The following is a 90232-nucleotide window of genomic DNA, read 5'->3' as shown; positions in this document are numbered from 1 at the left end:
CAAAATCCATACTCCAAGCGTCGTTTGGCCTGACCGGAACGATCTTCGCCACGCGCGTCACCACCATCTTTCGTCGCTTCGGCAATTTCGAGCGCAACTGCAACTGCTCTTCGCAATACAACCGGTACGCCTGATTCCGACCCAACTGCCAGCCTTCCCGGCGCAGCAGTACATGGACGCGTCGATACCCGTAGCGCACACGCGTATAGGCGATCTCGCGCATACGTGAGCGCAGTTCTGGGCGAGGGTCCTTGATGCTTTTGTAGTACTGAACGCTGCGCGGTTGCTTCACGAGCCGACAGGCCCGCCTCATCGTCAATCCGTAGTGGCTCACCACGTAATCCACCACGTCTCGTCTCAGCGCGGGCCGGGCCACTTTTTTGCAGCTACGTCTTGCAAGATGGCCTTGTCCAAGCTCAATTCGGCGACCAGCTTCTTCAGCCGCGCATTCTCGTCCTGCAACTGCTTGAGTTCGCGTACCTGATCAGACTGCATCCCGGCGTATTGCTTCTTCCACCGATAGAACGTCTGTTCCGAAATACCGACCTGCCGGATCACATCGGCCACCGGCATCCCCAGTTCGGCTTGCTTCAGCACTGCCACAATCTGTTCGATCGAAAAGCGTTTCCGTTTCATGACAAACGACCTCCTGGTTCAGGGTCAAGTTTGCCGCAAAACTCGCACTCGGATTGGTCCAGAATTCCTAAAGCGGATCAGGGCAAGCCGTTGGGGCGCTCGACGCTGCGATTCAGGTTTGATCGGGCACGCGGCGCGACTGGCATTCCAAAAAGCGAATTTCAGTTTCGCGATCTGCGGGCGAAAGCTGGCACCGACAAGGAGAGTGCTAGCGACATAAGGGGAGCGCATTCATTACTTGGTCATGGAAGTGTATCGATGACGGAACATTACGTACGTAGGCGCGGGGCGAAGATCACCCCGACCCGTTAGAGAATTGCCGACTCATTGTGAAGCCGGTGGCGCCTCGTCACTCCACTCGATAGGCGGCAAGTTCTCCGGACGGTATTTAATCCCGTCATGGTGATGATCTTGCAAGCGATCTTTATGTCGGACGACCTGCCGGTCAAGCTTATCGATTAACAAGTCAATAGCGGCGTATAGATCACTATCAGCGCTCTCAACAAAAATATCGCGCCCCTTAACATGGAGATTGATTTCGGCTCTTTGATTGGATTGCTTATGGTTATCGACTGAGAGCAACACGCTGGCGTCGATAACTTGTTCGAAATGCCGCAAGACTCTTTCAAGCTTTGTAGTCACGTATTCGCGCAATGCAGGCGTAACGTCGAGATGATGTCCACTTATCTTGAAGTTCATAAACACTCCACAAGGCTGAGAGTCCAAGCGGCGTCCCGGCGTTCGAGCGCCGCCGATGCATAGTCGCGTCCGAATCACCGAATCTTAGCGCGACTGTCACACACGATACACCTAGATGCCAACGTTGTGGGCGCCCTTACGATCGATCGGCCTTGGTGCCCTCTGACTTTTTAGGTACCATACGTCAACTATATGCACCTATATGTATACAATGAAAGCTGAACGGGACCAACTGTCTACCGCCGAGGTCGCACGACAGGCTGGGATTCATAAGGACACGCTTCTCCGTTGGCTTCGCTCCGGTGTGGTCGCCGAACCTGGCAGAGATCGGCACGGGTGGAGGCTGTTCACTCGCGACCAAGCGAGGTCCGTTATCTCACTCGCCCAATCGACCCTAAGCGGTCCGCAGGCAGCCGAAACCAAGGCGTCGTCTACATACGCTGAGCGGTTGAAGGCCATTGACTGGGATTTCGCCGGAGCAAAAACCGGGTACCTCACCCACGGAATCCATCCGTACCCGGCCAAGTTCATTCCGCAGATCCCGAATGCTCTGATTCAAGAGCTGTCTAGCGTAGGGGACACCGTAGCCGACATCTTTTGCGGCAGCGGAACCACCCTCGTTGAGGCGCTCACACTCAAGCGTCATGCAGTCGGAATTGATGCGAATCCGCTTGCGTGCCTCATGAGCCGGGCCAAGACAACCGCGATATCGGAGAGTGATGCCCTTGCACTGAGGCAATTGGCTACGGACATGCGCACGGCGGGCGACGCACTTGCTCTCGGTGGTGACGGCCAGCTATTTCCAACGGAAAAATTTGTGTCGTCGGCATGGAGACCGGAAGGCGAAACGCTTTCGTTCTGGTTTGAGCCGTTTGTGATTGAAGAACTTGCCGAGTGCTTAGCTCGGTGTCGCTGCTTGCGGACTGAGCCAGCGCGAACGCTTGCACTCACCTCGTTTTCCTCCATCGTCGTGGCAGTGTCTAAGCAGGACTCAGACACGCGGTACGTGCGGCGCGAGAAAGGTTTGAGTTCAGGAGAGGTATTTAGAAAATTTGCGCGTGCTCTCGATGTGTCAGTTCGAGCAGCTTCCGAATATTCCGACCTTGTCGAGCCGCGCTTCCGTTGTGCAGTGGTCGAGTCCACTTTATTGGACGCCCCGGAGATCCCACCGATCGATTTGATGGTTTGCTCACCGCCCTACCCGAACGCATTTAGCTATCACCTTTACCACATGACGCGGATGCTTTGGCTCGACATGGATCAACCTCGATTCAAGAAAGAGGAGATCGGCAGCCACCGGAAATACAGCAGCAACGGAAAAAATGCGGCCACTGCTGGCACATTCAGGCTTGAGTTTGAAGGAATTATGACATGGTTGCGTGATAAATTGAAAAAGAACGGATACGCCTGCTTCGTGGTTGGTGACTCTACACTAAAGGGCGAACGAATTGATAACGCGGAAATAATTTCGCAAGCCGGCAAGATTGCTGGCTTCTCAGAAGTCGCAAGAATCAATAGAACCTTGCAATCGACCAAAAAATCCTTCAATCCGTCGATCGGAAAAATCAAGACTGAGAAGATTTTAATTCTAGAAAATTGTGGAGGCGCGTCGTGAATCGACTGCAATGCAAAATTAAAGATTACATTCAGCCGTTTGAGCGAGAGCTTGCCCTACAAGAACTTAGAGTTTTGTCAAACGCGGAGCCAACGTACCTAGATGGAACGGAGGGAGACGACGGAAGTTTTTTCGTAACCACGACCGAAACGAAAGAATCGTTGGCAGGACGACTCGCGTATTGGGAAACCGTTTCTTCTGAACAAAATTCGATTACCACGCTCCAATCTCTGCGCGAAGCGACCGTAAATTTCGTCCGAAATGGCATTGACCTTGCCACGCTTGAAAAATCGCTCCCCTTTGGTGAATTTGTACAGCTTCCGAATCGCCGCTGCCTTCGATACGGCACGCATGGTATCCATGAGTATCGGGGGAAGTTCTTTCCTCAGTTGGTGCGCTCTCTAATAAATATTTCCAATACGCCCGCAGGGGGAATCGTAGCCGATCCGATGAGCGGAAGCGGAACGACGGCCGTCGAAGCGTCTCTCGCAGGATGCAGGGCTCTCGGACTTGATATGAATCCTTTATCGGTCTTTTTGAGCAGGACTAAATGCGAACTTCTTTCGGCTGATCCTGCAAATCTCCGAATCGCGTATCAGAATGTGCGTGATAGCCTGCTCCAACCAGAGGTACGTGCGACAAAGAGCCTAGACTATTTCCGATCATTGCCATCGGAAGACCAAGAATATCTAGAGAATTGGTTTGCTCAAGATGTTTTAATGGGCCTTGACGATATAGCGCGACGCATATCTGACGTGAAATACAAACCCGCTCGCGATCTGATGTGGGTATCCTTGAGCAATATCCTACGTTCAGTATCTTGGCAAAAGGACGCCGATCTGAGGGTTCGTAAGGAAATTCGGCTCGATGTTGAAATTGATCCTAAGCGCGCATTTCTCGAAGAGCTTGGCCGCTCGATTCGCGCTGCATTGGCATTTCTTTATCAACGCCCGAAAACCGAAAATTCATACACATTTAGCATTGGCGAGGGTGATGCGCGCAAGTGTGCGACAGCATGGGAAATGTATCAAGGAAAGGTTGACACAGTAATTACCTCTCCACCTTACGCGACTGCACTCCCATATCTCGATACTGATCGACTTAGTCTCTGCTACTTGGGTCTTCTGCCGAGACCGGAACACCGAACGCGGGATCAGAAAATGATCGGGAATCGTGAAATCACTGAGCGCCTTAAACGAGAACAGTGGTCACAATTTTTGGAGATGGGTGGAATTTTGCCTTCAGACGTTCGAACATTGATCAACAATATTGAAACATTGAACGAAGGTACCGGCGTGGGATTTCGCAGAAAAAACCTTCCCGCCCTTCTAGCGAAATACTTCTTTGACATGCGTGAAGTACTGGAAGGAATCCACAAGTTACTTAAACCTGGCGGGGTCGCATTCGTAGTAGTTGGAAACAATCACACGATTGCTGGCGGTCAGCGAGTGGATATATGTACCGCGAAGCTTTTGTCACAAATCGCCGAAACGTTGAATTTTGAAATTACTCCATCGCTTCCCATGGAAATGCTCGCATCACGAGACATTTTCAAAAACAACGCAATGGAGTCAGAAGAAATTCTAGCGTTTCGGCGATCAAATTAATTACAAATACGCCCAACGCTTTAACGAGTTCCGCACGGTATTAACGCACCTAGCCAGATAAGCTCCATGTTGCGTTGTTCCTTGCGGAATAACTTTGACATAGTATTCATAAGAAGGGTTGGAGCTTACCTCCACGTAAAGGATGTCTCCAACCGCCCCGGCGCTGCGAAGATCTTCACTCCTAATTCGCATATCTCTCTTGCCCGAGTTATACCAAATGGTTACGGCAACAACGTTTCCATTGACGTTTAACCGTACACCTGTGCGATCCATTTTCCCTCGCCCCTGTGCGTCGCGTGCTCCCGTGTAGCTGGGATCTGCCACAAAGAGATTCGGCCATCCCCAAAACGACGGATCGTAATCCCGACAGACCAACGGAACAAACACTTCGGCCGATCGCCGCTGTGTGTTCGGATTAGTCTGCCCGACACCGACGTCGGTGTTTTGCAGCGTCATAAGAAAAACCCGATGTTGCGCGGTCACCGCTCCTGGGACTGGCAATCCGGCCGGATTGCCGACCGCAGTAGCAGCACTAACGAAACCGCCCTGGTATTGCGCTCCGAGATTTGTATTGCCACTCGGTGCTATCACCGGAGCGTTCGGCACGGGAATGCTGATGAAAAGGGGATTGCCTGCGCCCGCTGAACCGCTGGTGACATTTTGATTGCCACCTCGAGTGTAAGCTTCGTCGGGCACCCATCCTTCTGAGGCCAGCCGATTCAGCAGAACACGATCCAACAATAAACAGTTGCCAGTGGTAGGGGTGCTCCAAGTGTCCAGCGCGGCCTCGACTTCGTGCAAAAACGCGCGGTCTTCGTCTAACCGAAGGTCTAGCTCAATGACAACGCCCGCCTCGTAGTTCGTGTACAAACCTCCCTCGGTCAAATTGCCAGACCCGATCAGTAGCCGCGCCTCTAACTGATTCTTGAACAGATAGATCTTTGGGTGGAATGTTGAACTATTGGCGTTCTTGAACACGTAAAGCTGGCCGGTCGCGCCAACGGCGGAAAGTAGGTCCTCAAGGCCCTCTCGCGAAGTTCCACCGGCGTCTATACCAGCCGACATTCGAATCGCGCCTCCCCGTTGTCCGAAAGCGCGAAGCGAATCGGCCACGTGTTTCGTGCCAGAACGTTTGACGAAAGCAACCGAGGCTCTGAATTCGGCCCAGATCGGTTCCGAAAGCGACTGGAGCAGCACGTCCCCTAATCGAGCCGCCCCGAAGGGCTGGAGCGTAAACCTTAATGCCATGTCTTCCTCGTTTTTATCAGTTTGGAGGGTTTTTAGACACCAGCCCGGGGAGCGCCACGTACTCGGTTTGTAGAACACGCCCCGGTTTGTAGAAAAAAAAACGGGTCCCATCTCTGGAACCCGTATGGGTATTTGGTGCCGGCTGCAGGACTCGAACCCGCCACCTGATGATTACAAATCAACTGCTCTACCAGATGAGCTAAGCCGGCGTAGCCGCGAATTCTACCTCATTTCACGATCTTGAGGCGAGGCCTGCTGCCCTTCGCGCCGTCGCCGTCGCCGTCGGGCTCGGGCGGCTCATCGGCGGGTTTGGCGGCCTCGTTGCCGGCCGTATCCGCCGCACCCGCTTCCTCGACCGTCGCCCCTTCCTCCGCTTCCGACTCCAACGGCGCACCCGCGCCTTCCGCGACCGCCTCGACCTGGAACGCCATGCCCTGCCCGTTCTCGCGCGCATAGATCGCGAGCACGTTGGCGACCGGCACCTCGATCTTGTGGGCCTTACCGGAGAAGCGCGCGGTGAACTCGATCCATTCGTTACCCATCTGCAGCTGGCTCGTCGCCTCGAAGCTGATGTTCAACACGATCTCGCCGTCGCGCACGAACTGGCGCGGCACGCGCGTCGAATTGTCGACGCGCACCGCGATATGTGGCGTATAGCCGTTATCCGTACACCACTCGTACAGCGCGCGCAGCAAATAAGGCTTCGTGGAAATCTCTTGCATCAACCGTCCTCAAACGGGAGTGACGACGCGGCCCCCGCCGCATCGCCGCTCCGCAACCAGACTCAACGACGCATGACCTTTTCGGACGGCGTCAGCGCTTCGATATACGCCGGGCGGCTGAAAATCCGCTCCGCGTACTTCATCAGCGGCGCCGCATTCTTCGACAGCTCGATCCCGTAGTGATCGAGGCGCCACAGCAGCGGCGCAATCGCGACGTCGAGCATCGAGAACTCTTCACCCAGCATGTACTTGTTCTTCAGGAAGATCGGCGCGAGCTGCGTCAGGCGATCGCGGATCGCGAGGCGCGCCTTCTCGTGGTTCTTCTCCGCCGCCTTGCCCTTCTCGTTCTCGAGCGTGCTCACGTGCACGAACAGCTCCTTCTCGAAATTGAGCAGGAACAGCCGCGCGCGCGCGCGCTGCACCGGGTCGGCCGGCATCAGCTGCGGGTGCGGGAAGCGCTCGTCGATATACTCGTTGATGATGTTCGATTCATACAGAATCAGATCCCGCTCGACGAGAATCGGCACCTGACCATACGGATTCATCACGGCGATATCTTCCGGCTTGTTGAACAAGTCGACATCGCGAATCTCGAAATCCATGCCCTTTTCGAACAGCACCAGCCGGCAACGCTGGGAGAACGGACAAGTCGTGCCGGAATACAGAACCATCATAATTACGTTTCCTCAAAAAGCCGAAGGCCAGCGCGCAGAAAGCCCATCCCGCAGGCCTTTCCTTGCGCCGGCCCCACGCCGGTCACGGCGTGATTACTTGATATCTTTCCAGTAGGCGGCATTGAGCCGCCATGCGAAAAAGGTCAGGACGCCAAGAAACAGCATCACCCACACGCCAAGCCGCTTGCGGGTCTGCTGCGCGGGCTCCGACATCCAGTTCAGGTATGCCACCAGGTCGGCCACGGCAGAATCATAATCCACCGGCGACAGTGTCCCCGGCGTCACCTGCTCGAAGCCGACGAGCTTGCGCACCTTCTCGCCCGTCTCCTCGTCCGTCTTTTCTTCGAATTTCGCCGTGCGCTGCCCCTGCAACTGCCACAGGACATGGGGCATACCGACGTTCTCGAATACCGCGTTGTTCCAGCCGGTCGGACGCGTGTCGTCGCGGTAGAAGCTGCGCAGGTATGTATACAGCCAGTCGCGGCTGCGCGCCCGGGCCTCGACCGACAGATCGGGCGGCGTTGCGCCGAACCAGCTCTTCGCATCGTCGGGCCGCATCGCGACCGACATCGTGTTGCCGACCTTGTCGGTCGTGAACAGGAGATTCTTCTCGATCTCCTTCTGCGAAATGCCGAGATCCGTCAGACGGTTGTAGCGCATCAGGTTCGCGCTATGGCAGTTCAGGCAATAGTTTACAAACAATTGCGCGCCGTGCTGCAAGGACACGAGATTTTCCGTGTTATCCGGTGCGCGGTCGAGCGGAAAATTACCCTCATCCGCCCAAGCCGGCGCCGCCAGCAGCGCACACGCCGTCGCGCCGATCAGCGCGAGCGTCGAAAGCAGTTTCTTCATGTCGTGTTCTCCTCGCTCGCTTAGTGGGGCTTGAACGTCACGCGCTCGGGCGGCTGCTTGAACCTGCCAAGCGGCGTCCAGAACGGCATGCCGAGGAAGAACGCGAAGTACACGAGCGCGCAGATCTGGGCGATCAGCGTCGCCGCGGGCGAAGGCGGCCGCGTGCCGAGGAACGCGAGCGTCAGGAACACCAGCACGAAGATGCCGTAGAACACCTTGTGGAACAGCGGCCGGTAGCGGATCGACTTCACCGGGCTGCGGTCGAGCCAGGGCAGGAAGAACAGCGACACGACGGCCGCGCCCATCACCACCACGCCCCAGAACTTCGCCTCGGTCACGTACATGAAGACGACCACGGCGGCGGCCAGCACCGGCAGCCCGATCTTCCATCTGCCGCGCGCGCGGATCAGCGCCAGCACGCCGAGCGCCGCGATCACGATCATCAGCACGATCTTGAACGGGTCGGTGGTCGCGCGCAGCATCGCGTAGAACGCGGTGAAGTACCAGACGGGCGCGATCTCGGGCGGCGTCTGCAGCGGGTTCGCCGGCACGAAGTTGTTCGCCTCGAGGAAGTAGCCGCCCATCTCCGGCGCGAAGAACACGATCAGCGCGAACACCATCAGGAACACGCACACGCCGAGGAAGTCGTGCACCGAGTAGTACGGGTGGAACGGAATGCCGTCGAGCGGGATGCCGTTCTCGTCCTTCTTCGCCTTGATCTCGACGCCGTCCGGGTTGTTCGACCCCACTTCGTGCAGCGCGACCAGGTGCGCGACCACGAGCCCGACCAGCACCAGCGGGATCGCGATCACGTGGAACGCGAAGAAGCGGTTCAGCGTGACGTCCGACACCACGTAGTCGCCGCGGATCCACAGCGACAGGTCCGGACCGACGAACGGGATCGCCGAGAACAGGTTCACGATCACCTGCGCGCCCCAGAACGACATCTGGCCCCACGGCAGCAGGTAGCCGAAGAACGCCTCGGCCATCAGGCACAGGAAGATCGCGCAGCCGAAGATCCACACCAGTTCGCGCGGCTTGCGGTAAGACCCGTACAGCAGCCCGCGAAACATGTGCAGGTAAACGACCACGAAGAACATCGACGCGCCCGTCGAGTGCAAGTAGCGGATCAGCCAGCCCCACGGCACCTCGCGCATGATGTACTCGACCGATGCGAACGCGAGGGTCGCATCGGGCTTGTAGTTCATCGTGAGGAAGATGCCGGTGACGATCTGGTTCACGAGCACCAGCAGCGCGAGCGACCCGAAGAAGTACCAGAAGTTGAAGTTCTTCGGCGCGTAGTACTCGGAAACGTGCTTCTTCCAGGTGGAAGTGAGCGGGAAGCGTTGGTCGACCCAGCCCATGAAACCTGTCGTGGAGACTTCCTTGTTATCCGTCGCCATTTACGCTTCTCCTTTCTCGTCCCTGCCGATCACGAGGGTGTTGGCCGACGTGAACATGTAGGGCGGAACATCGAGATTCTGCGGTGCGGGCTTGTTCTTGAAGACGCGGCCGGCCAGATCGTAGGTCGAACCGTGGCAGGGGCACAGGAAGCCGCCCGGCCAATCGTCCGGCAGGTTCGGCTGCGGCCCCGGCGTGAAGCGCTGGGTCGGGGTGCAGCCCAGGTGGGTGCACACCGCGACCACGACGAGGATGTTCTTGCGATCGGCCCGCGCACGATATTCATTCGCGCAATACGCGGGCAACGGCATGGAATACGGGGTCTTCGACTGCGGATCGGCCACTTCCTTGTCGGCCTTGGTGACGTCGGTCAGCATCGCTTCGGTGCGATTCAGGATCCAGACCGGCTTGCCGCGCCATGCCACGGTGAGCATCTCGCCCGGCTTCAGCTCGCCGATATCGACCTCGACCGGCGCGCCGGCCGCTTTCGCCTTCGCGGACGGCGCGAGCGACGCCGCGAACGGTATTACGGTGGCAACGCCTCCTACGCCACCTGCTACGGATGTCGCAATCAGCCAGGTACGGCGGCCGCTGTCGACGCGTTTCTCTTCTTTGTCTCGCATCACACGCCCCACTTCTGAGTTGGATTTTCCGTCACGACTTTTCATACCGCCGCTAGTGTGCGGGAATGGAGCCGCCATTTACAAGGCCCGGATGCGAAATACTGCTTGAAGCCCTTGATTGATAAGGGTTTCCACGCACTATCGAAGCGATTATTTCAATCGCATATTAAGCGTTTACTACATTCAATTTTCTAGGTGCAGCGCACCAAATCGGACCCTCAAACCGGATTGTGGATGTCGATGAAAAGGTGCTCGAGATCGAATTTCTCCGACAAATGGCGACCGAGCGCTTGGATCCCGTAGCGCTCGGTCGCATGGTGCCCCGCCGCAACGAACGCGACGCCGCTCTCGGCCGCCGCATGCGTGACGAATTCCGACGCCTCGCCGGTCAGGAACACGTCGGCGCCCGCCTCGATCGCCGCGTCGAAATAGCTCTGCGCGCCGCCCGTGCACCATGCGACGCGGCGCAGCTGCAGATCCGCGTCGCCGAGCACGAGCGGGGTGCGGCCGAGCGTCTGCTCGACCTTCGCGGTGAAATGCTCGAGCGTGACGGGCATCGGCAGCGTCGCCAGCCAGCCGAGGTCCTGGTCGCCGAAGCGCGCGTCGCCGATCAGGCCGAGGCGCTCGCCCAGTTGCGCGTTGTTGCCGAGTTCGGGGTGCGCGTCGAGCGGCAGATGAAACGCGAACAGGTTCAGGTCGTTCGCGAGCAGGCGCTTCAGGCGCTGGTGCTTGCGGCCCGTGATCGACGGCGCCTCGTTGCGCCAGAAGTAGCCGTGATGGACCAGCACCGCGTCGGCGCCCCACTCGAGCGCGCGGTCGAGAAACGCGACCGATGCGGTCACGCCGGTGGCGATCTTCTCGATCCGGCGACGTCCTTCCACCTGCAGACCGTTGGGGCAATAGTCCTTGAAGCGGGCGGTTTCGAGGGTATTGTTCAAGTACAATTCAAGTTCGATCCGATCCATATAAACCTCTAATATCTTCAAATGCTTAGACGCTTCTGGCTGTTCTTCGCCCAAGCGGTGACGGTGCTGCTCGCGCTGATGTTCATCGTCGCGACGCTCAAGCCGCAATGGCTGCAGCGGCAGGGGCAGCTCGGCAAGCAGCTGGCGGCGCCGATCGTGGCGCTGCGCGAGGTGGCGCCCGGCGTCGGCGGCGCGCCCGCGCAGACTTCCTATGCGGACGCCGCGCAAAAGGCCATGCCTGCGGTCGTCAACGTGTTCTCGAGCAAGGACGGCTCGCTGCCGCCGGATCCGCGCGCGAAGGATCCATTGTTCCGGTATTTCTTCGGCGACCGCAATGCGCGCAAGCAACAAGAGGAGCCGGCGGCGAATCTGGGCTCGGGCGTCATCGTGAGCTCGGAAGGTTACATTCTAACGAACCAGCATGTGGTCGACGGCGCCGACCAGATCGAAGTCGCGCTCGCCGACGGCCGCACCGCCACCGCCAAGGTGATCGGCAGCGATCCCGAGACCGATCTGGCCGTGCTCAAGATCAACATGACCAACCTGCCGACGATCACGCTCGGCCGCTCCGACCAGTCCCGCGTCGGCGATGTGGTGCTCGCGATCGGCAATCCGTTCGGCGTCGGCCAGACCGTCACGATGGGCATCATCAGCGCGCTCGGCCGCAACCATCTCGGCATCAACACCTTCGAGAACTTCATCCAGACCGACGCGCCGATCAATCCCGGCAATTCCGGCGGCGCGCTCGTCGACGTGAACGGCAACCTGCTCGGCATCAACACCGCGATCTACTCGCGCTCGGGCGGCTCGCTCGGGATCGGCTTCGCGATCCCCGTCTCCACCGCCCGCACCGTGCTCGAGAGCATCATCACGATGGGCGGCGTCACGCGCGGCTGGATCGGCGTCGAGCCGCAGGACGTCACGCCGGAGATCGCCGAATCGTTCGGGCTCGAACAGAAGAGCGGCGCGATCGTCGCCGGCGTGCTGCAGGGCGGCCCGGCCGACAAGGCGGGCATCAAGCCCGGCGACATCCTCGTGTCGGTCAACGGCGAGACGATCTCCGACACCACGCGGCTCTTGAACGTCGTCGCGCAGATCAAGCCCGGCACGCCGACCAAGGTTCACGTCGTGCGCAAGGGCAAGGAATTCGACCTGACGGTCGTGATCGGCAAGCGTCCGCCGCCGCCGAAGCAGGCGCTGAGCGACCAGGAAGGCGACGACACGGAATAACGGGCGGCGCGCCGCGCCCGCCGTTGCGTCGAGGCGCGGCGCGGGCTTCGGACAGCGGATGGCCTGGACGCGTCCGACAAAAAACCCCGCGCTGCGCAATGCAGACGCGGGGTTTTTCATTCTGGCAGGCCGGCCGGAAAACCGCCCCGACAAGATGCGGATGGCGTCGCCTCAGCCGCCGACCGGATGTCCATGCACGATCAGGCAGAGGAAAGCAGCGTGCAGGGCTCGTCCAGCGGAAGCGGGCACGCCAAGCACGCTCACGACGCGGCTTCCGCTTCCTTTTCCTTCACCGGCGGCTTGACGAACAGCCGCGCCGCGATGATCCCTGCCTCGTACAGCACCACGAGCGGCAACGCGAGCATCAGCTGCGAGAACACGTCGGGCGGCGTCACCACCGCGGCCACCACGAATGCGCCGACAATCACGTACGGGCGGATCTCCTTGAGCTTCTGCACCGTCAGCACGCCCATCCGGACGAGCAGCACGACGACCACCGGCACTTCGAAGGTGACCCCGAACGCGATGAACATCCCGAGCACGAAGCTCAGGTAATTATCGATATCGGTCGTCATCTCCGCGCCGAGCGGCGCGTTGTAGTGCGCCATCACGCGGAAGATGGTGGGGAACACGATGAAGTACGCGAAGGCCATGCCGCACAGGAACAGCACGTAGCTGCTGCCGACGAGCGGCCCGACGAGCTTCTTCTCATGCTGGTAGAGGCCCGGCGCGACGAACGCCCAGATCTGGTAAAGCACGATCGGCAGCGCGATCACGAGCGCGACCAGCATCGTCACCTTCATCGGCACGAAGAACGAGCCGGTGACGTCGGTGACGATCATCTTGCCGTCCTTCGGCAGGTTCTGCATCAGCGGGCGCGCGAGCAGCCGGAAGATGTCGGGCGCCCAGTAGACGAGCCCGAGGAACACGACGATGACCGCCGCGCCCGCCCGGATGATGCGGTCGCGCAGTTCGACGAGATGGGAAATGAAGGTTTCTTCCGGCGCGTCGTCCGGATTACGCTGGGGGTCGTTCACACCGGCCCTCGGTTGGAATAATGGGCGCGAATCATCGCTCAGAAGAAGCGCACGGGGCGACGCAGGCTCGCCGGCTGATGCCGGGCGACGCGCGCGGCGCCCGACTGCACGTGCGCGCGGCGCGCGGTCGCGCGCTTGTACCACACGGGCGTCGCGGTCGTCTTCACACGCCAGTTGCGACGCTTCGGCGCGGCGGCGACCGTGCTGCGCCACGAGGACGGCCCGGGCGCGCCAGCGTCAGCCGCGGCGGCCGTCGCCGCGGCGCTGTCGGGATCGACCGTCGAACGCCAGGCGTCGTTGAGATCGGTCTCGTGCTGCCGCACGTTGTCGTGAATCGTGGTTTCGACGTTGCGCGCGGCCGCCTCGAAATCCGTCTTCATCGTGCGCAGCGCATCGAGTTCGATTTCGCGCGAGACTTCCGCCTTCACGTCGTTGATATAGCGCTGCGCGCGACCGAACAGCGCGCCGGCCGTGCGCGCGACGCGCGGCAGCCGCTCGGGGCCGAGCACGACGAGCGCGACGACGCCGATCAGCGCCATCTTCGAAAGACCCAGATCGAGCATCGCGGCGATCCGTCAGCGCGCGGGCGTCAAGCCTTGTGGGAATCGGACGAACGCGCCGCTTCCTTCGCGTCGACGTCGACCGACCCCGCGCGCGGCAGCTGCTGCGCATCCGAACCCTCGGACTCGCGCATGCCGTCCTTGAAGCCCTTCACCGCACCGCCGAGGTCGCTGCCGATATTGCGCAGCTTCTTCGTGCCGAACACCAGCGCGACGATCAACAGCACGATCAGCCAGTGCCAAATACTCAGTCCACCCATGATGCCACTCTCCCAAGCGTCGCCGCGACGGCGGCGCAACATGCCGGCGATGCCGGCGTCAATTCAGTCCCGTGACGGAAACGCCCGTCACCCCATGCGATGCCACGGACGCGGCCCGGCCAGGATATGCGCGTGCAGGTGGTAGACCTCCTGCCCGCCGCCCGGCCCGGTGTTGATCACCGTCCGGAACCCGGTCTCGCCGCCCGTATACGCGCAGCCCAGCTGTTCGGCGAGGCGCGCGACGAGGATCATCATTCTACCAAGCAGCGGCGCGTCTTCCGCGCGCGCCGACGACAATGTCGGCAGATGCCGGCGCGGAATCACCAGCACGTGCGTCTCGGCTGCAGGGCGGATGTCGCGGAACGCGACGAACTCGTCGTCCTCGTGCACCTTCGCGCTCGGCACCTCGCCCGCCGCGATGCGGCAGAACAGGCAGTTCGGATCGTGATCCATCATGCTCCCGGCATCCACCCGCTCAGAACCACGCCTGAGGATCGAGCGTCTTGTTGTCGTACAGGAACAGCCAGCCCTTGATGATACGGTAGAGCGTCCAGAGCCAGACCGCGCCCAGCACCACGAAGCCGATCCCGACGAACAGCAGCGCGAACCCGATCAGATAGGCGATCAGCGCGCGCCAGAAGGTGCGGATCTGCCATTCGAAATGGGCCTGGTACGCGGTGCCGACCACATCGCCGCGCTTCACGTAGTTGATGATGATCGCGATGATCCCGGTGATGCCGCCCGTCAACCAATGGATCGCGTACAGCGCGTACAGCACGTGCGTCAGGGTGCGCAACGAATTCTGCCGCTCGCTCTCGGACGCGCTCTGGTACGAGGGCGGAAACTGACCCGGCGAATCTTGCATGATGTTAACCCCCAATTGATGACAGTTTTCCGGGACGGCCAGCCAAGGACGCCCGGTTAGGGACGCCCGGTTAGGGACGCCCGGTCAGGGACGCGCAGTCCTCGACTGCGCAGTCCGCAGCCGGCTCAGCCGCCGTTTTCCTCGCGTTCGCGGCTCTTGCGCAGCGCTTTCTCCTCAAGGCCCGACAAGCCTTCGCGGCGCTCCAGCTCGGCCACCACGTCGGCCGGGCTCAGATCGAAATGCGACAGCATCACGAGGCAGTGGAACCACAGGTCCGCGACCTCGCCGACGAGCGCCGTCGGCGCGCCGCCCTGCCGCACGTCCTTGGCGGCGAGCACCACTTCGGTGGCCTCCTCGCCGATCTTCTTCAGCACCGCGTCGTCGCCCTTGTGGAACAGGCGCGATACGTACGACTGCTCGGGATCGCCGCCCTTGCGGCTGTCGATCACCGCCGCGAGGCGCAGCAGCGTGTCTTCGGTGGTTGACGTCATTTGTAGATATGCTCGGGATCTTTCAGCACCGGATCGACCGCGACCCATTCGCCGTCGTCGGCGCTGCCTTCGAATTTCTGGAAGAAGCACGAGTGCCGGCCGGTGTGGCACGCGATGCCCGACACCTGCTCGACCTTCAGCAGCACCACGTCCTCGTCGCAATCGAGCCGCACCTCGTGCACGTGCTGCACGTGGCCCGACTCCTCGCCCTTGAACCACAGGCGCTGGCGCGAGCGCGAGAAATACACGGCGCGCTTCGTCTCGATGGTCTTCGCGAGCGCGTCGCGGTTCATCCACGCGAACATCAGCACGTCGTTCGTCGACGCCTCCTGCGCGATCACCGGCACGAGGCCGTTCGCGTCCCAGCGCACCTTGTCGAGCCAGTTGCCCGTCGTTGCGGAATCGCTCATCACAGCCTCACCGGTATGCCCTGGTCGGCCATGAAGCGCTTCGCCTCGCCGACCGTGTGTTCGCCATAGTGGAAAATGCTCGCGGCCAGCACCGCATCCGCGCGCCCGTCCTTGATGCCGTCGGCCAGATGCTGCAGCGAGCCCACCCCGCCCGACGCGATCACCGGCACCGGCACCGCGTCCGAGACGCCGCGCGTGAGCGCGAGATCGAAGCCCGCCTTGGTGCCGTCGCGGTCCATGCTGGTCAGCAGGATCTCGCCCGCGCCCAGCTCCGCCATGCGGCGCGCCCACTCGATCGCATCGAGGCCCGTGCCCTTGCGGCCGCCGTGCGTGAACACTTCCCAGCGCGCGGGCTCGCCGTCGGCGGACACCCGCTTCGCGTCGATCGCGACCACGATGCACTGCGAACCGTATTTGTCGGCCGCGTCGCGCACCAGCTGCGGATTCGCGACCGCCGACGAATTCATGCTGACCTTGTCCGCGCCGGCGTTCAGGAGGCGCCGCACGTCTTCCACCGCGCGCACGCCGCCGCCCACCGTGAGCGGAATGAACACCTGCGACGCCACCGCCTCGATGATCGGCAGGATCAGGTCGCGTTGGTCGGAGGTCGCGGTGATGTCGAGGAAGGTGAGTTCGTCGGCGCCCTGCGCGTCGTAGCGGCGCGCGATCTCGACAGGATCGCCGGCGTCGCGCAGCTCGACGAAGTTGACGCCCTTGACGACGCGCCCGGCGGTGACGTCGAGGCAGGGGATGATGCGTTTAGCTAGAGCCATGATGTTGCGCAAATGCCGCGGTAAGGCCGCCCGGGCGGGCGGCGGTGGGGACGGGGCGGCTCGGGCCGCGCCCGCTCAGGCGTCGTCCAGCTCGCCGTTCAGTTCGTCCGCGCGGCGCTGCGCCGCGGCGAAATCGAGGTCGCCGGAATAGATCGCGCGACCGCAGATCACCCCCTCGACGCCATCCTCCTCCACTTCGCACAGTTGCTCGATATCGGTGAGGTTCGACAGGCCGCCGCTCGCGATCACCGGAATGCCGACCGCCTGCGCGAGCTTCACCGTCGCCTCGATATTGATGCCTTGCAGCATGCCGTCGCGGCCGATGTCGGTATAGATGATCGACTCGACGCCGTAATCCTCGAACTTGCGCGCGAGATCGACGACCTCGTGGCCGGTCAGCTTGCTCCAGCCGTCGGTCGCGACCTTGCCGTCCTTCGCGTCGAGCCCGACGATGATGCTGCCCGCGAACGCGCTGCACGCGTCCTGCAGGAAGCCCGGATCCTTCACGGCCGCGGTGCCGATGATCACGTACGACAGGCCCGCGTCGAGATACTTCTCGATGGTCTCGAGGCTGCGGATGCCGCCGCCGAGCTGAACCGGCACCTCGCTGCCGACCTCCGCGAGGATCGCCTCGATCGCCTCGAGATTCTTGGGCTTGCCGGCGAAAGCGCCATCGAGATCGACTAGATGCAGCCGTCGCGCACCGAGATCGACCCACTTGCGCGCCATCGCCGCGGGATCCTCGGAAAAAATCGTCGCCTGGTCCATATCGCCTTGTTTGAGGCGTACACACTGACCGTCTTTAAGATCGATGGCCGGAATCAGCAGCATAGCAATCGGGTGTTATGTGGGAAAAATGAGGGTTGAGACGCGCGCCGGCCCATCCGGCACCCTGTCGTCTCGCTAGTTTAGTACAACTCTTTCGGTAAATTCGTGCCTCACGCCCACCGGACGGGGCCGCTGCGCGCGCCGGCTGTGGCACGCGCGCCACGTTCACGGATTCCAGTGCACGAAGTTGCGGTACAGCCGCAGCCCCACTTCCGCGCTTTTCTCCGGGTGAAATTGGGTCGCGAAGAGATTGTCGCGCGCCACCGCCGACGTGAACGGCGCGCCGTACAGCGTCTCGCCGACCGTCAGCGCAGCCTCGGCCGGCGCCACGTAGTAGCTGTGCACGAAGTAGAAGTATGCGTCGTCGGGCACCCCGTCCCACAACGGGTGGGCGCGGCTCTGGCGCACGCGGTTCCAGCCCATCTGCGGCACCTTGAAGCGCGAGCCGTCGTCCTGCAGCCGGCCGTCGAGTTCGAAGCGCAGCACCTTGCCCGGCATCAGACCGAGCCCGTCGGTGCCGCCCTCGGCGCTCCAGTCGAACAACATCTGCTCGCCCACGCACACGCCCAGCAGCGGCTTGTTGCGCGCGGCTTCGAGCACCGCCTCCTGGAGGCCCGACTCGCCGAGGCAGCGCATGCAGTCCGGCATCGCGCCCTGGCCCGGCAGCACCACGCGGTCGGCCGCGCGGATCGCCGCGGGCTGGTCGACGATCGTCACGTCCGCGGCCGGCTCGGCCTTCCTGAGCGCCTGCGCGACCGAGCGCAGGTTGCCCATCCCATAATCCACAATCGCAATCGAAGTTTTCATTTCAGAGCAGGCAACAAAGCCTTCAGTCCGTCGACGATGAATTCCACCGCCAGCGCCGACAGCATCAAACCCATCAGACGCGTGGCGATGTTGATGCCGGTGCGGCCGATCCAGTGCGCGATCGGCTCGGCAAGCCGCATCGCGATGAAGCACAGCAGCGCGAGGATCGCACCGATCGCGACCAGCCCGAGCCGGTCGTACCAGTGCGTCGCGTTCGCCGCGTAGACGATCACCGTGCTGATCGAACCCGGGCCGGTCAGGAGCGGAATCGCGAGCGGCACCACCGCGATGCTGTTCTTCGATTCCGCCTCGTCGCGCTCCTCGGGCGTCGAGCGCGTATTGCCGATCTGCGCGTTCAGCATCGTGATCGCCATCAACAGCATGATGATGCCGCCGCCGACCTCGAGCGAGCCGACCGAGATCCCGAAGAAGCGGATGATCTGCTGGCCGAGCAGCGCGGTCACCGTGATCACGCAGAACACCGACATCGCGGCGATCCGGATCGTGTGGCGGCGCTCCACGTCCGTCTGCTGCGCCGTCAGGCTCAGAAAGAACGGGATCGCGCCGAGCGGATTGATCAGCGCGAGCAGCGAGATGAATGATTTGACCAGGTCCATCGCAAGCCGCCGCGCAGGCCGCGGCCAAGAGGGTGATCCGCGTCAGCGGAGAATCAGAGGCTGCCCTTCGTCGACGGGATCTGCCCGGCCGCGCGCTCGTCGAGCGTCACCGCCATGCGCAGCGCCCGGCCGAACGCCTTGAACACCGTTTCGAGCTGATGGTGCGCGTTGATGCCGCGCAGATTGTCGATGTGCAGTGTGACGCCCGCATGGTTCACGAAACCGCGGAAGAACTCGATCGACAGGTCGACGTCGAAGCTGCCGATCCGCGCGCGCGTGAACGGCACGTGGAATTCGAGCCCCGGCCGGCCGGAGAAATCGATCACGACGCGCGACAGCGCCTCGTCGAGCGGCACGTACGAATGGCCGTAGCGGCAAATGCCCTTGCGCTCGCCGATCGCCTTCGCGACGGCCTGGCCCAGCGTGATGCCGACATCCTCGACCGTATGGTGGTCGTCGATATGCGTGTCCCCATGCGCTTCGACCTCGAGGTCGACGAGCCCGTGGCGGGCGATCTGGTCGAGCATATGGTCGAGGAACGGCACGCCGGTGGCCAGCTTCTGCTGGCCGGTGCCGTCGAGATTGAGCTTCACTCGGATCTGCGTTTCGCTGGTGTTGCGAACGACTTCCGCCACACGCATGGGGATACCTCGGTTTGAACGGATGTAAATGGGGACTGCGAAGCGCGCTGGCCCGTCAGGGCAGCGCAAGTGCCAGGGCGGCCAGCAGGCGGGCGTTTTCCTCGGGAGACCCAACCGTCAAACGCACGCAATTGGCCAACAATGGGTGCATTTTACTCACGTTTTTGATCAGGATCCGCTCGGTCAGCAGCCGCTCGAACACCGCCGCCGCGTCCGGCACCCGCACCAGCAGGAAGTTGCCGGCGCTCGGGAACACGGTCGCGCCCGACAGCGCGCCGACCGCCTGCGCGAGCCGGGTGCGCTCGGCGCGCAATTCGGCCGCCTGCGCGTCGAGCACCTCGACGTGGTCGAGCAGCAGCTCGGCCGCCGCCTGGGTCAGCACGTTGATGTTGTAGGGCGGGCGGACCTTGTCGAACTGCGTCAGCCACGCGGGCGGGCCGGCCAGGTAGCCGAGCCGGATCCCGGCGAGCCCGAGCTTCGACACCGTGCGCATCACGACCACGTTGTCGAACTCGGCCGCGCGCGGCATCCAGCTGCGCTGCGCGAACGGCTGGTAGGCCTCGTCGATCACGACAAGGCTCGAACGCGCCGCCGCGACGATGCGCTCGATGTCCTCGTCGGCGTACAGCGTGCCGGTCGGATTGTTCGGATACGCGAGGTAGACGAGCGCCGGCCGGTGCGTCTCGAGCGCCGCGAGCATCGCGTCGACGTCGAGCGTCAGGTCGGCCTTGAGCGGCACGCCGACGAATTCGAGCTGCGCGAACTTCGCCGACATCTCGTACATGACGAAGCCCGGCACCGGCGCGAGCACCTTCGCGCCCGGCTTCGCACAGGCGACCGACATCAGGCTGATCAACTCGTCGGAACCGTTGCCAAGCATCAGTTCGCAGCCGGCGGGCACCCGCATCGTCGCGCGCAGCTTGTCGAGCAGCGCGGCGGGCCGCGGCGCCGGATAGCGGTTCAGCGCGACCTGCGCGAGGCGCGCGCCCAGCTCGGCCGCGAGCGCCTCGGGCAGCGGGTACGGGTTCTCCATCGCGTCGAGCTTCACGAAGCCCTGCGCGTCCGGAACCGGGTAGCTCGTCATCGCGAGCACGTCGGGGCGGATGATGTCTTGTGGCGTGGTCATGGGTCGAGCGGCGCGCTTGGCGCCGGCGTGTGATCGGCGGGGCGGCGAGCCGCCCCGCGCGGTGGCGAAACCGATGCGGACGGCGTCAGCCGCCCTGTCTCATGCGGAACTCGGCGCTCTTCGCGTGCGCCTGCAGCCCCTCTCCGTAGGCGAGTTCCGACGCGATCTCGCCGAGCGTGTGCGCGCCTTCCGCGCTCACCTCGATCAGGCTCGAACGCTTGAAGAAGTCGTACACGCCGAGCGGCGACGAAAAGCGCGCGGTGCGCGAGGTCGGCAGCACGTGGTTCGGGCCCGCGCAGTAGTCGCCGAGGCTCTCGCTCGTGTAGCGGCCGAGGAAGATCGCGCCCGCATGGCGGATCTGCTGGCTCCATTGCTGCGGCTCGAGCGCGGAGATCTCCAGATGCTCCGGCGCAATGTCGTTCGCGATCCGGCAGGCCTCGGCCATGTCGCGCACCTTGATCAGCGCGCCCCGCCCTTCGAGCGACGCGCGGATCACATCCTGGCGCGGCATGGTCGGCAGCAGCTCGGCGATCGCCTTCTCGACGCGCGCGATGAACGCCTCGTCGGGGCACAGCAGGATCGACTGCGCCAGTTCGTCGTGCTCGGCCTGCGAGAACAGGTCCATCGCGACCCAGTGCGGATCGGTCGTGCCGTCGCACAGCACGAGGATCTCGGACGGCCCCGCGATCATGTCGATGCCGACCGTGCCGAACACGCGCCGCTTCGCCGACGCGACGTAGGCGTTGCCCGGGCCGCAGATCTTGTCGACGGCCGGCACCGTGCGGGTGCCGTACGCGAGCGCGCCGACCGCCTGCGCGCCGCCGATCGTGAACACGCGGTCGACGCCGCCGAGGCTCGCCGCGGCGAGCACCAGCTCGTTCTTCACGCCCTCGGGCGTCGGCACCACCATCACGATCTCGCCCACGCCCGCGACCCGCGCGGGAATCGCGTTCATCAGCACCGACGACGGATAGGCCGCCTTGCCGCCCGGCACGTACAGGCCGACGCGGTCGAGCGGCGTGACCTTCTGGCCGAGCACCGTGCCGTCGGCCTCGGTGTACTGCCAGCTATGGCTGCCGCACTCGATCCGCTGCTTCTCGTGGTAGCCGCGCACGCGCGCGGCGGCCGCCTCGAGCGCCGCGCGGCGCTTCGGCTCCAGCGCCTCGAGCGCGGCCTCCAGTTCTTCCCGCGGCAGTTCGAGCGCGGCCACGCTGGGCGCGCTCAGGCGATCGAAGCGGTTCGTGTACTCGAGCACGGCGTCGTCGCCGCGCGACTTCACGTCCGCCAGGATCGACGCGACCGAGCGCTCGATCGCCTCGTCCTCGCTCGCCTCGAACGCAAGCACCGCGCGCAGCTCCGCATCGAAGCCCGCTTTCGTCGAATCGAGTTTGCGAATCTTGATAGACATGCTGTTATCCGTTCCGGTAATGCGCTGTTCACCGCCAGGCGGTCAGGCCCCGCTTCGCAGCGACGCGCGTTCGAACGCGTCGAGAAACGGTTTCAGCGCGGCGCGCCTGAGCTTCAGCGCAGCCTGATTCACGACGAGACGCGACGAGATCGGCATGATCTCCTCCACCTCGACCAGATTGTTCGCCCGCAGCGTGCCGCCCGAGCTGACCAGGTCGACGATCGCATCGGCGAGGCCGACGAGCGGCGCCAGCTCCATCGAACCATACAGCTTGATCAGGTCGACGTGCACGCCCTTCGCGGCGAAATGCTCGCGCGCGGTGTTCAGGTACTTGGTCGCGACCCGCAGCCGCGCGCCCTGCCGCACCGCGTTCGCGTAGTCGAAGCCGGCCTGCACCGCCACCGACATCCGGCAGCGCGCGATGTCGAGGTCGATCGGCTGGTACAGCCCGCCGCCGCCGTGCTCGATCAGCACGTCCTTGCCGGCCACGCCGAAGTCGGCCGCGCCGTACTCGACATAGGTCGGCACGTCGGACGCGCGCACGATGATCACCCGCAGGTTCGGATCGGTGGTCGGCAGGATCAGCTTGCGCGAGGTTTCCGGATCCTCGGCCACCTGCACGCCCGCGGCCGCGAGCAGCGGCACGGTTTCCTCGAAGATACGCCCTTTCGAGAGCGCCAGCGTCAACGGTGCGTTCATGATGCATCGCTCCCCGAAATCCGGCGCACCTTCGCGCCGACACCCGTCAGCTTCGTCTCCATCCGGTCGTAGCCGCGGTCGAGATGGTAAATGCGGTCGACGAGGGTCTCGCCTTCCGCGCGCAGCCCGGCGATCACGAGGCTCGCCGACGCGCGCAGGTCGGTCGCCATCACCTTCGCGCCGGACAGCGTGTCGACGCCCGTCACGAGCGCGGTGTTGCCGTCGACCGTGATGTGCGCGCCGAGCCGGTTCAGTTCCTGCACGTGCATGAAACGGTTCTCGAAGATCGTCTCGACCACCTGCGCGGTGCCGCTCGCGATCGTGTTCAGCGCCATGAACTGCGCCTGCATGTCGGTCGGGAACGCCGGGTACTCGGAGGTGCGGATGGTCACCGCCGAGGGGCGGCGGTCCATCGTCACGCGCAGCCAGTCGCCGCCTTCCACGATCGTCACGCCGGCCTCGCGCAGCTTGTCGATCACCGCGTCGAGGATGTGCGGGCGCACGCCCGTCAGCGTCACGTCGCCGCCCGCGGCCGCGACCGCGCACAGGAACGTGCCCGCCTCGATGCGGTCGGGAATCACCGCGTGGCGCGCGCCGTGCAGCCGCTCGACACCCCGGATCACGAGCCGGTCGGTGCCGATCCCGTCGATCCGCGCGCCCATCGCCACCAGCAGGTGCGCGAGGTCGCTGACCTCGGGCTCGCGCGCGGCGTTCTCGATCACCGTCTCGCCGTCGGCGAGGGTGGCGGCCATCAGCAGGTTCTCGGTGCCGGTCACCGTGATCATGTCGGTGACGATCCGCGCGCCCTTCAGGCGCTTCGCGCGCGCCTCGATGAAGCCGTGCTCGATGCTGATCTCGGCGCCCATCGCCTGCAGACCCTTGATGTGCTGGTCGACCGGCCGCGCGCCGATCGCGCAGCCGCCCGGCAGCGACACCTTCGCCTCGCCGAAGCGCGCGAGGAGCGGGCCGAGCACCAGGATCGACGCACGCATCGTCTTGACCAGTTCGTACGGTGCGACCGGGCTGTCGACGCGCCCCGCGTCGAGCCGCACCCGCGCGCCGTCCGTCTCGGTGCGCATGCCCATCTGGCCGAGCAGCTTGAGCGTGGTGCGCACGTCCTGCAGATTAGGCACGTTGTCGAGTTCGACCGGCTCCGCGGACAGCAGCCCCGCGCACAGAATCGGCAGCGCCGCGTTCTTCGCGCCGGACACGGCGATCTCGCCGTGCAGACGCTGGCCGCCTTCGATCACGAGCTTGTCCATCCCATGTCCCTGCGCTTCCCGATTGCCGGCCGGGCTTGCCGTGGCGACGCGCTCGACGGCGTCGTGTTCGTTGACGGTGACTTGCACTCAGTGAATTCCGGTTATGCGTTCTGCCATTCGGCGGGCGTCAGCGTCTTCATGCTGAGCGCGTGGATTTCCTGCTTCATGCGGTCGCCGAGCGCCGCGTAGACGAGCTGGTGCCGCTGGATCGGCCGCTTGCCCTCGAAGGCGGGCGAGACGATCGTCGCGAAGAAATGCTGGCCGTCGCCCTCGACTTCCAGATGGGTGCAGGCGAGCCCGCCTGCGATGTATTGCTTGACCTGTTCGGGAGTCGGCAACATGGAATGCTCCTGTCTATACGCTATGCGCGCCGGCCCGCCCGGCAGGCGGCGCGGGCGGCGCGCTTCATCTCAATGACGCAGTTTGTAGCCGGTCGAGAGGAGCCGCATCGCGACGAGCGCGAGCAGCACGAAGAAACCGGCGACGATCGCGAGGCTCGCGAACGGATTGACGTCGGCGATGCCGAAGAACCCGTAGCGGAAGCCGTCGATCATGTAGAAGAACGGGTTGAGCCGCGACACCTCGCGCCACACGGGCGGCAGCGAATGAGTCGAATAGAACACGCCCGACAGGAACGTGAGCGGCATGATCAGGAAGTTCTGGAACGCGGCGAGCTGGTCGAACTTCTCGGCCCAGATCCCGGCGATCAGGCCGAGCGTGCCGAGGATCGCCGAGCCGAGCAGCGCGAACGCGACGATGAAGAGCGGCGCCGCGAAGCTCATCGGGATGAACCACACCGTCACGACGAACACGCCCGCGCCCACCGCGAGGCCGCGCACGACCGAGGCGAGCACGTACGCGCCGAAGATGTCGGCGTACGACAGCGGCGGCAGCAGCATGAACACGAGGTTGCCGGTGATCTTCGACTGGATCAGCGACGACGAGCTGTTCGCGAACGCGTTCTGCAGCACGCTCATCATCACGAGGCCGGGCACGAGAAAGCTCACGTACTCGACGCCCGGATAGACGTCGACGCGGCCCGTCAGCGCGTGGCCGAAGATGGTCAGGTACAGCAGCGCGGTCACGACCGGCGCGAGCACGGTCTGGAACGACACCTTCCAGAACCGCAGGATTTCCTTGTAGAACAGCGTGCGAAACCCGCTCATGCCAATCCCTCGACGACTTCTGCCCCATTCATGACCTGCACGAACACATCCTCCAGGTCGGCCTTGCGGATCTCGATCTCGTCGAACGCGCAGCCGGCCGCGCGGCATTGCGCGAGGATCCGCTCGACCTCGTCGTAGCTCGTCAGGCGCAGCAGGTGCTCGCCCGGCTGGGCGGGCGCGCCGCCGGTGCCCGCGCCCCCATCGGCCTCAAGCGCGCGCAGCTCGGCGGGCAGCGCGCCCTGCGCGAGGCGCAGGAACAGCTGCAGCCCGGCGAAGCGCTGCAGCAGCGCCGCGGTGCGCTCGAGCGCGACCACCTCGCCGCGCCGCAGCATCGCGATGCGGTCGCACAGCGCTTCGGCTTCTTCCAGGTAGTGCGTGGTCAGCACGATCGTGTGGCCCTCGCGATTGAGGCGCGAGATGAATTTCCACAAGGTCTGCCGCAGCTCGACGTCGACGCCCGCGGTCGGCTCGTCGAGCACGATCACGGGCGGACGGTGCACGAGCGCCTGCGCGACCAGCACGCGCCGCTTCATGCCGCCCGACAGCGCGCGCATGTTCGCGTCGGCCTTGTCGGTGAGATCGAGGTTCGCCATCACCTCGTCGATCCAGTCGTCGTTGCGGCGCAGCCCGAAGTAGCCGGACTGGATCCGCAGCGTCTCGCGCACCGAGAAGAACGGATCGAACACGAGCTCCTGCGGCACGACGCCGAGCGCGCGGCGCGCGGCGCGGAAGTCCTTGACGACATCGTGGCCGCGGACGGCGACGCTGCCTTCGTCGGCCCGCGCGAGGCCCGCGAGTATGCTGATGAGGGTGGTCTTGCCGGCGCCGTTGGGGCCGAGCAAGCCGAAGAATTCGCCTTCCTCGACCGACAGGCTGACGCCCTTGAGCGCCTGAAGCGCCTTGTAGCGCTTCTTGACGTGACGGATTTCTATGGCTGACATGACTGAGCGCGGCCCGGGCCGCGACGCCTTCTCTGTGCTGGTGCGAATGGGGAAAAACGGGGACCGGTCAGCCGGCCCACAAACGTTCGATTATAGGCCAAACCGGGAGGGTGGGCCGGGCGCGAAAGCCGCACCCGCGCCCTGACGCGGCGAGCGTCAATGTCGCTCGGCGAGGAGCGTGTCGATGCCGTAGGCCTGCGCGAGGCTCGCGAGCTTCGGCGGCAGATGAAGGATGTCGAGCGCGACGCCGCGCGCGCGCGCGGCGCGCTGCCAGGCGAGCAGCACCGCGAGCGCGGAGGAGTCGAATTGCGCGAGCGCCGCGCAGTCGACCACGGTGGCGCCCGCGTCGATCTGCGCGAGCCCCTGCGCGAGCGCGGCGGTCGCGCTCGCGTGGGTCAGCGTCGCGCCGGCATTGAAGGACTTCACGACGCCTTGCCCGCCGCCAGCTGCTCGTTGCGCTGGGTCAGGAACTGGATCAGGCCGTCCACGCCGCTTTGCTGGATCTTCTCGTTGAACTGCTGCTGATAGGTCTGGATCAGCCACGCGCCGAGCACGTTCAGGTCATACACGCGCCAGCCCTGCGCGCTCTTGTACAGCCGGTAGTCGATCTGGACCGGCTGGCCGTTGTTCATCGCGACCGTGCGCACCACGACGTCGGTGTCGGCCGGATCGGCGCGGAACGGCGGGTACTGGATCTGCTGGTCCGGCTTCAGCTGGGCGAGCGCGCCCGAGTAGGTGCGGATCAGCAGTATCTTGAACTGCTCGACGATCTGCTGCTGCTGCGCGGCCGTCGCGGTGCGCCAGTTGCGGCCCATCACGATCTGCGTGGTGCGGCGGAAGTCGGCGTACGGCAGGATGTCGCGGTTGACGATCGCCGTCACCCGGTTGATGTCGCCCGGCTTGATCGCCTGGGCGCGCACTTCGTCGAGCACCTGCTGGGTCGCGGTCTTGATCAGGGCCTGCGGATTCGATTGGTCGACCTGCGCGTGGGCGGCGCCGCCGAACGCGAAGAACGCGGCGAACATGGGGATCAGAAAGATTTTCTTCATAGGATTGAGGTCCTGCGTCAATGAAGTCGGTGCGATGCTTGGAGCGGGAGCGGCGCCGCAAGTTCGGCTCCGCCGCCCGCCGAATCGTTTCCGGCTGTAACGAATGTAAATCCGCGCGGGTCAGCGCAGGATGTTCGGCAGGCGCACGCCGCCCGGCGACGGCGGCACGAACTGCTGCGCCGGCACGTTGGTCGCGCTCGCCGGATTCGGCGCGCCCGCGCCCGAGGCCGCCGCGGCGCCCGCGGCGGGCGCCGCGGCGTCGTCCGGCAGATCGTACTTGGGCAGCGCCTCGCTGCCGTAGTCCTGCACGTTGGCGCCCGAGATCAGAGCCTGACGGCGCTGCAGGTACGCGTTGCGGACGAACGAGTACTTGTCGATCGCCGCCGCGTTCAGCACGTCGCCCGCGCCGAGCAGGTTCGCGCGCGTGTTCACGAGGTTCACGCCGAACAGCGCCCAGCTTACGCTGTCGGGCTTCACATAGGTGAGCGGGTTGCCGAGATAGTCGACCGCGAGGCCGGCCGTGTCGCGCACCGTGCTCGGGCCGAGCAGCGGCAGCACCAGGTACGGGCCGGACGGCACGCCGTAGTGGCCGAGCGTGGTGCCGAAATCGGCGCTGTGCTTCGGCAGCTTCGCGGCCGACGCGACGTCGAACAGGCCGCCGACGCCGAACACCGTGTTGATCACCACCCGCATGATGTCGCCGACGCCGTCGGCGATCTTCAGCTGCGCGAGGTTGTTCGCGGCGATGTAGACGTCGCCCACGTTCGAGAAGACGTTCGCGATGCTCTCGCGCACCGGCTGCGGCACGACCCACGCATACCCCTGCGCGACCGGCTTGAGGCCATAGGTATCGATGGTGTCGTTGAACTTGTAGACCGACCGGTTGAAGCCCTCGAACGGGTCGCCCTTGGTCGGCGTCTGCACGGTCGCACAGCCGCTCATCGCCGCGACGGCCGCCGTCGCGAGCAGTGCGTTTCTGATGCGCATCGTCTGCATGGTGGTTTCCCTCTTCTCTCTGTCGTTTATTGGCCGGCCGGCGCGGACGCGGCCGGTGCGGCGGCGCCCGACGCGGGCTTGCCCGCGCCGGCATCCGCCGCCTTGCTGTACAGGAACTGGCCGATCAGGTTCTCCAGCACGATCGCGGACTGGGTCATCGTGATCGTGTCGCCCGCCTTCAGCATCTCGGTGTCGCCGCCCGGCTCCAGGCCGATGTACTGCTCGCCGAGCAGGCCGGAGGTCAGGATCTTCGCGGAAGAATCCTTCGGAAACGGATACTGCTGGAACAGGTCGATCGTCACGAGCGCCTGGTAGGTGTTGGTATCGAAGCCGATCGACCCGACCCGGCCGACCACCACGCCCGCGCTCTTCACCGCCGCGCGCGGCTTGAGGCCGCCGATATTGTCGAACTTCATCTTCACCGGATAGGTCGCCTGGAACGACAGCGAGCTCATGTTGCCGACCTTCAGCGCGAGGAACAGCAGCGCAATGAAACCCAACACCACGAACAGGCCGACCCAGAAGTCGAGAGCAGTCTTTTTCATCGTCATCCCAAAAAGGCTTTAGCTGAACATCAGCGCAGTCAGCAGGAAATCGAGGCCGAGTACGGCGAGCGACGCGTACACGACGGTCTTGGTCGTCGCGCGCGACACGCCTTCCGGCGTCGGCTTCGCTTCGTAACCTTGAAACAGCGCGATGAAGGTCACCGCGAAACCGAATACGACACTTTTCAATACGCCGTTGCCGACGTCGTTCCAGACGTCGACGCCGCCCTGCATCTGCGACCAGAACGCGCCGGAATCGACGCCGATCAGGATCACGCCGACCACGTAGCCGCCCATCACGCCGACCGCGCTGAAGATCGCGGCCAGCAGCGGCATCGTGATGATCCCGGCCCACATGCGCGGCGCGATCACGGTCTTGAGCGGATCGACCGCCATCATCTCGAGCGCGGTCAGTTGCTCGCCCGCCTTCATCAGGCCGATCTCGGCCGTGAGCGAGGTGCCCGCGCGCCCGGCGAACAGCAGCGCGGTCACGACGGGGCCCAGCTCGCGCACGAGCGACAGCGCGACGAGCAGGCCGAGCGCCTGCTCGGAGCCGTAGCGGTTCAGCGTGTAGTAGCCCTGCAGGCCGAGCACGAAGCCGACGAACAGGCCCGACACGGCGATGATCACGAACGAATAATTACCGAGGAAATGAATCTGTTTCGTGACGAGCCGCGGCCGCCGCAGCAGCGGGAAGAACTCGAGCACGAGGCGCGCGAACATGCGGGCCGCGTAGCCTGCCTGGCCGAGGCCGCCGATCACGAAACGTCCGATCGCGCTGATCATTCCCGCCCTCCGCCAAGTCCGAAGTCAGCCGCGAGCGGCTGGCTCATGTAGTGAAACCGGAACGGGCCGTCCGGCGTGCCGTCGATGAACTGGCGCACGCTCGGGTCGGTCGACGCGCGCAGCTCGTCGGGCGTGCCCTGGGCGAGCACGCCGCCGTTCGCGAGGAAATAGACGTAGTCGGCGATCGCGAACGATTCCGGCACGTCGTGCGTGACGAGGATCGAGGTCGCGCCGAGCGCCTGGTTCAGCGTGCGGATCAGGTTCGCGGTGATGCCGAGCGAGATCGGGTCGAGGCCCGCGAACGGCTCGTCATACATCATCAACTCGGGATCGAGCGCGATCGCGCGCGCGAGCGCCACGCGCCGCGCCATCCCGCCCGACACCTCGGACGGCATCAGGTCGCGCGCGCCGCGCAGCCCGACCGCGTTGAGCTTCATCAGCACCAGGTCGTGAATCAGCGCGTCCGGCAGGTCGGTATGCTCGCGCAGCGCGAACGCGACGTTCTCGTAGACCGACATGTCGGTGAACAGCGCGCCGAACTGGAACAGCATGCCCATCTTGCGGCGCAGCGCGTACAGGCCGTCGCGCGACTGCGCGCCGATGTCCGCGCCGCCGAACAGCACCTGCCCGCGGCGCGCGCGCACGAGCCCGCCGATCAGCCGCAGCACGGTCGTCTTGCCGCAGCCCGAGCCGCCCATGACCGCGACCACCTGGCCGCGTCCGAAACGCATGTTCAGGTTCGACAGGACAAGACGGTCGCCGTAGCCGAAATCGACGTCGCGAAGCTCAAGCAGGGTCTCGGGAGGAGGGCTCACGGAATTGGCATTCCTTTTACGCAGAACGCCGAATTATAGGGCCTGCCTTGGAATGATGTCGCGACGCACGAATCGGGGTCTCAGTCAGAGAGTGTCAAATGGTGACGGCGCGGCTGTTGCGTTGCAGCAATATTGCGCCTGCATGGCGGCGACGGCCGCCCGATAGTCCGCGGCGCCTGTCACCGCGCTGACCACCGCGACGCCGCCGACGCCCGTCGCCAGGACCGCCGGCAGGGTGTCGGGGCCGATCCCGCCGATCGCGACGAGCGGCGCCCGGGTGAGCGCGAAGCGCGCGTAGCGGGCGATCCGGGCCAGGCCTTGCGGCGGCGCAGCAACGGCCTTGGTGGCGGTCGCGAACACCGGCCCGAGCGCCAGGTAGCTCGGCCGCACGCTCAGCGCGACCAGCATCTCGTAGTAGCCGTGGCTCGACAGGCCGAGCCGCACGCCCGCGGCCGCGAGCGCGCCGAGGTCGGCCGTCTCGAGATCCTCCTGGCCCAGGTGGACGCCGTACGCGCCGGCCGCCAGCGCCAGCTGCCAGTGATCGTTGATGAACACCCGCGCGTCCGGATAGCGCCGCCCCGCCGCCACCGCCCGCGCGATCTCCGCGCGCAGCACGGCCGGCTCGGCCTCCTTGACGCGCAGCTGGACCGTGCGCACACCGCATTCGAGCACCCGTTCGACCCAGTCGGCGCTCGGCAGCACCGGATACAGGCCGAGCCGCGCCGGGCAAGGCGCGAAGCCCGGGCCTGGCGGCAGCGCGGGCGCCGCGGCGCGCGGGAAGCGGTCGGGATCGACGGGCCAGGCGTCGGCGCCGGCCGCCTCGTCGCCGTCGCGCCACGCGAGCGCGAGCACCAGTGCATCGGGCGGCGCGAAGCCGCAGTCGAGGAACGCCGCGAACGCGGCCAGCCAGTCGTCCGCGAGCGGCGCGGCGGCGTCGAGCGGATAGCAGGCCGCGCCCCAGTACAGCACCGCCGCGCGTTCCACGAACGTGATCACGCCCGCGCCCGAGGCCGCGAGCCGCGCCGCGTCGGCGGGCGCGCAATCGGCGGCGGGCGTCACCAGCAGGTCGCCCGCGCCGGCCTGCGCCGGCCGTGCGACGCACAGCCGCAGCGGCGCGGCGGGCGCGGGCCACGCGCCCAGCGCCGGGCGGATCCGCCCGGCCGCCTCGGCCAGTTCGTCGGCGGGCGGCCAGAACACGGCCGGAAACGCGAGGCTCACGCCCCACCCCCGTCCTGGTGCCAGAACGGCATGCCGACCACCGGCGTGCTCGCGTGCGCGATCTCGCGCGCGTCCATCGGGCCGGCGAGATATGCGGCGCGGCCGGCCTCGACGCCCTGCGCGAACGCGCGCGCCATGATCTCCGGATGGGTGGCCTGCGACACGGCCGTGTTGAGCAGCACGCCGTCGAAGCCCCATTCCATCACCTGGCACGCGTGCGACGGCACGCCGAGCCCCGCATCGACGATCAGCGGCACGTCCGGCAGGCGCTCGCGCAGCACGCGCAGGCCGTATGGGTTGAGCACGCCCTTGCCGGTGCCGATCGGCGCGCCCCACGGCATCAGCGCCTCGCAGCCCGCGTCGAGCAGGCGCCGGCCGATCACGAGATCCTCGGTGCAGTACGGCAGCACCTTGAAACCGTCCTTCACAAGCAGCGCGGCGGCCTCGATCAGCCCGACCGGGTCCGGCTGCAGCGTGTAGTCGTCGCCAATCAGTTCGAGCTTGATCCAGTCGGTCTCGAACACCTCGCGCGCCATCTGCGCGGTGGCGACCGCCTCCGCGACCGTCTGGCAGCCGGCCGTGTTCGGCAACAGCGGCACCGCGTGGCGCTTGAGCAGTTCGAAGAAGCCGGTCTCGCCGGCGCCCGCGTTCATCTGGCGGCGCAGCGCGACCGTCACCATGCCCGGCCGCGACGCCGCGATCGAGTCGGACAGCGACTGCAGGGACGGATAGCGCGACGTGCCGATCAGCACGCGGCTCGCGAAGGTTTCGCCGTACAGCGTGAGCGCGTCGGCGGAAGGAAGGGACGTCATCGAAGAATCCTGGTTGGGCCGGAAGCGGCGGCGTCAGCCGCCCGCCACCGGATGCACGACATCGAGCCGGTCGCCGCCGGCGAGCGCACGCGCCGCGTGCTGGGTGCGCGCGACGAACGCGCCGTTCAGGGCCACCGCGAACGGCGGCGTCGCGCCGTACGCGGCGAGGGCGTCGGCGACCGTCGCGCCGTCGGGCAGGGTCAGCATCTGTTGATTGATCTGGATGTCCATCATGCGAAAAGTCGGTATCGGTTCGGCGCGGCGCTCACGCGGGCTCGCGCACCTCGCCCAGTTGCAGCAGCGCCGGCCAGCGGGCGTCGGCGCGCCAGGCGGCAAACGTATCGGCATCCGTCACCCGGCGTTCGAGCAGCGCGCGCGCGAAACGCGCCGCCTGATCCGCCACCTCCGGCGCGATCATGAAGCCGTGGCGGTACAGGCCGTTGACGGCCAGCCGCGCGCCGCCGTCCCAGACCAGCGCCGGTCGGTGGTCGGGCAGCGTCGGCCGGCATTGCGCGTTGAGTTCGAGTATGCGCGCCTCGCCGAAGGCCGGATGCACGGAAAACGCGGCGCTCAGCAGTTCGAGCGCCGAGCGCACGCTGACGGGCGACATGTCCTCGCCCTCCACCTCGGTCGCGCCGATCACGTACAGGTCATGCTCCTTCGGCGCGATGTAGAGCGGGTAGCGCGGATGCAGCAGCCGCACCGGACGGCTCAGGCCGATACCCGGCGCGTGCACGCGCGCCACCTCGCCGCGGATCCCGCGCAGCGTCGGGAACACCTGCTTCGCGCCCAGCCCGCGGCAATCGATCGTGACGCGCGCCGCCGGCGCGGTCGCGAGATCGACCACGGTATTCCAGTGCGTCTCGACGCCGCGCTCGGCCAGGCCGGCCGCGAATGCATGCAAGGTCTGGCGGTTGTCGAGCTGGCCCTCGCGCGGCAGCAGCAGGCCGCGCGCGAAGCGACCGCCGAGCGCGGGCTCGGCCGCGTCGACCTGCGCGCCGGCAAGCGGCACGAAGCCGCCGTCGACCAGCGCCGCCGGCGCGTTCGCGCGCACCCGGCGCTCGAACAGCGGCGCCTCGGCGCGATCCGCGTGATGCCAGACCACGAGCGTGCCGTTGCGCTGGAAGAACACCGGCTCCGGCAGTTCGGCGAGCCACGCGGGCCAGCGCTCGAGCGACGCGGCGCCCAGTTCGGTGATCAGCAGTTCCGCGCTCGCCGCCTCGGCGAGCGGCGCGAGCATCGCGGCGGCCACCCAGGCGGCCGCGCCCGACCCGGCCGCGTCGCCGCGCTCGACGAGCACGACGCGATGGCCCTCGCCCGCCAGCCGCCATGCGACCAGCCGACCGACCAGGCCGCCGCCCAGCACCGCGAAATCGGCTTGCGATCCGAGCGGCGTCATGAGCGCCCCCCCGCCCGCGCAGCAGCGCGACAGCAGGACCACGGGAAACATACAAATGAAGAATGAACGGTCATCGAATCCTTCCGCAACACGCGGCGCGCGCACCCAAAAGGACGAAACCGGCAGCCAGGGCCGGCCGGGCGTGCGAGGCGCTGGCGAAACGGGAATGACGGCCAGCGCGGCCCGGCGGGATCGGAAACTTCCCGCGCCGGTATTACCCGGATCGGGTGCGAAGGGTCTCTCTCAGCCTCGTCGCGCCACGCCCGTCGCCGGGCGGCTGGCGTGCAAAGCACCCCTGTTTCGTCGGCGGTCATTAGACCATAAAAGCGGAAACGGCCGCAAACCGGCGCCTGCGGCAAAATCGCCCGACGCCCCGCCGCGCTGGCACAATGCCCGATGATCGGGCCGGGTCCGGTCGCGCCCGGCCCGCGCGTTAAGGGCCGTTTAAGCCGCGCCCCACACAATCGGCGCACGCCCGCCGCCATGCGGCACTGTTTTCAGGCGCGCCGCGCGCGGCGCGGTATCCGGTCCACTCATCAGGACGCCCATGAGCCAATCGCCCCCCTCCGCCCGCCCCGATCCGCACGATCCCGCCGCGTCCGCGCGCGACGTGTCGGCGTGGCGGCTCATCAAGCCCTACTGGGTCTCGTCCGAATGGAAGATCGCCTGGACGCTGTTCATCACGATCATCGCGATCAACCTGCTGATGGTCGCGATCAACGTCAAGCTCAACAAGTGGAACGCGCAGTTCTACAACGCGCTGGAATCGAAGGACGTCCACGACTTCCCGCACCTGCTGCTCGTGTTCAGCGGGCTCGCATTCGCGTACATCATCCTGTTCGTCTACGGCCGCTACCTGCGGCAGATGCTCGGCTTCCGCTGGCGGCAGTGGCTCACCGAGCGCTTCCTGGAGGAATGGCTCGGCGCGCGCGCGTTCTACCGGATCGAACGCGACCGCCTCGCCGACAACCCCGACCAGCGGATCAGCGACGATCTCGCGTCGTTCGCCACCACCACGCTCGCGCTGACCCTCGACCTGCTGTCGACGGTCGTCACGCTCGTGTCGTTCGTGACGATCCTCTGGTCGCTCGCGGGCGCGCTCACCATCACGCTCGGCGGCTCGCCGGTCATGATCCCCGGCTACATGGTGTGGGCCGCCGCGCTGTACGCCATATTCGGCTCGCTGATGACGCACTGGTTCGGCCACCAGCTCGTGCCGCTCAACTACCAGCAGCAGCGGGTCGAGGCCGACTTCCGCTTCGGCCTGATCCGGATCCGCGAGAACGCCGAGCAGATCGCGTTCTACGACGGCGAGCGCAGGGAGCGCGACAACGTCAACGGCGTGTTCGCGCACATCAAGGACAACTGGTGGCGCATCATGCGCTACACCAAGCGGCTCTCGTTCGTGCTCAGCTTCTACGGCCAGATCGCGATCATCTTCCCGATCGTGGTCGCCGCGCCGCGCTACTTCGCGGGCGCGTTCTCGTTCGGCGTGCTGATGCAGATCCGCGCCGCGTTCGACACCGTCAGCGAATCGTTCTCGTGGTTCATCAACAGCTACGGCACGCTCGTCGAATGGCGCGCGACCGTCAACCGTCTGCGCGAATTCAAGCGCGTCGCGCATGCGTCGCACAATGAGCGCGCCGAGGCCGCGGCCCACGGCCACGGCGGCATCGCGCTGCGCCAGGTCGACGCCGACCGGGTCGCGACGGCCGGCCTGCGGCTCGCGCTGCCCGACGGCCAGCCGCTCGCGACGATCGGCGACATCGCGATCCGCCCCGGCTCGCGCTGGCTCGTGCGCGGCGCCTCCGGGGCCGGCAAGAGCACGCTGATGCGCGCGCTGGCGGGCCTGTGGCCGTTCGGCGACGGCGCGATCGACGCGCCGTCCGGCGCGCGCATGATGTTCGTCCCGCAGCAGAGCTACCTGCCGATCGGCACGCTGAAGGCGGCGCTCGCGTATCCGTCGGGCGCCGACGCGTTCAGCGACGAGGCCTGCCGCGACGCGCTGCGCGCCTGCCATCTCGACGCCTATGCCGAGCGCCTCGCCGAGACCGGCCACTGGACCCGCATCCTGTCGCCGGGCGAGCAGCAGCGTCTCGCGGGCGCCCGCGTGCTGCTGCACAAGCCCGACTACCTGTTCCTCGACGAAGCGACGAGCGCGCTCGACGCCGACAACGAGGCGCGCTTCTATCACGTGCTCAACGAGCGCCTGCCGAAGGCCGCGATCGTGAGCGTCGCGCACCGCGAATCGCTCGCGAGCTTCCACCACGAGACGCTCGACGTGCAGCGCGCCGACCAGAAGCTCGCCGCGTAGCGCCAGCGCCGGCGCGCCTCGCGCGCGTCGGTTCACGCCGGCGGTCTCCGGCCGCTGGCGCGACGCCGGGCGCCTCGCGCCCGGCCGAGGTTCGACGCCGGACCCCGGCGCCGGCCCGGCTCCCGGCCCGACCCGCCCCCCACGCATTCCGAGCGCGGCTTCTTTTTTGCTCCGCCGCCCCGCCCCTTACAATAGCCCGCGACCCCCACGACACCGGGAGCAACGGCGCGCATGCAGGCATTCCAGTGGTTCCACGAGCTGTCGACGCGCGAGCGCCGCACGCTCTACGCCGGCTTCGGCGGCTACGGGGTCGACGCGTTCGACTTCATGATCTATTCATTCCTGATCCCGACGTTGATCGCGTCATGGGGCATGACGCGCAGCGAGGCGGGTCTGATCGCGACCAGCGCGCTGGTGTCGTCGGCGCTCGGCGGCTGGCTCGCCGGCATCCTCGCCGATCGCTACGGCCGCGTGCGCGTGCTGCAATGGACGATCGCGACCTTCGCGCTGTTCACCTGCCTGTCCGGCTTCACGAACTCGTTCGAGCAGTTGCTCGCGACCCGCACGCTGCAGGGCCTCGGCTTCGGCGGCGAATGGTCGGTGGTGACGATCATGATGGCCGAGACGATCCGCTCGCCGCAGCATCGCGCGAAGGCGGTCGGCACCCTGCAGAGCAGCTGGTCGGTCGGCTGGGCCCTGGCCGCGCTGCTGTACTGGGCGTTCTTCGCGCTGCTGCCCGAACAGTATGCGTGGCGCGCGTGCTTCTGGATCGGCCTCGCGCCCGCGCTGTGGATCCTCTACATCCGCCGTCACGTGCGCGACCCCGAACTGTACGTCGCCGCTCGCCGCGCCCGCGAAGCCCGCGGCGGGCGCACACCGTTCCTGCAGATCTTCGCCCCCGCGCACCTGAAGGCGACCTGTTTCGGCAGCCTGCTGTGCACCGGCATGCTGGGCGGCTACTACGCGATCACGACCTGGCTGCCCACCTACCTGAAAACCGTCCGGCACCTGTCCGTGTTCAACACCAGCGGCTACCTGATCGTGCTGATCACCGGCTCGTTCCTCGGCTATCTGGTCGGCGCCATCCTGTCCGACCGGATCGGACGGCGCGCGTCGTTCATCCTGTTCGCGATCGGCTCGTTCGCGATCGGCATGGCCTACACCATGCTGCCCATCACCGACGACGCCATGCTGCTGCTCGGCTTTCCACTCGGCATCGTCGTGCAGGGCGTGTTCGCCGGCATCGGCGCGTACCTGTCGGAACTCTATCCCGGCGCGATCCGCGGCTCCGGCCAGGGCTTCTGCTACAACCTCGGCCGCGGTCTCGGCTCGCTGTTCCCGATCGCGGTCGGCGCGCTGTCGCAGTCGATGTCGCTCGTGCAGGCGATCGGCTACGTCGCGGGCGGCGGCTACCTGCTCGTCGTGGTCGCCGCGCTCGTGCTGCCCGAAACCCGCGGCAAGTCGCTCGTGGAAGCCGGCGTGGGCGCGGGCTGAGGCACGGGGCGCCGCCATGCATGCGGTCGTTCTCGGCGCAGGGGCGATCGGCGTCGCCACCGCGTTCCACCTGCGCGAGGCCGGCTGCGAGGTCACGGCGATCGAGCGCGAGCCCGACGCCGCGCTCGCGACGAGCCTCGGCAATGCCGGCATCATCGCGCCCGGCTACGTGACGCCGTGGGCCGCGCCGGGGATGCCGGCGTAACTCCTCAAGGATCTGTTGAACGCAAGCGTCAGTTGCAGCTGCGCGCGCGGCGTGCGCCGCGCGCCGGCCGCGACCGGCAATGCCGCCAGCGCCTCGCGCGAACCCGCGTCGGGATCCAGCGCGACGAAGCAGCGCGGCCGGCCGGCGCCATGCTCAGCGCGTGGCCGCCGCGCGTGCGCCGGCCGATTCGCGCGCCGCGCCGAGCCGCTCGCCCTGCGGCAGCGGGCCATGCTCGCCCCACACGTCGGTGGGCAGCACCTTGTCCAGCTCGGGAATCGTCTTGCGCGTGAACACCGGATCGGCGACGCCTGCCGCGCGCTGCCGCTGGTAATCGCGCCACGCGGCATGCGCATACTTGCCGAGCGCGAGGATCGCGAGCAGGTTGATGAGCGCCATCAGGCCCATGCTGGTGTCGGCCATCGCCCACACGAGCGGCAGCTGACCGACACTGCCGAACATCACCATCCCGAGCACCGCGAGCCGGAACACCAGGACCGCGCCGCGCCGCTTGGTGATGAACTCGACATTGCCTTCCGCATACGCGTAGTTGCCGATCACCGAGGAAAACGCGAGGAAGAAGATCGCGACCGCCATGTAGATCCCGCCCCAGTCGCCGACATGGCTCGAGATCGCGCGCTGCGTGAGCGCCGCGCCTTCCATCGCGGTGCCGACCTCGTACTGGCCCGACAGCAGGATCACGAACGCGGTCGCGCTGCAGATCACGATCGTGTCGACAAACACGCCGAGCATCTGGATCAGGCCCTGCGTGACCGGATGGCGCGTGCTGGCCGTCGCGGCCGCGTTCGGCGCGCTGCCCATCCCCGCTTCGTTCGAGAACAGCCCGCGCTTGACGCCGATCGCCACCGCCTGGCTCACCGCGTAGCCCGTCAGGCCGCCCGCCGCCTGCTCGAGGCCGAATGCGCTCTTCACGATCAGCATGATCATCTCCGGCACCATCGCGACGTGCGTCGCCACCGCGTAGACCGCGAGCGCGAGATAGCCGATCGCCATCACCGGCACGATCACCTGCGCGACGTTCGCGATCCGGCGGATCCCGCCGAAGATGATCGGCGCGGTCAGCAGCACGAGGCCCAGCCCGACCGCCGCGCGGCTCCAGCCGAACGACGCGTTGAAGGCCTCCGCGATCGCGTTCGCCTGCACCGCGTTGAACACGAAACCGAAGGCCAGGATCAGCGACAGCGAGAACAGCACGCCGAAGCCGCGCGAACGCAGCCCGATCTGAATATAGTACGCGGGCCCCCCACGGTAGGTGCCGTCATGGTGCGAGACCTTGAAGATCTGCGCGAGCGTCGCCTCGACGAAGGCCGACGACATCCCGACGAGCGCCGTCATCCACATCCAGAAGATCGCGCCCGGGCCGCCGACGGTCAGCGCGACCGCCACGCCGGCGATGTTGCCGGTGCCGACCCGGCTCGCGAGGCCGGTCGCGAACGCCTGGAACGACGAGATGCTGCCCGGTTCGCCCTTGCTGCCGACCAGCTTCATGCTCAGCAGCAGCGCCCGCAACTGGATCATCCTGAAGCGCAATGTGAACCACAGGCCCGCGCCGAGCAGCAGCGCGATCAGCACGTAGCTCCAGAGAATGCCGTTGATGCCGTCGATCAACGCATGCACAAATCCTTCCATCCGCTAGCCTCCTGATTGGGGTCAGATAATTTTTGCTCCAGGTCATGACCGGGCAAGGGGCGTCATGATATGACAGGTTTATCGAACTCTTACTAAAACGTAATATTTGTGATGATTGTGAAAGCAAGTGAAGCGATGCGCCAAAGCGCGCGGCCATAAAAAAACCGGGCGTCTCGCGACGCCCGGTTGCCGGTGCGAACTGCCCGAACCGCTCAGCGCGGCAGCTCGGAATGCCCCATCAGGAAAGCATCGACCGCGCGCGCGCACTGGCGCCCCTCGCGGATCGCCCACACCACGAGCGACTGGCCGCGCCGCATGTCGCCCGCCGCGAACACCTTGTCGACCGAGGTGTGATACGCGCGCTCGCCGTCGGTCGCCGCGCGCACGTTGCCGCGCCCGTCCTTGGCGACGCCGAACGCATCGAGCACCGGCGCGACCGGCTGCGTGAAGCCCATCGCGAGCAGCACGAGGTCGGCCTTGATCTCGAACTCCGAGCCGGCGACCTCCTGCATCTTGCCGTCCTTCCATTCGACGCGCACCGCGATCAGCTTGTCGACCTTGCCGTTCTTGCCTTCGAAGCGCTTGGTCGCGACCGCCCAGTCGCGCTCGCAGCCCTCGTCGTGCGACGAGGACGTGCGCAGCTTGATCGGCCAGTACGGCCACACGAGCGCCTTGTTCTCCTGCTCGGGCGGCTGCGGCAGCAGTTCGAACTGCGTGACCTGCTTCGCGCCATGACGGTTCGAGGTGCCGACGCAGTCGGAGCCGGTATCGCCGCCGCCGATCACGACCACGTGCTTGCCCTTCGCGAGCAGCTGGTCAACCAGCTTGTCGCCGGCGTTGACCTTGTTCTGCTGGGGCAGGAAATCCATCGCGTAATGGATCCCGGCCAGCTCGCGGCCCGGCACCGGCAGGTCGCGCGGCGTTTCCGAACCACCCGCGATCACCACGGCGTCGTACTCGTCGCGCAGCGTCTCGGGCGAGAGGGTGTCCTTCGCCATGTTGCCGATCTCGGCGGGCAGCGGCTCCTTGCCGATGAACACGCTGGTGCGGAACGTCACGCCTTCCGCCTCCATCTGGCGCATGCGCCGGTCGATCAGCCACTTCTCGAGCTTGAAGTCGGGAATCCCGTAGCGCAGCAGGCCGCCGATCCGGTCGTTCTTCTCGAACACCGTCACGTCATGGCCCGCGCGCGCGAGCTGCTGCGCGGCCGCGAGGCCCGCCGGACCGGAGCCGACCACCGCGACCTTCTTGCCGGTCTTGCGCGCGTTCGGCTGCGGCTCGACCCAGCCTTCCGCCCAGGCCTTGTCGATGATCGCGTGCTCGATCGACTTGATGCCGACCGGGTCGTCGTTGATGCCGAGCGTGCAGGCCGCCTCGCACGGCGCCGGGCAGATCCGGCCCGTGAACTCCGGGAAGTTGTTGGTCGAGTGCAGCACCTCGATCGCGGTGCGCCAATCCTGGCGGAACACCAGGTCGTTGAAGTCCGGGATGACGTTGTTGACGGGGCAGCCGTTGTTGCAGAACGGGATCCCGCAATCCATGCAGCGCGCGCCCTGGACCTTCGCATCGTCGTCGGACAGCGCCGCGACGAATTCCTTGTAGTGCTTCACGCGCGTGAGCGGTGCTTCGTACGCCTCGTGGCGGCGTTCGAACTCCAGAAAACCGGTTGCCTTGCCCATAAGGTTCTCGTCTGAATCTGTGTATCGGGTGAGGGGAGCCGCGTCCGCCCTTCACGGGCGGACGCTGTCGCTATGCGTTCGGGGGCGGGGCGCTCAGGCGGCGAGGACTTCCTTCGCCGCCTTCTTCGCGCCGAGTTCGCCGAGTGCGCGCTTGTATTCCTGCGGGAACACCTTCACGAACTGGCGGCGCGACGCATCCCAGTTTTCCAGCAGCGACTTCGCGCGCGGCGAACCCGTGAACTGGAAGTGACGCTCGACGAGCCCCTTGAGCAGCGCTTCGTCGGTGGCGCCCGCGTGCCACAGCGCGCGGTCGACCGTGCGTTCCTGCTCCGCCTGCTGCAGCACCGGATCGAGCGCGACCATCGCCTTGTTGCACTTGCCGGCGAACGCGCCGTCCGGGTCGTACACGTAGGCGACGCCACCCGACATGCCCGCCGCGAAATTGCGCCCCGTCTCGCCCAGCACCACCACCGTGCCGCCCGTCATGTACTCGCAGCCGTGGTCGCCCGTGCCCTCGACGACCGCGGTCGCGCCCGAGTTGCGCACGCAGAAGCGCTCGCCCGCGACGCCGCGGAAGAACGCCTCGCCTTCGAGCGCGCCGTACATCACGGTGTTGCCGCAGATGATGTTTTCCTCGGACTTGCCGCGGAAATCGTTGGTCGGACGGATGATGATGCGGCCGCCCGACAGCCCCTTGCCGACGTAGTCGTTGCCGTCGCCGACGAGATCGAGCGTCACGCCCTTCGCGAGGAACGCGCCGAAGCTCTGCCCCGCCGTGCCTTTGAGCTGGATGTGGATCGCATCGTCGGCGAGACCGTCGTGGCCGTGCCGCTTCGCGATCGCGCCGGACAGCATCGCGCCGACCGTGCGGTTCACGTTGCGCACCGGCTGGATGAACGACACGTGCTCGCCGCTCTCGATCGCGGCCTTCGCCTTCTCGATCAGCGTATGGTCGAGCGCGCGCTCGAGGCCGTGCTCCTGGCTCTCGACATGGCGGCGCGCCACTTCCTCGCAGCCTTCCGGCTGGTAGAACACGCGCGCGAAATCGAGGCCCTTCGCCTTCCAGTGCTCGATGCCCTTGCGGGTGTCGAGCAGATCGGCGCGGCCGACGAGGTCGTCGAACTTCGCGATGCCGAGCTGCGCCATGATCTCGCGCACTTCCTCGGCGATGAAGAAGAAGAAGTTGACCACGTGCTCCGGCTGGCCCGAGAACTTCGCGCGCAGCACCGGATCCTGGGTCGCGACGCCGACCGGGCAGGTGTTCAGGTGGCACTTGCGCATCATGATGCAGCCCTCGACGACGAGCGGCGCGGTCGCGAAGCCGAATTCGTCCGCACCGAGCAGCGCGCCGATCACGACGTCGCGGCCGGTCTTCATCTGGCCGTCGGCCTGCACGCGGATGCGGCCGCGCAGGCGGTTCAGCACCAGGGTCTGCTGGGTTTCCGCGAGGCCGAGCTCCCACGGCGTGCCGGCATGCTTGACCGAGGACAGCGGCGACGCGCCCGTGCCGCCGTCATGGCCGGCGACCACCACGTGATCCGCCTTCGCCTTCGCGACGCCCGCCGCGACCGTGCCGACGCCCACTTCCGACACGAGCTTCACCGAGATGCTCGCGACCGGGTTCACGTTCTTCAGGTCGTGGATCAGCTGCGCGAGATCCTCGATCGAATAGATGTCGTGGTGCGGCGGCGGCGAGATCAGGCCGACGCCCGGCACCGAGTAGCGCAGCTTGCCGATGTACTCGGACACCTTGTGCCCCGGCAGCTGGCCGCCCTCGCCGGGCTTCGCGCCCTGCGCCATCTTGATCTGGATCTGGTCGGCCGAGGCCAGGTACTCCGCCGTCACGCCGAAGCGGCCCGACGCGACCTGCTTGATGCGCGAGCGCAGCGAATCGCCGTCCTTGAGCGCGATGTCGCGCACGATCTCGTCGCCGATGATCGACTTCAGCGTATCGCCGTTCTTGATCGGAATGCCGCGCAGTTCGTTGCGATAGCGGTTCTCGTCCTCGCCGCCCTCGCCGGTGTTCGACTTGCCGCCGATCCGGTTCATCGCGATCGCGAGCGTCGTGTGCGCCTCGGTGCTGATCGAGCCGAGCGACATCGCCCCCGTCGCGAAGCGCTTGACGATCTCCTTGGCGGACTCCACCTCGTCGATCGGGATCGCCTTCGCCGGATTGACCTTGAACTCGAACAGGCCGCGGAAGGTCATGTGCCGCCGGGTCTGGTCGTTGATCAGGTTCGCGTATTCCTTGTAGGTCTGGTAGGAATTGCTGCGCGTCGAATGCTGCAGCTTCGCGATCGTGTCGGGCGTCCACATGTGATCCTCGCCGCGCACGCGGTACGCGTACTCGCCGCCGGCGTCGAGCATGTCGCGCAGGACCGGATCGTCGCCGAACGCATCGCGGTGCAGGCGGATCGCCTCCTCCGCCACCTCGAACAGGCCGATGCCGCCGACCTTCGACGCCGTGCCCTTGAAGTACTTCTCGACGAGGTCGGTCGACAGGCCGAGCGCCTCGAAGATCTGCGCGCCGGTGTAGGACATGTAGGTGGAGATGCCCATCTTGGACATCACCTTCAGCAGCCCCTTGCCCACCGCCTTCGTGAAGTTGTAGATCGCCTTGTCCGCCGACAGGTCGCCCGGCAGCCCGTCCGCGAGCTTGGCCAGGGTTTCCATCGCGAGGTACGGGTGCACGGCTTCCGCGCCGTAGCCCGCGAGCAGCGCGAAATGGTGCGTCTCGCGCGCCGAGCCGGTCTCGACGACGAGCCCGGTGCTGGTGCGCAGCCCCTGCTGGACGAGATGCGTGTGGATCGCCGAGGTCGCGAGCAGCGCGGGAATCGCGACATGCCCGGCGTCGGTCTTGCGGTCGGACACGATCAGGATGTTGTAGCCGGACTTCACCGCGTCGACGGCCTCCGCGCACAGCGACGCGAGCCGCGCCTCGATGCCCGCCTTGCCCCAGGCGACCGGATAGCAGATGCTCAGCTCGTACGCGCTGAACTTGCCGCCCGTGTACTGGTCGATCGCGCGGATCTTCGCGATGTCCCGGAAGTCGAGCACCGGCTGCGACACTTCGAGCCGCATCGGCGGGTTGATGTTGTTGGTGTCGAGCAGGTTCGGCTTCGGGCCGATGAAGGACACGAGCGACATCACCATGTTCTCGCGGATCGGGTCGATCGGCGGGTTCGTCACCTGCGCGAACAGCTGCTTGAAGTAGTGGTAGAGCGTCTTGTTCTTGTTCGACATCACCGCGAGCGGCGAGTCGTTGCCCATCGAGCCGACCGCCTCCTCGCCCTGCTGCGCCATCGGCGCCATCAGGAACTTGAGGTCTTCCTGGGTGTAGCCGAACGCCTGCTGGCGGTCGAGCAGCGCCGCGCCCTCGCTGCGTCCGGCCGCGACGTCCTCCTCCTTCGGCTCGATCTCGTCGAGCTTGATGCGCACCGCATCGATCCAGCTCTTGTACGGCTTCGCGTTGGCGAGGTTGTCCTTGAGTTCCTTGTCGTCGATGATGCGGCCGTGCTCCATGTCGATCAGGAACATCTTGCCCGGCTGCAGACGCCACTTCTTGACGATCTTCGACTCGGGAATCGGCAGCACGCCCGATTCCGACGCCATGATCACGAGATCGTCGTCGGTGATCACGTAGCGCGCCGGACGCAGGCCGTTGCGATCGAGCGTCGCGCCGATCTGGCGGCCGTCGGTGAACGCGATCGCGGCGGGGCCGTCCCACGGCTCCATCATCGCGGCGTGGTATTCGTAGAACGCGCGGCGGCTGTCGTCCATCAGCGTGTGCTGCTCCCACGCCTCCGGAATCATCATCATCACCGCGTGGACGAGCGGATAGCCCGCCATCACGAGCAGTTCGAGACAGTTGTCGAACGACGCGGTGTCGGACTGGCCCGGATAAATGAGCGGCCACAGCTTCGGCAGGTCGTCGCCGAGCACGTGCGACGCGATCGCGCCGGTGCGCGCGTTCAGCCAGTTGACGTTGCCCTTCACGGTGTTGATCTCGCCGTTGTGGGCGATCATCCGGTACGGGTGGGCAAGCTCCCAGGCCGGGAAGGTGTTGGTCGAGAAGCGCTGGTGCACGAGCGCGAGCGCCGACACCACGCGCACATCCTGCAGGTCGCGGTAGTACACGCCGACCTGGCCCGCGAGCAGCAGCCCCTTGTAGACCACCGTGCGCGCCGACATCGACGGCACGAAGTATTCCTTGCCGTGCTTGAGCTTGAGCGCCTGGATCCGGTGGCTCGCGGTCTTGCGGATCACGTACAGCTTCCGCTCGAGCGCGTCGGTCACCATGATGTCCTTGCCGCGGCCGATGAAGATCTGCCGGATGATCGGCTCGGTCGACTTCACGGTCGGCGAGATCGGCATCGTCGCATCGACGGGCACGTCGCGCCAGCCGAGCACCACCTGCCCCTCGGCCTTCACCGTACGCTCCAGCTCCTGCTCGCACGCGATCCGCGACGCGTTCTCCTTCGGCAGGAAGATCATGCCGACCCCATATTCGCCCGCGGGCGGCAGCTGCACGTCCTGCCTGGCCATTTCCTCGCGGTAGAACGCGTCGGGAATCTGGATCAGGATGCCCGCGCCGTCGCCCATCAGCGGATCGGCGCCGACCGCGCCGCGGTGGTCGAGGTTCTCCAGGATCTTCAGGCCCTGCTCGATGATCTCGTGGCTTTTCTTGCCCTTGATGTGAGCGACGAAACCGACGCCGCAGGCGTCGTGCTCGTTGTGCGGGTCATACAGACCTTGCTCGGCGGGAACCGCGCAGTGCGGCTGCTGGTGGTCGTTCATGGGGACACCGTCTGTAAGGGGCCTGAAGGCCGTTAAACCATTTTCTTGTAGACCGCCGCCCTGCGGCGGTGCGGCTGGCCAGAGGCGGGCGGACCTGCGCCCGGGACCGCCGGAATTCGGAATATACGCGACGAATCAAGGGAATAGCAAATAAAGCTCGATGATTGAGCCCTAATTATCATCATGGTGCATGATTTACCTGTTTTATTGGGGGCGTATCAAAATGGGGCAAAAAGAAGCGGCATCCGGGGATGCCGCTCCGTTGTCCGCCCGAGGGCTCACTGCTGGACAGGCGGGGTGTTCTCGCGTACCTTTCGCGGCCGCCCGCGCGGCAGCGGCGACACGCGCCGGTTCGCGGTGCGCGCCGCCCACTCGCGGTAGGTGTCGCCGCCGAGGACCCAGCCCTTCAGCGTCGCCTGTTGCAGCTGGTCGGCCTGGCGCTCGTCGAGCGGCTGCTCGCACAGCTCCTTGTAGGCGCGCTGCCGCTCGAACGGCGTGTTGCCGAGCGCCCAGTAGAGCGGATGGTCGGTGATCAGGCTGTCGACGGTGACGCCGACGTGATGCCGATAGCTCGACCAGCGGTACGCGTCCGGCGCCGTCACCAGCTGCGCGCGCACCGGGCTCAGCTCGACGACGCGGCTCGCGAGCAGGAAGTAGCGCTCGCCCTCGATCACGGTCGCGCGGTAGCGACCTTCCCAGAGCGTGCCGCGCCGCGCGTAGCGGCGGTTGAAGTGGGCGACGTAGCGCCTGCCGACCGCCTGCATCGCTTTCGGCAGGCTGGCCTCGTCGCTCGGCGTGACGAGCAGTTGCACCTGGCGCGGCAGCAGCACATACGCATGCACCCCGAGGTGATGATCGCGCGCCGCCGCCTTCAGGCAATCAATGAAGAGTTCGTAATCCTGGTCGTCGACGAACGCCGGTTGCTGGTCCAGGCCGCGCAGAATCACGTGCTGCGGCTGATCGGGAACATAGAGTCGTGCTAGCCGTGCCATGCTGAATGTCCGTTTGATCGCGTTAGGAAATACCCGAAGGCCCGATTTGGTGCACTCGCGCAAAGCCCTGCGCGGTGCGGGAAACAAGTACGGTCGTGCGAATCCTAGGGAGAAAGCTCTAACTTACAACGCTGTTCTGTTTGAAACGTCGTGTTCATAATGGGCACGCCTTTACCGGAGGAGACAAGGGATGAAACAAAAACTGGCCATTACGGGGGCTGTTGCTCTGTCGTTCATGCTCGCAGGAACGGCCGCACATGCGCAATCGGCAGGGACTACTTACATCAGCACGGGCTGGCTCCATCTCGCCCCCCAGGACAGCAGCGATCCGTTGTTCGTCTATAACGTCGGCGGTTCGCCCGTCAACCGAGCGGTTCCCAACACCGGCGCCGGCATCAACGACTCCGATACGTTCGGCCTCGCGGTCGGTTATTTCATCACCGATCACATCTCCACCGAGTTCATCGCCGGGATTCCGCCGAAGTTCGACATCACCGGCAAGGGTCAGTTCTCCCAGTTTGGCGTATTGGGGCGCGCATACCAGTGGAGCCCCACGATGCTGCTCCGCTACCACTTCAACAGCGCCGAATCGCGGTTCCGCCCGTATGTCGGCATCGGCGCGACCTACACCTGGTTCACCGGCGCGAAGATCACGAACGGCACGTTCGAGCAGGGCGTGCTCGGCGGCCCGACCAGCGCCACCACCAGCAACCAGTGGGCGCCCGTCTTCAACGCCGGCTTCAGCTACGCCTTCACGAAGCACTGGTTCGGCGGCCTGTCGATCTCGTACATCCCGATCAGCGTCACCGCGACGTTCACGACCGCGCGACAGTCCGCGGTCGGCACGTTGACCGAAACGTCGAAGGCGAAGATCTCGCTGAACCCGATCGTCACCTACCTGAACATCGGCTACCGCTTCTAAGCGTAGTCGAATATTTGGGGAATGGTTAATTCCGCTGCAATTTGTAGCGGAATTTTCCCAACGTTACGAGACGGTCGATATTTCCTGCCCCGGCATCGCGCCGGGAGCACAGGTTCGTGCGCATTTTACGCACACGACGGCAGATTCATGCGCCTGCGCCGAGAAAATCCACAGGCATCAGGTCGATCCGGTCGGTACAGATCAGATCGACGCCCCAGCGCGCGAGCGCCAGCGCCCGCTCAGGGTCGTTCACCGTATAGACGAGGATCCGCAGCCCGGCCGCGTGGATCGCCTGCACCAGCGCCTCGTCGAACTGGGCGTGGTGCGCATGCAACGATACGCAGCCCAGCGCCTCGACCACCTCTTCGCGCCAGTGGGCGGGCACCCTCTCGTAGAGCATGCCGCGCGGCAACCCGGGCGCCGCGTCGCGCGCCGCCTCCAGCGCGGTCCGCGAGAACGACGACAGCAGCGGCGGCACCGCCGCGTTGCGCCAGCTCAACGCGGCTTCGGTCGCGACCACGCGGCCAGTCTCGCGCTCCCGGCCCGGACACGGCTTGATCTCGACATTCGCCAGCAGGCCGAGCGACGCGCAACGCGCGGCCGCCTGCTCGAGCGTCGGCATCCGCTCGCCGGCGAAGCGCGCGTCGAACCAGCGCCCCGCATCGAGCGCCGCCAGTTCCGCGTAACGCAGCCGGGCCGCCGGGCCGACGCCGTCCGAGGTGCGTTCCAGCGTGTCGTCGTGTAGCAAAAACGCAACATCGTCCGACGCCAGCTTCGCGTCGAATTCCACCATCCGGTAACCACGCCGCGCCCCCTCGTCGAGCGCGGCAAGCGTGTTCTCGGGCGCCAGCGCGCCGCCGCCGCGGTGCGCGACGAGGCGCGGATAAGGCCAGGCGGTCGGTGTCGTCATGGTCATCGTGGGTTCGGTCAGCCGGCGCGCCGGCCGGTATCGGGATCGAAGAAGTGCAGCCGGTGCGCGGGCAGCGCGACCGGCAGCGTCGCGCCGTTCGCGGGACGATCCGCGTGCGGCAGCCGCACCGCGACATCGTGCGCGCCCCAGCGCCCATGCGCGAGATTATCCGCGCCGAGCAGTTCGCACGAGTCGACGACGAGCGGCGCCTGCGCGAGGCCCGACTGCGGCGTCATGTGCTCCGGCCGCACGCCGAGGATCCACTCGCGGCCGGCCGCGACGCCCGCGCCGATCCCGGGCGCGCCCGCCACCGGCAGACGCGGGCCGCCGCCCGCGACCTCGAAGCTCGCGCCATCCTCCGCCAGCCGGCCGTGCAGCAGGTTCATCGCGGGCGAGCCGATGAAGCCCGCGACGAAGGTCGTCGCGGGCTGCTCGTAGACATCGACGGGCGCGCCGATCTGCTCCGCGTGGCCGCGGTTCATCACGATCACGCGCTGCGCGAGCGTCATCGCCTCGATCTGGTCGTGCGTCACGTACACGCTCGTCGTCGCGAGCCGCGCGTGCAGGCGCTGGATCTCGAGCCGCATCTGCACGCGCAGCTTGGCGTCGAGATTCGACAGCGGCTCGTCGAACAGGAACACCGACGGCTCGCGCACGATCGCGCGCCCCATCGCAACGCGCTGCCGCTGGCCGCCCGACAGCTCGCGCGGCCGGCGCTGCAGCAACGGCTCCAGCTCGAGGATCTTCGCGGCCGCCGCGACGCGCGCGTCGATCTCCACGCGCGCGAGGCCGCGGATCCGCAGCCCGTAGCCCATGTTCTGCGCGACCGTCATGTGTGGATACAGCGCGTAGTTCTGGAACACCATCGCGATGTCGCGATCCTTCGGCTCCAGCGCGTTCACCACCCGGCCGCCGATCGCGATCTCGCCGTCCGATACCGATTCGAGCCCCGCGATCATGCGCAGCAGCGTCGATTTGCCGCAGCCGGACGGACCGACCAGCACGACGAACTCGCCGTCCGCGATCTCGACGTCGATCCCGTGCAGCACCGGCTGCCGGCCGTCATAGGTCTTCTTCACGCCCTTCAAGCTCAGCGCCGCCATACGTCGTCCATCTCCAGGTAAATAGTCATTTTTCCGCATCCACGAGGCCGCGCACGAACCAGCGCTGCATCGCGAGCACCACCACGAGCGGCGGCAGCATCGCGAGCAGCGTCGCCGCCATCACGCGATGCCATTCGGTCGCGGTGTCGCCGCTGCCGATCATCGCCTTGATGCCGACCACCGCCGTCGACATCGACGCGTCGCTCGCGATCAGGATCGGCCACAGATACTGGTTCCAGCCGTAGATGAAGGTGATCACGAACAGCGCGGCGATGCTCGTCTTCGACAGCGGCAGCACGACGTCCCAGAAGAACCGCAGCGCGCCCGCGCCGTCGATGCGGGCCGCGTCCATCAGCTCGTCGGGCAGCGTCATGAAGAACTGACGGAACAGGAAGGTCGCGGTGGCCGAAGCCATCAGCGGCAGCGTGAGCCCCGCGTAGGTATTGGTCAGGTGCAGCGTCGACGCGACCTGCACGGTCGGGAAGATCCGCACTTCGACCGGCAGCATCAGCGTGACGAAGATCAGCCAGAACGCGGTATTGCGGAACGGGAAGCGGAAATACACGATCGCGTACGCGGACAGGATCGACGCCGCGATCTTGCCGAACGCGATCGCGAGCGCCATCACGAAGCTGTTCAGCAGCAGCACGCCGAACGGCGTCGACGCGCCGCCGCTGCCGTGGCGCAGCACGTCGCCGAGGTTCTCGAGCAGATGGGTGCTCGGCACCAGCGACATCGGCACCGTGAATACCTGCTGCGCATTCATGGTCGCCGCGCACAGGCCCACGTACACCGGAAACACGATCAGCGCGACGCCCGCGATCAGCACCGCATGGCAGAAGAAGTCGAAGCCCTTGCGATTCTCGATCATGCGTATTGCACCTTGCGCTCGACGAAGCGGAACTGCACGACCGTGAGCCCGACCACGATCACCATCAGGATCACCGACTGCGCGCCGGAACTGCCGATGTCGAGCCCTTGGAAGCCCTCCGCGTAGATCTTGTAGATCAGCGTGCGGGTGCTCTGCGCGGGGCCGCCCTGGGTCGCGGCGTCGATCACCGGGAAGGTGTCGAAGAACGCGTAGACGAGGTTCACGACGAGCAGGAAGAAGCTGGTGGGCGACAGCAGCGGCAGCGCGATGTCGAGGAAGCGCCGCACCGGCCCCGCGCCGTCGATCGCGGCCGCCTCGATCAGCGAGCGCGGGATCGCCTGCAGGCCCGCGTAGAAGAACAGGAAGTTGTAGCTGACCTGCTTCCACACCGACGCCGCCACGACGAGGAACATCGCCTGCCCGCCGTTCAGCGCGTGGTTCCAGACGATCCCGAACTTGCCGAGCCCGTACGCGACGATGCCGATGCTCGGATTGAACAGGAACGACCACAGCACCGCGGCGATGGTCGGCGCCACCGCGTACGGCCAGATCAGCAGGGTGCGGTACAGCCGCGCGCCGCGGATCACGCGGTCCGCGCACGCGGCAAGCACGAGCGAGATCAGCAATCCGGACACAGTGACGAGCGCGCTGAACACGAGCGTCGTGCGAAACGAATCGAGATACAGCGGATCGGCGAGCAGGCGCGTGAAATTCTCGGCGCCGACGAACACGCTGGACGTGCCGAAGGCGTCCTGCGCCTGCGTCGACTGCCACAGCGCCTCGCCCGCGGGCCACAGGAAGAACATCACGGTAAGCGCGAGCTGCGGCGCGACCAGCAGGTACGGCAACAAACCAGCGCCGAAGCGGGAACGGGATTGCATCGACAGGACTCCGAGCGACGTCGAACCGGATGGACGACGGCGCGCCGCACGATGCGACGCGCCGTCCGGGCTCAACTGCCCGACTTCTCGAAACGGCGCAGCAGTTCGTCGCCGCGCGCGACCGATGCATCGAGCGCGTCCTTCGGCGTCTTCTTCTGCGCCCACACCTGCTCCAGTTCCTCGTCGACGACGGTGCGGATCTGCGGCATGTTGCCGAGACGCAGCCCCTTCGTGTACGGCAGCGGCGGCTTGTTCATCATCTGCCGCATCGCGGTATCGGCGCCCGGGTTCTTCGCGTAGAAGCCCTGCTCGCGCGTCAGGTCGTAGGCCGCCGTCGTCACGGGCAGGTAGCCCGTGTCCTGGTGCCACTTCGCGGCCACCTCGGGCTGGCTCAGGAACGCGAGGAACTTCGCGACGCCCTTGTAGGTGGCCGGGTCCTTGCCCGCCAGCACCCACAGGCTCGCGCCGCCGATGATCGCGTTCTGCGGCGCGCCCTTCACGTTCGCGTCGTACGGCAGCGTGCCCGTGCCCAGCTCGAACTTCGCGTACTTGCGGATCGTCGCGAGCGCCGCCGACGAACCCGTCATGATCGCGCAGTCGCCACTGTAGAACTTCGACGACGCCTCATCCTTGCGGCCCACGTAGGTGAAGGTGCCGTCCTTCGCCATGTCCTGCAGGAACTGGATGTGTGCGATCTGCTGCGGCTTGTTGAATTCGAGCACGGCGTCGGTGCCGTCGAAGCCGTTGTTGCGGCTCGCGAACGGCAGGCCCTGCCAGGCGCTGTAGTTTTCGAGCTGGATCCAGCCCTGCCAGCCGGTCGTGTAGCCGCACGCCTGGCCCGCGGCGCGCAACTTGGCGGCGTCGGCGCGGACGTCGGCCCAGGTCTTCGGCGGCTGGTTCGGATCGAGGCCCGCCTTGCGGAACGCATCCTTGTTGTAATACAACACGGGCGTCGAACTGTTGAACGGCATCGACACCAGGCGGCCCGTGCGCGCATCGCTGTAATAGCTCGCGACCGCCGGCACGAACGCCTTCTCGTCGAGCGGCACGCCCGCCTGCCGGAACACCTCGGACACCGGCACGACCGCCTTCTTCGCCTGCATCATCGTCGCCGTGCCCACTTCGTAGACCTGCAGGATCGCCGGCGCATTGCCGCTGCGATACGCGGCGATGCCCGCGGCGAGCGCCTGGTCATAGGTGCCCTTGTAGACCGGCACGATCCGGTAGTCGCTTTGCGAGGCATTGAACTGCGCGGCGAGCGCGTTCACGCGCTCGCCGAGCGCCGCCTCCATCGCATGCCAGAACTGGATGTCCGTGGCCGCGCACGCGACCTGTTGCACTCCGAAACACAGCGCCCCACCGACCGCGAGCGAGCCCACCAGCGTCTTGCATTTCATCGACTTCCCTCCTCGATTGACGGCGCGGGCGTAGGCACGCCGCGCCGGTTGCCCGCCCATGGCGAACAAAACCGGGCAGTTTAGTTGTCGTCTATGACAAACAAGCGTTGATACTCTTTCAAGGCGAAACGATCGGTCATGCCCGCGATGTAGTGAGCGACGAGGCGCGGTTGCTCCGCGGCGTCGGTGGCCACGTAGGCGGGCGGCAGCAGGCGGGGATCGCCGGTAAAGGCCTCGAACAGCCCCGTGACGACGCGCTGCGCCTTGCTCGCCATCCGCATCACGCGGTAGTGGCGGTACAGGTTCTTGAACAGAAAGCGCTTGAGCAACACGGCCTGGGCGGCCACGACCGCGCTGTGCGCGACGAGCGGCGGCGCCGCGCGCACCTCGTCGAGCGACGCCGGCGCGACGCGCTCGAGGTTGCGGCTCGTCTCGTCGATCAGGTCGACGATCAGCGTGTTGATGATGCGGCGCACGGTCTCGTGGACGAGGCGACGCCCTTCGAGGTGCGGATGCTCGACCAGCGCCGCCTCGTAGTGGCGCTGCCACAGCTCGACCTCGGCCAGTTGCTCGATCGTGATCAGGCCGGAACGCAGGCCGTCGTCGACGTCGTGATTGTTGTACGCGATCTCGTCGGCGATGTTCGCGAGCTGCGCCTCCAGCGACGGCTGCCGGCCGAGCAGGAAACGCTCGCCGAGATCGCCGAGCAGGCGCGCGTTGTCGCGCGAGCAGTGCTTGAGAATGCCCTCGCGGGTCTCGAAACAGAGATTCAGGCCGTCAAAGCCGCCGTAGTGCTCCTCCAGCTCGTCGACCACCGCGAGGCTCTGCAGGTTGTGCTCGAAGCCGCCGTGGTCGCGCATGCACGCGTTGAGCGCATCCTGGCCCGCGTGGCCGAACGGCGTGTGGCCGAGATCGTGCGCGAGCGAGATCGCCTCGACGAGATCTTCGTTCAGGCGCAGGTTGCGCGCGACCGAGCGCGCGATCTGCGCGACCTCGAGGCTGTGCGTGAGGCGCGTGCGGAACAGGTCGCCCTCATGGTTCACGAACACCTGGGTCTTGTATTCGAGACGGCGGAACGCGGTGGAATGCACGATCCGGTCGCGGTCGCGCTGGAACTCGGTGCGCGCGGCGGGCGGCGCCTCCAGGTAGCGCCTGCCGCGCGAATGCGACGCGTGCGCCGCATACGGCGCGAGCTGCGCCTCCAGCATCGCGACCGTCGGCGCGACCCGCGGGCCGTCGGGTGGCGCGCCCGGGCCGGCGGGGGTCTCGCGGGGCAACTTGCCGGATGTTTCGCTCACCGTGTCTCCTCCACCTCAAGCGCGCCGGTCCGGCGCGGACCGCCTCAGCGGATACTGGCCGCCAGCGTCGCGACGACTGCGTCGTCGGGCGCCGGCGTGATGATCGTCTCGCCCAGGCGCCTGAGCAGGATGAACTTGACCTGCCCCGCCTCGGCCTTCTTGTCGACGCGCATCAGGTCCATGTAGCGCGCGTCGCCCAGCGCGGGCGCGCGGGTCGGCAGGTGCGCGGCCGCGATCACGCGGTTCAGGCGGCCGCGTTCGGCCTCGTCGAGATGCCCGAGGCGCACCGACAGGTCGGCCGCCATCGCCATGCCGCAGCCAACCGCCTCGCCATGCAGCCATTCGCCGTAGCCGAGGCCCGCCTCGATCGCATGGCCGAACGTGTGGCCGAAATTGAGGATCGCGCGCAGGCCGCCCTCGCGTTCGTCGGCCGCCACCACGCGCGCCTTGATCTCGCACGAGCGGCGCACCGCCTCGGCGAGCGCGTCGGGATCGCGCCCGTTGAGCGCGTCGAGGTTCGCCTCGATCCAGTCGAAGAACGCCGCATCGGCGATCGCGCCACTCTTGACGACCTCGGCGAGGCCCGCCGCCAGTTCGCGATCGGGCAGGGTGCGCAGCGCGCCGATGTCGGCGATCACCGCCTGCGGCTGGTAGAACGCCCCGATCATGTTCTTGCCGAGCGGATGGTTGATGCCGGTCTTGCCGCCCACGGACGAATCGACCTGCGAGAGCAGCGTCGTCGGCGCCTGGATGAACGGCACGCCGCGCATGTAGCAGGCGGCGGCGAAACCCGTCATGTCGCCGATCACGCCGCCGCCGAGCGCGATCAGCGTGGTCTTGCGGTCGGCATGCGCGGACAGCAGGCCGTCGAAGATCAGATTCAGCGTTTCCCAGTTCTTGTACGCCTCGCCGTCCGGCAGCACGATCGTCGACACCTGCTTGCCGAGCGGCGCGAGCGCCGCGCGCAGCACGTCGCCGTAGAGCGGATCGACGGTCGTATTGGTGACGATCGTGACGGCCGCGCCGGCGATGTGCGGCGCGAACAGCTCGGTGCGCCCGAGCAGGTCGGTGCCGATGTGGATCGGATAGGCTCGCTCGCCCAGGTCGACGTTGACAATCATCATGCTTGTAGTGGCTTGGTGACGATGCCCGCCATCTCGAGCTGCATCAACACCATGTTGACGAGCCCGTTGACGGACGGCCGCCCGGTTTCGATCACAAAATGCGCGCATTCGCGATACAGCGGATCGCGGGTTTCATACAGCGCCTCGAGACGCGCCTTCGGATCCTCGGTCTGCAGCAGCGGACGATTTTTGTCCTTGCGCGTGCGCAGCCACAGATCATGCGGATTGGCGCGCAGGTAGACGACGAGGCCGCGCGTATTCAGCAGCGCGCGGTTTTCGTCGCGCAGGATCGCGCCGCCGCCCGTGGCGAGCACGATGTTCTCGCGCTGCGTCAGCTCGGCAATCATCTGCGCCTCGCGCTCGCGGAATCCGTCCTCCCCTTCCAATTCGAAGATCACGGGCACGCGCGCGCCGGTGCGCGCCTCGATCTCGTGATCGGAATCGAAGAACGGCCTGTCGAGACGGCGCGCGACCGCCCGGCCCACGGTGGTCTTGCCCGCGCCCATGAGCCCGACGAAAAATACGTTTGCGTGTGAGTCCCGCGCTTGCAACGGCTTCCTCTGCTTCATTTCTTGCTGGTGTGGCGCAGCTTACTGGCAAAGCGGCCGGCTTGTCGAGCCTGCGCCGGCCGCCCATCAAGGGCCGCCGACCACCCGCGGCGTGATGTAGACGACCAGCTCGCTGCGTTGCGCCCGCTGCGCCCGGTGCCGGAACAACGCCCCCAGCACCGGAATCCTGCCGAGCAGCGGCACCCGGGCCACGTCGTCGCGGACGTCGCTCGCGTAGATGCCGCCGATCGACACCGTTCCGCCATTGTCCACCTCCACGCGCGTTTGCACATGTTTCGTGTGGATCGCCGGCCCGGCGGCCGTCTGCTCGCCCACGCTGTCCTTCGCGACATCGAGATCGAGGATCACCCGCCCGTCCGGCGTGATCTGCGGCTCCACCTCGAGTTTGAGGGTCGCGCGCCGGAACTGGACGCCCGACATCCCGTTGCCCACCTTGGCCTGGTAAGGCAGCTCGGTGCCCTGCTCGACGATGGCCCGGATCCGGTCGGCCGTGACCACGCGCGGACTCGACACGATCTGGCCGCGCCCTTCGGCCTCCAGCGCGCTCAGCTCGATGTCGAGCAGCCGGCTCGCGCCCGATGTAAACAGTGTCAGACCCGCCGTGGCGGCTTCGAACCCGGCAAGCGGCCGCGCCGACAGGTCGAGGAAGCTGCCGCTGCGTCCCGCGACCAGGCCTGTCGGCTCGCCCCCATTCGTCAGACGCGACGCGAGCCGCGCGCCGAGATGGCGCGAGAAACCGCGCTCGCCCTCGACGATCCGCGCCTCGATCAGCACCTGGCGCGACGGCCGGTCGAGCCGCGCGATCAGGTCGGCGATCTGCGCGACGCGCGCGGCGAGGTCGGTGACGAACAACAGGTTGGTGCGCGGATCGGCCAGCACCGCGCCGCGCCGCGACAACAGGCGCTGGCCGCCCGCGCCCGCCAGCAGGCGCTGGACGTCGGCGGCGCGCGGATAGTGCAGCGCGAACGTGCGGCTTTCGAGCGGCTCCAGCTCGGCGGCCCGCGCATGCGCGTCGAAGCGCAGCCGCTCGCGCGCCGCGAGTTCGGCCACCGGCGCGACCCAGACCACGCGCCCGCGCCGCGCCATCGCGAGACCGTTCGCCTCCAGCAGCGCATCGAACGCGCTGCGCCACGGCGTCTGGTTCAGGCGCAGGGACACGCTTCCGCGCACCTGCTCGCTGACGATGATGTCGAGCCCGGTGAAGCGGGCAAAGGCGTCGAACACGGCGGCCAGGCTCGCGCCGGACAGATGCAGTGAAATGGGGCGGTCGTCGGCCGCCGTATCCGGGCCGGCCTCGTCCGGCGTCGGGGCGCTCATGCGCGCGCCCGGTGCGAGCGGCACCGGCGGGCCTTCGAGCCCCGCCGCTCCGGGCGTCGGCTCGGCAGGCAGGGGCACGGCTCGCGCGCCGGATGCATCGGGAAGCCCTGCGTCGCGCAGCGCGCCCGCGTCGAGGCGGGCATCCGCGTCGTCGGCTGCCGAGGCGGCGGGCGGAATGCCGGAATCGATCGTCAGGCCGCCGCCGGGCAGGCCTGCCGGGAGGGGCGGCGGCATCGCGTGCACAGGCGCCGCGGCCAGCAAGGCGCCGAGGCAGCGCCACACCGTCGCGCGCCTCATCCCGCCGCCTCGGCGAGCAACGGTATCCGGCGCTGCGCGCCGCGCCCGCGCAGGACGACGCCGCCGAGATCGATCCCCGCCACCCGCTCCTCGCCGACACGCTCGCCCGTCTCGACCGACCAGGCCGCCCCATCACCTTCGAACAGTGCAAGCCCGCGATCGGCATCGCGCCACACGCCGACGAGACGGGCCGCGCCAGAGACCGGCGACGCCGCTTCGGCGTGCAGTTCACCGGCAAACGGATCGCCGTGCCCGACGCCGCCCGATGCCACGGCCGAATCCGGCGACGCCAGCTTGAAGAACACCTCGAGCCGGGTCTCCAGCCGATTCGCCTCACCGTCGCGCCGCACCTCGACCCGGGCCGGCACGACCAGTTGCGGCAGCGCCGCCAGGCCGGCCAGAAACGCCCGGATCGCGCCGAATCCGCCCACCGCCACCAGCGTGAGCCGCTCGTCCGGCCCGCCCTCGGCCGCACGGCCCGCTGCTTCCGGGTCGCGCCCGGCCGGCGCGCGATCCAGCTCGCGCAATTGCAGGCCACACGCCTGCGCGTGCGCGGCGAGTTGCAATACGCGTTCGCCCGGCGCCCACCCCGTCGGTCCGTCGGGCCGCGCCACGCTTGCCCGGGCCTGCGCCCGCCGTATCGAGAGCTGCTGCGCCGCCCGCGCCTCATGCGCCACCACCGCCACCAATGCGGCGCGCTCGCGCCCGAGCCCGCTCCAGTCCGCCGCGCCGCCCGCCAGGACGCCGCCGCCCCATACGGCGCCTGCGATGGCCACGCCCGCCCCGCAGCGCGCCGCACCCGCCAGCCGATCGGTGCGGCGCGCGCGGCCCAACCCGCCCATGCTCATCGCGCCTCCCGCTCCGGCCGGACCGACGCCGCCCAGCGGATCCGCACGGAGAACGCCAGCGGCCCGCGCATGCCGAGCCCACTTGCCGCGCCCGCGCCCGCCTGCAAACCGGCCACCTCGATGACCCAATCCCCGCGCAACGCACCGATCTCGCCGAGCCAGCGCGCGGCCGCGCCCGGATCGCGCGCGCCGACCTCGAGCCGCGCATCGCGTTCGCCGCTGCGGATCGACTTGAGCCGCACCCCGTCGCCCCGGACCTGCTGCAACACCTCGAACAGCGCGACGAGCCGCTCGCGCGGCAGTGCCCGCTCACGGCTCAGCGCATCCCGCACGCGCGCCTCGCGCCGCCGCTGTTCCGCCTGCTCCGCCGCCCGCAGCTGCGGCGCCCACGCCGCGAGCTGACGCTCGACCTGCCGGCGCTGCGCGTCGACACGCCGGCGCTCCAGCACCTGGCCGCCGCACCACAACGCGACGCCCACCGCCCCCGCCAGCGCGGCGACCACCACCTCGCCGAGCACCTGCCGCCTCAGGCGCCGCCGGTCGCGCGCGCGGTAGGGCAACAAATTGAAGCCCCCGAGCGCCAGGCGCCGCCGCTCCCATGCGGCGCGAAGCCCGTACCACGGATGCCCGATCATTCGTCCACCCCACGCAGCGCGAGCCCGACCGCCACCGCGAACCCCGGGTCGCGGGCCAGCGCCTCGTCAACCGGCCAGCCGGGCTCGCACAAGGACACGCAGCCGAATGGCCGGGCCTCACAGCCCAGCAGGTCCGCAAGGTCCGCCAGCGCAAGGCGCGCGCCGCCCGGCTCGCCGATCTCGCCCCCGACCAGCGCGTGCACCGGCGCCCCGGTCCGCGCCAGGTCGCGCAGCGCATCCGCGAGATCCGCATGCTCCGGCGTCGGATAGCTGATCGCCTCTATGACGCGGCCGTTGTCGACCAGCCAACCGTGCACGCCGCCGTCGCCGATCCACATCGCGAGGCAAGGCGTGCAGCCCGGCGCCTCGCGCGCGAGCACGAGCCGCAGCGCGCGCATGGCCGCGAACGTGTCGCCGTCGATCGCCGTCAGCGCCACGCCGGCCGCGGCGGCCGCTTCGAGGCGCGCGTCGACCTGCGCGCGGGCGGCCGCCGCGAAGGTCGCCGCCCCCGCCTCGCCCGGCCGCCAGTCGCACGCAAGCGTGTCGCGCGCCAGCCCGGTGACCTGCTCGGCGGCCGCCAGCACGATCGGCTCGGCGCGCAGGCCGGCCGCGCCCAGTTCGACCGACGCGACCGTCAGCGCCGCCTCGGGCAGCGCCATCACCGCTCGCGACACGCGGCAGCGCCCCGCCCGGCGCGCCCGTTCGAGCGCCTTCGTCAGCGCCTGTCCGACGCTCGCCCAGTCGCCCTCCGCGTCCCCTGTATAGGCGCCCGCCGGCAACGGCTCCACCGCGAGCGCGTCGATCCGCGCACGGCCGGCGACCCCGCGCCGCCGGCTCAGCAGCACGACGCGCACCCCGCGCGAATTCACGTCGATGCCCGCCGCATAGCGCCGGCCGACCGACCACAATGAACGTCGCTCCCGCATCCCGGTTCTCCTGTTCGCGCCCCCGGCGGAGGCGTCCTATGGAGCGACCATTCTGCGCAGCGGCGCGCGCGGACGGCAGTCGGCCGGACGGCCAACGCCGCGCCCGCCGGCACCTCGCGCCGGTCCGCGCCCGGCGGCCGGCGCGCCGCGCCGTGCGCCGGCCATCGGCCGGACGGCCGATCCGGGCCGGTCAGACCGGACGGCTATAATCGCGGGACTGTTTTTTGGTGTGCCTATGCAATCCACGACTCCTACGTCCCCGCCTCCCGCGCCCGAGCCGCGCAAGCGCCCGCTGTGGCTGACCTTGCTGCTCGCCTTCGCGGGAGTTTGCGTGGCGATCGCCGTCAGCATCGCGCTGGTGCTCGGCTATGCGCTCGTCGTCGCATCGCCGAACCTGCCGTCGCTCGACGCGCTCACCGACTACCGGCCCAAGGTGCCGCTGCGCATCTACACGTCGGATCACGTGCTGATCGGCGAATTCGGCGAGGAGCGGCGCGACATCGTCCGCATCCAGGACGTGCCGGACGCGCTGAAGAAGGCCGTGCTCGCGATCGAGGACGCACGTTTCTACGATCACGGCGGCGTCGACCTGACCGGGATCCTGCGCGCGGGGATCGTCGCGCTGACGAACGGTCACGCCACCCAGGGCGCGAGCACGATCACGATGCAGGTCGCGCGCAACTTCTTCCTGTCGAGCGAAAAGACCTACACGCGCAAGATCTACGAAATGCTGCTCGCGTACCGGATCGAGCGTGCGCTGACCAAGGATCAGATTCTCGAGGTCTACATGAATCAGATCTATCTCGGCCAGCGCGCCTACGGCTTCGCGAGCGCCGCGCGCGTGTACTTCGGCAAGGACCTGAAGGACCTGACGCTCGCCGAGTCGGCGATGCTCGCCGGGCTGCCGAAGGCGCCGTCCGCGTACAACCCGGTCGTCAATCCCAAGCGCGCGAAGGTGCGCCAGGAGTACATCCTGCAGCGCATGCTCGAGCTGAACTTCATCACCCGCGAGCAGTACGACGAGGCGATCGCCCAGCCGCTCGTCGTCAAGGGCGCGAGCCGCGAGTACAGCGTGCACGCCGAATACGTCGCGGAAATGGTGCGGCAGATGATGTACGCGCAATACAAGGACGAGACCTACACGCGCGGCTTCAACGTGGTGACGACGATCGACTCGGCCGATCAGACCAACGCGTACCGCGCGCTGCGCAAGGGCATCATGGATTACGAGCGGCGCCACGGCTACCGCGGCCCGGAAGGCTTCATCGAGCTGCCGGCGGGCGGCGACGAGCGCGAGCAGGCGATCGACGACGCGCTCCTCGAACACCCCGACAACGGCGAGCTGATCGCCGCCGTCGTGACCGACGCGAACCCGCGCCAGATCCAGGTCGCATTCGTGAACGGCAGCACCGCCACGGTCGACGGCGACAACCTGCGCTTCGCGGCGGGCGCGCTGTCGGCGAACGCGCAGCCGAACCGGCGCATCCGTCCGGGCGCGATCGTGCGCGTCGTGAAGAACGACGACGGCCGCTGGGCGATCACGCAGCTGCCGCAGGTCGAGGGCGCGTTCATCTCGATCGTGCCGCAGGACGGCGCGATCCGTTCGCTCGTGGGCGGCTTCGACTTCAACAAGAACAAGTTCAACCACGTGACGCAGGCCTGGCGGCAGCCGGGCTCGTCGTTCAAGCCGTTCATCTACTCGGCGTCGCTCGACAAGGGCCTCGGCCCGGCAACCATCATCAACGACGGCCCGCTGTACTTCAGCGCCGCCGAGACGGGCGGCCAGCCGTGGGAACCGAAGAACTACGGCGGCGGCTTCGAAGGCCCGATGTCGATGCGCACCGCGCTGCAGCGCTCGCGCAATCTCGTGTCGATCCGGATCCTGAACCATATCGGCACGAAATACGCGCAGCAGTACATCACGCGCTTCGGCTTCGATGCGGAACGCCACCCGGCCTACCTGCCGATGGCACTCGGCGCGGGGCTCGTCACGCCGCTGCAGATGGCGGGCGCGTTCTCGGTGTTCGCGAACGGCGGCTACCGCGTCAATCCGTACCTGATCGCCGAGGTGACCGATCCGAGCGGCAACGTGGTCGTGCACGCGCAGCCGCTCGTCGCCGAGCAGAACGCGCCGCGCGTGCTCGATCCGCGCAACGCCTTCGTGATGAACAGCCTGCTGCAGAGCGTCGCGCAGCGCGGCACCGGCGCGAAGACCAACGTACTCAAGCGCGGCGACCTCGGGGGCAAGACCGGCACGACGAACGATTCGCGCGACGCATGGTTCGCCGGCTACCAGCACACGCTCGCGGCGATCTCGTGGATCGGCTACGACAGCCCGCGCAGCCTCGGCGACCGCGAAACCGGCGGCGGCCTCGCGCTGCCGGTGTGGATCGACTACATGGGGCCCGCGCTCAAGAACGTGCCGGAGTACCGCATGCCGACGCCGGACGGCGTCGCGACGCTCGGCGGCGAGCTGTATTTCAGCGAGTTCACGCCGGGGCACGGCTTCGTCTCGACGGTCGGCGTGAGCCAGGCCGCGTCGCCCGACGATGCATCCGGCCCGATGCCCGAACACGTCGACGAGCAGGAGAAGCAGGACATCATGAACCTGTTCCGCGGCAACTGAGGCCGCGCGGGCTTCCCCAAGAAAAAAGCGGCTTCAGGGCCGCTTTTTTCCTGATGCCGCGCCGGTCCGGCGCCGGCTCAGGCCTCGAACGTCACCGGCAGGCCGGCCTGCTGGGTCGCATAGTCGGTCAGCGCCGCATAGAATTCCAGGCCGCTGCGCGTATCGCGCCACGCACCGTCGACGAAACGGAAGTGGAAGCCGCCCGCCTTCGCGGCGATCCACACTTCCTTCATCGGCGGCTGCAGGTTGATGATGATCTTCGAGCCGTTCTCGAACGTCAGCGTGAGCACGCTGCCGTTGCGTTCCAGATCGATGTCGGCGTCGCCTTCGTTGGCCGCGTCGACCGCGCGTTCGACGGCCGCCAGGACGGCTTCGGCGCGGGTCAGGTATTCGGTGTCGGACATGCTAAACTCGGTCGATTCAATTGTTTAGGGACGATGATGCGCATCGCTTTCCAGATGAGCGCGATTGTAGCGGCTTTGGCGCTCTCCGGCTGCGGCCAGAGCGGCGCGCTGTACATGCCGGTCGTGCCGCCGAGGCCGGCCCTGCCGATGCAACCGCCGTCCGCCGACGTCGCGCCCGATGCAGACGCCGCATCCGCGCCGGACGGCACGGTCCCCGATACCTCCGGCACGCCGCTCATGCTGTCGCCCGAGCTGTCCACGCAGGGCGACCTGCGCACGGCTCCCGCCCAGCCCACGCCCGCGTCCGGCGTTACCCCCGCCCAATGATTCCGCATGACTCAAGCCGCCTTTGATTACGTCGATGGCACGCTGCACGCCGAAGGCATCCCCGCAGACAAGCTCGCCGAACACTTCGACACCCCGCTGTACGTATACTCGCGCGCGGCGCTGACCGCTGCCTACACGGCCTACGCCGACGCCTGCCAGGGCCGGCGCGCGGCGATCTACGTCGCCGTCAAGGCGAACAGCAACCTGGGCGTGCTCAACGTGTTCGCACGCCTCGGCGCGGGTTTCGACATCGTGTCGGGCGGCGAGCTGGCGCGCGTGCTGGCGGCGGGCGGCCAGGCCTCGAACGTGGTGTTCTCGGGCGTCGGCAAGAGCGCGGACGAGATGCGCGTCGCGCTCGAGGCCGGGGTCAAGTGCTTCAACGTCGAATCGCTGCCCGAGCTCGACCGCCTCAATGCGGTCGCGGGCGCGCTCGGCCGCCAGGCCCCCGTGTCGCTGCGCGTGAATCCGGACGTCGACCCGAAAACCCATCCGTACATCTCGACCGGCCTGAAGGGGAACAAATTCGGCATCGCGTTCAGCGACGCGCGCGCGGCCTACCGCGCCGCCGCCGCGCTGCCGAACCTGAAGATCGTCGGGATCGACTGCCACATCGGCTCGCAGATCACCGAGCTGAGCCCGTATCTCGACGCCATCGACAAGCTGCTCGACCTCGTCGAGCAGATCGAGGCGGACGGCGTGCCGATCCACCACGTCGACGTCGGCGGCGGCCTCGGCATCACCTATGACGACGAAGCGCCGCCCGAGATCGGCGCGTTCGTGCGCGCCGTGCTCGCGCGCATCGACGCGCGCGGGCACGGCCAGCGCGAGATCTTCTTCGAGCCGGGCCGCTCGCTGACCGGCAACGCGGGCATCCTGCTGACTCGCGTCGAATTCCTGAAGCCGGGCGAGGAGAAGAACTTCGCGATCGTCGACGCCGCGATGAACGATCTCGCGCGCCCCGCGATGTACGAGGCCTATCACGCGATCGAGCCGGTGAAGCCGCGCGCCGACGCCGCACCGGTGCTGTACGACGTGGTCGGTCCGGTCTGCGAAAGCGGCGATTGGCTCGGCCGCGAGCGCCGGCTCGCGCTCGAGCCGGGCGACCTGCTCGCGATCCGCTCGGCGGGCGCGTACGGCTTCACGATGAGTTCGAACTACAACACGCGGCCGCGCGCGGCCGAGGTGCTCGTCGACGGCGAGAATGCGTACCTCGTGCGGCCGCGCGAGACGATCGAAAGCCTGTTCGACAACGAGGCGATCCTGCCGGACAACGCGTAGGTCGCCGCGCTTCGGCGCGCGGCACCCACGCGAGGAAGAAGGGCGATGGCACCGGCCATCGCCTTTTTTATTGCGCCGTCACCGGCGGCCGCGCCGCCACCACGCGAACAGACGCGCCGCCAGCAGCGCGAGCACGATCGCGCCGTACAACTTCGGCTGCCCGAGATCGTGCTTGCCGGCCTTCATCCACCAGAAATGCAGCACCGCGAACAGCGCGATCGCGTAGATCGCCCGGTGCAGGCTCTGCCAGCGCCGCCCGAGACGCCGGACCATCGCGCGCGGCGAGGTCGCGGCCAGCGGCATCAGCAACACGAACGCGGCGAAGCCGACCGTGATGAAAGGCCGCTTGACGACGTCCTGCGCGATAGCCGGCACGTCGAACCATTTATCGAACCACAGGTAGGTCGTGAAATGGAGCGTCGCGTAGAAGAACGCATAAAGGCCCAGCATGCGGCGGAACCGCAGCAGCGCGGGCAGGCCGGCGAGCTGCCTCAGCGGCGTCACGGCCAGCGTGATGCACAGGAACACGAGGGCCCAGAGGCCCGTCGAGCGCGTGACGAATTCCACCGGATTCGCGCCGAGCCGGCCGGTCGCGCCGAACAGCACGATCCGCGCGAGCGGATACAGACACGCAACGAACAGCGCGAGCTTCGCGGCGGCGATCCAGCGCGGCGCGCCGCCGGCCCGCGCCGGCGCGCCGGTCCGCGAGGACACATGGAGGTCGGGATTCATGCGACGCCTCAAAAGAACTTCTTGAGGTCCATGCCCTGATACAGGGACGCCACCGCCTCGCCGTAGCCGTTGAACATCAGCGTCTTGCGCTTCGGCGTGAAGAAGCCGTCGTCGCCGATCCGGCGCTCGGTTGCCTGGCTCCAGCGCGGATGGTCGACGTTCGGATTCACGTTCGAGTAGAAGCCGTATTCCTTCGGCGCGTAGGTATTCCAGCTCGTCGGCGGCTGTTGTTCGACGAAGCGGATCTTCACGATCGACTTCGCGCTCTTGAAGCCGTACTTCCAGGGTACGACGATCCGCACCGGCGCGCCGTTCTGGTTCGGCAGCACCTGCCCGTACATGCCCATCGTGAGCAGCGTCAGCGGATGCATCGCCTCGTCGAGGCGCAGCCCTTCCGAATAAGGCCAGTCGAGGATCGGAGCGGCGAGGCCCGGCATCTGCGACGGATCGGCGAGCGTGATGAACTGCACGTACTTCGCGCTGCCGGTCGGCTGCACGCGCCGGATCAGTTCCGCGAGCGGCACACCGATCCAGGGAATCACCATCGACCAGCCCTCGACGCAGCGCAGCCGGTACACGCGCTCCTCGAGCGGCGCGAGCTTCAGCAGCTCGTCGAGGTCATACACCTTGGGATGCCGGACCGCCCCTTCGACGCTCACGCGCCACGGGCGCGCCCGCAGCGTGCCGGCGTTCTGCGCGGGATCGCCCTTGTCGGTGCCGAATTCGTAGAAGTTGTTGTAGGTGGTGAGGTCCTTGAAGGACGTGGCCTTGTCGGCGACGACGAAGGCCGGATTGGTGCGCGCGGCGAGCTTGGCCGCGCGCGGGTCCGGCGACGCGTAAGCGGCGAACGCCGGCGCGCTCGCGCCGAGCAGGCCGCCCGCCGCCGCGGCGCCGGCCGCCTGCATGAAGCGGCGGCGCTGCTCGAACACGGCTTGCGGGGTGATTTCGCTGCGGGGAATTGCGTCGCCGGCCAGGTCGGCGTGCTGCGTAGGCTTGATCCACATGGCTGATGCTCCATTCTGCCCGGTCGGGCGACGGGCCCGACGAGCGTTCGACACATGCGCGGGCCCGCCGTTCAGCCTGCCGCGAAACCGGCCGCGCAACAAAAAACCGCCGCGCACGAGGTGCAGCGGCGGTGATGAGTCGGTCGAGCGCGGCGAATCTTACAACTTGCCGTAGCTGTGCAGCCCCGACAGGAACATGTTGACGCCCAGGAACGCGAAGGTCGTGACGAGCAGGCCCGTCAGCGCCCACCAGGCCGCGACCGTGCCGCGCAGCCCCTTCATCAGGCGCATGTGCAGCCATGCCGCGTAGTTGAGCCAGACGATCAGCGCCCAGGTCTCCTTCGGATCCCAGCTCCAGTAGCCGCCCCATGCCTCGGCCGCCCACAGCGCGCCGAGGATGGTCGCGATCGTGAAGAACGCGAAGCCGACCGCGATCGACTTGTACATCACGTCGTCGAGCACCTCGAGCGTCGGCAGGCGATCCGCGAGCACGCCGCGCTCCTTGCACAGGTAGGCGACGCTCACCATCGCGGACAGCGCGAAGCTGCCGTAGCCGATGAAGTTCGCGGGCACGTGGATCTTCATCCACCAGCTCTGCAGCGCCGGCACAAGCGGCTGGATCTGCTGCGCGTCGCGCGCGATCGAGTACCACATCAGGAAACCGACCGCCGCGCTGATCACGAGCAGCACGAACGCGCCGAGTGCGCGCGTGCCGTAGTGACCTTCGTAGTACAGATAGAGCAGCGCGGTGATCAGGCTGAACAGCACGAACACTTCATACAGGTTGGACACCGGGATATGGCCGACGTCCGCGCCGATCAGGTAGGACTCATACCAGCGCACCATCAGGCCGGTGAAGCCCATCAACACCGCGACCCAGGTGAGCTTCTGGCCGATCGCGCCGCCCGTCTCCGCGCGCGCCAGCATGCCGATCCAGTAGAACACCGTGGCAAGCACGAACAGCGCGCTCATCCACAGGATCGCCGACTGGCTCGACAGGAAGTACTTGAGGAAGAACGCCGAATCGGCGCGGGCGAGATCGCCCTGGTAAATCTGGATCGACAGCAGCGACAGCACGGCGATCGAGGCCATCAGGAGCCGCGCGGGCTTCCAGCGCCAGCCGAGAATGGCGAGCGCCGGCACGGTGCCGACCAGCACCGCCTTGTCGTAGTAATTCATGTGCGCCTGGTAATGCACGAGCGCATAGCCCGCGCCCACCACGAGCGCCAGTGCGAACAGCCAGTCGACGAGCGACAGGCGCCGCAGGAACGGCCGCTCGTCGAAGAGCGGGTTCTGCGCCGCGGCGGGAGCGCGCGGCGACGAAGAAGCGGAAGTAACTTGGGTCAGGTCCATGATCTTACCGGATGGTTTCCTCGGAGCCGGCGCCCTGCGGGGCGCGGGCGGCAGGCGCGCCGGCGGCGTCGCCTGGTGCGGCGCCCAACACGGCGCCTGCCGCGTCGCGCGTCTGCACGAACTCTTTCTCGAAATCGAAGGTCTTGCGTGCGCTGGACATCGCCATCACCACGCTGACGCCCGTGCCGGTGTCCTTGAGCCAGAACCACAGCCGCCGTTCACGCACGTAGAACATCGAGAAGATGCCGAGCACCAGCAGCAGGCTGCCAAGATACACCAGATTCTTGCCGGGCGCGCGCGTGAGCTGGAACACCGACGCCTGCACCTGCTTGAACGAATCGAGCTGCAAATAAACGGGGGCGCCGTACAGGAAACTGTCCGACAACGCGTTGATCGCGCTCTGCACGAAGCGGATCGTATCCGCGCCCTGCTGCACGGGCGGCTCGCCGGCGCGCTCGCGCGCGACCTGCCAGACCTCCCACATCGATCCTTCGAGCATGCGCAGCAGCAGGCCGGCCGCCTTCTCCTGCTCCCCCTTCGGCACCGAGCGGTCGATGAAGGTCGCGACGGCCTGGAACCCGCCGAGCGGCTGGCCGTCGGCGCCCCGGCCGACGCTGTCGTCGGACGCCGAGAAAAGGGTCAAGACCCGCAGCGCGCTGTCGTTCAGGCGTGCGCGCAGGCCGGCCTCGGCGCCGGACAGCGAGCGCTGCGCGAAACGGCGCGCCGCCTCGGTGCGCACGGCCGGATCCTCGAGCGCGGCGCGCAGGCGCATCCATTCGCCGAGCGTATCCTGGCTGTCGGCCGGGATCCGCAGGTAGCGGAACGGATCGTTCGGGCTCGCGCGCACGCCGGCGAGGAACACGCGTTCGCCCGCGATCTCGACGGGCAGCATGTAGTTGTTGAATTCGCGCGCCTGGCCGTCCTTGCCGCGCACCTTGTACTGCACCGACGGCCCGACGTTGTGCAGTTCGAGCGGCTTGGAGGTCTTCGCGCCGGAGCCGAGCCGCTCGTCGAACGCCTCGCGCAGCGTGCGGGTCGTCGCGACGCCGCGCGCATCGGTCTTGCCGCTCGCGTCCGAGATGTTCTCGACGTTGATCGCGCGGAAATCGGAAAACTCGATCGTGTCGCCGTCGGGGCCGGGCAGCGGCACCGCGCCGCCGATCGCGCCCTTGACCGGGAAGGTCTTGAGGCTGTCGCCGCTCATCGGGTACGCGGTCATTTCCATCAGCGAGCCGCCGTCCTGGAAGCTCGACTGGTAGATCGACACGCCCTTGTACGTGAACGGCTTGTTCACCTCGACCCGCGCCGGGATCTTGCGGCCTGTCTCGCGGTCGATCACGACGATGTCGCTCGCGAACAGCTTGGGCATGCCGGTCGAGTAGTAGTCGACGATGAACTTGTTGAGCTGGATCGAGAACGGCAAATCCTGGATCAGCGAGCCGTTCGGCTGGTTGAGGATCGCGGTCGACACGAACTGGCCTTCCGGCACCCAGGCGTAGCCGCGGAACGTCGGGTTCGCCGCCGACAGCCGATGATCGGGCGAGATCTCGCTGATCGTCGCGCTCGTGTTGACCGGGCTCTTGCCAAACATCCACATCTGGAATTTGATCGGCAGGTTGCTGTCGAGCAGCCCGCCGATGCAGATCACGACGATCGCGAGGTGGGCGGAGATGTAGCCGAACTTGGTCAGCGCGCCGCGCTTCGCGGCGATCAGCGTCGCGCCGTCCGACTCGCGCACGACGTGCTGGTAACCGGCCTTGCGCACGAACCCGGCGAGCGTCTGGGCGACTTGCGCGCGCTCGCCGTGCACCGCGTACTCGGCCTTGTGGTGAAACGCGCGCAGACTGCCCTCGCGGACCTTGTCCTTCCAGCTCTTCACGTCGGCGAGCATCTTCGGCGCGTTGCGGATCACGCACAGCGAGATCGACACGACGAGGAAGATCAGGATCAGCATGAACCACCACGCGCTGTACACGTTGTAGAGGCCCAGCGAGCGGAAGATGTCGGCCCAGAACGGACCGAACTGGTTCACGTAGTTCGGATAGGGATCGTCCTGCGTGAGCACGGTGCCGATGATGCTCGCGATCGACAGGACCACCAGCAAGGCGATGGCGAAGCGCATCGAACTCAGCAGCTCGACCGCGCTCTTCGCGGCCCGCTGGCCCGACTTGGACTGCAACCCCGATGTGGTAACGCTCATTCAAACTCCGACTGACAACAAAAAAGGGCAAGGCGGCCGCTTGCCAGCGGCGCCCCACCCTTTTCTTGTTCTTGCACCGGCCGCCCGTTGGCAACCAGCGTGTTTCATCCGCGTGCGAACCGCATCAGCGCAGGCCGGCGATGTAATCGGCCACGGCCTTCACCTCGCTGTCCGACAAGCGCGAGGCGATCTGATGCATCGGCTCGTTGTTGCTGCGCGCGCCCGCGCCCTGCTGGAACGCGGTCAACTGGGCGGCGGTGTAATCCGCCCACTGCCCCGACAGGCGGGGATATTGAACCGGGATCCCCTGCCCCGTCGCCCCGTGGCAGCTCGCGCAGGCCGGCACGCCCTTCTCCGCGATGCCCCCGCGATAGATCTTCTGGCCGATCGGCACGGTATCCGCGTTGCGCGCGGTGCCCGGCTTCGCCGCCTGCGATCCGTAGTAGGCCGCGACGTTGCGCATGTCCTGCTCGTTCAGCGCCGCCGCGAAGCCCACCATCACGGCGTTGTTGCGGGTGGGCCGCTTCGCGCCGGGTTGCGTCTTGAAATCGTTCAGCTGCTTGACCAGATACTCGGGATGCTGGCCGGCGAGCTTCGGGAACGCGCCCGTCGCACTGTTGCCGTCCGCACCGTGACACGACGCGCAGACCTGTGAGGCGATCGCCTTGCCGCGATCCAGATCCGGCTTGGCCGCTTCCGCCGCGCCTGCTTCTGCTACGAAACCAACGAACCCTGCTGCAACCTGAAGCACCATCAGAGACTTGCACAGTCGATTCATTCGCACACCTTGTTTCGTCTTGTGGGAATTAGAGGTTCTGCAAAAAACGACGGCAACCAGTCTACCGCACAAGCACCCGCACCGGCTTCACTGGCCTCGGTAAAACCGCCGTATTGTACAATATCGCGATGAAAGCTCCGCCGCCTATCCGGGCTACCGCGGAGCCACTCCCACCCCATCGGGCGGCCCGCGCCGTCCCTGCCCCTCCGGTTCCCATGGCCTTCCTGCTCCATCAAGCCCGCTTCTACACGACCGTCAACCACCTGCGCGACCTGCCGCCGACGGTGCAGCCGGAGATCGCCTTCGCCGGACGCTCGAACGCGGGCAAGTCCACCGCGATCAACATTCTGTGCAACCAGAAGCGGCTCGCCTTCGCGTCGAAGACGCCCGGGCGCACCCAGCACATCAACTACTTCTCCGTCGGCCCGGCCGCCGAGCCGGTCGCGAACCTCGTCGACCTGCCGGGCTACGGCTACGCGGAAGTGCCGGGGGCCGCGAAGGCCCACTGGGAAGCCCTGCTGTCGAGCTACCTGCAGTCCCGGCCGCAGCTGCGCGGGATGATTCTGATGATGGATTCGCGCCGCCCGCTGACCGAACTCGACCGACGCATGATCGAGTGGTTTGCACCGACCGGCAAGCCGATTCACACGCTGCTGACCAAATGCGACAAATTGACGCGCCAGGAAAGCATCAACGCGCTGCGCTCGACCCAGAAGGAACTCGACGCCTACCGCGCCGCGGGCTACGAAGGCACGCTCACCGTGCAGCTGTTCTCGGCGCTCAAGCGGGTCGGCCTCGACGACGCCCATGCATTGATCGAGAGCTGGCTGCGGCCGTCGGTCGCCAGCGAAGATGGCGACGCTGTAGCACAATGAGCGGGCAACGCGTCCGATGGGACGCGCTCCTGACGGCACCTGCCATTCGTTGGGCTCATAAAAAAACCCGCCGTATTCCGGCGGGTCAAACAGCCTAATCGAAAAACGACAGGCACCCGCTCAGGGAGGAGAAGCGGGGAACATCGCGTAATACGCGATGCTCGATCGCTATCATATACCATTGTCTCGAAAAATTACCGAAGGGAATCGTAAGGTTCCATCCGGCCCCTTTCCTCCCATTCCACCATGAGCATCCATCCTCTGCATCGCCCGCGCCGCATGCGTCGCGACGACTTCTCGCGTCGCCTGATGCGCGAAAACCTTCTCACCACCAACGACCTGATCTACCCGGTGTTCGTCGTCGAAGGCACGAACCAGCAGCAGCCGGTGCCGTCGATGCCGGGCGTCGAGCGCGTGTCGGTCGACCTGCTGATGGGCGTCGCCGAGCAGTGTGTCGAGCTGGGCGTGCCGGTGCTGTCGCTGTTCCCGGCGATCGAGCCGTCGCTCAAGACGCCGGACGGCGCCGAGGCGGCCAATCCCGAAGGCTTGATCCCGCGCGCGGTGCGCGAGCTGAAGCAGCGCTTCCCCGAGCTGGGCGTGCTGACCGACGTCGCCCTCGATCCGTACACGAGCCACGGCCAGGACGGCGTGCTCGACGAGAGCGGCTACGTGATCAACGACACGACGATCGAACTGTTGATGGACCAGGCGCGCGCGCACGCGGAAGCCGGCGTCGACATCGTCGCGCCGTCGGACATGATGGACGGCCGCATCGGCGCGATCCGCGAGATGCTCGAGAGCGAAGGCCATATCCATACTCGGATCATGGCGTATTCGGCGAAGTACGCGTCCGCGTTCTACGGCCCGTTCCGCGATGCCGTCGGCTCCGCGTCGAATCTCGGCAAGAGCAACAAGATGACCTACCAGATGGACCCGGCCAACAGCGACGAAGCGCTGCGCGAAGTGCGGCTCGACATCGAGGAAGGCGCGGACATGGTGATGGTGAAGCCGGGCATGCCGTATCTCGACATCGTGCGGCGCGTGAAGGACGAATTCCGCTTCCCGACCTACGTGTACCAGGTGAGCGGCGAATACGCGATGCTGAAGGCCGCCGCGCAGAACGGCTGGCTGGACCACGACAAGGTGGTGCTCGAATCGCTGCTCGCGTTCAAGCGCGCCGGCGCGGACGGCGTGCTGACCTACTTCGCGCTCGACGCCGCGCGGCTCCTGCGCGCGCAGCGCTGAGCCCGCGCCGTATCGGCGAAAAAAACGGCGGGCCCTTCGCAGGGCTCGCCGTTTTTCATGGCGCGCCGCTTACGATGTCTGCGCGCTGCCGTCCGATGCCGCCACGCGGTCGAGGCTGCGCAGGAAGCGATCGGCGGCCTGATAACCGACCACCCGGCCCAGTTCCTTGCCGTCGCGGAAGACGATGATCCCCGGCGGCCCGAACAGGCCGAAGCGCTTGAGCAGCGCCTGGTCGTCCGCGTTGTTCGCTGTGACGTCCGCGCGCACCAGTTGCATCTGCGCGAGCCGCGCCGAGACGCGCGGGTCGGTAAAGGTCAGGTGCTCCATCTCCTTGCAGCTCACGCACCAGTCGGCGTAGAAATCGAGCATCACGGGCTGCGTCGCCTGCTTCAGCACCTGATCCAGTTCGGCGCTCGAACGCACCGCCGCGAACGCCGGACCTTCATGCGCCGCCGAGGCGGCGGCGCCGGCCGGCGCCCGCGCGGCCAGCACCGCGAGCGGGCGCAGCGGGTCGGACGAGCCGGCCGCCAGGCCGACGAGCAGGGTCGCCGCCCAGATCGCGAGCGCCGCGCCGAAGCCGCGCCCGAGACGCCGCCACACCGACGCACCGCCCGATTGCGGCGTGAACAACCCCAGCGCGGCCGCGGCGACCAACAGCCACAACGCGCTCAGGCCGAGCTGCGCGACCGCCCCGAGCACCGGCCAGACGATCCACAGCGCGGCCGCGAGCAGCACCACGCCGAAGAACACCTTGACGCCGTCCATCCACGCGCCCGCGCGCGGCAGCACGGTGCCGGCGCCGAGCCCGATGATCAGCAGCGGAACGCCGAGGCCGAGCCCCATCGCAAACAGCGCTGCGCCGCCGAGAAGTGCGTTGCCGGTATGCGCGATGAACGCGAGCACCGCGAACAGCGGCGCGGTCATGCAGGCGCCGACGACCAGCGCCGACAGCGCGCCCATCGTCGCCACCGCCAGGAAACGCCCGCCCGAGCGACGGTTCGACGCCTGCGCGGCGCCGTCCTGCCAGCGCTGCGGCAGCGCGAGGTCGATCCCGCCGATCAGGGTCAGCGCGAAAACGGTGAGCAGCGCGCCGAACGCGCCGAGCACCCACGGGTTTTGCAGCCAGGCGCCGAGGCTCTGCCCGACCAGCGCCGCCGCGATGCCGAGCGCCGTATAGACGAGCGCCATGCCGAGCACGTAGGTCAGCGACAACGCGAAGCCGCGTGCGCGAGTGGCCCGCGTGCCTTCTCCGATGACGATGGCGGACAGAATCGGGATCATCGGGTACGAGCAGGGCAGCAGGCTCAGCACCATCCCGGCGACGAAGTAGAGCGCGATGATCGTCAGGAAGCCGTGGCCTTCGAGGAGCGACTGCGCGTAGTCGGCGCTCGTCACGCGCTCGTACCAGCTGCCGTCGTCCGCATGCGGCGTCGTGGGCGCGGCGGCGGTCAGCGCCGCGCCGGCCGCGCCCAGCGCCGCCCCCGAGATCTTCACGACGTGCTCGGCGGGCGGATAACAGATGCCTTCGTCCGCGCAGCCCTGCGACGTGACCGACAGCTCGAACGGCCCCGACGCCTGCTTCACGGGCACGTGGATCGTCAGTTCGCCCCGGTAGGTCTCGACCTCCTTCTGGAAGGTCTGGTCGAACTTGGTATGGCCGGCCGGCATCTGCGGCTCGCCGAGCGCCGCGGCGCCGCTCTTCACCGCGATCACGAAGCGCTCGCGGTACATGTAATAGCCGTCGGCGATCGTGTAGTGGAGGTCGACCTGTCCCGGCGCCTCGCTCGAGCTGAACTTGAAGGCAACCGCGGGATCGAGGAAATCGTCCGCGGCGCGCGCAGCGGCCCCGAAACCCAGCAGCAGGACAAACAGCGAGAAACCGGCGAACAGCACGCGCGGCACGCGGAACAGACGAAGCGAAAGACGATTAGACATGGAATGCGCGTTGGGTTTCAGTGGCGACCCACTGGCCGTAGGCGTCCGATGCGGTTGCCTGCCAGGAGAGGATTTCGGGCGTGTCGTACGGATGGTGAGCTCGGATGTGACGCTCGAGTTCCAGCGCGCGGGCCGCGCTGGTCTTGAACAGCAGCTGGATCTCCTCGCCCGTCTCGATCTTGCCCTGCCAGTGATAGCGCGAGCGCACCGTGCCCTGCTCGGACACGCACGCCGCGAGCCGCGCGGCCAGCGCGCTCTCGGCCAGCGCCTGCGCGACGGCCGCGTCGGGCACCGTCGTCAGCATCAGAATCACGACCATCGGCGGTCCTCCAGCGACCTGTCGAAACGTCATATCGTAGCGCACGCGCAAGGCGTCTGCCTAAACAACGGGCACGACGCACAAACAAAAAGGGTCAAGCATGCGCTTGACCCTTTTGCAGTCCTGCCGAGGTGAAACTTATTCGGCTTCCTGGATGTTTTCCGCTTCGTCGACTTCCGGACGATCGAGCAGTTCGATCAGTGCCATCGGCGCGTTGTCGCCCACGCGGAAGCCGAACTTCAGGATGCGCAGGTAACCGCCCGGGCGGTTTGCGAAGCGCGGGCCCAGCACGTCGAACAGCTTCGCGACCGAATCACGGTCACGCAGGCGGTTGAACGCGAGGCGGCGGTTCGCCAGCGACGGCTTCTTGCCGAGCGTGATCAGCGGCTCGACGACCTTGCGGAGTTCCTTGGCCTTCGGCAGCGTCGTCTTGATGACTTCGTGCTCGATCAGCGAGTTGGACATGTTACGGAGCATAGCCAGACGGTGGCTGCTCGTGCGGTTCAGTTTCCGCAGACCATGACGATGGCGCATTTCAGTTTCCTAGATTCAAAGTTTTGATCCAGCTCTTCTATCGCACCTGCAAAGCGGTGCACGGGCCGGTAACGAAAAAAGCAAGATGCGGATTTTAAAGGAAAATCCGCATCTTGACCAGCGACTGCTACAGCCGGAATTACTTGTCGAGACCAGCCGGCGGCCAGTTTTCGAGCTTCATGCCCAGCGTGAGACCGCGGGAAGCGAGCACTTCCTTGATCTCGTTCAGCGACTTGCGGCCGAGGTTCGGCGTCTTCAGCAGCTCGTTTTCCGTGCGCTGGATCAGGTCGCCGATGTAGTAGATGTTCTCGGCCTTCAGGCAGTTCGCCGAACGAACCGTCAGCTCGAGATCGTCCACCGGACGCAGCAGGATCGGATCGATCTGCGGGGCGCGCGACGGCGCTTCCGCGGTCGTTTCCGTGCCTTCCAGCGCCGCGAACACCGACAGCTGATCGACCAGGATGCGGGCCGACTGGCGGATCGCTTCTTCCGGGGTGATCACGCCGCTCGTTTCGATGTTCATCACGAGCTTGTCGAGGTCGGTACGCTGCTCGACCCGTGCGCTTTCAACGGCGTAGCTCACGCGGCGAACCGGCGAGAACGACGCGTCCAGCACGATGCGGCCGATGATCTTGGCGGTTTCCTCGCCGTAGCGGCGCACGTTGCCCGGCACATAGCCGCGACCCTTCTCGATCTTGATCTGAACGTCGAGCTTGCCGCCCTTCGACAGATGCGCGATCACGTGATTCGGGTTGATGACTTCGCAGTCGTGCGCGAGCTCGATGTCGCCCGCGGTCACGACGCCTTCGCCTTCCTTGCGCAGCGTCACCGTGACTTCGTCGCGGTTGTGCAGCTTGAACACCACGCCCTTCAGGTTCAGCAGCAGGTTGACGACGTCCTCTTGCACACCGTCAAGCGTCGAATACTCGTGCACCACGCCCGCGATCGTCACTTCGGTCGGCGCGTAGCCCACCATCGACGACAGCAGCACGCGACGGAGCGCATTGCCCAAGGTATGGCCGTAGCCGCGTTCGAACGGCTCCATGACCACTTTCGCATGGTTCTCGCCCAGCGATTCCACGGAGATGATCTTGGGTTTCAACAAACTGGTTTGCATAGGTTTTCCTTTTCAATACCCTCGGCTCGTTACACCGATAAGGCTGACCGGTAACAACCAGAAAATAAACAGCCGAGGCCCTGCATTGCGGAACGCAACCCAGGATGCCTCGGCTATCAATCGGTTTAACGCGAATACAATTCGACGATCAGGCTTTCGTTGATATCGCCGGCGATATCACTGCGTTCCGGCACTTGCTTGAACGTGCCTTCGAACTTCTTCGCATCGACCGCCACCCAGCTCGGCAGGCCGCCCTGCTCAGCCAGCGACAGCGCTTCGACGATACGCGCCTGCTTCTTCGACTTTTCACGGATCGACACCACATCGCCCGCCTTGACTTGCAGCGACGGGATGTTCGAGACGATACCGTTCACGGTGATCGCCTTGTGGCTCACGAGCTGACGCGCTTCAGCGCGGGTCGAGCCAAAGCCCATGCGGTAGACGACGTTGTCGAGACGCGACTCGAGCAGTTGCAGCAGGTTTTCACCCGTGTTGCCCTTGCGGCGGTCGGCTTCGGCGAAGTAGCGGCGGAACTGGCGCTCGAGCACGCCGTAGATGCGCTTGACCTTCTGTTTTTCACGCAGCTGCGTGCCGTAGTCGGACGTGCGCGCACCGGAGATGCGGCCGTGCTGACCCGGCTTGCTGTCGAGCTTGCACTTGTCGGCGAGCGAGCGGCGGGCGCTCTTCAGGAAGAGATCGGTGCCTTCACGGCGGGACAACTTGGCCTTCGGGCCGGTATAACGTGCCACGTTACATTCCTTTATCTAGCATCACGCGGATCGGCTCCGCGCTAGTCCGCACCCTTTGGGGCGAACGGTGGACTTAGTCAATCAAAATGCTTCTGCCCGTCGACGCAGCGCGGCGACAGGCATCACGCCCACGCATCCTTAGATGCGGCGACGCTTCGGCGGACGGCAGCCGTTGTGCGGAATCGGGGTGACGTCCGAAATCGCGGTGATCTTGATCCCGAGACCGTGCAGTGCGCGCACTGCCGATTCGCGACCCGGGCCGGGGCCCTTGATCCGCACTTCCAGATTCTTCACGCCGTATTCCATCGCCACGCGACCGGCCGACTCGGCTGCAACCTGAGCGGCGAACGGCGTCGATTTGCGCGAGCCCTTGAAGCCCTGACCGCCCGACGTCGCCCATGCCAGCGCGTTGCCTTGGCGATCGGTGATCGTGATGATCGTGTTGTTGAACGAAGCGTGGACGTGAACCACGCCTTCCGCGACGTTCTTCTTTACCTTCTTGCGAACGCGTTGCGCCGCCGAGTTGGAAGCCTTAGCCATTACGTTTTCCTGTAACTGTCAGTGCCGCTTATTTCTTCAGCGCTTGCGCTGCGCGACGCGGACCCTTGCGGGTACGTGCGTTCGTGCGGGTGCGCTGGCCACGCATCGGCAGACCCTTACGGTGACGTACGCCGCGATAGCAGCCCAGGTCCATCAGACGCTTGATGTTCATCGTCACTTCACGGCGCAGATCGCCTTCGACGACAAACTTGCCCACTTCTTCACGCAGCTTTTCGAGGTCTGCGTCGGTCAGGTCCTTGACCTTCTTCGAGAACGCGACGCCGGAAGACACGCAGATGTCGCGTGCGCGCGTGCGACCGATACCGAAGATGGCCGTCAGGCCGATTTCGGTATGCTGGTGATTCGGGATGTTAACCCCTGCAATACGAGCCATTGTTTTTCCTCAAACAAAAAGCGCAAACAAAACGCGCGGTCAGCCTTGACGCTGCTTGTGGCGCGGATCCGAACTGCAGATCACGCGGACCACGCCCTTGCGCTTGATGATCTTGCAATTGCGGCAAATGCGCTTAACCGATGCCATCACTTTCATGATATTACCCTTTTTTCAAATCACTTCGCCCGGAACACGATCCGCGCACGCGACAGATCGTAAGGCGTCAACTCAACCGTCACCTTGTCGCCCGGCAGGATGCGGATGTAGTGCATCCGCATCTTCCCGGAGATATGCCCCAATACGACATGGCCGTTTTCCAGCTTCACACGGAAGGTCGCATTCGGAAGGTTTTCGATCACCTCTCCCTGCATCTGGATTACATCGTCCTTGGCCATATCTTTTTATCAACGCATTGGGACGTTGCCGCCCTTGAAATTGGCTTTCTTGAGCAGCGACTCATACTGTTGCGACATCACGTACGACTGCACCTGCGCCATGAAGTCCATCGTGACGACGACAATGATCAGCAGCGACGTTCCACCAAAATAAAACGGCACATTCCAGCGCAGCACCAGGAATTCCGGCAGCAGACACACGAAGACGATGTAGATCGCACCGGCCAGCGTCAGACGCGTGAGGATGCGGTCGATATATCGCGCGGTCTGGTCGCCCGGGCGAATGCCAGGAACGAACGCGCCGCTCTTCTTCAGGTTGTCCGCGGTTTCTCTGCTGTTGAACACCAGCGCGGTGTAGAAGAAGCAGAAAAACACGATTGCCAGCGTGTACAGCAGCACATACACCGGCTGGCCCGGCTTCAGTGCTTCCGCCACGTTGTGCAGCGTGTCGGAGAACCAGCTCTTGCGTTCACCCGAGCTGAACCAGCTCAGGATCGTTGCCGGGAACAGGATGATCGACGATGCGAAGATCGGCGGAATCACGCCCGACATGTTCAACTTCAGCGGCAGGTGCGACGACTGCCCGCCGTAGATCTTGTTGCCGACCTGGCGCTTCGCGTAGTTCACGAGGATCTTGCGCTGACCGCGTTCGATGAACACGACCAGGTAAGTCACCGCGGCGATCAGGACGACGATGATGATCGCCGAAATGATGCTCATCGAACCCGTACGCACCAGCTCGAACAAACCACCCACGGCATTCGGGAACCCTGCCGCGATCCCGCCGAAGATGATGATCGAGATGCCGTTGCCCAGACCCCGTTCAGTGATCTGCTCACCCAGCCACATCAGGAACATCGTGCCCGTCACCAGCGTAACCACCGTGGTGAGCCGGAACACCATGCCGGGATCGGTGACGAGCCCAGGCTGATTCTCCAATGCGGCGGCAATGCCGAATGCCTGGAAGGTCGCGAGCACCACGGTGAACACCCGCGTGTACTGCGTGATCTTCCGTTGTCCGGCCTGCCCTTCCTTCTTCAGCGCTTCCAGCTGCGGCGAGACGATCGCCAGCAACTGCATGATGATCGACGCCGAGATGTACGGCATGATCCCCAGCGCGAAGATCGTGAAGCGGGACAGCGCGCCACCCGAGAACATGTTGAACATGCCCAGGATGCCGCCCGCCTGACTCTGGAACAGCTTCGCCAGTTCATCAGGATCGATGCCCGGCACCGGGATATGCGCGCCGATACGGTAGACGATCAGCGCCAGCAGCAAGAACATTGCACGCCGGCGCAGATCGCCGAACTTCGCCGTGCTTCGACCGGGTTTTGCGAGACTCGGGCTGTTAGCCAAGTACCTTCTCCGATGCAAATGCTAGTGACGGCACGCTAGGCGTGTCACTCGGCAAACGAACCGCCGGCCGCTTCGATCGCGGCGCGCGCACCCTTGGTGGCGCCGAGACCCTTCACGACGATCTTGCGCTTCAGTTCGCCCGTGGCGATGATCTTCGCGCTCTTCGTCAGCTCGCCGACCAGGCCGGCTTGCTTCAGTGCGAGCAGATCGACTTCATCGACCGGCAGCTTTTCGAGGTCGGAGAGGCGCACTTGACCGACGAATTCCTTCGTCAGCGACGTGAAGCCACGCTTCGGCAGACGACGCTGCAGAGGCATCTGACCGCCTTCGAAGCCGACCTTGTGGAAGCCGCCCGAACGCGATTTCTGACCCTTGTGACCACGGCCAGCCGTCTTGCCGAGGCCCGAACCGATGCCGCGGCCGACGCGGCGCTTCGCATGCTTCGCGCCTTCTGCCGGCTTCAGGTTATTCAATTCCATATCAACTCCTTGATCCGTAGTCGGACGCTTAATCGATGACCTTAACGAGGTACGAGACCTTGTTGATCATGCCGCGCACCGCCGGCGTATCCTGAAGCTCGCTGACCGAATTGAGGCGACGCAGACCCAGACCGCGCACGGTGGCGCGGTGCGTTTCGCGGGTCCCAATCAGGCTCTTCACGAGCTGAACCTTGACAGTTTTTTCAGACATGGTGACCACCCGGGCTTAGCCCAAAATATCTTCGACGGACTTGCCGCGCTTCGCCGCGATGTCGCCCGGGGTGGACTGCTTGCGCAGGCCGTCGAGCGTCGCACGGACGAGGTTGTACGGGTTCGTCGAACCGTGGCTCTTCGCCACGACGTTCTGCACGCCCATCACGTCGAACACTGCGCGCATCGGGCCGCCGGCGATCACGCCGGTACCGTCCTTCGCCGGAGCGAGGAGGACCGCGGACGCGCCGTGCTTACCATGCACTTCGTGCTGCAGCGTGCCGTTCTTGAGCGGCACCTTGAACATGTTGCGGCGCGCCTGTTCCATCGCTTTCTGGACAGCGACCGGCACTTCCTTCGCCTTGCCCTTGCCCATACCGATCCGGCCATCGCCGTCGCCGACCACGGTCAGTGCGGCGAAGCCGAGAATCCGGCCACCCTTCACGACCTTGGTCACGCGGTTGACCGAAATCATCTTTTCGCGAAGGCCGTCGTCGCGCTCGTCAGCCTGAACTTTCGCTTGCATCTTTGCCATGACGAATTCCTTCCTTAGAACTTGAGCCCAGCTTCACGAGCTGCCTCGGCCAGCGCCTTGACGCGGCCGTGGTAGCGGAAGCCCGAGCGATCGAAGGCGACGGATTCGATGCCGGCGGCCTTTGCCTTCTCGGCAATACGCTTGCCGATCAGCGTCGCGGCGTTAACATTGCCGCCCTTGCCCGACTTGTCGGCGAGCTCGGCGCGCACTTCCGCCTCGAGCGTCGACGCGCTGGCGAGCACCTTGGTGCCGCAGGGCGAGAACACTTGAGCGTAGATGTGCGTATTCGTGCGATGCACGGCGAGACGCGCGACCTGCAGCTCAGCGATCTTGATACGCGTCTGGCGAGCGCGGCGCAGGCGAGATTGAGTCTTATCCATGATTGCGCACCCTTACTTCTTCTTCGTTTCTTTGAGGATCACAACCTCGTCGGAATAGCGCACGCCCTTGCCCTTGTAAGGCTCCGGCGGACGGTAGCCGCGCACTTCCGCAGCTACTTGACCGACTTGTTGCTTGTTGATCCCCTTGATCACGATTTCGGTTTGCGTCGGGGTTTCAGCCTTGACGCCTTCCGGCATCTGGTGCACCACCGGGTGCGAGAAACCCAGCGACAGGTTCAGCTTGTCGCCTTGCGCCTGCGCACGATAACCGACGCCAACCAGCGTCAGCTTGCGCTCGAAACCCTTGGTCACGCCGTGCACGGCATTCGCGATGATCGCGCGCATCGTGCCCGACAGTGCATTTGCTTCGCGGCTGTCGTCGACCGGCGACAGGTTCAGCGTGCCGTCGTTGTTCGCCACGTTCACGAGCGGGTTCACCGCTTGCGTGATGGTGCCCAGCGGGCCCTTGACGGTAATCGAACCGTCGGCCAGCTTGACTTCCGCGCCTTGCAGCGCGATCGGGCTCTTACCTACTCGAGACATGTTCCTCTCTCCTTTCGGTTAAGCGACGTAGCAGATGACTTCGCCGCCGACGCCCGTAGCGCGCGCCTTGCGGTCGGTCATCACGCCCTTCGGCGTCGACACGATCGCCACACCGAGGCCATTCATGACCTGCGGAATGTCGTTGCGGCCGCGGTACACGCGCAGGCCCGGCTTCGACACGCGCTCGAGGCGTTCGATGACCGGACGGCCAGCGTAGTACTTCAGCGCGATGTTCAGCTCGGACTTGGCGCCTTCGCTCTTCACCGCGAAATCGTCGATGTAACCTTCGTCCTTCAGGACTTGTGCGATTGCAACCTTGACCTTCGACGAGGGCATCGCGACCGATACTTTCTCGACCATCTGCGCGTTGCGGATGCGAGTCAGCATATCGGCGATAGGATCACTCATGCTCATTTACGTTTCTCCTATTACCAGCTCGCCTTGGTCAGGCCAGGAATCTCGCCACGGAATGCGATTTCACGAATCTTGTTACGCGCGAGGCCGAATTTGCGGAACGTGCCACGCGGACGGCCCGTGATCGCGCAGCGGTTGCGCTGGCGGGTCGGGTTTGCGTTGCGGGGCAGTTGCTGCAGCTCCAGGCGTGCTTCGTAGCGCTCTTCTTCCGACTTGCTTTGGTCGTCGATGGTCGCCTTCAGCGCTTCGCGCTTCGCTGCGAACTTCGCGACCAGGCGGGCGCGCTTCTTTTCACGTTCGATCAGTGCCAGTTTAGCCACGGTAACCTCAGTTTCTGAACGGGAACTTGAAGCTGGCGAGCAGGGCCTTGGCTTCGTCGTCGGTCTTCGCGGTCGTCGTGATGCTGATGTTCAGCCCACGCAGCGCGTCGATCTTGTCGTAATCGATTTCGGGGAAAATGATCTGCTCTTTCACACCGATGTTGTAGTTGCCACGGCCGTCGAATGCACGACCCGACACGCCACGGAAGTCGCGCACGCGGGGCAGCGCAACAGTCACGAAACGGTCGAGGAATTCGTACATCGCCTGGCCACGCAGCGTCACCATCGCGCCGACCGGATAGCCTTCACGAATCTTGAAGCCTGCGATCGCCTTGCGAGCCTTCGTCACGACAGGCTTCTGGCCTGCGATCTTCGCGAGGTCGCCGACGGCGTGCTCGATCACCTTCTTGTCAGCGACGGCTTCGCCAAGACCCATGTTCAGGGTGATCTTGGTGAGGCGCGGCACTTCCATGACCGACTTGTAGCCGAACTTCTCGATCAGGCCCGGAACAACCTTCTCTTTGTAAAACTCTTGAAAACGTGCCATTTCTATACTCCGCAGCGTCAAGCGCTCAGCACAGCACCGGTCGTCTTCAGGAAGCGTACTTTCTTGCCTTCCTCGACCTTGATGCCAACCCGCGAAGCCTTGCCGTTCGCGTCGACCAGTGCGACGTTCGAAATACGGATCGGCATCGTCTTCGCTTCCACGCCGCCCGTCGTACCCTTCATCGGGTTCGGCTTCACATGCTTCTTGACGAGGTTGATACCTTCAACCGTCACATGCTCGGCGCCAACAGCCAACACGACGCCGCGCTTGCCCTTGTCCTTGCCGGTGATGACGATGACTTCGTCACCCTTGCGAATCTTGTTCATCGCGACTCCTTACAGCACTTCCGGCGCCAGCGAAACGATCTTCATGAATCGTTCGCTACGCAGCTCACGCGTGACCGGCCCGAAGATACGGGTGCCGATCGGCTCAAGCTTGTTATTCAAAAGCACAGCGGCGTTGCCGTCGAACTTGATCAGCGAACCGTCTTGACGACGCACGCCCTTGGCGGTGCGAACCACCACGGCGTTGTAGATTTCGCCTTTCTTCACGCGCCCGCGCGGCGTTGCCTCTTTGACAGTCACCTTGATGATGTCGCCAATGCTGGCATAACGACGCTTCGAGCCGCCGAGCACCTTGATGCACATGACTTCACGTGCACCCGTGTTGTCGGCCACTTCAAGCCGAGATTCGGTCTGGATCATGGTTTGTCTTTCCCAACTTAATCCGTACGCACCACCATGGCGCATGCGGTCAGTCTTGGTCCCGTCAGCCAACGGCTGCTTGGGTTTGAACAGCAGCGACGGCTAACGAAACCCGCCATCGCAAATCGGTGAATCCTTCGGAACAGGCAGAACGCCTATCCGCTTCCCCCACCAGTAACTTCGCCCGCGACGGGGCTCCCTTAAAGAGGGAAGACCGGGATTATAACAAATAACCCCGGCCACGCAAGCAAAAACTTTGCGATTTCAAGTACTTCTACTGCCTTGCAGCGGTTCCGCCTGGTGCTTAGATCACGCGGGCTGCTTCGACGAGGCGCGACACGGCCCAGGCCTTCGTCTTCGAAACAGGACGGGTTTCCTGGATTTCGACGAGATCGCCTTCGTTGTACGTGTTCGCTTCATCGTGCGCGTGGTACTTCTTCGAGCGCACGACATACTTGCCGTAGATCGGATGCTTGACGCGGTGCTCGACCAGCACGGTAACGGTCTTGTCCATCTTGTTGCTGACGACCTTACCGACCAGCGTCCGCTTCAGCGAGGTTTTCACGCTATCGTTCATTTCTGGTTCGCCTTCTGAGTCAGGACGGTCCGCACACGTGCGATGTCGCGACGAACCTTCTTCAGCTGGCTCGTGTTCGTGAGCTGCTGGGTCGCGAGTTGCATGCGCAGGCCGAATTGCGCCTTCAACAGGTCCGACAGCTCCTTGTTGAGCGCGGCCTGATCTTTCTGGAGAAGTTCGGAAGCCTTCATATTTTCTCCTTAGGCGCCGAGCTGACGCACGATGAACGTCGTCTTCAGCGGCAGCTTCGCTGCGGCCAGACGGAACGCCTCACGCGCCAGTTCTTCGGTTACGCCATCCATTTCGTACAGCATCTTGCCCGGTTGAATCTCGGCGACGTAGTACTCAGGGTTACCCTTACCGTTACCCATCCGCACTTCTGCCGGCTTCTGCGAAATCGGCTTGTCCGGGAAGATACGGATCCAGATGCGGCCGCCACGCTTGATGTGACGCGTCATGGCACGACGCGCCGCTTCAATTTGACGCGCGGTCAAACGGCCGCGACCGACAGCCTTCAGGCCGAACTCACCGAACGACACGGCGTTGCCGCGCGTCGCGATACCGGTGTTACGACCTTTTTGCTCTTTGCGATACTTCCTGCGTTTCGGTTGCAGCATCGTTATTCTCCAGTCTTGCCGTCTTCCGGCTTGCCGGCAGCGCGGCGCGGTGCGCCACGGCGAGCACCCGGAGCGCCGCCTTCACCGTCACGACGCGGACGACGATCGCCCGGACGCGCGTTGCGGCGGGGACGCTTGTCCTCGGCCACTTCTTCCACGACCGGCGCATCGTTGCGGCCGAGCGTGTCGCCCTTGTACACCCACACCTTGACGCCGATGATGCCGTAGGTCGTCTTCGCTTCCGAGGTTGCGTAGTCGATGTCGGCACGCAGCGTGTGAAGGGGCACGCGACCTTCGCGATACCACTCCGTACGGGCGATTTCGATACCGTTCAGACGGCCGGCGCTCATGATCTTGATGCCCTGGGCACCCAGACGCATCGCGTTCTGCATCGCGCGCTTCATCGCGCGGCGGAACATGATCCGGCGCTCGAGCTGTTGCGTGATCGAATCGGCGATCAGCTGCGCATCGGTTTCAGGCTTGCGGATCTCTTCGATGTTGACGTGAACCGGAACGCCCATGCGGCGTTGCAGTTCCGTCTTCAGCTGTTCGATATCCTCACCCTTCTTGCCGATGACGACGCCCGGACGCGAGCTGTAAATCGTGATGCGCGCGTTCTTCGCCGGACGCTCGATGACGACGCGACCGACCGAAGCGTTCTTCAGCTTCTTCTTCAGGTATTCGCGAACACCAATGTCTTCCTGCAACATCGCCGCGAAATTGTTGTTGTTCGCGTACCAACGCGACGCCCAATTACGGCTGACGGCCAAACGGAAGCCAGTCGGATGAATTTTCTGTCCCATCGTATGACCCCTTAATTCCCGACCGTCACAGTGATGTGACAGGATTGCTTCTCGATGCGGTTACCGCGGCCCTTGGCGCGCGCGGTAAAACGCTTGAGCGACGCAGCCTTGTCGACGTAGATGCTCTTGATCTTGAGCTCGTCGATGTCCGCGCCCTCGTTGTGCTCCGCATTCGCGATCGCCGACAGCACAACCTTCTTCACGATGCCAGCCGCTTTCTTCGGCGAGAACGTCAGAACGTTCAGCGCCTTGTCGACCGGCAAACCGCGGATCTGGTCAGCCACAAGGCGCGTTTTCTGCGCCGAGATGCGGGCACCGCGATGAATTGCTTTCACTTCCATCTTGATTGCCCCTTATTTCTTGGCCTTCTTGTCGGCCGCGTGACCCTTGAACGTCCGGGTCAGTGCGAACTCGCCAAGCTTGTGGCCGACCATGTTTTCCGAGATGTACACCGGAACGTGTTGACGGCCGTTATGAACGGCGATCGTCAGACCGATGAAATCCGGGAGGATCGTCGAACGACGCGACCAGGTCTTGATCGGCTTTTTGTCGCGCGAAGCTGCAGCCGCCTCAACTTTCTTCAGCAAATGGGCGTCGCAGAACGGACCTTTTTTAACAGAACGTGCCATTGCCTACTCCTTAACGCTTGTGACGGCGCTGGACGATCATCGTCGTCGTGCGCTTGTTGCGGCGAGTGCGGAAGCCCTTCGCCGGCGTGCCCCACGGGCTCACCGGATCGCGACCGGCCGCGGTCTTGCCTTCACCACCACCGTGCGGGTGATCGATCGGGTTCATCGCAACGCCGCGCACCGTCGGGCGGATACCGCGCCAGCGGTTCGCGCCTGCCTTGCCGATCTGGCGGAGGCTGTGCTCTTCGTTGCCGACTTCACCGATCGTCGCGCGGCACTCGATGTGCACACGACGAATTTCACCCGAACGCAGGCGGACCTGCGCGTACACGCCTTCACGCGCCAACAGCATCGCCGAGGTACCGGCCGAACGCGCCATCTGCGCACCCTTGCCCGGCAGCATCTCGATGCAGTGAATCGTCGTACCGACCGGGATGTTGCGGATCGGCAGCGTGTTGCCCGCGCGGATCGGAGCTTCCGAACCCGACACGATCTGCTGGCCGACCGTCATGCCCTTCGATGCGATGATGTAGCTGCGCTCGCCGTCCGCGTACACGATCAGCGCGATGTTCGCGCTACGGTTCGGGTCGTACTCGAGGCGCTCCACCTTCGCCGGGATGCCGTCCTTGATGCGACGGAAATCGACGATACGATAGTGTTGCTTGTGACCACCGCCCTTGTGGCGGGTGGTGATGCGGCCGTTGTTGTTACGGCCGGCGGTCGAGCTCTGCGAGTCGAGCAGCGCCGCGTGCGGCTTGCCCTTGTGCAGATCCTTGTTGACCACCTTGACCATCGCGCGGCGACCCGGCGAAGTCGGTTTAACTTTAACGATTGCCATGATTACTTGGCCTCCGCTTCAAAGTTGATTTCCTGGCCGGGCTTCAGGCACACGTAGGCCTTCTTCACGTCCTTGCGGCGGCCCATCGAACGGCCGAAGCGCTTTTGCTTGCCCTTCTGGACCAGCACGTTGACGGAATCAACTTCAACCTTGAACAGCAGCTCGACGGCCGCCTTCACTTCCTGCTTCGTGGCATCCGGCGCGACTTCGAACACGACTTGCTCGTTCTTGTCGGCGACCAGCGTCGCCTTCTCGGAAATCACCGGTGCGAGCAGGACCTGCATCAAACGATGATCGTTCTTGCGAATCTCGCTCATGACAGCAACTCCTCGATCTGGGCGACCGCAGCCTTCGTGACCAGCACTTTCTTGAAGTAGATCAGCGACAGCGGGTCAGCGTAGCGCGGCTCGACAACTGCCACGTGCGGCAGGTTGCGCGACGCGAGGTACAGGTTCTCGTCAACCGTGTCGGTGATGATCAGCACGGATTCGAGGCCCATGGCCTTGAATTTTTCAGCCAACAGCTTGGTCTTCGGTGCTTCGAGGATGATGTCCTCGACGACCGACAGGCGGCCTTCGCGAGCCAACTGCGAGAAGATCGAGCAGAGACCTGCGCGATGCATCTTCTTGTTGACCTTGTGCGAGAAGTTTTCTTCGGGCGAGTTCGGGAAAATCCGACCACCGCCACGCCACAGCGGGCTCGACGACATACCGGCACGAGCACGGCCCGTACCCTTCTGGCGCCACGGCTTCTTGGTCGTGTGCTTGACTTGCTCACGATCCTTCTGCGCGCGGTTGCCCTGGCGGGCGTTCGCCTGGTAAGCCACCACGACCTGGTGGATCAGCGCTTCGTTGTAGTCACGGCCGAACACGACGTCCGATGCATTGACCACCGAACCTTCCTGACCATTGGCATTCAGGAGCTTCAGTTCCATTATTTCGCCCCCTTCACGGCACGCGTCTTCACGGCCGGCGTCACGAAAACCTTACCGCCCTTCGCGCCCGGCACTGCGCCCTTGACCAGCAGCAGCTTGCGCTCGGCGTCGATACGCGCGATTTCGAGGTTCTGCACCGTCACCGTCTCGTCACCCATGTGGCCCGTCATGCGCTTACCCGGGAACACACGACCCGGATCCTGCGCCATACCGATCGAGCCCGGCACGTTGTGCGAGCGCGAGTTACCGTGCGTGGCACGGCCGGAGGCGAAGTTGTAACGCTTGATCGTACCGGCATAGCCCTTACCGATCGACACGCCTTGCACGTCGACCTTCTGGCCTACTTCGAAGAGATCAGGACCGACCACGGCGCCGTTCGACAGCTCGGCAGCCTTGGCCGCATCGATGCGGAATTCTTTGAGGACTTCACCGGCTTCGACGCCGGCTTTGGCGAGATGACCTGCCAGCGGCTTCACCACGCGCGAGGCGCGGCGCGAACCGAATGCAACCTGCACGGCCGTGTAGCCGTCGGTTTCAACAGTCTTGATCTGCGTCACGCGGTTGTCCGACACGTCCAGCACGGTGACGGGAATCGAATCCCCTTCAGCCGTGAAAATACGGGTCATGCCAACCTTGCGACCTACGAGTCCAAGGCTCATCGTTTTCTCCATTCCCGACTGCGATTGGTCGGGGCTAATTTACAAAACGCCGGGGCCCGCGAGAACGCGCGCCAACCAGCTTTTTACGCAAATACGCGAAAAGCCTAGCATTATAGCAAGGCCTTTCGATTTTCGCAAGCAATCAAAGACTTAGCGCCGTCCGCAGGGGCGGGCAGCGCGCCAGCCCTTACTGCAGCTTGATCTCCACGTCGACGCCTGCCGGCAGATCGAGCTTCATCAGCGCGTCAACCGTCTTGTCGGTCGGGTCGACGATGTCCATCAGGCGCTGGTGGGTACGGATTTCGAGCTGATCGCGCGACGTCTTGTTGACGTGCGGCGAACGCAGGATGTCGAAACGCTGGATACGGGTCGGCAGCGGCACCGGGCCACGGACGATTGCACCGGTCCGCTTGGCCGTGTCGACGATTTCGGCAGCCGATTGATCGATCAGACGATAGTCGAAAGCCTTCAGGCGGATGCGGATTTTTTGTTGCTGCATGTCGATTCCTTGAAAAGAGCAAGGCGGTGTTGCGCCGCCGGGTCACGAAAAGAACATGGGGTCGGGCGTGCGCTGAGAGCGCGCGCCCGACCCCGGGCGCTGCATATTACTACAAAAGCCGATCGCCGATTTTACTCGAGGACCTTGGCAACGACGCCGGCGCCGACGGTACGGCCGCCTTCGCGGATTGCGAAGCGCAGACCTTCTTCCATCGCGATCGGCGCGATCAGCTTCACCGTGATCGACACGTTGTCGCCCGGCATCACCATTTCCTTGTCCTTCGGCAGCTCGATCGAGCCCGTCACGTCCGTCGTACGGAAGTAGAACTGCGGACGGTAGTTGTTGAAGAACGGCGTGTGGCGGCCGCCTTCGTC

103 protein-coding genes, 1 tRNA gene, 4 pseudogenes and 1 riboswitch are annotated in these 90232 nt (G+C 65.8%); of the genes and pseudogenes, 14 read left to right on the top strand and 94 right to left on the bottom strand.

Annotated features, from left to right (window positions below):
- Positions 1-636: pseudogene (locus AC1RQF_RS22195) on the bottom strand (transposase); the annotation flags it as partial.
- Here AC1RQF_RS22195 and AC1RQF_RS22190 point away from each other — a divergent pair.
- Positions 586-948, top strand: coding sequence for a tyrosine-type recombinase/integrase (locus tag AC1RQF_RS22190; protein ID WP_492872959.1), 363 nt, complete (start codon positions 586-588; stop codon positions 946-948). The pseudogene AC1RQF_RS22195 and the gene AC1RQF_RS22190 overlap by 51 nt on opposite strands.
- A 12-nt stretch (positions 949-960) precedes the next feature.
- Here the strand turns inward: AC1RQF_RS22190 and hpf are convergent, their stop codons facing one another.
- Positions 961-1335, bottom strand: coding sequence for a ribosome hibernation-promoting factor, HPF/YfiA family (gene hpf, locus AC1RQF_RS22185; RefSeq protein ID WP_492872958.1), 375 nt, complete (start codon positions 1333-1335; stop codon positions 961-963).
- Positions 1336-1537: 202 nt separating this feature from the next.
- Between hpf and AC1RQF_RS22180 the strand changes: the two are divergent.
- The 3 genes and pseudogenes from AC1RQF_RS22180 to AC1RQF_RS22170 form a co-directional block, all read left to right on the top strand.
- Positions 1538-1684 (top strand): annotated as a pseudogene (locus tag AC1RQF_RS22180) (MerR family DNA-binding transcriptional regulator); the annotation flags it as partial.
- A gap of 99 nt (positions 1685-1783) precedes the next feature.
- Positions 1784-2950: a DNA methyltransferase gene (locus tag AC1RQF_RS22175; protein WP_492872963.1), complete on the top strand. Its 1167-nt coding sequence runs from the start codon at positions 1784-1786 to the stop codon at positions 2948-2950.
- Positions 2947-4557, top strand: coding sequence for a TRM11 family SAM-dependent methyltransferase (locus tag AC1RQF_RS22170; RefSeq protein ID WP_492872957.1), 1611 nt, complete (start codon positions 2947-2949; stop codon positions 4555-4557). Before AC1RQF_RS22175 ends, AC1RQF_RS22170 begins: the two co-directional genes overlap by 4 nt.
- Here AC1RQF_RS22170 and AC1RQF_RS22165 read toward each other — a convergent pair whose 3' ends face one another.
- The 8 genes from AC1RQF_RS22165 to AC1RQF_RS22130 all read right to left on the bottom strand — a co-directional run bounded on the left by AC1RQF_RS22165 (position 4558) and on the right by AC1RQF_RS22130 (position 11042).
- Positions 4558-5805, bottom strand: a complete 1248-nt coding sequence (locus tag AC1RQF_RS22165; RefSeq protein ID WP_492872956.1) for a phospholipase D-like domain-containing protein — start codon at positions 5803-5805, stop codon at positions 4558-4560.
- Between the two features lie 133 nt (positions 5806-5938).
- A tRNA-Thr gene (locus tag AC1RQF_RS22160) sits at positions 5939-6014 on the bottom strand.
- Positions 6015-6032: 18 nt separating this feature from the next.
- The gene (locus tag AC1RQF_RS22155) at positions 6033-6527 is read right to left on the bottom strand and encodes a ClpXP protease specificity-enhancing factor (protein WP_492872955.1); all 495 of its coding nucleotides are present in this window, start codon (positions 6525-6527) and stop codon (positions 6033-6035) included.
- A gap of 62 nt (positions 6528-6589) precedes the next feature.
- On the bottom strand, positions 6590-7201 hold the full coding sequence (locus AC1RQF_RS22150) for a glutathione S-transferase N-terminal domain-containing protein (RefSeq protein ID WP_027797364.1): 612 nt from the start codon (positions 7199-7201) through the stop codon (positions 6590-6592).
- A 93-nt stretch (positions 7202-7294) separates the two neighbouring features.
- Positions 7295-8053, bottom strand: a complete 759-nt coding sequence (locus AC1RQF_RS22145; RefSeq protein WP_274000870.1) for a cytochrome c1 — start codon at positions 8051-8053, stop codon at positions 7295-7297.
- A gap of 20 nt (positions 8054-8073) precedes the next feature.
- Complete coding sequence (locus AC1RQF_RS22140) at positions 8074-9456, bottom strand: cytochrome b (protein WP_274000869.1); 1383 nt, start codon at positions 9454-9456, stop codon at positions 8074-8076.
- Positions 9457-10077, bottom strand: coding sequence for a ubiquinol-cytochrome c reductase iron-sulfur subunit (gene petA, locus AC1RQF_RS22135; protein ID WP_274000867.1), 621 nt, complete (start codon positions 10075-10077; stop codon positions 9457-9459).
- A gap of 218 nt (positions 10078-10295) precedes the next feature.
- A complete protein-coding gene (locus AC1RQF_RS22130) occupies positions 10296-11042 on the bottom strand; it encodes a Nif3-like dinuclear metal center hexameric protein (protein ID WP_274000865.1) in 747 nt (248 codons plus the stop codon).
- 21 nt (positions 11043-11063) lie between these two features.
- Between AC1RQF_RS22130 and AC1RQF_RS22125 the strand changes: the two genes are divergently transcribed.
- A complete protein-coding gene (locus tag AC1RQF_RS22125) occupies positions 11064-12272 on the top strand; it encodes a Do family serine endopeptidase (RefSeq protein ID WP_492872954.1) in 1209 nt (402 codons plus the stop codon).
- Between the two features lie 260 nt (positions 12273-12532).
- Here AC1RQF_RS22125 and tatC read toward each other — a convergent pair whose 3' ends face one another.
- The 29 genes from tatC to AC1RQF_RS21980 form a co-directional block, all read right to left on the bottom strand.
- A complete protein-coding gene (tatC, locus tag AC1RQF_RS22120; protein ID WP_274000862.1) occupies positions 12533-13309 on the bottom strand; it encodes a twin-arginine translocase subunit TatC in 777 nt (258 codons plus the stop codon).
- A 38-nt stretch (positions 13310-13347) separates the two neighbouring features.
- A complete protein-coding gene (gene tatB, locus AC1RQF_RS22115) occupies positions 13348-13872 on the bottom strand; it encodes a Sec-independent protein translocase protein TatB (protein WP_274000861.1) in 525 nt (174 codons plus the stop codon).
- A 26-nt stretch (positions 13873-13898) separates the two neighbouring features.
- Positions 13899-14129, bottom strand: a complete 231-nt coding sequence (tatA, locus tag AC1RQF_RS22110) for a Sec-independent protein translocase subunit TatA (RefSeq protein WP_274000859.1) — start codon at positions 14127-14129, stop codon at positions 13899-13901.
- A gap of 87 nt (positions 14130-14216) precedes the next feature.
- Positions 14217-14582, bottom strand: a complete 366-nt coding sequence (locus AC1RQF_RS22105) for a histidine triad nucleotide-binding protein (RefSeq protein WP_274004428.1) — start codon at positions 14580-14582, stop codon at positions 14217-14219.
- A gap of 22 nt (positions 14583-14604) precedes the next feature.
- On the bottom strand, positions 14605-14994 hold the full coding sequence (locus tag AC1RQF_RS22100) for a DUF4870 family protein (RefSeq protein WP_274000857.1): 390 nt from the start codon (positions 14992-14994) through the stop codon (positions 14605-14607).
- A 125-nt stretch (positions 14995-15119) separates the two neighbouring features.
- Entirely contained in the window at positions 15120-15485 is a 366-nt protein-coding gene (locus AC1RQF_RS22095) for a phosphoribosyl-ATP diphosphatase (protein WP_252983414.1), read from the bottom strand.
- Entirely contained in the window at positions 15482-15895 is a 414-nt protein-coding gene (gene hisI, locus AC1RQF_RS22090) for a phosphoribosyl-AMP cyclohydrolase (RefSeq protein ID WP_274000853.1), read from the bottom strand. Before hisI ends, AC1RQF_RS22095 begins: the two co-directional genes overlap by 4 nt.
- Entirely contained in the window at positions 15895-16668 is a 774-nt protein-coding gene (gene hisF, locus AC1RQF_RS22085) for an imidazole glycerol phosphate synthase subunit HisF (RefSeq protein WP_274000851.1), read from the bottom strand. The genes hisI and hisF overlap by 1 nt, the downstream gene beginning before the upstream one ends.
- A 75-nt stretch (positions 16669-16743) precedes the next feature.
- Entirely contained in the window at positions 16744-17499 is a 756-nt protein-coding gene (gene hisA / locus AC1RQF_RS22080; protein ID WP_274000850.1) for a 1-(5-phosphoribosyl)-5-[(5-phosphoribosylamino)methylideneamino]imidazole-4-carboxamide isomerase, read from the bottom strand.
- Between the two features lie 162 nt (positions 17500-17661).
- A complete protein-coding gene (gene hisH / locus AC1RQF_RS22075) occupies positions 17662-18303 on the bottom strand; it encodes an imidazole glycerol phosphate synthase subunit HisH (protein ID WP_274000848.1) in 642 nt (213 codons plus the stop codon).
- Positions 18300-18920: a YchE family NAAT transporter gene (locus AC1RQF_RS22070; RefSeq protein ID WP_274000847.1), complete on the bottom strand. Its 621-nt coding sequence runs from the start codon at positions 18918-18920 to the stop codon at positions 18300-18302. Before AC1RQF_RS22070 ends, hisH begins: the two co-directional genes overlap by 4 nt.
- 53 nt (positions 18921-18973) lie before the next feature.
- Entirely contained in the window at positions 18974-19561 is a 588-nt protein-coding gene (gene hisB / locus AC1RQF_RS22065) for an imidazoleglycerol-phosphate dehydratase HisB (protein WP_274000846.1), read from the bottom strand.
- 55 nt (positions 19562-19616) lie between these two features.
- Positions 19617-20687 (bottom strand): histidinol-phosphate transaminase, encoded by a 1071-nt coding sequence (gene hisC / locus AC1RQF_RS22060; RefSeq protein ID WP_274000845.1) that lies wholly within the window; start codon positions 20685-20687, stop codon positions 19617-19619.
- An 85-nt stretch (positions 20688-20772) separates the two neighbouring features.
- Entirely contained in the window at positions 20773-22095 is a 1323-nt protein-coding gene (gene hisD, locus AC1RQF_RS22055; protein WP_274000844.1) for a histidinol dehydrogenase, read from the bottom strand.
- 42 nt (positions 22096-22137) lie between these two features.
- Positions 22138-22794, bottom strand: coding sequence for an ATP phosphoribosyltransferase (gene hisG / locus AC1RQF_RS22050; protein WP_274000843.1), 657 nt, complete (start codon positions 22792-22794; stop codon positions 22138-22140).
- Positions 22791-24056 carry a UDP-N-acetylglucosamine 1-carboxyvinyltransferase gene (gene murA, locus AC1RQF_RS22045; RefSeq protein WP_492872962.1) on the bottom strand — a complete coding sequence of 422 codons (1266 nt, stop codon included), beginning with the start codon at positions 24054-24056 and terminating at the stop codon, positions 22791-22793. The genes hisG and murA overlap by 4 nt, the downstream gene beginning before the upstream one ends.
- 101 nt (positions 24057-24157) lie before the next feature.
- Positions 24158-24397 (bottom strand): BolA family protein, encoded by a 240-nt coding sequence (locus AC1RQF_RS22040; protein ID WP_006406983.1) that lies wholly within the window; start codon positions 24395-24397, stop codon positions 24158-24160.
- Positions 24398-24466: 69 nt separating this feature from the next.
- Positions 24467-25222: an ABC transporter permease gene (locus tag AC1RQF_RS22035; RefSeq protein WP_274000779.1), complete on the bottom strand. Its 756-nt coding sequence runs from the start codon at positions 25220-25222 to the stop codon at positions 24467-24469.
- Positions 25219-26163, bottom strand: coding sequence for an ABC transporter ATP-binding protein (locus AC1RQF_RS22030; protein ID WP_274000777.1), 945 nt, complete (start codon positions 26161-26163; stop codon positions 25219-25221). The genes AC1RQF_RS22035 and AC1RQF_RS22030 overlap by 4 nt, the downstream gene beginning before the upstream one ends.
- Positions 26164-26319: 156 nt before the next feature.
- A complete protein-coding gene (locus AC1RQF_RS22025; RefSeq protein WP_274000776.1) occupies positions 26320-26589 on the bottom strand; it encodes an STAS domain-containing protein in 270 nt (89 codons plus the stop codon).
- On the bottom strand, positions 26586-27212 hold the full coding sequence (locus AC1RQF_RS22020) for an MlaC/ttg2D family ABC transporter substrate-binding protein (RefSeq protein WP_274000775.1): 627 nt from the start codon (positions 27210-27212) through the stop codon (positions 26586-26588). Before AC1RQF_RS22020 ends, AC1RQF_RS22025 begins: the two co-directional genes overlap by 4 nt.
- Before the next feature lie 120 nt (positions 27213-27332).
- Entirely contained in the window at positions 27333-28208 is an 876-nt protein-coding gene (locus tag AC1RQF_RS22015; RefSeq protein WP_492872953.1) for an MlaA family lipoprotein, read from the bottom strand.
- A gap of 26 nt (positions 28209-28234) precedes the next feature.
- Positions 28235-28759: an outer membrane lipid asymmetry maintenance protein MlaD gene (gene mlaD, locus AC1RQF_RS22010; protein WP_492872952.1), complete on the bottom strand. Its 525-nt coding sequence runs from the start codon at positions 28757-28759 to the stop codon at positions 28235-28237.
- A gap of 12 nt (positions 28760-28771) precedes the next feature.
- Positions 28772-29539 carry a lipid asymmetry maintenance ABC transporter permease subunit MlaE gene (mlaE, locus tag AC1RQF_RS22005; RefSeq protein ID WP_274000771.1) on the bottom strand — a complete coding sequence of 256 codons (768 nt, stop codon included), beginning with the start codon at positions 29537-29539 and terminating at the stop codon, positions 28772-28774.
- The gene (locus tag AC1RQF_RS22000) at positions 29536-30354 is read right to left on the bottom strand and encodes an ABC transporter ATP-binding protein (protein ID WP_274000770.1); all 819 of its coding nucleotides are present in this window, start codon (positions 30352-30354) and stop codon (positions 29536-29538) included. Before AC1RQF_RS22000 ends, mlaE begins: the two co-directional genes overlap by 4 nt.
- A gap of 84 nt (positions 30355-30438) precedes the next feature.
- Entirely contained in the window at positions 30439-31572 is a 1134-nt protein-coding gene (gene thiE, locus AC1RQF_RS21995; protein WP_492872951.1) for a thiamine phosphate synthase, read from the bottom strand.
- Positions 31569-32384, bottom strand: coding sequence for a thiazole synthase (locus tag AC1RQF_RS21990; RefSeq protein ID WP_492872950.1), 816 nt, complete (start codon positions 32382-32384; stop codon positions 31569-31571). Before AC1RQF_RS21990 ends, thiE begins: the two co-directional genes overlap by 4 nt.
- 33 nt (positions 32385-32417) lie before the next feature.
- A complete protein-coding gene (gene thiS / locus AC1RQF_RS21985; RefSeq protein ID WP_492872961.1) occupies positions 32418-32615 on the bottom strand; it encodes a sulfur carrier protein ThiS in 198 nt (65 codons plus the stop codon).
- 34 nt (positions 32616-32649) lie between these two features.
- Positions 32650-33783, bottom strand: a complete 1134-nt coding sequence (locus AC1RQF_RS21980; protein WP_492872949.1) for an FAD-dependent oxidoreductase — start codon at positions 33781-33783, stop codon at positions 32650-32652.
- Between the two features lie 183 nt (positions 33784-33966).
- A riboswitch (TPP riboswitch) is annotated at positions 33967-34090 on the bottom strand.
- 240 nt (positions 34091-34330) lie between these two features.
- Here AC1RQF_RS21980 and AC1RQF_RS21975 point away from each other — a divergent pair.
- The 3 genes and pseudogenes from AC1RQF_RS21975 to AC1RQF_RS21965 form a co-directional block, all read left to right on the top strand.
- Positions 34331-36097, top strand: a complete 1767-nt coding sequence (locus tag AC1RQF_RS21975) for an ABC transporter ATP-binding protein/permease (RefSeq protein WP_274000764.1) — start codon at positions 34331-34333, stop codon at positions 36095-36097.
- 231 nt (positions 36098-36328) lie between these two features.
- Complete coding sequence (locus tag AC1RQF_RS21970) at positions 36329-37591, top strand: MFS transporter (RefSeq protein ID WP_492872948.1); 1263 nt, start codon at positions 36329-36331, stop codon at positions 37589-37591.
- Between the two features lie 16 nt (positions 37592-37607).
- Positions 37608-37790, top strand: a pseudogene (locus AC1RQF_RS21965) (FAD-dependent oxidoreductase); the annotation flags it as partial.
- A gap of 23 nt (positions 37791-37813) precedes the next feature.
- Here AC1RQF_RS21965 and AC1RQF_RS21960 read toward each other — a convergent pair.
- The 5 genes and pseudogenes from AC1RQF_RS21960 to AC1RQF_RS21940 all read right to left on the bottom strand — a co-directional run.
- A pseudogene (locus AC1RQF_RS21960) lies at positions 37814-37915 on the bottom strand (RNA 2',3'-cyclic phosphodiesterase); the annotation flags it as partial.
- Positions 37916-37949: 34 nt separating this feature from the next.
- Positions 37950-39443: an alanine/glycine:cation symporter family protein gene (locus AC1RQF_RS21955; RefSeq protein ID WP_492872947.1), complete on the bottom strand. Its 1494-nt coding sequence runs from the start codon at positions 39441-39443 to the stop codon at positions 37950-37952.
- A gap of 212 nt (positions 39444-39655) precedes the next feature.
- The gene (locus tag AC1RQF_RS21950; protein WP_274000760.1) at positions 39656-41122 is read right to left on the bottom strand and encodes a glutamate synthase subunit beta; all 1467 of its coding nucleotides are present in this window, start codon (positions 41120-41122) and stop codon (positions 39656-39658) included.
- A 93-nt stretch (positions 41123-41215) separates the two neighbouring features.
- Positions 41216-45919, bottom strand: a complete 4704-nt coding sequence (locus tag AC1RQF_RS21945; RefSeq protein WP_274000758.1) for a glutamate synthase-related protein — start codon at positions 45917-45919, stop codon at positions 41216-41218.
- Positions 45920-46197: 278 nt separating this feature from the next.
- Positions 46198-46911, bottom strand: coding sequence for a transposase (locus AC1RQF_RS21940; RefSeq protein ID WP_274000757.1), 714 nt, complete (start codon positions 46909-46911; stop codon positions 46198-46200).
- A 190-nt stretch (positions 46912-47101) separates the two neighbouring features.
- On the opposite strand from AC1RQF_RS21940, the gene AC1RQF_RS21935 reads away from it, so the two are divergent.
- Positions 47102-47833 (top strand): OmpW/AlkL family protein, encoded by a 732-nt coding sequence (locus AC1RQF_RS21935; protein ID WP_274000755.1) that lies wholly within the window; start codon positions 47102-47104, stop codon positions 47831-47833.
- 145 nt (positions 47834-47978) lie between these two features.
- Here the strand turns inward: AC1RQF_RS21935 and ugpQ are convergent, their stop codons facing one another.
- The 12 genes from ugpQ to pilM all read right to left on the bottom strand — a co-directional run bounded on the left by ugpQ (position 47979) and on the right by pilM (position 60009).
- Complete coding sequence (gene ugpQ / locus AC1RQF_RS21930; RefSeq protein ID WP_274000753.1) at positions 47979-48743, bottom strand: glycerophosphodiester phosphodiesterase; 765 nt, start codon at positions 48741-48743, stop codon at positions 47979-47981.
- Positions 48744-48760: 17 nt separating this feature from the next.
- On the bottom strand, positions 48761-49846 hold the full coding sequence (locus tag AC1RQF_RS21925) for a sn-glycerol-3-phosphate import ATP-binding protein UgpC (RefSeq protein WP_274000752.1): 1086 nt from the start codon (positions 49844-49846) through the stop codon (positions 48761-48763).
- Positions 49847-49871: 25 nt separating this feature from the next.
- Positions 49872-50717, bottom strand: a complete 846-nt coding sequence (gene ugpE / locus AC1RQF_RS21920) for a sn-glycerol-3-phosphate ABC transporter permease UgpE (protein ID WP_274000751.1) — start codon at positions 50715-50717, stop codon at positions 49872-49874.
- Positions 50714-51598, bottom strand: coding sequence for a sn-glycerol-3-phosphate ABC transporter permease UgpA (gene ugpA / locus AC1RQF_RS21915; protein WP_274000750.1), 885 nt, complete (start codon positions 51596-51598; stop codon positions 50714-50716). The genes ugpE and ugpA overlap by 4 nt, the downstream gene beginning before the upstream one ends.
- 71 nt (positions 51599-51669) lie before the next feature.
- On the bottom strand, positions 51670-52995 hold the full coding sequence (gene ugpB / locus AC1RQF_RS21910) for a sn-glycerol-3-phosphate ABC transporter substrate-binding protein UgpB (RefSeq protein ID WP_274000749.1): 1326 nt from the start codon (positions 52993-52995) through the stop codon (positions 51670-51672).
- A gap of 80 nt (positions 52996-53075) precedes the next feature.
- Complete coding sequence (locus AC1RQF_RS21905) at positions 53076-54293, bottom strand: deoxyguanosinetriphosphate triphosphohydrolase (protein ID WP_443111550.1); 1218 nt, start codon at positions 54291-54293, stop codon at positions 53076-53078.
- Between the two features lie 44 nt (positions 54294-54337).
- Positions 54338-55417, bottom strand: coding sequence for a 3-dehydroquinate synthase (gene aroB / locus AC1RQF_RS21900; RefSeq protein ID WP_274000748.1), 1080 nt, complete (start codon positions 55415-55417; stop codon positions 54338-54340).
- Positions 55414-55968 (bottom strand): shikimate kinase, encoded by a 555-nt coding sequence (locus AC1RQF_RS21895; RefSeq protein ID WP_274004423.1) that lies wholly within the window; start codon positions 55966-55968, stop codon positions 55414-55416. The genes aroB and AC1RQF_RS21895 overlap by 4 nt, the downstream gene beginning before the upstream one ends.
- 84 nt (positions 55969-56052) lie before the next feature.
- Positions 56053-57600, bottom strand: a complete 1548-nt coding sequence (locus AC1RQF_RS21890; RefSeq protein ID WP_274000746.1) for a type IV pilus secretin PilQ — start codon at positions 57598-57600, stop codon at positions 56053-56055.
- Positions 57597-58448, bottom strand: a complete 852-nt coding sequence (locus tag AC1RQF_RS21885; protein ID WP_274000744.1) for a hypothetical protein — start codon at positions 58446-58448, stop codon at positions 57597-57599. Before AC1RQF_RS21885 ends, AC1RQF_RS21890 begins: the two co-directional genes overlap by 4 nt.
- Positions 58445-59083: a fimbrial protein gene (locus tag AC1RQF_RS21880; protein WP_274000743.1), complete on the bottom strand. Its 639-nt coding sequence runs from the start codon at positions 59081-59083 to the stop codon at positions 58445-58447. Before AC1RQF_RS21880 ends, AC1RQF_RS21885 begins: the two co-directional genes overlap by 4 nt.
- Positions 59080-60009: a pilus assembly protein PilM gene (gene pilM / locus AC1RQF_RS21875; protein WP_274000742.1), complete on the bottom strand. Its 930-nt coding sequence runs from the start codon at positions 60007-60009 to the stop codon at positions 59080-59082. The genes AC1RQF_RS21880 and pilM overlap by 4 nt, the downstream gene beginning before the upstream one ends.
- Before the next feature lie 235 nt (positions 60010-60244).
- Between pilM and AC1RQF_RS21870 the strand changes: the two genes are divergently transcribed.
- Positions 60245-62635: a penicillin-binding protein 1A gene (locus tag AC1RQF_RS21870; protein WP_492872946.1), complete on the top strand. Its 2391-nt coding sequence runs from the start codon at positions 60245-60247 to the stop codon at positions 62633-62635.
- 77 nt (positions 62636-62712) lie between these two features.
- Here AC1RQF_RS21870 and cyaY read toward each other — a convergent pair whose 3' ends face one another.
- The gene (gene cyaY, locus AC1RQF_RS21865) at positions 62713-63039 is read right to left on the bottom strand and encodes an iron donor protein CyaY (RefSeq protein WP_274000738.1); all 327 of its coding nucleotides are present in this window, start codon (positions 63037-63039) and stop codon (positions 62713-62715) included.
- Positions 63040-63075: 36 nt separating this feature from the next.
- Between cyaY and lptM the strand changes: the two genes are divergently transcribed.
- The gene (gene lptM / locus AC1RQF_RS21860) at positions 63076-63366 is read left to right on the top strand and encodes an LPS translocon maturation chaperone LptM (RefSeq protein ID WP_492872960.1); all 291 of its coding nucleotides are present in this window, start codon (positions 63076-63078) and stop codon (positions 63364-63366) included.
- A gap of 6 nt (positions 63367-63372) precedes the next feature.
- Positions 63373-64644 carry a diaminopimelate decarboxylase gene (lysA, locus tag AC1RQF_RS21855; protein WP_274000736.1) on the top strand — a complete coding sequence of 424 codons (1272 nt, stop codon included), beginning with the start codon at positions 63373-63375 and terminating at the stop codon, positions 64642-64644.
- Positions 64645-64722: 78 nt separating this feature from the next.
- Here the strand turns inward: lysA and msrQ are convergent, their stop codons facing one another.
- The 5 genes from msrQ to AC1RQF_RS21830 form a co-directional block, all read right to left on the bottom strand.
- Entirely contained in the window at positions 64723-65376 is a 654-nt protein-coding gene (msrQ, locus tag AC1RQF_RS21850; protein WP_492872945.1) for a protein-methionine-sulfoxide reductase heme-binding subunit MsrQ, read from the bottom strand.
- A gap of 8 nt (positions 65377-65384) precedes the next feature.
- Complete coding sequence (gene msrP / locus AC1RQF_RS21845; RefSeq protein ID WP_274000733.1) at positions 65385-66380, bottom strand: protein-methionine-sulfoxide reductase catalytic subunit MsrP; 996 nt, start codon at positions 66378-66380, stop codon at positions 65385-65387.
- A 159-nt stretch (positions 66381-66539) separates the two neighbouring features.
- Positions 66540-67733, bottom strand: a complete 1194-nt coding sequence (ccsB, locus tag AC1RQF_RS21840; protein WP_274000731.1) for a c-type cytochrome biogenesis protein CcsB — start codon at positions 67731-67733, stop codon at positions 66540-66542.
- A 4-nt stretch (positions 67734-67737) separates the two neighbouring features.
- Complete coding sequence (locus AC1RQF_RS21835; RefSeq protein ID WP_274000730.1) at positions 67738-69933, bottom strand: cytochrome c biogenesis protein ResB; 2196 nt, start codon at positions 69931-69933, stop codon at positions 67738-67740.
- Positions 69934-70057: 124 nt separating this feature from the next.
- On the bottom strand, positions 70058-70711 hold the full coding sequence (locus tag AC1RQF_RS21830; protein ID WP_274000729.1) for a c-type cytochrome: 654 nt from the start codon (positions 70709-70711) through the stop codon (positions 70058-70060).
- Between the two features lie 215 nt (positions 70712-70926).
- On the opposite strand from AC1RQF_RS21830, the gene yihA reads away from it, so the two are divergent.
- Both yihA and hemB read left to right on the top strand, forming a co-directional pair.
- A complete protein-coding gene (yihA, locus tag AC1RQF_RS21825) occupies positions 70927-71586 on the top strand; it encodes a ribosome biogenesis GTP-binding protein YihA/YsxC (RefSeq protein ID WP_274000728.1) in 660 nt (219 codons plus the stop codon).
- A 246-nt stretch (positions 71587-71832) separates the two neighbouring features.
- Positions 71833-72831 (top strand): porphobilinogen synthase, encoded by a 999-nt coding sequence (hemB, locus tag AC1RQF_RS21820; RefSeq protein WP_274000727.1) that lies wholly within the window; start codon positions 71833-71835, stop codon positions 72829-72831.
- Positions 72832-72900: 69 nt separating this feature from the next.
- Here hemB and dsbD read toward each other — a convergent pair whose 3' ends face one another.
- The 32 genes from dsbD to AC1RQF_RS21660 form a co-directional block, all read right to left on the bottom strand.
- On the bottom strand, positions 72901-74766 hold the full coding sequence (dsbD, locus tag AC1RQF_RS21815) for a protein-disulfide reductase DsbD (RefSeq protein ID WP_274000725.1): 1866 nt from the start codon (positions 74764-74766) through the stop codon (positions 72901-72903).
- Positions 74759-75085, bottom strand: a complete 327-nt coding sequence (gene cutA / locus AC1RQF_RS21810) for a divalent-cation tolerance protein CutA (protein WP_274000723.1) — start codon at positions 75083-75085, stop codon at positions 74759-74761. The genes dsbD and cutA overlap by 8 nt, the downstream gene beginning before the upstream one ends.
- 138 nt (positions 75086-75223) lie before the next feature.
- Complete coding sequence (gene rplQ, locus AC1RQF_RS21805) at positions 75224-75619, bottom strand: 50S ribosomal protein L17 (RefSeq protein ID WP_252984570.1); 396 nt, start codon at positions 75617-75619, stop codon at positions 75224-75226.
- A 139-nt stretch (positions 75620-75758) separates the two neighbouring features.
- On the bottom strand, positions 75759-76736 hold the full coding sequence (locus AC1RQF_RS21800) for a DNA-directed RNA polymerase subunit alpha (RefSeq protein WP_252984569.1): 978 nt from the start codon (positions 76734-76736) through the stop codon (positions 75759-75761).
- 125 nt (positions 76737-76861) lie between these two features.
- A complete protein-coding gene (rpsD, locus tag AC1RQF_RS21795; protein ID WP_274000721.1) occupies positions 76862-77485 on the bottom strand; it encodes a 30S ribosomal protein S4 in 624 nt (207 codons plus the stop codon).
- Between the two features lie 138 nt (positions 77486-77623).
- On the bottom strand, positions 77624-78025 hold the full coding sequence (gene rpsK, locus AC1RQF_RS21790) for a 30S ribosomal protein S11 (RefSeq protein WP_010106947.1): 402 nt from the start codon (positions 78023-78025) through the stop codon (positions 77624-77626).
- 28 nt (positions 78026-78053) lie between these two features.
- Complete coding sequence (gene rpsM, locus AC1RQF_RS21785) at positions 78054-78419, bottom strand: 30S ribosomal protein S13 (RefSeq protein WP_252984566.1); 366 nt, start codon at positions 78417-78419, stop codon at positions 78054-78056.
- A gap of 39 nt (positions 78420-78458) precedes the next feature.
- Positions 78459-78575, bottom strand: coding sequence for a 50S ribosomal protein L36 (gene rpmJ, locus AC1RQF_RS21780; RefSeq protein WP_004199844.1), 117 nt, complete (start codon positions 78573-78575; stop codon positions 78459-78461).
- A gap of 20 nt (positions 78576-78595) precedes the next feature.
- On the bottom strand, positions 78596-78814 hold the full coding sequence (gene infA, locus AC1RQF_RS21775) for a translation initiation factor IF-1 (RefSeq protein ID WP_004521905.1): 219 nt from the start codon (positions 78812-78814) through the stop codon (positions 78596-78598).
- A 9-nt stretch (positions 78815-78823) separates the two neighbouring features.
- Positions 78824-80170, bottom strand: a complete 1347-nt coding sequence (secY, locus tag AC1RQF_RS21770) for a preprotein translocase subunit SecY (RefSeq protein WP_274000719.1) — start codon at positions 80168-80170, stop codon at positions 78824-78826.
- A 44-nt stretch (positions 80171-80214) separates the two neighbouring features.
- The gene (gene rplO / locus AC1RQF_RS21765) at positions 80215-80649 is read right to left on the bottom strand and encodes a 50S ribosomal protein L15 (RefSeq protein WP_274000718.1); all 435 of its coding nucleotides are present in this window, start codon (positions 80647-80649) and stop codon (positions 80215-80217) included.
- A gap of 28 nt (positions 80650-80677) precedes the next feature.
- Complete coding sequence (rpmD, locus tag AC1RQF_RS21760; protein ID WP_252984564.1) at positions 80678-80860, bottom strand: 50S ribosomal protein L30; 183 nt, start codon at positions 80858-80860, stop codon at positions 80678-80680.
- A 15-nt stretch (positions 80861-80875) separates the two neighbouring features.
- Positions 80876-81394, bottom strand: coding sequence for a 30S ribosomal protein S5 (gene rpsE / locus AC1RQF_RS21755; protein WP_007180127.1), 519 nt, complete (start codon positions 81392-81394; stop codon positions 80876-80878).
- A 14-nt stretch (positions 81395-81408) separates the two neighbouring features.
- Positions 81409-81774, bottom strand: coding sequence for a 50S ribosomal protein L18 (gene rplR / locus AC1RQF_RS21750; protein WP_006477183.1), 366 nt, complete (start codon positions 81772-81774; stop codon positions 81409-81411).
- Positions 81775-81786: 12 nt separating this feature from the next.
- Positions 81787-82317 carry a 50S ribosomal protein L6 gene (gene rplF, locus AC1RQF_RS21745; RefSeq protein WP_274000713.1) on the bottom strand — a complete coding sequence of 177 codons (531 nt, stop codon included), beginning with the start codon at positions 82315-82317 and terminating at the stop codon, positions 81787-81789.
- An 18-nt stretch (positions 82318-82335) separates the two neighbouring features.
- Complete coding sequence (rpsH, locus tag AC1RQF_RS21740) at positions 82336-82731, bottom strand: 30S ribosomal protein S8 (RefSeq protein ID WP_252984561.1); 396 nt, start codon at positions 82729-82731, stop codon at positions 82336-82338.
- A 14-nt stretch (positions 82732-82745) separates the two neighbouring features.
- Entirely contained in the window at positions 82746-83051 is a 306-nt protein-coding gene (gene rpsN, locus AC1RQF_RS21735; RefSeq protein WP_274000710.1) for a 30S ribosomal protein S14, read from the bottom strand.
- Between the two features lie 7 nt (positions 83052-83058).
- Positions 83059-83598 carry a 50S ribosomal protein L5 gene (gene rplE, locus AC1RQF_RS21730; RefSeq protein ID WP_252984559.1) on the bottom strand — a complete coding sequence of 180 codons (540 nt, stop codon included), beginning with the start codon at positions 83596-83598 and terminating at the stop codon, positions 83059-83061.
- Between the two features lie 17 nt (positions 83599-83615).
- The gene (gene rplX / locus AC1RQF_RS21725; RefSeq protein WP_252984590.1) at positions 83616-83924 is read right to left on the bottom strand and encodes a 50S ribosomal protein L24; all 309 of its coding nucleotides are present in this window, start codon (positions 83922-83924) and stop codon (positions 83616-83618) included.
- A 9-nt stretch (positions 83925-83933) separates the two neighbouring features.
- Complete coding sequence (rplN, locus tag AC1RQF_RS21720; RefSeq protein WP_013696372.1) at positions 83934-84302, bottom strand: 50S ribosomal protein L14; 369 nt, start codon at positions 84300-84302, stop codon at positions 83934-83936.
- Between the two features lie 304 nt (positions 84303-84606).
- On the bottom strand, positions 84607-84879 hold the full coding sequence (gene rpsQ, locus AC1RQF_RS21715; RefSeq protein ID WP_004201274.1) for a 30S ribosomal protein S17: 273 nt from the start codon (positions 84877-84879) through the stop codon (positions 84607-84609).
- Positions 84876-85070: a 50S ribosomal protein L29 gene (gene rpmC / locus AC1RQF_RS21710; protein ID WP_004199856.1), complete on the bottom strand. Its 195-nt coding sequence runs from the start codon at positions 85068-85070 to the stop codon at positions 84876-84878. The genes rpsQ and rpmC overlap by 4 nt, the downstream gene beginning before the upstream one ends.
- A gap of 9 nt (positions 85071-85079) precedes the next feature.
- Complete coding sequence (gene rplP / locus AC1RQF_RS21705; protein WP_006029288.1) at positions 85080-85496, bottom strand: 50S ribosomal protein L16; 417 nt, start codon at positions 85494-85496, stop codon at positions 85080-85082.
- 2 nt (positions 85497-85498) lie between these two features.
- Positions 85499-86299, bottom strand: a complete 801-nt coding sequence (gene rpsC / locus AC1RQF_RS21700; RefSeq protein ID WP_274000703.1) for a 30S ribosomal protein S3 — start codon at positions 86297-86299, stop codon at positions 85499-85501.
- An 11-nt stretch (positions 86300-86310) separates the two neighbouring features.
- Positions 86311-86640: a 50S ribosomal protein L22 gene (rplV, locus tag AC1RQF_RS21695; protein WP_004199272.1), complete on the bottom strand. Its 330-nt coding sequence runs from the start codon at positions 86638-86640 to the stop codon at positions 86311-86313.
- A 12-nt stretch (positions 86641-86652) separates the two neighbouring features.
- Positions 86653-86928 (bottom strand): 30S ribosomal protein S19, encoded by a 276-nt coding sequence (gene rpsS, locus AC1RQF_RS21690; RefSeq protein WP_004199273.1) that lies wholly within the window; start codon positions 86926-86928, stop codon positions 86653-86655.
- A 10-nt stretch (positions 86929-86938) separates the two neighbouring features.
- Entirely contained in the window at positions 86939-87766 is an 828-nt protein-coding gene (gene rplB, locus AC1RQF_RS21685; protein WP_274000701.1) for a 50S ribosomal protein L2, read from the bottom strand.
- A gap of 2 nt (positions 87767-87768) precedes the next feature.
- The gene (rplW, locus tag AC1RQF_RS21680) at positions 87769-88083 is read right to left on the bottom strand and encodes a 50S ribosomal protein L23 (RefSeq protein ID WP_004199275.1); all 315 of its coding nucleotides are present in this window, start codon (positions 88081-88083) and stop codon (positions 87769-87771) included.
- Positions 88080-88700: a 50S ribosomal protein L4 gene (rplD, locus tag AC1RQF_RS21675; protein WP_252988153.1), complete on the bottom strand. Its 621-nt coding sequence runs from the start codon at positions 88698-88700 to the stop codon at positions 88080-88082. Before rplD ends, rplW begins: the two co-directional genes overlap by 4 nt.
- The gene (rplC, locus tag AC1RQF_RS21670) at positions 88700-89359 is read right to left on the bottom strand and encodes a 50S ribosomal protein L3 (RefSeq protein WP_274000700.1); all 660 of its coding nucleotides are present in this window, start codon (positions 89357-89359) and stop codon (positions 88700-88702) included. Before rplC ends, rplD begins: the two co-directional genes overlap by 1 nt.
- Before the next feature lie 187 nt (positions 89360-89546).
- A complete protein-coding gene (gene rpsJ, locus AC1RQF_RS21665) occupies positions 89547-89858 on the bottom strand; it encodes a 30S ribosomal protein S10 (RefSeq protein WP_004199280.1) in 312 nt (103 codons plus the stop codon).
- Positions 89859-89989: 131 nt separating this feature from the next.
- Positions 89990-90232, bottom strand: a 243-nt coding sequence (locus AC1RQF_RS21660) for an EF-Tu C-terminal domain-related protein (RefSeq protein ID WP_492872935.1), incomplete at its 5' end; no start/stop codon positions are given.

It is taken from the genome of Burkholderia sp. GW821-FHT14F03 (assembly GCF_058803765.1).
The sequence above is the reverse complement of the archived record's forward strand: the minus strand, read 5'-3'. Positions and strand labels throughout refer to the sequence as shown.

Excerpts from the sequence above, each read along its gene's own strand:
- AC1RQF_RS21800 (WP_252984569.1), bottom strand. The coding sequence starts at position 76,736 with ATGCAAACCAGTTTGTTGAAACCCAAGATCATCTCCGTGGAATCGCTG.
- AC1RQF_RS22035 (WP_274000779.1), bottom strand. The coding sequence starts at position 25,222 with ATGAGCGGGTTTCGCACGCTGTTCTACAAGGAAATCCTGCGGTTCTGG.
- AC1RQF_RS22070 (WP_274000847.1), bottom strand. The coding sequence starts at position 18,920 with ATGGACCTGGTCAAATCATTCATCTCGCTGCTCGCGCTGATCAATCCG.
- rpmC (WP_004199856.1), bottom strand. The coding sequence starts at position 85,070 with ATGAAGGCTTCCGAACTTCTCCAGAAAGATCAGGCCGCGCTCAACAAG.
- mlaE (WP_274000771.1), bottom strand. The coding sequence starts at position 29,539 with ATGATCAGCGCGATCGGACGTTTCGTGATCGGCGGCCTCGGCCAGGCA.
- AC1RQF_RS21870 (WP_492872946.1), top strand. The coding sequence starts at position 60,245 with ATGCAATCCACGACTCCTACGTCCCCGCCTCCCGCGCCCGAGCCGCGC.
- pilM (WP_274000742.1), bottom strand. The coding sequence starts at position 60,009 with ATGCGGGAGCGACGTTCATTGTGGTCGGTCGGCCGGCGCTATGCGGCG.
- AC1RQF_RS21975 (WP_274000764.1), top strand. The coding sequence starts at position 34,331 with ATGAGCCAATCGCCCCCCTCCGCCCGCCCCGATCCGCACGATCCCGCC.
- AC1RQF_RS21970 (WP_492872948.1), top strand. The coding sequence starts at position 36,329 with ATGCAGGCATTCCAGTGGTTCCACGAGCTGTCGACGCGCGAGCGCCGC.
- AC1RQF_RS22100 (WP_274000857.1), bottom strand. The coding sequence starts at position 14,994 with ATGCAAGATTCGCCGGGTCAGTTTCCGCCCTCGTACCAGAGCGCGTCC.
- msrP (WP_274000733.1), bottom strand. The coding sequence starts at position 66,380 with ATGTGGATCAAGCCTACGCAGCACGCCGACCTGGCCGGCGACGCAATT.
- dsbD (WP_274000725.1), bottom strand. The coding sequence starts at position 74,766 with ATGTCTAATCGTCTTTCGCTTCGTCTGTTCCGCGTGCCGCGCGTGCTG.
- rpsE (WP_007180127.1), bottom strand. The coding sequence starts at position 81,394 with ATGGCAAAGATGCAAGCGAAAGTTCAGGCTGACGAGCGCGACGACGGC.
- yihA (WP_274000728.1), top strand. The coding sequence starts at position 70,927 with ATGGCCTTCCTGCTCCATCAAGCCCGCTTCTACACGACCGTCAACCAC.
- rplO (WP_274000718.1), bottom strand. The coding sequence starts at position 80,649 with ATGGAATTGAATAACCTGAAGCCGGCAGAAGGCGCGAAGCATGCGAAG.
- rplX (WP_252984590.1), bottom strand. The coding sequence starts at position 83,924 with ATGAACAAGATTCGCAAGGGTGACGAAGTCATCGTCATCACCGGCAAG.
- hisC (WP_274000845.1), bottom strand. The coding sequence starts at position 20,687 with ATGACCACGCCACAAGACATCATCCGCCCCGACGTGCTCGCGATGACG.
- lysA (WP_274000736.1), top strand. The coding sequence starts at position 63,373 with ATGACTCAAGCCGCCTTTGATTACGTCGATGGCACGCTGCACGCCGAA.
- AC1RQF_RS22040 (WP_006406983.1), bottom strand. The coding sequence starts at position 24,397 with ATGTTGCCGACTCCCGAACAGGTCAAGCAATACATCGCAGGCGGGCTC.
- rplR (WP_006477183.1), bottom strand. The coding sequence starts at position 81,774 with ATGGATAAGACTCAATCTCGCCTGCGCCGCGCTCGCCAGACGCGTATC.
- AC1RQF_RS22020 (WP_274000775.1), bottom strand. The coding sequence starts at position 27,212 with ATGAAGAAAATCTTTCTGATCCCCATGTTCGCCGCGTTCTTCGCGTTC.
- AC1RQF_RS22030 (WP_274000777.1), bottom strand. The coding sequence starts at position 26,163 with ATGTCAGCCATAGAAATCCGTCACGTCAAGAAGCGCTACAAGGCGCTT.
- AC1RQF_RS22125 (WP_492872954.1), top strand. The coding sequence starts at position 11,064 with ATGCTTAGACGCTTCTGGCTGTTCTTCGCCCAAGCGGTGACGGTGCTG.
- ccsB (WP_274000731.1), bottom strand. The coding sequence starts at position 67,733 with ATGGACCTGACCCAAGTTACTTCCGCTTCTTCGTCGCCGCGCGCTCCC.
- rplD (WP_252988153.1), bottom strand. The coding sequence starts at position 88,700 with ATGGAACTGAAGCTCCTGAATGCCAATGGTCAGGAAGGTTCGGTGGTC.
- AC1RQF_RS21880 (WP_274000743.1), bottom strand. The coding sequence starts at position 59,083 with ATGATCGGGCATCCGTGGTACGGGCTTCGCGCCGCATGGGAGCGGCGG.
- ugpA (WP_274000750.1), bottom strand. The coding sequence starts at position 51,598 with ATGCAATCCCGTTCCCGCTTCGGCGCTGGTTTGTTGCCGTACCTGCTG.
- rpsJ (WP_004199280.1), bottom strand. The coding sequence starts at position 89,858 with ATGCAGCAACAAAAAATCCGCATCCGCCTGAAGGCTTTCGACTATCGT.
- thiS (WP_492872961.1), bottom strand. The coding sequence starts at position 32,615 with ATGGACATCCAGATCAATCAACAGATGCTGACCCTGCCCGACGGCGCG.
- rpmJ (WP_004199844.1), bottom strand. The coding sequence starts at position 78,575 with ATGAAAGTGATGGCATCGGTTAAGCGCATTTGCCGCAATTGCAAGATC.
- AC1RQF_RS21945 (WP_274000758.1), bottom strand. The coding sequence starts at position 45,919 with ATGAACGACCACCAGCAGCCGCACTGCGCGGTTCCCGCCGAGCAAGGT.
- rpsH (WP_252984561.1), bottom strand. The coding sequence starts at position 82,731 with ATGAGCATGAGTGATCCTATCGCCGATATGCTGACTCGCATCCGCAAC.
- rplC (WP_274000700.1), bottom strand. The coding sequence starts at position 89,359 with ATGAGCCTTGGACTCGTAGGTCGCAAGGTTGGCATGACCCGTATTTTC.
- hisB (WP_274000846.1), bottom strand. The coding sequence starts at position 19,561 with ATGCGTGTGGCGGAAGTCGTTCGCAACACCAGCGAAACGCAGATCCGA.
- AC1RQF_RS22105 (WP_274004428.1), bottom strand. The coding sequence starts at position 14,582 with ATGGATCACGATCCGAACTGCCTGTTCTGCCGCATCGCGGCGGGCGAG.
- infA (WP_004521905.1), bottom strand. The coding sequence starts at position 78,814 with ATGGCCAAGGACGATGTAATCCAGATGCAGGGAGAGGTGATCGAAAAC.
- hemB (WP_274000727.1), top strand. The coding sequence starts at position 71,833 with ATGAGCATCCATCCTCTGCATCGCCCGCGCCGCATGCGTCGCGACGAC.
- AC1RQF_RS21940 (WP_274000757.1), bottom strand. The coding sequence starts at position 46,911 with ATGGCACGGCTAGCACGACTCTATGTTCCCGATCAGCCGCAGCACGTG.
- aroB (WP_274000748.1), bottom strand. The coding sequence starts at position 55,417 with ATGATGATTGTCAACGTCGACCTGGGCGAGCGAGCCTATCCGATCCAC.
- rplE (WP_252984559.1), bottom strand. The coding sequence starts at position 83,598 with ATGGCACGTTTTCAAGAGTTTTACAAAGAGAAGGTTGTTCCGGGCCTG.
- hisI (WP_274000853.1), bottom strand. The coding sequence starts at position 15,895 with ATGAGCGATTCCGCAACGACGGGCAACTGGCTCGACAAGGTGCGCTGG.
- rplN (WP_013696372.1), bottom strand. The coding sequence starts at position 84,302 with ATGATCCAGACCGAATCTCGGCTTGAAGTGGCCGACAACACGGGTGCA.
- AC1RQF_RS21890 (WP_274000746.1), bottom strand. The coding sequence starts at position 57,600 with ATGAGGCGCGCGACGGTGTGGCGCTGCCTCGGCGCCTTGCTGGCCGCG.
- hisD (WP_274000844.1), bottom strand. The coding sequence starts at position 22,095 with ATGTCTATCAAGATTCGCAAACTCGATTCGACGAAAGCGGGCTTCGAT.
- rpsC (WP_274000703.1), bottom strand. The coding sequence starts at position 86,299 with ATGGGACAGAAAATTCATCCGACTGGCTTCCGTTTGGCCGTCAGCCGT.
- rplQ (WP_252984570.1), bottom strand. The coding sequence starts at position 75,619 with ATGCGCCATCGTCATGGTCTGCGGAAACTGAACCGCACGAGCAGCCAC.
- murA (WP_492872962.1), bottom strand. The coding sequence starts at position 24,056 with ATGGACAAGCTCGTGATCGAAGGCGGCCAGCGTCTGCACGGCGAGATC.
- AC1RQF_RS22095 (WP_252983414.1), bottom strand. The coding sequence starts at position 15,485 with ATGACGTCAACCACCGAAGACACGCTGCTGCGCCTCGCGGCGGTGATC.
- AC1RQF_RS22140 (WP_274000869.1), bottom strand. The coding sequence starts at position 9,456 with ATGGCGACGGATAACAAGGAAGTCTCCACGACAGGTTTCATGGGCTGG.
- msrQ (WP_492872945.1), bottom strand. The coding sequence starts at position 65,376 with ATGAATCCCGACCTCCATGTGTCCTCGCGGACCGGCGCGCCGGCGCGG.
- tatB (WP_274000861.1), bottom strand. The coding sequence starts at position 13,872 with ATGCTCGATCTGGGTCTTTCGAAGATGGCGCTGATCGGCGTCGTCGCG.
- hisF (WP_274000851.1), bottom strand. The coding sequence starts at position 16,668 with ATGGCTCTAGCTAAACGCATCATCCCCTGCCTCGACGTCACCGCCGGG.
- rpsS (WP_004199273.1), bottom strand. The coding sequence starts at position 86,928 with ATGGCACGTTCTGTTAAAAAAGGTCCGTTCTGCGACGCCCATTTGCTG.
- hisA (WP_274000850.1), bottom strand. The coding sequence starts at position 17,499 with ATGCTGCTGATTCCGGCCATCGATCTTAAAGACGGTCAGTGTGTACGC.
- lptM (WP_492872960.1), top strand. The coding sequence starts at position 63,076 with ATGCGCATCGCTTTCCAGATGAGCGCGATTGTAGCGGCTTTGGCGCTC.
- ugpE (WP_274000751.1), bottom strand. The coding sequence starts at position 50,717 with ATGATCGAGAATCGCAAGGGCTTCGACTTCTTCTGCCATGCGGTGCTG.
- rpsQ (WP_004201274.1), bottom strand. The coding sequence starts at position 84,879 with ATGAACGATAGCGTGAAAACCTCGCTGAAGCGGACGCTGGTCGGTAAG.
- rplP (WP_006029288.1), bottom strand. The coding sequence starts at position 85,496 with ATGCTGCAACCGAAACGCAGGAAGTATCGCAAAGAGCAAAAAGGTCGT.
- AC1RQF_RS22150 (WP_027797364.1), bottom strand. The coding sequence starts at position 7,201 with ATGATGGTTCTGTATTCCGGCACGACTTGTCCGTTCTCCCAGCGTTGC.
- AC1RQF_RS22015 (WP_492872953.1), bottom strand. The coding sequence starts at position 28,208 with ATGCAGACGATGCGCATCAGAAACGCACTGCTCGCGACGGCGGCCGTC.
- ugpB (WP_274000749.1), bottom strand. The coding sequence starts at position 52,995 with ATGAAATGCAAGACGCTGGTGGGCTCGCTCGCGGTCGGTGGGGCGCTG.
- AC1RQF_RS22145 (WP_274000870.1), bottom strand. The coding sequence starts at position 8,053 with ATGAAGAAACTGCTTTCGACGCTCGCGCTGATCGGCGCGACGGCGTGT.
- hisH (WP_274000848.1), bottom strand. The coding sequence starts at position 18,303 with ATGAAAACTTCGATTGCGATTGTGGATTATGGGATGGGCAACCTGCGC.
- petA (WP_274000867.1), bottom strand. The coding sequence starts at position 10,077 with ATGCGAGACAAAGAAGAGAAACGCGTCGACAGCGGCCGCCGTACCTGG.
- rplV (WP_004199272.1), bottom strand. The coding sequence starts at position 86,640 with ATGGAAGTGAAAGCAATTCATCGCGGTGCCCGCATCTCGGCGCAGAAA.
- AC1RQF_RS22165 (WP_492872956.1), bottom strand. The coding sequence starts at position 5,805 with ATGGCATTAAGGTTTACGCTCCAGCCCTTCGGGGCGGCTCGATTAGGG.
- rplF (WP_274000713.1), bottom strand. The coding sequence starts at position 82,317 with ATGTCTCGAGTAGGTAAGAGCCCGATCGCGCTGCAAGGCGCGGAAGTC.
- rpsK (WP_010106947.1), bottom strand. The coding sequence starts at position 78,025 with ATGGCTAAGGCTTCCAACTCGGCGGCGCAACGCGTTCGCAAGAAGGTA.
- hpf (WP_492872958.1), bottom strand. The coding sequence starts at position 1,335 with ATGAACTTCAAGATAAGTGGACATCATCTCGACGTTACGCCTGCATTG.
- AC1RQF_RS21990 (WP_492872950.1), bottom strand. The coding sequence starts at position 32,384 with ATGACGTCCCTTCCTTCCGCCGACGCGCTCACGCTGTACGGCGAAACC.
- cutA (WP_274000723.1), bottom strand. The coding sequence starts at position 75,085 with ATGGTCGTGATTCTGATGCTGACGACGGTGCCCGACGCGGCCGTCGCG.
- AC1RQF_RS21950 (WP_274000760.1), bottom strand. The coding sequence starts at position 41,122 with ATGGGCAAGGCAACCGGTTTTCTGGAGTTCGAACGCCGCCACGAGGCG.
- AC1RQF_RS21885 (WP_274000744.1), bottom strand. The coding sequence starts at position 58,448 with ATGAGCATGGGCGGGTTGGGCCGCGCGCGCCGCACCGATCGGCTGGCG.
- hisG (WP_274000843.1), bottom strand. The coding sequence starts at position 22,794 with ATGAACGCACCGTTGACGCTGGCGCTCTCGAAAGGGCGTATCTTCGAG.
- ugpQ (WP_274000753.1), bottom strand. The coding sequence starts at position 48,743 with ATGACGACACCGACCGCCTGGCCTTATCCGCGCCTCGTCGCGCACCGC.
- AC1RQF_RS21980 (WP_492872949.1), bottom strand. The coding sequence starts at position 33,783 with ATGACGCCGCTCGGATCGCAAGCCGATTTCGCGGTGCTGGGCGGCGGC.
- AC1RQF_RS21925 (WP_274000752.1), bottom strand. The coding sequence starts at position 49,846 with ATGGCGGCGCTGAGCTTGAAGGGCGTGAAGAAGACCTATGACGGCCGG.
- mlaD (WP_492872952.1), bottom strand. The coding sequence starts at position 28,759 with ATGACGATGAAAAAGACTGCTCTCGACTTCTGGGTCGGCCTGTTCGTG.
- rpmD (WP_252984564.1), bottom strand. The coding sequence starts at position 80,860 with ATGTCTGAAAAAACTGTCAAGGTTCAGCTCGTGAAGAGCCTGATTGGG.
- rplW (WP_004199275.1), bottom strand. The coding sequence starts at position 88,083 with ATGAGCGAGATTCGCAAGAACGATCATCGTTTGATGCAGGTCCTGCTC.
- cyaY (WP_274000738.1), bottom strand. The coding sequence starts at position 63,039 with ATGTCCGACACCGAATACCTGACCCGCGCCGAAGCCGTCCTGGCGGCC.
- tatA (WP_274000859.1), bottom strand. The coding sequence starts at position 14,129 with ATGGGTGGACTGAGTATTTGGCACTGGCTGATCGTGCTGTTGATCGTC.
- rplB (WP_274000701.1), bottom strand. The coding sequence starts at position 87,766 with ATGGCAATCGTTAAAGTTAAACCGACTTCGCCGGGTCGCCGCGCGATG.
- AC1RQF_RS21955 (WP_492872947.1), bottom strand. The coding sequence starts at position 39,443 with ATGGAAGGATTTGTGCATGCGTTGATCGACGGCATCAACGGCATTCTC.
- AC1RQF_RS21935 (WP_274000755.1), top strand. The coding sequence starts at position 47,102 with ATGAAACAAAAACTGGCCATTACGGGGGCTGTTGCTCTGTCGTTCATG.
- AC1RQF_RS22130 (WP_274000865.1), bottom strand. The coding sequence starts at position 11,042 with ATGGATCGGATCGAACTTGAATTGTACTTGAACAATACCCTCGAAACC.
- AC1RQF_RS22155 (WP_492872955.1), bottom strand. The coding sequence starts at position 6,527 with ATGCAAGAGATTTCCACGAAGCCTTATTTGCTGCGCGCGCTGTACGAG.
- AC1RQF_RS21835 (WP_274000730.1), bottom strand. The coding sequence starts at position 69,933 with ATGAGCGTTACCACATCGGGGTTGCAGTCCAAGTCGGGCCAGCGGGCC.
- rpsM (WP_252984566.1), bottom strand. The coding sequence starts at position 78,419 with ATGGCTCGTATTGCAGGGGTTAACATCCCGAATCACCAGCATACCGAA.
- AC1RQF_RS21830 (WP_274000729.1), bottom strand. The coding sequence starts at position 70,711 with ATGAATCGACTGTGCAAGTCTCTGATGGTGCTTCAGGTTGCAGCAGGG.